The sequence below is a fragment of the Bacillus sp. SB49 genome (assembly GCF_000469135.2).
Classification (GTDB): Bacteria; Bacillota; Bacilli; order Bacillales; family Halobacillaceae; genus Halobacillus.
The window spans coordinates 828,699-941,685 of the sequence record NZ_CP048117.1; the positions used below are offsets into that span (position 1 = coordinate 828,699).

At 46.5% G+C, this 112,987-nt stretch carries 127 protein-coding genes, 1 tRNA gene, 1 riboswitch and 1 other annotated feature (2 of these 130 only partly in view); of the genes, 76 read left to right on the forward strand and 52 right to left on the reverse strand.

Features of this window, described 5'->3' with window-relative positions:
- The 6 genes from M662_RS04135 to M662_RS04160 form a co-directional block, all read left to right on the forward strand.
- Nucleotides 1-1,045, forward strand: partial view of a phosphotransferase family protein gene (locus tag M662_RS04135; RefSeq protein WP_026578638.1) — the 3' portion only. Its footprint begins 11 nt before the window's first position; 1,045 of the gene's 1,056 nt are visible here — the last part of the coding sequence; the start codon falls outside the window, past its left edge; the stop codon is at nt 1,043-1,045.
- A 1-nt stretch (nt 1,046) separates the two neighbouring features.
- Complete coding sequence (locus M662_RS04140) at nt 1,047-1,793, forward strand: 2-phosphosulfolactate phosphatase (protein WP_008632872.1); 747 nt, start codon at nt 1,047-1,049, stop codon at nt 1,791-1,793.
- On the forward strand, nt 1,774-3,546 hold the full coding sequence (locus M662_RS04145; protein WP_026578637.1) for an acyl-CoA dehydrogenase family protein: 1,773 nt from the start codon (nt 1,774-1,776) through the stop codon (nt 3,544-3,546). The genes M662_RS04140 and M662_RS04145 overlap by 20 nt, the downstream gene beginning before the upstream one ends.
- 17 nt (nt 3,547-3,563) lie before the next feature.
- Nucleotides 3,564-4,346 carry an enoyl-CoA hydratase/isomerase family protein gene (locus M662_RS04150; RefSeq protein WP_008632870.1) on the forward strand — a complete coding sequence of 261 codons (783 nt, stop codon included), beginning with the start codon at nt 3,564-3,566 and terminating at the stop codon, nt 4,344-4,346.
- A gap of 5 nt (nt 4,347-4,351) precedes the next feature.
- Nucleotides 4,352-5,326 (forward strand): quinone oxidoreductase family protein, encoded by a 975-nt coding sequence (locus M662_RS04155; protein ID WP_026578636.1) that lies wholly within the window; start codon nt 4,352-4,354, stop codon nt 5,324-5,326.
- Nucleotides 5,327-5,463: 137 nt separating this feature from the next.
- Nucleotides 5,464-6,003 carry a GNAT family N-acetyltransferase gene (locus M662_RS04160; RefSeq protein ID WP_008632867.1) on the forward strand — a complete coding sequence of 180 codons (540 nt, stop codon included), beginning with the start codon at nt 5,464-5,466 and terminating at the stop codon, nt 6,001-6,003.
- Between the two features lie 44 nt (nt 6,004-6,047).
- Here the strand turns inward: M662_RS04160 and M662_RS04165 are convergent, their stop codons facing one another.
- From M662_RS04165 to pxpB, 5 genes are read right to left on the reverse strand one after another with little or no spacing between them, the layout of a single operon-like run.
- Entirely contained in the window at nt 6,048-6,836 is a 789-nt protein-coding gene (locus M662_RS04165; protein WP_008632865.1) for a putative hydro-lyase, read from the reverse strand.
- Between the two features lie 11 nt (nt 6,837-6,847).
- On the reverse strand, nt 6,848-8,041 hold the full coding sequence (locus tag M662_RS04170) for an NRAMP family divalent metal transporter (protein ID WP_026578634.1): 1,194 nt from the start codon (nt 8,039-8,041) through the stop codon (nt 6,848-6,850).
- Nucleotides 8,042-8,062: 21 nt separating this feature from the next.
- Nucleotides 8,063-8,836: a LamB/YcsF family protein gene (locus tag M662_RS04175; RefSeq protein ID WP_026578633.1), complete on the reverse strand. Its 774-nt coding sequence runs from the start codon at nt 8,834-8,836 to the stop codon at nt 8,063-8,065.
- Nucleotides 8,837-8,852: 16 nt separating this feature from the next.
- Nucleotides 8,853-9,854 carry a 5-oxoprolinase subunit C family protein gene (locus tag M662_RS04180; protein WP_026578632.1) on the reverse strand — a complete coding sequence of 334 codons (1,002 nt, stop codon included), beginning with the start codon at nt 9,852-9,854 and terminating at the stop codon, nt 8,853-8,855.
- Nucleotides 9,851-10,564, reverse strand: a complete 714-nt coding sequence (gene pxpB, locus M662_RS04185; protein ID WP_026578631.1) for a 5-oxoprolinase subunit PxpB — start codon at nt 10,562-10,564, stop codon at nt 9,851-9,853. The genes M662_RS04180 and pxpB overlap by 4 nt, the downstream gene beginning before the upstream one ends.
- A 209-nt stretch (nt 10,565-10,773) precedes the next feature.
- Here pxpB and M662_RS04190 point away from each other — a divergent pair, with 209 nt between their 5' ends.
- The 3 genes from M662_RS04190 (at nt 10,774) to M662_RS04200 (ending at nt 11,820) form a co-directional block, all read left to right on the forward strand.
- Entirely contained in the window at nt 10,774-11,238 is a 465-nt protein-coding gene (locus M662_RS04190) for a DUF2188 domain-containing protein (RefSeq protein ID WP_026578630.1), read from the forward strand.
- 68 nt (nt 11,239-11,306) lie between these two features.
- A complete protein-coding gene (locus M662_RS04195) occupies nt 11,307-11,519 on the forward strand; it encodes a DUF2188 domain-containing protein (protein WP_008632849.1) in 213 nt (70 codons plus the stop codon).
- 103 nt (nt 11,520-11,622) lie between these two features.
- Complete coding sequence (locus M662_RS04200; RefSeq protein WP_008632847.1) at nt 11,623-11,820, forward strand: YwbE family protein; 198 nt, start codon at nt 11,623-11,625, stop codon at nt 11,818-11,820.
- Nucleotides 11,821-12,250: 430 nt separating this feature from the next.
- On the opposite strand, the gene M662_RS04205 is transcribed toward M662_RS04200, so the two are convergent.
- The 4 genes from M662_RS04205 to M662_RS04220 form a co-directional block, all read right to left on the reverse strand.
- Entirely contained in the window at nt 12,251-13,246 is a 996-nt protein-coding gene (locus tag M662_RS04205) for an acrylyl-CoA reductase family protein (RefSeq protein ID WP_026578629.1), read from the reverse strand.
- A 17-nt stretch (nt 13,247-13,263) separates the two neighbouring features.
- Nucleotides 13,264-13,455 carry a hypothetical protein gene (locus M662_RS04210; RefSeq protein ID WP_008632838.1) on the reverse strand — a complete coding sequence of 64 codons (192 nt, stop codon included), beginning with the start codon at nt 13,453-13,455 and terminating at the stop codon, nt 13,264-13,266.
- Nucleotides 13,456-13,547: 92 nt separating this feature from the next.
- On the reverse strand, nt 13,548-14,183 hold the full coding sequence (locus M662_RS04215) for a hypothetical protein (protein ID WP_008632836.1): 636 nt from the start codon (nt 14,181-14,183) through the stop codon (nt 13,548-13,550).
- A 38-nt stretch (nt 14,184-14,221) separates the two neighbouring features.
- Complete coding sequence (locus tag M662_RS04220) at nt 14,222-16,246, reverse strand: sigma-54 interaction domain-containing protein (protein WP_008632833.1); 2,025 nt, start codon at nt 16,244-16,246, stop codon at nt 14,222-14,224.
- Nucleotides 16,247-16,397: 151 nt separating this feature from the next.
- Here M662_RS04220 and yfcC point away from each other — a divergent pair, with 151 nt between their 5' ends.
- The 3 genes from yfcC (at nt 16,398) to M662_RS04235 (ending at nt 19,741) form a co-directional block, all read left to right on the forward strand.
- A complete protein-coding gene (gene yfcC / locus M662_RS04225; RefSeq protein ID WP_035388601.1) occupies nt 16,398-17,891 on the forward strand; it encodes a putative basic amino acid antiporter YfcC in 1,494 nt (497 codons plus the stop codon).
- A gap of 21 nt (nt 17,892-17,912) precedes the next feature.
- Entirely contained in the window at nt 17,913-19,079 is a 1,167-nt protein-coding gene (gene iadA / locus M662_RS04230; protein ID WP_026578627.1) for a beta-aspartyl-peptidase, read from the forward strand.
- A gap of 83 nt (nt 19,080-19,162) precedes the next feature.
- A complete protein-coding gene (locus tag M662_RS04235; protein ID WP_008632824.1) occupies nt 19,163-19,741 on the forward strand; it encodes a M15 family metallopeptidase in 579 nt (192 codons plus the stop codon).
- Nucleotides 19,742-19,839: 98 nt separating this feature from the next.
- Here M662_RS04235 and M662_RS04240 read toward each other — a convergent pair whose 3' ends face one another.
- The 4 genes from M662_RS04240 to mreBH form a co-directional block, all read right to left on the reverse strand.
- A complete protein-coding gene (locus M662_RS04240; RefSeq protein WP_008632823.1) occupies nt 19,840-20,760 on the reverse strand; it encodes a ketopantoate reductase family protein in 921 nt (306 codons plus the stop codon).
- A 20-nt stretch (nt 20,761-20,780) separates the two neighbouring features.
- Nucleotides 20,781-21,149 carry a DUF1428 family protein gene (locus tag M662_RS04245; RefSeq protein WP_008632822.1) on the reverse strand — a complete coding sequence of 123 codons (369 nt, stop codon included), beginning with the start codon at nt 21,147-21,149 and terminating at the stop codon, nt 20,781-20,783.
- Between the two features lie 34 nt (nt 21,150-21,183).
- Complete coding sequence (locus M662_RS04250; RefSeq protein ID WP_008632820.1) at nt 21,184-21,495, reverse strand: hypothetical protein; 312 nt, start codon at nt 21,493-21,495, stop codon at nt 21,184-21,186.
- 177 nt (nt 21,496-21,672) lie between these two features.
- On the reverse strand, nt 21,673-22,680 hold the full coding sequence (gene mreBH / locus M662_RS04255) for a rod-share determining protein MreBH (protein WP_008632819.1): 1,008 nt from the start codon (nt 22,678-22,680) through the stop codon (nt 21,673-21,675).
- Nucleotides 22,681-22,847: 167 nt separating this feature from the next.
- Between mreBH and M662_RS04260 the strand changes: the two genes are divergently transcribed.
- The 4 genes from M662_RS04260 to M662_RS04275 all read left to right on the forward strand — a co-directional run bounded on the left by M662_RS04260 (nt 22,848) and on the right by M662_RS04275 (nt 25,381).
- Nucleotides 22,848-23,591, forward strand: coding sequence for a YkgJ family cysteine cluster protein (locus M662_RS04260; protein ID WP_008632810.1), 744 nt, complete (start codon nt 22,848-22,850; stop codon nt 23,589-23,591).
- Nucleotides 23,581-24,219: an MOSC domain-containing protein gene (locus M662_RS04265; protein ID WP_162129277.1), complete on the forward strand. Its 639-nt coding sequence runs from the start codon at nt 23,581-23,583 to the stop codon at nt 24,217-24,219. The genes M662_RS04260 and M662_RS04265 overlap by 11 nt, the downstream gene beginning before the upstream one ends.
- A gap of 39 nt (nt 24,220-24,258) precedes the next feature.
- Nucleotides 24,259-24,630, forward strand: coding sequence for a DnaJ family domain-containing protein (locus M662_RS04270; protein WP_008632808.1), 372 nt, complete (start codon nt 24,259-24,261; stop codon nt 24,628-24,630).
- Between the two features lie 85 nt (nt 24,631-24,715).
- Nucleotides 24,716-25,381, forward strand: a complete 666-nt coding sequence (locus M662_RS04275; RefSeq protein WP_008632807.1) for an SOS response-associated peptidase — start codon at nt 24,716-24,718, stop codon at nt 25,379-25,381.
- Between the two features lie 33 nt (nt 25,382-25,414).
- Here the strand turns inward: M662_RS04275 and M662_RS04280 are convergent, their stop codons facing one another.
- Nucleotides 25,415-26,797: an alanine/glycine:cation symporter family protein gene (locus M662_RS04280; RefSeq protein ID WP_035388653.1), complete on the reverse strand. Its 1,383-nt coding sequence runs from the start codon at nt 26,795-26,797 to the stop codon at nt 25,415-25,417.
- A 214-nt stretch (nt 26,798-27,011) separates the two neighbouring features.
- Here M662_RS04280 and M662_RS04285 point away from each other — a divergent pair, with 214 nt between their 5' ends.
- Genes M662_RS04285 through M662_RS04295 form a run of 3 tightly spaced genes read left to right on the forward strand, consistent with a single transcriptional unit; the run spans nt 27,012 to nt 28,671 of the window.
- Nucleotides 27,012-27,479, forward strand: coding sequence for a low molecular weight protein-tyrosine-phosphatase (locus M662_RS04285; protein ID WP_008632805.1), 468 nt, complete (start codon nt 27,012-27,014; stop codon nt 27,477-27,479).
- Between the two features lie 12 nt (nt 27,480-27,491).
- A complete protein-coding gene (locus M662_RS04290; RefSeq protein WP_008632804.1) occupies nt 27,492-27,821 on the forward strand; it encodes a YtxH domain-containing protein in 330 nt (109 codons plus the stop codon).
- A gap of 19 nt (nt 27,822-27,840) precedes the next feature.
- Nucleotides 27,841-28,671 carry a YihY/virulence factor BrkB family protein gene (locus M662_RS04295; protein ID WP_008632803.1) on the forward strand — a complete coding sequence of 277 codons (831 nt, stop codon included), beginning with the start codon at nt 27,841-27,843 and terminating at the stop codon, nt 28,669-28,671.
- 66 nt (nt 28,672-28,737) lie between these two features.
- On the opposite strand, the gene M662_RS04300 is transcribed toward M662_RS04295, so the two are convergent.
- A complete protein-coding gene (locus M662_RS04300; RefSeq protein WP_008632802.1) occupies nt 28,738-30,648 on the reverse strand; it encodes a heavy metal translocating P-type ATPase in 1,911 nt (636 codons plus the stop codon).
- A 197-nt stretch (nt 30,649-30,845) separates the two neighbouring features.
- On the opposite strand from M662_RS04300, the gene M662_RS04305 reads away from it, so the two are divergent.
- The 6 genes from M662_RS04305 (at nt 30,846) to M662_RS04330 (ending at nt 35,742) form a co-directional block, all read left to right on the forward strand.
- Nucleotides 30,846-31,688 carry a transporter substrate-binding domain-containing protein gene (locus tag M662_RS04305; RefSeq protein WP_008632801.1) on the forward strand — a complete coding sequence of 281 codons (843 nt, stop codon included), beginning with the start codon at nt 30,846-30,848 and terminating at the stop codon, nt 31,686-31,688.
- 6 nt (nt 31,689-31,694) lie between these two features.
- Nucleotides 31,695-32,387 carry an amino acid ABC transporter permease gene (locus tag M662_RS04310; protein WP_008632800.1) on the forward strand — a complete coding sequence of 231 codons (693 nt, stop codon included), beginning with the start codon at nt 31,695-31,697 and terminating at the stop codon, nt 32,385-32,387.
- 184 nt (nt 32,388-32,571) lie between these two features.
- Complete coding sequence (locus tag M662_RS04315) at nt 32,572-33,354, forward strand: metal ABC transporter ATP-binding protein (protein ID WP_008632798.1); 783 nt, start codon at nt 32,572-32,574, stop codon at nt 33,352-33,354.
- Complete coding sequence (locus M662_RS04320) at nt 33,347-34,204, forward strand: metal ABC transporter permease (RefSeq protein ID WP_008632796.1); 858 nt, start codon at nt 33,347-33,349, stop codon at nt 34,202-34,204. Before M662_RS04315 ends, M662_RS04320 begins: the two co-directional genes overlap by 8 nt.
- Nucleotides 34,201-34,611 carry a Fur family transcriptional regulator gene (locus M662_RS04325; protein WP_008632794.1) on the forward strand — a complete coding sequence of 137 codons (411 nt, stop codon included), beginning with the start codon at nt 34,201-34,203 and terminating at the stop codon, nt 34,609-34,611. Before M662_RS04320 ends, M662_RS04325 begins: the two co-directional genes overlap by 4 nt.
- A 132-nt stretch (nt 34,612-34,743) precedes the next feature.
- Nucleotides 34,744-35,742: a metal ABC transporter solute-binding protein, Zn/Mn family gene (locus M662_RS04330; protein ID WP_008632792.1), complete on the forward strand. Its 999-nt coding sequence runs from the start codon at nt 34,744-34,746 to the stop codon at nt 35,740-35,742.
- A 23-nt stretch (nt 35,743-35,765) separates the two neighbouring features.
- Here M662_RS04330 and M662_RS04335 read toward each other — a convergent pair whose 3' ends face one another.
- A complete protein-coding gene (locus tag M662_RS04335) occupies nt 35,766-36,938 on the reverse strand; it encodes an MFS transporter (protein WP_008632791.1) in 1,173 nt (390 codons plus the stop codon).
- 147 nt (nt 36,939-37,085) lie between these two features.
- Between M662_RS04335 and M662_RS04340 the strand changes: the two genes are divergently transcribed.
- The 3 genes from M662_RS04340 (at nt 37,086) to M662_RS04350 (ending at nt 39,061) form a co-directional block, all read left to right on the forward strand.
- Nucleotides 37,086-37,478: an OsmC family protein gene (locus tag M662_RS04340; protein ID WP_008632790.1), complete on the forward strand. Its 393-nt coding sequence runs from the start codon at nt 37,086-37,088 to the stop codon at nt 37,476-37,478.
- A 106-nt stretch (nt 37,479-37,584) separates the two neighbouring features.
- Nucleotides 37,585-38,205: a YczE/YyaS/YitT family protein gene (locus tag M662_RS04345; RefSeq protein WP_235601516.1), complete on the forward strand. Its 621-nt coding sequence runs from the start codon at nt 37,585-37,587 to the stop codon at nt 38,203-38,205.
- 58 nt (nt 38,206-38,263) lie between these two features.
- Nucleotides 38,264-39,061 (forward strand): YfkD famly protein, encoded by a 798-nt coding sequence (locus M662_RS04350; RefSeq protein WP_026578625.1) that lies wholly within the window; start codon nt 38,264-38,266, stop codon nt 39,059-39,061.
- On the opposite strand, the gene M662_RS04355 is transcribed toward M662_RS04350, so the two are convergent.
- The gene (locus M662_RS04355; protein WP_008632786.1) at nt 39,031-39,909 is read right to left on the reverse strand and encodes a mechanosensitive ion channel family protein; all 879 of its coding nucleotides are present in this window, start codon (nt 39,907-39,909) and stop codon (nt 39,031-39,033) included. The two genes, M662_RS04350 and M662_RS04355, sit on opposite strands and share 31 nt — an antisense overlap.
- A 106-nt stretch (nt 39,910-40,015) precedes the next feature.
- On the opposite strand from M662_RS04355, the gene M662_RS19440 reads away from it, so the two are divergent.
- From M662_RS19440 to M662_RS04405, 11 genes are all read left to right on the forward strand, one after another.
- Nucleotides 40,016-40,165 (forward strand): SE1561 family protein, encoded by a 150-nt coding sequence (locus M662_RS19440; protein ID WP_008632783.1) that lies wholly within the window; start codon nt 40,016-40,018, stop codon nt 40,163-40,165.
- A 20-nt stretch (nt 40,166-40,185) separates the two neighbouring features.
- Nucleotides 40,186-40,362, forward strand: a complete 177-nt coding sequence (locus tag M662_RS04360; protein ID WP_161484931.1) for a hypothetical protein — start codon at nt 40,186-40,188, stop codon at nt 40,360-40,362.
- 91 nt (nt 40,363-40,453) lie between these two features.
- The gene (locus M662_RS04365; RefSeq protein WP_008632781.1) at nt 40,454-41,758 is read left to right on the forward strand and encodes a Na+/H+ antiporter family protein; all 1,305 of its coding nucleotides are present in this window, start codon (nt 40,454-40,456) and stop codon (nt 41,756-41,758) included.
- Nucleotides 41,759-41,843: 85 nt separating this feature from the next.
- On the forward strand, nt 41,844-42,623 hold the full coding sequence (gene pdaA / locus M662_RS04370) for a delta-lactam-biosynthetic de-N-acetylase (protein WP_008632779.1): 780 nt from the start codon (nt 41,844-41,846) through the stop codon (nt 42,621-42,623).
- A gap of 240 nt (nt 42,624-42,863) precedes the next feature.
- On the forward strand, nt 42,864-43,733 hold the full coding sequence (locus M662_RS04375; protein ID WP_008632777.1) for a DNA-3-methyladenine glycosylase family protein: 870 nt from the start codon (nt 42,864-42,866) through the stop codon (nt 43,731-43,733).
- A 227-nt stretch (nt 43,734-43,960) separates the two neighbouring features.
- The gene (locus M662_RS04380) at nt 43,961-45,757 is read left to right on the forward strand and encodes a PAS domain-containing sensor histidine kinase (RefSeq protein WP_081694943.1); all 1,797 of its coding nucleotides are present in this window, start codon (nt 43,961-43,963) and stop codon (nt 45,755-45,757) included.
- 327 nt (nt 45,758-46,084) lie between these two features.
- Nucleotides 46,085-46,933, forward strand: coding sequence for a YitT family protein (locus tag M662_RS04385; RefSeq protein WP_008632763.1), 849 nt, complete (start codon nt 46,085-46,087; stop codon nt 46,931-46,933).
- Nucleotides 46,934-46,999: 66 nt separating this feature from the next.
- Nucleotides 47,000-47,623, forward strand: coding sequence for a GntR family transcriptional regulator (locus M662_RS04390; RefSeq protein WP_008632760.1), 624 nt, complete (start codon nt 47,000-47,002; stop codon nt 47,621-47,623).
- Nucleotides 47,624-48,022: 399 nt separating this feature from the next.
- Nucleotides 48,023-49,597, forward strand: coding sequence for an acyl-CoA synthetase MbcS (gene mbcS, locus M662_RS04395; RefSeq protein WP_008632756.1), 1,575 nt, complete (start codon nt 48,023-48,025; stop codon nt 49,595-49,597).
- A 65-nt stretch (nt 49,598-49,662) separates the two neighbouring features.
- Nucleotides 49,663-50,088 (forward strand): GNAT family N-acetyltransferase, encoded by a 426-nt coding sequence (locus tag M662_RS04400; protein WP_026578623.1) that lies wholly within the window; start codon nt 49,663-49,665, stop codon nt 50,086-50,088.
- Nucleotides 50,089-50,133: 45 nt separating this feature from the next.
- Entirely contained in the window at nt 50,134-50,790 is a 657-nt protein-coding gene (locus tag M662_RS04405) for a reverse transcriptase-like protein (protein WP_008632749.1), read from the forward strand.
- On the opposite strand, the gene M662_RS04410 is transcribed toward M662_RS04405, so the two are convergent.
- Both M662_RS04410 and purU read right to left on the reverse strand, forming a co-directional pair.
- Complete coding sequence (locus M662_RS04410) at nt 50,791-51,285, reverse strand: L,D-transpeptidase family protein (RefSeq protein WP_008632747.1); 495 nt, start codon at nt 51,283-51,285, stop codon at nt 50,791-50,793. It lies immediately after the preceding gene.
- A gap of 114 nt (nt 51,286-51,399) precedes the next feature.
- Entirely contained in the window at nt 51,400-52,296 is an 897-nt protein-coding gene (gene purU / locus M662_RS04415) for a formyltetrahydrofolate deformylase (protein WP_008632738.1), read from the reverse strand.
- Between the two features lie 160 nt (nt 52,297-52,456).
- Between purU and M662_RS04420 the strand changes: the two genes are divergently transcribed.
- The 3 genes from M662_RS04420 to M662_RS04430 all read left to right on the forward strand — a co-directional run bounded on the left by M662_RS04420 (nt 52,457) and on the right by M662_RS04430 (nt 54,895).
- Nucleotides 52,457-53,887, forward strand: a complete 1,431-nt coding sequence (locus tag M662_RS04420) for an aldehyde dehydrogenase family protein (RefSeq protein WP_026578622.1) — start codon at nt 52,457-52,459, stop codon at nt 53,885-53,887.
- A 168-nt stretch (nt 53,888-54,055) separates the two neighbouring features.
- Nucleotides 54,056-54,481: a hypothetical protein gene (locus M662_RS04425; RefSeq protein ID WP_008632730.1), complete on the forward strand. Its 426-nt coding sequence runs from the start codon at nt 54,056-54,058 to the stop codon at nt 54,479-54,481.
- A gap of 159 nt (nt 54,482-54,640) precedes the next feature.
- Nucleotides 54,641-54,895, forward strand: a complete 255-nt coding sequence (locus M662_RS04430) for a hypothetical protein (RefSeq protein ID WP_008632728.1) — start codon at nt 54,641-54,643, stop codon at nt 54,893-54,895.
- 2 nt (nt 54,896-54,897) lie between these two features.
- Here the strand turns inward: M662_RS04430 and M662_RS04435 are convergent, their stop codons facing one another.
- From M662_RS04435 to M662_RS04450, 4 genes are all read right to left on the reverse strand, one after another.
- On the reverse strand, nt 54,898-55,164 hold the full coding sequence (locus tag M662_RS04435) for a hypothetical protein (RefSeq protein ID WP_008632726.1): 267 nt from the start codon (nt 55,162-55,164) through the stop codon (nt 54,898-54,900).
- A gap of 40 nt (nt 55,165-55,204) precedes the next feature.
- Nucleotides 55,205-55,924, reverse strand: coding sequence for a DUF5694 domain-containing protein (locus tag M662_RS04440; RefSeq protein ID WP_008632724.1), 720 nt, complete (start codon nt 55,922-55,924; stop codon nt 55,205-55,207).
- A gap of 25 nt (nt 55,925-55,949) precedes the next feature.
- Nucleotides 55,950-56,891 carry a TIGR03571 family LLM class oxidoreductase gene (locus M662_RS04445; RefSeq protein ID WP_008632719.1) on the reverse strand — a complete coding sequence of 314 codons (942 nt, stop codon included), beginning with the start codon at nt 56,889-56,891 and terminating at the stop codon, nt 55,950-55,952.
- A gap of 346 nt (nt 56,892-57,237) precedes the next feature.
- A complete protein-coding gene (locus tag M662_RS04450; protein WP_008632718.1) occupies nt 57,238-57,597 on the reverse strand; it encodes a PilZ domain-containing protein in 360 nt (119 codons plus the stop codon).
- 150 nt (nt 57,598-57,747) lie between these two features.
- Between M662_RS04450 and M662_RS04455 the strand changes: the two genes are divergently transcribed.
- Nucleotides 57,748-59,523, forward strand: coding sequence for a M3 family oligoendopeptidase (locus M662_RS04455; protein ID WP_026578621.1), 1,776 nt, complete (start codon nt 57,748-57,750; stop codon nt 59,521-59,523).
- A gap of 76 nt (nt 59,524-59,599) precedes the next feature.
- Nucleotides 59,600-59,905, forward strand: coding sequence for a 4a-hydroxytetrahydrobiopterin dehydratase (locus tag M662_RS04460; RefSeq protein WP_008632716.1), 306 nt, complete (start codon nt 59,600-59,602; stop codon nt 59,903-59,905).
- Nucleotides 59,906-60,083: 178 nt separating this feature from the next.
- Here the strand turns inward: M662_RS04460 and M662_RS04465 are convergent, their stop codons facing one another.
- The gene (locus M662_RS04465; protein WP_008632714.1) at nt 60,084-61,013 is read right to left on the reverse strand and encodes an RluA family pseudouridine synthase; all 930 of its coding nucleotides are present in this window, start codon (nt 61,011-61,013) and stop codon (nt 60,084-60,086) included.
- A gap of 257 nt (nt 61,014-61,270) precedes the next feature.
- Here M662_RS04465 and typA point away from each other — a divergent pair, with 257 nt between their 5' ends.
- Nucleotides 61,271-63,112 (forward strand): translational GTPase TypA, encoded by a 1,842-nt coding sequence (typA, locus tag M662_RS04470; protein WP_008632713.1) that lies wholly within the window; start codon nt 61,271-61,273, stop codon nt 63,110-63,112.
- 40 nt (nt 63,113-63,152) lie between these two features.
- On the opposite strand, the gene M662_RS04475 is transcribed toward typA, so the two are convergent.
- Both M662_RS04475 and bshB2 read right to left on the reverse strand, forming a co-directional pair.
- Complete coding sequence (locus tag M662_RS04475) at nt 63,153-63,899, reverse strand: FixH family protein (protein WP_008632711.1); 747 nt, start codon at nt 63,897-63,899, stop codon at nt 63,153-63,155.
- 137 nt (nt 63,900-64,036) lie between these two features.
- On the reverse strand, nt 64,037-64,723 hold the full coding sequence (bshB2, locus tag M662_RS04480; RefSeq protein WP_008632710.1) for a bacillithiol biosynthesis deacetylase BshB2: 687 nt from the start codon (nt 64,721-64,723) through the stop codon (nt 64,037-64,039).
- A 153-nt stretch (nt 64,724-64,876) separates the two neighbouring features.
- On the opposite strand from bshB2, the gene nadE reads away from it, so the two are divergent.
- The 3 genes from nadE (at nt 64,877) to msrA (ending at nt 66,952) form a co-directional block, all read left to right on the forward strand.
- A complete protein-coding gene (gene nadE, locus M662_RS04485; RefSeq protein ID WP_008632709.1) occupies nt 64,877-65,617 on the forward strand; it encodes an NAD(+) synthase in 741 nt (246 codons plus the stop codon).
- Between the two features lie 12 nt (nt 65,618-65,629).
- Nucleotides 65,630-66,193 (forward strand): cysteine hydrolase family protein, encoded by a 564-nt coding sequence (locus M662_RS04490; protein ID WP_008632707.1) that lies wholly within the window; start codon nt 65,630-65,632, stop codon nt 66,191-66,193.
- A 63-nt stretch (nt 66,194-66,256) separates the two neighbouring features.
- Nucleotides 66,257-66,952, forward strand: a complete 696-nt coding sequence (gene msrA / locus M662_RS04495; RefSeq protein WP_026578620.1) for a peptide-methionine (S)-S-oxide reductase MsrA — start codon at nt 66,257-66,259, stop codon at nt 66,950-66,952.
- A gap of 36 nt (nt 66,953-66,988) precedes the next feature.
- On the opposite strand, the gene M662_RS04500 is transcribed toward msrA, so the two are convergent.
- The 4 genes from M662_RS04500 to M662_RS04515 are packed head-to-tail and all read right to left on the reverse strand — an operon-like array spanning nt 66,989 to nt 68,472.
- A complete protein-coding gene (locus tag M662_RS04500) occupies nt 66,989-67,150 on the reverse strand; it encodes a hypothetical protein (protein WP_161484930.1) in 162 nt (53 codons plus the stop codon).
- Nucleotides 67,151-67,208: 58 nt separating this feature from the next.
- On the reverse strand, nt 67,209-67,523 hold the full coding sequence (locus M662_RS04505; protein ID WP_008632704.1) for a DMT family transporter: 315 nt from the start codon (nt 67,521-67,523) through the stop codon (nt 67,209-67,211).
- A gap of 2 nt (nt 67,524-67,525) precedes the next feature.
- Complete coding sequence (locus tag M662_RS04510) at nt 67,526-67,882, reverse strand: DMT family transporter (protein WP_442858824.1); 357 nt, start codon at nt 67,880-67,882, stop codon at nt 67,526-67,528.
- Entirely contained in the window at nt 67,882-68,472 is a 591-nt protein-coding gene (locus M662_RS04515; RefSeq protein ID WP_008632702.1) for a TetR/AcrR family transcriptional regulator, read from the reverse strand. Before M662_RS04515 ends, M662_RS04510 begins: the two co-directional genes overlap by 1 nt.
- A gap of 185 nt (nt 68,473-68,657) precedes the next feature.
- Here M662_RS04515 and M662_RS04520 point away from each other — a divergent pair, with 185 nt between their 5' ends.
- Together M662_RS04520 and M662_RS04525 are read left to right on the forward strand one after the other, a co-directional pair.
- Nucleotides 68,658-68,864 (forward strand): DUF3006 family protein, encoded by a 207-nt coding sequence (locus M662_RS04520; RefSeq protein WP_026578618.1) that lies wholly within the window; start codon nt 68,658-68,660, stop codon nt 68,862-68,864.
- A 165-nt stretch (nt 68,865-69,029) separates the two neighbouring features.
- Complete coding sequence (locus M662_RS04525) at nt 69,030-69,743, forward strand: PAS domain-containing protein (protein ID WP_026578617.1); 714 nt, start codon at nt 69,030-69,032, stop codon at nt 69,741-69,743.
- Between the two features lie 47 nt (nt 69,744-69,790).
- Here M662_RS04525 and M662_RS04530 read toward each other — a convergent pair whose 3' ends face one another.
- Entirely contained in the window at nt 69,791-70,891 is a 1,101-nt protein-coding gene (locus tag M662_RS04530) for an oxidoreductase (RefSeq protein WP_026578616.1), read from the reverse strand.
- Between the two features lie 123 nt (nt 70,892-71,014).
- Here M662_RS04530 and M662_RS04535 point away from each other — a divergent pair, with 123 nt between their 5' ends.
- On the forward strand, nt 71,015-73,165 hold the full coding sequence (locus M662_RS04535) for an ATP-dependent helicase (RefSeq protein WP_026578615.1): 2,151 nt from the start codon (nt 71,015-71,017) through the stop codon (nt 73,163-73,165).
- Between the two features lie 25 nt (nt 73,166-73,190).
- Here the strand turns inward: M662_RS04535 and M662_RS04540 are convergent, their stop codons facing one another.
- Nucleotides 73,191-73,658 carry a hypothetical protein gene (locus M662_RS04540; RefSeq protein ID WP_026578614.1) on the reverse strand — a complete coding sequence of 156 codons (468 nt, stop codon included), beginning with the start codon at nt 73,656-73,658 and terminating at the stop codon, nt 73,191-73,193.
- Nucleotides 73,659-73,841: 183 nt separating this feature from the next.
- Between M662_RS04540 and M662_RS04545 the strand changes: the two genes are divergently transcribed.
- Nucleotides 73,842-74,240, forward strand: coding sequence for a GNAT family N-acetyltransferase (locus M662_RS04545; protein ID WP_008632687.1), 399 nt, complete (start codon nt 73,842-73,844; stop codon nt 74,238-74,240).
- Between the two features lie 63 nt (nt 74,241-74,303).
- On the opposite strand, the gene M662_RS04550 is transcribed toward M662_RS04545, so the two are convergent.
- The 7 genes from M662_RS04550 to M662_RS04580 all read right to left on the reverse strand — a co-directional run bounded on the left by M662_RS04550 (nt 74,304) and on the right by M662_RS04580 (nt 77,342).
- Nucleotides 74,304-74,819, reverse strand: coding sequence for a DUF6241 domain-containing protein (locus M662_RS04550; protein ID WP_051348979.1), 516 nt, complete (start codon nt 74,817-74,819; stop codon nt 74,304-74,306).
- A 108-nt stretch (nt 74,820-74,927) separates the two neighbouring features.
- The gene (locus M662_RS04555; RefSeq protein ID WP_008632681.1) at nt 74,928-75,698 is read right to left on the reverse strand and encodes an SDR family NAD(P)-dependent oxidoreductase; all 771 of its coding nucleotides are present in this window, start codon (nt 75,696-75,698) and stop codon (nt 74,928-74,930) included.
- Nucleotides 75,699-75,833: 135 nt separating this feature from the next.
- Nucleotides 75,834-76,157 carry a YbjQ family protein gene (locus M662_RS04560; protein ID WP_008632680.1) on the reverse strand — a complete coding sequence of 108 codons (324 nt, stop codon included), beginning with the start codon at nt 76,155-76,157 and terminating at the stop codon, nt 75,834-75,836.
- The gene (locus tag M662_RS04565; RefSeq protein ID WP_008632679.1) at nt 76,138-76,323 is read right to left on the reverse strand and encodes a hypothetical protein; all 186 of its coding nucleotides are present in this window, start codon (nt 76,321-76,323) and stop codon (nt 76,138-76,140) included. Before M662_RS04565 ends, M662_RS04560 begins: the two co-directional genes overlap by 20 nt.
- A complete protein-coding gene (locus tag M662_RS04570) occupies nt 76,320-76,529 on the reverse strand; it encodes a hypothetical protein (RefSeq protein WP_026578613.1) in 210 nt (69 codons plus the stop codon). Before M662_RS04570 ends, M662_RS04565 begins: the two co-directional genes overlap by 4 nt.
- On the reverse strand, nt 76,526-76,843 hold the full coding sequence (locus tag M662_RS04575; RefSeq protein WP_026578612.1) for a YxlC family protein: 318 nt from the start codon (nt 76,841-76,843) through the stop codon (nt 76,526-76,528). The genes M662_RS04570 and M662_RS04575 overlap by 4 nt, the downstream gene beginning before the upstream one ends.
- A complete protein-coding gene (locus M662_RS04580; protein ID WP_026578611.1) occupies nt 76,836-77,342 on the reverse strand; it encodes a sigma-70 family RNA polymerase sigma factor in 507 nt (168 codons plus the stop codon). Before M662_RS04580 ends, M662_RS04575 begins: the two co-directional genes overlap by 8 nt.
- 384 nt (nt 77,343-77,726) lie before the next feature.
- Here M662_RS04580 and trpE point away from each other — a divergent pair, with 384 nt between their 5' ends.
- The 7 genes from trpE to M662_RS04615 are packed head-to-tail and all read left to right on the forward strand — an operon-like array spanning nt 77,727 to nt 84,265.
- Nucleotides 77,727-79,241 carry an anthranilate synthase component I gene (trpE, locus tag M662_RS04585; protein ID WP_026578610.1) on the forward strand — a complete coding sequence of 505 codons (1,515 nt, stop codon included), beginning with the start codon at nt 77,727-77,729 and terminating at the stop codon, nt 79,239-79,241.
- A complete protein-coding gene (gene trpD / locus M662_RS04590; RefSeq protein ID WP_008632674.1) occupies nt 79,238-80,260 on the forward strand; it encodes an anthranilate phosphoribosyltransferase in 1,023 nt (340 codons plus the stop codon). The genes trpE and trpD overlap by 4 nt, the downstream gene beginning before the upstream one ends.
- Complete coding sequence (trpC, locus tag M662_RS04595) at nt 80,253-81,017, forward strand: indole-3-glycerol phosphate synthase TrpC (protein ID WP_008632673.1); 765 nt, start codon at nt 80,253-80,255, stop codon at nt 81,015-81,017. Before trpD ends, trpC begins: the two co-directional genes overlap by 8 nt.
- Entirely contained in the window at nt 81,014-81,670 is a 657-nt protein-coding gene (locus M662_RS04600) for a phosphoribosylanthranilate isomerase (protein WP_026578609.1), read from the forward strand. The genes trpC and M662_RS04600 overlap by 4 nt, the downstream gene beginning before the upstream one ends.
- A complete protein-coding gene (gene trpB / locus M662_RS04605) occupies nt 81,651-82,844 on the forward strand; it encodes a tryptophan synthase subunit beta (protein WP_008632670.1) in 1,194 nt (397 codons plus the stop codon). Before M662_RS04600 ends, trpB begins: the two co-directional genes overlap by 20 nt.
- 1 nt (nt 82,845) lies before the next feature.
- Nucleotides 82,846-83,646: a tryptophan synthase subunit alpha gene (trpA, locus tag M662_RS04610; protein ID WP_008632664.1), complete on the forward strand. Its 801-nt coding sequence runs from the start codon at nt 82,846-82,848 to the stop codon at nt 83,644-83,646.
- 34 nt (nt 83,647-83,680) lie between these two features.
- Nucleotides 83,681-84,265, forward strand: a complete 585-nt coding sequence (locus M662_RS04615) for an anthranilate synthase component II (protein ID WP_026578607.1) — start codon at nt 83,681-83,683, stop codon at nt 84,263-84,265.
- 41 nt (nt 84,266-84,306) lie between these two features.
- Here the strand turns inward: M662_RS04615 and M662_RS19530 are convergent, their stop codons facing one another.
- Nucleotides 84,307-86,334, reverse strand: a complete 2,028-nt coding sequence (locus tag M662_RS19530) for a methyl-accepting chemotaxis protein (RefSeq protein ID WP_081694941.1) — start codon at nt 86,332-86,334, stop codon at nt 84,307-84,309.
- Nucleotides 86,335-86,518: 184 nt separating this feature from the next.
- Here M662_RS19530 and M662_RS04625 point away from each other — a divergent pair.
- The 5 genes from M662_RS04625 (at nt 86,519) to M662_RS04645 (ending at nt 89,783) form a co-directional block, all read left to right on the forward strand.
- A tRNA-Ala gene (locus M662_RS04625) sits at nt 86,519-86,591 on the forward strand.
- A 204-nt stretch (nt 86,592-86,795) separates the two neighbouring features.
- On the forward strand, nt 86,796-87,695 hold the full coding sequence (locus tag M662_RS04630; protein WP_051348978.1) for a CsxC family protein: 900 nt from the start codon (nt 86,796-86,798) through the stop codon (nt 87,693-87,695).
- A gap of 143 nt (nt 87,696-87,838) precedes the next feature.
- Nucleotides 87,839-88,813 (forward strand): bile acid:sodium symporter family protein, encoded by a 975-nt coding sequence (locus tag M662_RS04635; RefSeq protein WP_026578605.1) that lies wholly within the window; start codon nt 87,839-87,841, stop codon nt 88,811-88,813.
- A gap of 64 nt (nt 88,814-88,877) precedes the next feature.
- A complete protein-coding gene (locus M662_RS04640) occupies nt 88,878-89,609 on the forward strand; it encodes a phosphatase PAP2 family protein (protein WP_026578604.1) in 732 nt (243 codons plus the stop codon).
- A gap of 6 nt (nt 89,610-89,615) precedes the next feature.
- Complete coding sequence (locus M662_RS04645) at nt 89,616-89,783, forward strand: YqaE/Pmp3 family membrane protein (RefSeq protein WP_008632649.1); 168 nt, start codon at nt 89,616-89,618, stop codon at nt 89,781-89,783.
- A gap of 42 nt (nt 89,784-89,825) precedes the next feature.
- Here M662_RS04645 and queE read toward each other — a convergent pair whose 3' ends face one another.
- The 3 genes from queE to queC are packed head-to-tail and all read right to left on the reverse strand — an operon-like array spanning nt 89,826 to nt 91,679.
- Nucleotides 89,826-90,554 carry a 7-carboxy-7-deazaguanine synthase QueE gene (gene queE / locus M662_RS04650; RefSeq protein WP_026578603.1) on the reverse strand — a complete coding sequence of 243 codons (729 nt, stop codon included), beginning with the start codon at nt 90,552-90,554 and terminating at the stop codon, nt 89,826-89,828.
- Nucleotides 90,547-91,014: a 6-carboxytetrahydropterin synthase QueD gene (queD, locus tag M662_RS04655; protein ID WP_008632644.1), complete on the reverse strand. Its 468-nt coding sequence runs from the start codon at nt 91,012-91,014 to the stop codon at nt 90,547-90,549. Before queD ends, queE begins: the two co-directional genes overlap by 8 nt.
- On the reverse strand, nt 91,014-91,679 hold the full coding sequence (gene queC, locus M662_RS04660) for a 7-cyano-7-deazaguanine synthase QueC (protein WP_008632642.1): 666 nt from the start codon (nt 91,677-91,679) through the stop codon (nt 91,014-91,016). Before queC ends, queD begins: the two co-directional genes overlap by 1 nt.
- A gap of 85 nt (nt 91,680-91,764) precedes the next feature.
- Nucleotides 91,765-91,809: riboswitch (PreQ1 riboswitch) on the reverse strand.
- A 175-nt stretch (nt 91,810-91,984) separates the two neighbouring features.
- Nucleotides 91,985-92,200: a binding site (T-box leader), on the forward strand.
- A 54-nt stretch (nt 92,201-92,254) separates the two neighbouring features.
- Between queC and M662_RS04665 the strand changes: the two genes are divergently transcribed.
- The 3 genes from M662_RS04665 to M662_RS04675 all read left to right on the forward strand — a co-directional run bounded on the left by M662_RS04665 (nt 92,255) and on the right by M662_RS04675 (nt 95,309).
- On the forward strand, nt 92,255-93,490 hold the full coding sequence (locus tag M662_RS04665; RefSeq protein ID WP_008632637.1) for an argininosuccinate synthase: 1,236 nt from the start codon (nt 92,255-92,257) through the stop codon (nt 93,488-93,490).
- Nucleotides 93,483-94,856: an argininosuccinate lyase gene (gene argH / locus M662_RS04670; RefSeq protein WP_026578602.1), complete on the forward strand. Its 1,374-nt coding sequence runs from the start codon at nt 93,483-93,485 to the stop codon at nt 94,854-94,856. Before M662_RS04665 ends, argH begins: the two co-directional genes overlap by 8 nt.
- A gap of 111 nt (nt 94,857-94,967) precedes the next feature.
- Nucleotides 94,968-95,309 carry a hypothetical protein gene (locus M662_RS04675; protein ID WP_236096538.1) on the forward strand — a complete coding sequence of 114 codons (342 nt, stop codon included), beginning with the start codon at nt 94,968-94,970 and terminating at the stop codon, nt 95,307-95,309.
- Nucleotides 95,310-95,350: 41 nt separating this feature from the next.
- Here M662_RS04675 and M662_RS04680 read toward each other — a convergent pair whose 3' ends face one another.
- Entirely contained in the window at nt 95,351-96,538 is a 1,188-nt protein-coding gene (locus M662_RS04680) for a M14 family metallopeptidase (protein WP_008632630.1), read from the reverse strand.
- Nucleotides 96,539-96,698: 160 nt separating this feature from the next.
- Between M662_RS04680 and M662_RS04685 the strand changes: the two genes are divergently transcribed.
- From M662_RS04685 to M662_RS04710, 6 genes are all read left to right on the forward strand, one after another.
- Nucleotides 96,699-97,880: a DEAD/DEAH box helicase gene (locus M662_RS04685; RefSeq protein WP_035388591.1), complete on the forward strand. Its 1,182-nt coding sequence runs from the start codon at nt 96,699-96,701 to the stop codon at nt 97,878-97,880.
- A gap of 128 nt (nt 97,881-98,008) precedes the next feature.
- On the forward strand, nt 98,009-98,668 hold the full coding sequence (locus M662_RS04690; RefSeq protein WP_008632627.1) for a class I SAM-dependent DNA methyltransferase: 660 nt from the start codon (nt 98,009-98,011) through the stop codon (nt 98,666-98,668).
- Between the two features lie 4 nt (nt 98,669-98,672).
- On the forward strand, nt 98,673-99,131 hold the full coding sequence (locus M662_RS04695) for an S-ribosylhomocysteine lyase (protein WP_008632626.1): 459 nt from the start codon (nt 98,673-98,675) through the stop codon (nt 99,129-99,131).
- A gap of 21 nt (nt 99,132-99,152) precedes the next feature.
- On the forward strand, nt 99,153-100,070 hold the full coding sequence (locus M662_RS04700; protein ID WP_008632625.1) for a PLP-dependent cysteine synthase family protein: 918 nt from the start codon (nt 99,153-99,155) through the stop codon (nt 100,068-100,070).
- A 4-nt stretch (nt 100,071-100,074) separates the two neighbouring features.
- Nucleotides 100,075-101,211 (forward strand): bifunctional cystathionine gamma-lyase/homocysteine desulfhydrase, encoded by a 1,137-nt coding sequence (locus M662_RS04705; protein WP_026578599.1) that lies wholly within the window; start codon nt 100,075-100,077, stop codon nt 101,209-101,211.
- Nucleotides 101,212-101,313: 102 nt separating this feature from the next.
- Nucleotides 101,314-101,982 carry a TraR/DksA C4-type zinc finger protein gene (locus M662_RS04710; RefSeq protein WP_026578598.1) on the forward strand — a complete coding sequence of 223 codons (669 nt, stop codon included), beginning with the start codon at nt 101,314-101,316 and terminating at the stop codon, nt 101,980-101,982.
- Between the two features lie 32 nt (nt 101,983-102,014).
- On the opposite strand, the gene M662_RS04715 is transcribed toward M662_RS04710, so the two are convergent.
- A complete protein-coding gene (locus tag M662_RS04715; RefSeq protein ID WP_026578597.1) occupies nt 102,015-102,374 on the reverse strand; it encodes a Lin0512 family protein in 360 nt (119 codons plus the stop codon).
- Between the two features lie 63 nt (nt 102,375-102,437).
- The gene (locus tag M662_RS04720; RefSeq protein WP_026578596.1) at nt 102,438-104,687 is read right to left on the reverse strand and encodes a sensor domain-containing phosphodiesterase; all 2,250 of its coding nucleotides are present in this window, start codon (nt 104,685-104,687) and stop codon (nt 102,438-102,440) included.
- 133 nt (nt 104,688-104,820) lie between these two features.
- Here M662_RS04720 and M662_RS04725 point away from each other — a divergent pair, with 133 nt between their 5' ends.
- Nucleotides 104,821-105,507 (forward strand): DUF3298 and DUF4163 domain-containing protein, encoded by a 687-nt coding sequence (locus tag M662_RS04725; protein ID WP_026578595.1) that lies wholly within the window; start codon nt 104,821-104,823, stop codon nt 105,505-105,507.
- Nucleotides 105,508-105,525: 18 nt separating this feature from the next.
- On the opposite strand, the gene M662_RS04730 is transcribed toward M662_RS04725, so the two are convergent.
- The 5 genes from M662_RS04730 to M662_RS04750 form a co-directional block, all read right to left on the reverse strand.
- Nucleotides 105,526-106,077, reverse strand: a complete 552-nt coding sequence (locus tag M662_RS04730) for a GNAT family N-acetyltransferase (protein WP_008632611.1) — start codon at nt 106,075-106,077, stop codon at nt 105,526-105,528.
- 245 nt (nt 106,078-106,322) lie between these two features.
- Nucleotides 106,323-107,030, reverse strand: a complete 708-nt coding sequence (locus M662_RS04735) for a class F sortase (RefSeq protein WP_026578594.1) — start codon at nt 107,028-107,030, stop codon at nt 106,323-106,325.
- On the reverse strand, nt 107,031-107,831 hold the full coding sequence (locus M662_RS04740) for a DUF4397 domain-containing protein (protein ID WP_026578593.1): 801 nt from the start codon (nt 107,829-107,831) through the stop codon (nt 107,031-107,033).
- A 206-nt stretch (nt 107,832-108,037) separates the two neighbouring features.
- Nucleotides 108,038-109,159 (reverse strand): amidohydrolase, encoded by a 1,122-nt coding sequence (locus tag M662_RS04745; protein WP_026578592.1) that lies wholly within the window; start codon nt 109,157-109,159, stop codon nt 108,038-108,040.
- A gap of 251 nt (nt 109,160-109,410) precedes the next feature.
- Nucleotides 109,411-110,319 carry a TIGR01777 family oxidoreductase gene (locus tag M662_RS04750; RefSeq protein WP_026578591.1) on the reverse strand — a complete coding sequence of 303 codons (909 nt, stop codon included), beginning with the start codon at nt 110,317-110,319 and terminating at the stop codon, nt 109,411-109,413.
- A gap of 111 nt (nt 110,320-110,430) precedes the next feature.
- Between M662_RS04750 and recX the strand changes: the two genes are divergently transcribed.
- Nucleotides 110,431-111,240, forward strand: coding sequence for a recombination regulator RecX (recX, locus tag M662_RS04755; protein ID WP_008632606.1), 810 nt, complete (start codon nt 110,431-110,433; stop codon nt 111,238-111,240).
- Nucleotides 111,241-111,258: 18 nt separating this feature from the next.
- Here recX and M662_RS04760 read toward each other — a convergent pair whose 3' ends face one another.
- On the reverse strand, nt 111,259-112,077 hold the full coding sequence (locus M662_RS04760) for a Cof-type HAD-IIB family hydrolase (RefSeq protein WP_026578590.1): 819 nt from the start codon (nt 112,075-112,077) through the stop codon (nt 111,259-111,261).
- A 188-nt stretch (nt 112,078-112,265) separates the two neighbouring features.
- Here M662_RS04760 and glcT point away from each other — a divergent pair, with 188 nt between their 5' ends.
- Nucleotides 112,266-112,987 carry the 5' portion of a glucose PTS transporter transcription antiterminator GlcT gene (glcT, locus tag M662_RS04765; RefSeq protein WP_008632602.1) on the forward strand. It continues 121 nt past the right edge of the window, so the window shows 722 of its 843 coding nt (coding positions 1-722); the start codon lies at nt 112,266-112,268; the stop codon falls past the right edge of the window.

Consider the following 112,987-nt stretch of genomic DNA (forward strand, 5'->3'; position numbering starts at 1 on the left):
CACACTTCCTGTCCGTTCGGGAGAGGAACTGGAAATCGAGCGGATCGAGCAGTGGCTTAGAGACCGCATGGAACTGCCTTCAGGAGAACTGGCCGTCCGCCAATTTGGAACCGGCCATTCGAATCTGACTTACGAGCTTTCCATTCGTGACGAGTGGAAAGCCGTGCTGCGTCGTCCTCCGCTTGGTCCAGTGGCTCCGAAAGCCCATGATATGGAAAGAGAGTTTGCCGTGCTTCAGGCTCTCCATCCCTTTTTTCCTTTGGCACCTGAACCGTATATGTATGATTCCGGAGAAGTCATCGGGAGTCCCTTCTTCTTGATGGAAAGAAGGGAAGGAGTTGTTTTTGATTCCAGTTTTCCTGAAGGGATAAAACCGTCCCGGGAGTTAGGTCGTGCTCTGTCGGAAACGATGGTGGACCGGCTCGTAGAACTGCATGCTATTCCTTACAAAGAAACGGCTTTGAAGGACATGGTAAAGCCGGAGGGTTTTATGGAAAGACAGGTACACGGCTGGATCAAACGCTATGAGAAAGCACGCACGGATGATGTTGTATCCGGGGAAAGATTAATGAAGTGGCTGATTAGTCATATCCCAGATTCTGATAAAGCTGCCATTATCCATTATGATTACAAGCTGAATAATGCCATGTTCCAGAAGGATGATCCATCCAGAATGGTCGGTCTATTTGACTGGGAAATGACAACGGTCGGTGATCCTCTCGCTGATCTTGGAGCGGCGATGGGGTACTGGATTCAATCGGATGATCCGGAATCGTTGAAAACCGGACTTGGTAAACCTTCTGTTACGATTCAGGACGGTTTCTATACAAGGGAACAGTTCATATCCAGGTATGCGGAGAAAAGCGGCCGGGATGTGTCCAACGTCCATGTGTACGTAACCTTTGCTTATTTCAAACTGGCAGGAATCATTCAGCAGATTTATTACCGTTATAAGCGGGGCCAGACGGACGACCCCCGATTTGAGGGAATGAACGTGTTCGTCAATCATTTGATCGAACATGCAGAAGAAACGGCGGGATTATAATATGGGAAAAATCCAAGTAATTTTTAAGAAAGAGGATATCCGCCCGGATGATCTGGAAGGGAAAGTGGCCGTTGTTTTCGATGTCTTGTTTGCGACCTCTACCATAACGGCGGCTCTGGCTGACGGGGCTGCTGCTGTCATCCCGGTATTTGATGCAGAACAGGCGAGAAAGAAGGCGGCTGTTATGAAAGAGCCGTTTTTGCTTGCCGGAGAAGATCAAGGAAAAGGAATAGAGGGCTTCCATCCACCGCTTCGGACTCATTTAAAGCCACATATCAAGAATCATCATCTCATTTTGTCCACAACCAACGGTACCGTCGCCCTGCACCGAGCCCGGAGAGCAAAGCGTCTCTATGCTGCTTCCCTATTAAATAATCCAGCTATGGCTGAGCATCTTGTCAGGTTACATGGAGGGGATACAATCGTTATCATCTGCTCCGGGTCAAGCGGTCACTTTACGCTTGAAGATTTCTACGGTGCCGGGAGTCTTATAACCTATATGGAGCAGGAAGGAGTATGGACGCTTTCCGACGCTGCCATCGCTGCCCGCGATTTTTACAACAGTAAGGGAACTGCGAGAGCAGAGGTGCTTTTGGAGTGTCGTATCGGACAAATGCTGTTATCGGAAGGGTTAAATCCGGAAGAAGTGGAGTTTGTGGCTGAAGAAGGTCATTTTGATACGATTCCTACTTATGATGCGGAAGAAGCTGTGTTGAAGGAGGGAAGACATGCCGCCAGTAAAATATAAAGTAGCCGGCGGGGAATTTCTTGTACGTGACCTGCCGCTGGATGTTGTTTTCACACCGGAAGAACGAACAGAAGAACACAAAATGATTGGTGACACCGCTCGACAATATATTACCCGGGAAATACACCCAAATAGAAAGAGAATAGAAAGTGGAGATTATGCTTTTGTCACCTCCAAAATGAAAGAAGCCGGAGAGTTAGGGCTGCTTGCCCATAGTATTCCCGAACGGTTTGGCGGTCTGGGTCTGGATAAAATGAGTAAAGGTATCGTCGGGGAAGCGCTGGGCAGCGGTGGTGGATACAGTGTCGCTCATTCGAACCATACGTGCATCGCAACCTTGCCGATCACTTATTTCGGGTCGGATGAGCAGAAAAGGAACTATCTTCCGAAACTTGCCAGTGGAGAGTATATTGGAGCATACTGCCTGACAGAACCGGAGGCGGGATCTGATGCGCTGGCGGCTAAAACGACAGCGGTCATGAATGAAGAGAAGTCCCACTACTTATTGAACGGTACAAAAATATATATCACCAACGCTTCCTTTTCCGATACGTTCATTGTGTACGCAAAAGTGGATGGGAAGGACTTCACTGCTTTCATCGTAGAGAAGGATTTCCCTGGATTATCCATTGGTCCTGAGGAAGAGAAGATGGGAATTAAAGGGTCTTCCACCTGCTCGGTCGTGATGGAGGATTGTGAGGTTCCGGTCGAGAATGTACTTGGAGAAATCGGCAAAGGACATCTGATTGCATTAAACGTATTGAATTTAGGGAGGTTCAATTTAGGTTTCGCTGCTCTCGGTGCAGCGAAGCAGGCCCTGCAGCTGGCTGTTCAGCATACTTCGGAGCGGAAGCAGTTTGGAAGAGCGATTTCGGCATTCCCTGCTACTAAAGAAAAATTGGCCAGGATGGCCGGCGATATCTTTGCTTCTGAATCGCTTTTGTATCGGACAGCTGGTCATATAGAATCTGCTCTTGGGTATTTGGATGAAGCAGCGGAGCCTTCCGAGACAGCTAGAGCGATGAACGAGCATAAGATGGAAGCGGCGATTTGTAAAGTTGCGGGATCCGAGACCTTGGATGCCGTTGTGGATGAAGCGCTCCAGCTTCATGGGGGTGCCGGTTTTATTAAAGAATATCCGATTGAACAAATGTACAGGGATGCGCGCATCAATCGAATTTTCGAAGGAACGAACGAGATTAACCGTCTTCTGATCGCCGGATCTTTCTTGAAATCAGCAGAAAAGGAGAGGACAAGCTTCCAATCTATTCTGGAACAAGCAGAATACTCTTTAAAGAATAGAGGTTATATGAGGTCTACGGGAGAGCTTGGTGATGCAGAAGAAGCGGTAGCCTTATACAGGGATTTATTTCTTGTGACGGTTGGTTCGGCTGTCCGTAAATATGGAAAGTCCCTCTCTGAAAATCAGGAAATAATGATGGCTCTTGCTGATCTTGCAATGGAATTATATCGAACGCAATCGGTTGTCTGGCGTGTCAAGAAGTCCTTACAAAGACAACATAAGGACGCTTCTTGGCAGAAGAAGCTTGTCTATTTGATAGTGGAGGACGCCAACCTGCGCATTCAGTCTTCCGTAATATTCCTTTTGTCGGACCTGCTGGAGGGAGAAGAAAGAGTTCATACACTCAGGAATGTCAGCGGGCTGTTAAGTGTGTATCACTGGCCGGATTCTATCCAAAGGAACAGGGAAATTGCAGAAGCGTTGCTTGAGTTCAGACAGTATCCAAACTAATGAAGGAGTTGGAGAAAATGAGAGGTAATGAACATTTGACTGTACAGGTGAACGGACCGATTATGCATTGTGTGCTAAACCGACCGGAAGCGCTTAATGCCTTTTCCGACCAAATGATTTCCGGTTTAATGAAGGCTTTGAAGGAAGCGGAAGAATCAGAAGATGTGAAGGCAGTCGTCCTATCAGGTGCCGGTAGATCTTTCTCCGCCGGAGGTGATGTGAAGGGTATGGGGCAGGCGAGTGCTGCTAAGCTGTATGATCATGTGGGGAAATTGAATCAATTGATATTGGCTATCAAAGCACTTCCGAAGCCGGTTATAGCTGTCGTTCACGGATATGCAGCCGGTGCCGGTTTCAACCTTGCTCTCGCTTGCGATCAAATTCTTGCAGCAGAAAAGAGCAAGTTCGTCATGAGCTTCGCTCAAGTCGGCCTTATCTCTGATGGTGGCGGTCATTATTTCTTAACGAAAGTACTTGGTCCATATCGTGCCAAAGAGTTACTGTTCCGCGCAGAACCGATCAACGTGGAGCAGGCATATGACTGGGGTATGGTAAACCGGATTCTTCCAGTCGATGATCTTGAGGGCGCGGCCATGGAATACGCGCTTGAAATAGCCAACGGGCCTGCACGGGCAATCGGCATGATTAAAAGGGTGGTCGACCAGGCGGATCAATCCGATCTTGCGGCCATTCTCGAGCAGGAAAGAATCTCACAAACGATGATGATCGCAACCGAAGATCATAAAGAAGGCGTCGAAGCGTTCAAGAATAAACGCAAGCCGGAATTTGCAGGGAGGTGAACGAAATGAAAGCCATACAATTCAAAGCATACGGAGGTCCGTCTGTCCTTGAGGAGGTAACCATTGACGTACCAACATTGGAGAAGGACGAGGTGCTGCTGAAAGTGGAGGCTGTCGGTGTGAATTACGCCGATACTGCGAGACGGGAAGGAGCCTATGTCGTACCTACCCCGCTCCCTTTCATACCTGGAGCTGAGGTAGCCGGTGTTGTTGCAGGCACGGGTTCAGATGCCTCTCGTTTTAAAGAAGGGGACAGGGTGGTTACTTTAATTGGATCAGGTGGATATGCAGAGTTTGTGAAAACGAAGGAGAGCACCTTAATTCCAATCCCGGACGGAGTCGACTACGAAACAGCTGTCGCTTTACCACTTCAGGGACTGACTGCTTACCATATTCTAACGACGATGGGACGGATGGAAAAAGGAGAAACCGTCCTTATTCATGCCGCGGCCGGCGGTGTTGGTTCTCTTGCGGTTCAGCTCGCCAAGCATTTTGGAGCGGGAAACGTTATTGCTACGGCAAGTACAGAAGAGAAACTGCTTCTTGCCAGGGACCTTGGTGCCGATCATGTCATTAACTATACACATGAGCATTGGCGGGAAGACGTTATGGATGTTACGGGAGGTAAAGGAGTTGACGTTGCACTGGAGATGGCAGGTGGAGAAGTTTTTCTTGAGACGGTGAAGTGTATGAGATCTTTCGGCCGCGTCGTCGTTTATGGAGTGGCAAGCGGTAATCCTGCGACGATGTATCCATCTGGACTCATGAACCGTAACCTCTCTGTCATCGGATTCTTTCTTCCTCAAATCATGAAGAAGCCGGTCTTGTTTGAGAAGAGTCTTGACCATCTTCTACAGTTAGTGAATACCGGAGATTTAAAGCTGACTATCGGCGGAGTATTCAAGCTTGAGGAAGCAGCGCGTGTCCACGAGATGATGCAGGGGAGACAAACGACAGGTAAAATTGTATTAAAACCTTGAAGAGAGAAGCAGGGGAACCTGCTTCTTTTTTTGTTTTCTTCACTTGGAGCTGTGAAAGTAGGGATATCTGTCGAAAGCAGGAGATTTGGAAATGAATCCAGAATAAGTAAGGTTACTGATAGAAGAGGAGGATGGCTGTGTTTATACATAAAGTAGACGAGCAATTATCTTTAAAACTGATTGGTTTCGAGGATGCAGAAGAACTTTACGAATTGTCGGACCGTTCTCGTGAGCATATAAGGACATGGCTTCCTTGGGTCGACTACACCAAGTCACCGGAGGATACGAGAAAATATATCCAAGGGTGTTTGGAGAGCTATGCGGATAACAATGGTTTGACCGTCTGTTTGCTGGAAAGTGGGAAGATTGCTGGTATTCTCGGGTTCCATGAATATGATTGGGGGAATAAGAAGGCGAGTGTCGGCTACTGGATGGGGACAGATTTCAAGGGCCGTGGTTTATTGACAAGGGCATGCCGTGCCTTGTTCGATTATGCGTTCAAAGAATTAGGGTTAAACAGAATTGAAATCCGGGCGGCGGAGGGGAATATCAAAAGCAGAGCGGTACCGGAACGCCTGGGCTTTGTACAGGAGGGGATCATCCGCGACGCGGCATTACTGTATGGGAATTACACCAACCACGTGGTGTATGGGATGCTTTCAAAAGATTGGGAGTAGAACACAGCAAAAAAACCGCCTGGGGACCAACCCAGGCGGTTTTTTTATAGAATGGCAGTTGATTCGTTTTTAATATCTGTAATGAACATGTGGCCGGGAGCGTGTGTAATCATGATATCGGGTTTTTGCTGCATGGCCACCGCTTGCGGGGTAACACCGCAGGCCCAAAAAACCGGTACTTCATCACGGTGTATGGTAACAGACTCTCCAAAGTCGGGAGAATTTAAGTCTTTAATTCCGATTTTGCCAGGATCACCTATGTGTACAGGAGCGCCGTGAACGTTTGGAAATCGGCTTGTTACTTGAACGGCCCGGATTGCGTCCGCCTGTTTCATCGGCCGCATGCTGACAACCATTGGACCATGAAAGTTACCAGCCGGAACGCACTCGATGGAGGTTCGGTACATTGGTACATTACGATTTTCCTCGATATGACGGACGGGGATGTTGTTTTCAAGCAGTGCCTGTTCAAATGTGAAACTGCATCCAAGCAGAAACCCGACCATGTCCTGTGTCCAGGCATTTGTAATGTCCGTGGTTACCTCGGACAACACGCCGTCCTTATATATATGATACTTAGGAAGGTCTTTCCTAAGATCGGCTCCCGGAGCGGTTAACAACGGGGCGAAGCTGCCCGGGTCTGTAACATCAAGAACCGGGCACGGTTTAGGGTTTCTTTGGCAAAATACAAGAAAATCAAAGGCCAGTTCCCGGGGGACAACGGCAAGGTTTCCCTGTACAAAACCGTTGGCCATTCCGGCGGTAGGGCCTTTCCAACTACCTTCCCGGATCATTTCTCGCGCCTCTGAAGGGGACAGTATAGATGGTTCCAATGACAACACTCCTACTGGAATAATTTAGGTATACCTTGGAACAGGGACAAGCCTCCCATGTAAGCCATGGCTATAACGATAATGACGCCAAACACGGTAAGCCATATTGGGTGTTTGTAGTCCTTACCGACAATTTTTCGGTTGTTTGCTGCAACCAGCATGACGCCTAAAGCGATCGGCAGAATCAAACCATTTAAAGATCCGACAAGTATTAAGATTTTTACCGGTTGTCCGATAGAAACGAATACGCTTGTAGAAATGATGATAAAGGCAACGATAAACCACTTATGATATTTTTCGATGGTTTTACTGAATGTCCGTATAAAGGAAACGGAGGTATACGCAGCGCCTACGACAGAAGTTACCGCGGCTGCCCACATGATAACACCGAATATTTTGTAACCTACGTTTCCAGCTGCCGCCTGAAATACGGAAGCAGGAGGGTTGTCCGGGTTTAAAGTGAAACCTGATGCGATAACGCCGAGAGATGCGAGGAAGAGAAAGATCCTCATGACGGATGCGATACCGATTGCTGAAACGGAGCTTTTCGTAACTTCACCGAGAGATTCTTTCCCTTTGACGCCCGCATCAAGGAGACGGTGGCCGCCGGCAAACGTGATATAGCCGCCGACCGTACCTCCGACGAGGGTTGTAATAGCCAGGAAATCAATCGTATCCGGTACAAATGTCTTCGTGATCGCTTCTCCTACCGGTGGTTCTGCTGAGAACATGACAAAGATCGTCAAGGCAATCATGACGAACCCGGCAATCTGCGCGAATCGGTCCATGACTTTTCCAGCTTCCCGGACGAGAAAGACACCGACGGCAACGATTCCACTAAAGAGCGCCCCGAGTTCAGGAGATATCCCGAAGAGTACGTTGGTTCCAAGTCCTGCACCGGCGATATTTCCGATGTTGAAGGCTAGACCACCGGCGACGATCAGTACGGATAAGAAAACACCGAGACCTGGAACCAGACTGTTCGCTATGTCCTGTGCTGGTTTCTCGGCAATTGCAATAATGCGCCAAATATTGAGCTGGGCACCGATATCGATAATGATGGAAATAAGGATGACAAATCCGAAACTTGCTGCTAATTGTTGAGTGAAATGCGTAGTCTGGGTAAGGAAACCGGGTCCGATAGCTGAGGTGGCCATCAAAAACGCGGCGCCTAATAGGAGACTTCTGTTTGATTGTTGTTTCATGGAGCTGCTCCTTTCTGCTGCTTAAATAGTAATGAATTTTCCACTTGCCTGCAGTTTTATATCTGATTCTTTCAATGCACCGGTAATGTACTTAGCAAATTCGACAGCATGGGCGCCATCTCCGTGAATGCAGATGGTTTGAGCTTGGATGTCAATATCCACATTCTGCATTGTGTGCACTTTGTTTTCTTTAATCATGCGGATGACTTGATCCACCGCAAGTTTACGATCAGTGATCAAGGCATCCGGCAGCCTTCTTGAGGTAAGGCTGCCATCCTCTTGATACGTGCGGTCGGAGAATACTTCGCTCGCTGTTGGGAGGTTATATGTACGGCCTGCTGCAATCAGTTCGCTGCCAGCAAGGCCGTATAACAACAGCCCGGTATCTACATCCCTGACCGCTTTCGCAATTGCTTCTGCCAGTGTCTTATCTTTGGCTGCCATATTATACAGCGCCCCGTGCGGCTTCACGTGCTGCAATTTCTCACCTTCCGCATGAACAAAACCTTGAAGGGCACCGATTTGATAGACGACTAAATCATAAGCTTCTGCAGGAGAAAGGTCCATCGGTCGTCTTCCGAAGCCTTGAAGATCCGGCAGCCCTGGATGCGCCCCGATACCGACCCCGTTTGCTGCGGCTTTTTTAACTGTTTCTCTCATAGTCGAAGGGTCGCCTGCATGATAACCGCAGGCGATATTCGCTGATGTGACATAGGTTAGGATTTCTTCATCCTGCCCCATTTTATACGCTCCAAAGCTTTCTCCCATATCACAATTTAAGTCTACGATATGCATATTGGATCACCCTTTCCTAATTAAATTTCCTTTGAATACTCTGTTGTAACAGCTTCAGCTGCTTTTCACGATCTATATAGAGATGTTCTGCTTCCTCATGGGAAACGAGAGTGAAGGAGATCGTTTCTCCTGGTCGTTTCTGGGCGAGCTTTGGAAGATCCGTTGTAATGACTTGAGCAATTTTGGGGTAACCGCCTGTCGTTTGTCTGTCTGCCAATAATACAATCGGATTTCCTTCTGGAGGTACTTGGATCGTTCCGAACATGACTGCTTCTGACAACATATCTCTTTTATGCGATTGTTGAAGCTTCTCTCCCTTCAATCGATACCCCATCCGATCGGACTTGGAGTCAATTTTAAAGGTGTGTTCTAAGATAGCTTCCCGGCTCTCTGCATCAAACCAATCGTACTCTCTTCCTTTTATTATGCGGATGGGTTCATCGGGAGAAGGAGAGAGTCGGAACTCCGCAGAAGTTGACCAATTCGCTTCTGAAAAGGATGCGGAATGCTTTCTTTCTTTCAAGTGTTGAAGCATGTGAACCGATTTTTGGGAAAGCTCACCAATAGGAAGCTCATCCCCTTTTTCCAATGAACGTCCTTGAAATCCACCGATTCCTGCTCTTAAGTATGTCGAACGACTGTTAAGAACTTCAGGAACATCAAAGCCTCCTGCTACAGCTAAATAGGAACGAAAACCTTGTTTCGGTTTCCCGAATCTCAATTCACTTCCTTTTTTTATAAAAGCAGGCTTCCATGTATGGAGAGGTTCACCGTCAACCATCGGTGATAGATCCCCTCCACATACAGCGATTAATGCATCTGTCTGAAACTCAAGTACCGGTCCGAGGAGCGTAATTTCCATTGTTGCCTCTCCGGAGTCGTTGCCGACAAGAAAATTGGCGATTCTATGAGCTTCCTTATCCATCACCCCGCTTGCAATCACACCATGTTTTTGGAACCCATAGCGGCCGAGGTCCTGAATTGTCGTCAATAGACCGGATTTTGTCACTTGTATCATTGGGAACCCCTCTTTCTTTCCTGGTATTCTTCTTCTGTAATTGGAACGAACTGGATTCGATCTCCCGCTTGAAGGAGGGAGGGGATATCTTGATCCGGTTGGAAGAGAGAAAGAGGGGTTCGGCCGATCAACTGCCAACCTCCAGGCGTTTCTATCGGGTATACACCAGTCTGACCTCCGGCTATACCGACAGAACCTTCAGGGATCGCAAGGCGTGGATCGTCTCTTCTTGGAGTAGCGATTTCAGGATCCATCCCCCCGATATAAGGGAATCCGGGAGCGAAACCGATCATATAGACGAGGTAGTCTCCCGCCATGTGCTTTTGTATCACTTCTTCCTCTGATAGACGGTTGTGCTCTGCTACGGCAGCTAAATCAGGACCGAATTCCCCTCCATAACAGACCGGAATTTCAATGGTGCGTGAATGTTCTGCTTTGTATTCCGTCCTTTCCTTGAGGATAAGTTGAAGCTGCTCACATATCCAATGGTAAGGTCGCACACCGGCGGCATGACGCTTGCGTATATAGAATGGATCATATGTAATGGTGATGGTTGTAAACGCGGGGATGTATTCTATCATCCAATCCGGTTTGTGTTTGTCGAAATGTGCGGAGATTTTTCTTACATGTTGATTGACTTGTTCATCGATGGTATCACCAAGCTGAAGTAGTACGGCCTGGTCACCTACTGGATGGAATGTGATGTCCAATAGTTAAACCTCCTTGTAAAGTACGATAATCAGTGATGGAAAGTAACAAGTGGATAATTGGCGAAATTGTTTGAAATGGGAGACTTTTTTATAGTATCTTATTTCAGCCGTGCTTTCAAATTAGTTTAGCAATCGTAACGTTTGTTTATAAATTCAAAGTGGTGGTAATTATATCTATAAAATACAAAATACATGAGAGGGGTTTATCCATGCCTTGGGATACCAATGACTATCCAAGTTCCTTAAAGAACTTGGATACACCTGTCCACAAGAAAGCCATCGACATTGCTAATGCAATGATAGAGGAAGGGTATAAAGAAAATCAGGCCATTCCAATTGCTACGGAACAGGCGAAAGAATGGTATGAAAACGCGGAGGAGAAAGAAATCAATCGTGTCACACAAATGAGTGACGAAAATTTGAAAAACAGAGACGATGATGTGAAGAATAGTACGAAGAGCCGCCCGGAGCTTCTCGATAAGGGAGAGCATGTCATGGTGCATGAAGACGGCTGGGCTGTAAAAGCGGAAGGCGCGAAGCAGGTATCTAATGTGTTTGATACGAAGGAAAAAGCGATTAAAAGAGCGGAAGAAATCGCTGAGAATAAACAGACCAGTGTGATTATTCATAAGAAGGACGGAAGTATTCAGGATCGAAAGGAATTTAATGGATAAAAAGGGGTTTACAGGGATGCTGGAGTGGTAATAAACCATATATAAGACGAAGCGAAGGAGGGTTCGGAATGGCGGATACTAGAAACCAAGCGGAACATGTCCTTACACATGAAGATGGCTGGGCCGTTAAAGCAGAAGGTGCTGAGCAGCCAACGCAGGTATTTGACACGAAAGAAGAAGCGATTCAAAGGGCGAAGGAAATTGCTCAAAACAAAGGCACCAGAGCAGTCATCCATATGAAGGACGGTACAATCCAGACCCAGCACGACTACTCCTCATAAGAATTCCAGAAAAACACTCATGCGAGTGTTTTTCTTTTTTTGCAGGGGAAGAACCCTTCCTGTATGATGAGAAGGGCAGATGATGACGATGGAGGTACTTTACATGAATGGACAAAAACGAAGCGATATTAAGATCGGTGCAGATGTAGAAATTGTTCTGAAGAAAGATCAACGAACGGGAGCATTAACCTCCGGCAAAGTAAAAGACATTCTGACCAAGTCTCCCAATCACCCTCACGGTATTAAGGTGCGGTTGGAGGATGGACAGGTAGGCCGTGTGAAGAAGGTCCACAGCGAATGAAAAACAGCCCGAAATCACTGGAATGATTTCGGGCTGTTTCTTTTCTAATATAGGAAAAGCGAATCAGACAATCGTCCAACCCGCTTTATTATAGAGTCCTCTGCATAGATGGAGGACTACTTAAGTTTGTTTCGGAAAATATCAAGTTACACATATTTGTGGAAATTACATCCATGTTGTTGCCGCGGTTCAAAATTCTACATGGTAGTTTGTTTCAACTTAAACGACGCAATCCCTACCTCTATTGCATCCTTACAGCTCCGAAGCTGATCCAGTGTGATTAAGTTGTATCAAAACGTAGCAGAATGCCAGTCTCATACAAATCACTCTTTTCTTTTCCGAGTTGCCTTTCTTATGAAGGCACCATCTTCAAATTATATGGGATGTTAAGTCTTTTGTCAACACCCTGCGTTTTGAATAGGAACTACCATCAATCATTGATTTTAATGACGGTACGACCTTGTATTTGCCCTTTAAGGATTTGGTCCAGCGTTTCGGGGACCTTTTGTAACGGCTGCACCGTCTTGATAGCATCAAACGCTTCTTTGACTTTCATGTCGTTCGCTAACCGGTGCCACACTTTTTCTCTCATTTCCATCGGGCAATTTACAGAATCAATACCTAGAAGGCTGATACCCCTTAGAATGAAGGGATAAACTTGCGTAGGTATTTTCGTCCCTCCGGTGAGACCACTAACAGCTGCTGCGCCACTGTATTTCAATTTGCTTAGTACAGAAGCGAGCTGTTCACCGCCGACCGGATCAACGGCAGCAGCCCAGCGTCCGCTGGCGAGTGCTTTCTGTTTGCCGTCATAGACATCTTCTCTGGAAAGGATGGTTTCTGCGCCTAAATTCTTTAAGAAATCTGCATTTTCCTTACTCCCGGTACTTGCGTGCACTTCATACCCTCGCTTAGCCAGCATAGCGACCGCCATACTGCCGACGCCTCCCGATGCTCCGGTGACGAGTACGGGCCCGGCTTCCCGGGTCAGGCCGTTGTGCTCCAACCTGTGAATGGACAACGCAGCCGTAAAACCGGCGGTTCCATAAATCATTGCCTCTTCCGTCGTCATCCCATCGGGAAGAGGGACAATCCAGTCGGCGGGGATACTTGCATATTCGCTGTAGCCGCCGGGATGATTAACGCCGATCTCATAGCTGGTGGCAATAACCTTATCCCCTTGGTGGAAGCGAGTGTCATCAGAGTGGACGACTTCTCCCGCCAGGTCTATACCAGGGATAATCGGGTATGCTTTTACAAGAGCATTGTCCTCCTGTGTAACCATTCCGTCCTTGTAGTTGACGCTTGAATAATGAACTTTAATGGTTACGTCACTGGAAGGAAGATCGCTCATCTGAAGTGTTTTTATAGCTCCGGTTATGCCTTCATCATCTTGAGATAACTGATAGGCCTGAAATTCTTTCATGTCTTTCACCTCATAAATCATGGTCTTAAGTCTTCGTTATGTCTTTCTTCTGTGGAAGAGTCATTTTTGGATGTTTTTCCCTTTTGTTCTTCTAGCTGTTCCTTCTTCAGATCATCGACGGGAATTTCATCCATCAGCTCTTCTTTTCGTTTCTTCTCTTCGAAACTTTGATCTTCTTCACTCAGCTTATGGCTGTTTTTTTTGGACATCCCCTCACCTCCGATGGTGGATTCTCTTCTCTCATTCCTTTTTTGTGGTTAAATAAAACGTAATTATTGGAAGAAAAAGTAATAAGGGTCCCTTATTTATTGCTGGAGAACTTAGACTTCAGCAATTGGACAATGGGGGAGTGAATAATATAGTCCGCCAACGTGCTGATGATAAGCCCGTGCAGGATGACGCCGAATATGGTCAGGGTCACGATGATGACTTGACCGGCTGCCGTCTCCGGTTCAAATCCTGATCGTCCGAAGAATGTAAGGGACAAAATGGCACTTACCCAGGCATCGGAGTAGGAATCCAACTCATTTTCAATCAGCGTCAGAGGGATGATCAGAAGGAAGATTAAGAGAAACGTAATACTGGTGACCGTCCACAGGTGCTGTCTTTTTAAAAAGCGGATGAAAGGCATCGTGTAGTATTTGGTGATTGATTTCAAACGCAGCAGGTGGAGGATGCGGGCGAACCGGGCAAATTGAAAGATCGCATCCAGCGGAATGGCGGCGATAACGATGAAGGGATTCTTTTTAATGAATTCCCACTTGCTGTCGCTCCGGTGCAGACGGTATAAGAAATCGACAAAGAAGATCGTCCAAGTCGTCCAGATAATGATGCTGTTATATCCGGTTTTCTGCCAAATGGTCGAAACAGATAAGGCGGCGAGAGCAATCATAATAAGTTCATAGAATGTTTTTCCTGGTTTTCGTTTTAAGCGCATGTCTGCTCCTCCGCACCTCCTTATCCCGGTTTTCTTAATTATAACATTTGTCCTATATGTTGTAGGTAATCAGCCCCTGAAGGAGTGATTTGTGTGCCTCCCCGTCCTTGTTTGGAAACAATCCATCCTTCTGCTTTCATGTGTTCCAAAAAACGACGGATCTGCTGGTCTGATAAAGGGACGCCCCGTTTGTCCATATGTTCTCGGACCTTTTTTCTGCTCGCACGCTCATAGTTTTCTTTGCAAAGGAAAAGGTACGTGAGTATTTCCTTCGTAACTTCTTTGTCTGCAAGGCTTTGCTCAGCCTTCTCGTTCTGAGCAGGTTTCTGAAAAAAGTCCGAAGCCGGTAAGTCTTTCCTTGTAATCATTTCTCCGTCTGACACAGTAGTGAGGTAATCGATTGTGTTTTTTAATTCACGCACATTCCCGAACCATTGGTGCCTTGCGAGTTCTTCTGAGGTTTCCTTGCTTAATGTCATGCTCTTATTGCTGCTTTCGGTAAGGAATCGGTCTGCTAGTATTGGAATATCTGCTTTTCTTTCCCTTAAGGGAGGAATAGGCAGAAATAAGACTTTTAATCTGTGATACAGGTCTTCTCTAAATTCTCCCTTTTCCATTAATAGCGATAGATTTTTATTTGTTGCCGCTATGATGCGTACATCGACAGGAATGTTCTTGGTCCCGCCGATCTTCCTGATTTCTTTTTCCTGGATGACCCGGAGTAAGCGGGCTTGCAGCTTCGGACTGATATCCCCGACTTCATCAAGGAATAAGGTTCCTCCATCCGCTTGTTCGAACAGCCCTTTCTTTCCTCCTTTTTTTGCCCCGGTAAAAGCACCGTCTTCATAGCCGAATAATTCACTTTCCAATAAATCTTCAGGGAGGGCACTGAAGTTGACAGCGAGGAATGGGGACGACGCGCGGTCGGATTCTTGGTGAATCGCATGGGCGAACAATTCCTTCCCTGTTCCGCTTTCCCCTTGTATAAGTACAGGGAAGGATGCCTTGGCCAGCTTCCTGGCTATATGTTTCACTTCCCGGATTGCTTCGCTCGTACCCAGGATATCGTCAAAACTGTATTTGGCAATATACCCTGTCTTTAATAACTCTTTTCTTGCGGCCTTTTCCATCAATATCGTTTCATCCGCATTCTTGAAGATGAAGAGTGTGTTATCGTGCTGATCCCATTCTATTCGATAGACCATTAAATTAAAGCCGTTCCATGTAAGGTAAACACTCTCTTCTTTCGATGCGGTCATAAATGGAATGATAGACGAGTTCTTCCATATTTTGTTGATATGTTTTCCTTTCGCGAAAGTGGAGGAAATTCCGCTGTATTTTTCCATCAGAGGATTGAAAATAGTAATTATGTTCTGTGCATCCACGGCCATGACCCCGTCATTTACACCATCCACCACTTGTTGGAGGTGTTGGTTTAAGCGGGCAGCTTGTTTGTTGATACTCGTCAACTTCCTGCTGAGGTCAATAATCTTTCCTGTGTACCGTTTGGATATGGTCCCGCCTAGTGGTTGTTTCAGGTGGAAGTGATCCAGGATATCGATGAGAGTGGTAATATCAATAAGTCTTACACCTATGTCAATCACCTGCTCCAGGCTGGCAGGAGCAAAGGCTCTCTCTCCCGGCGTAATTCCGATCCGGATGTCTTCGGGAGCGTTATTCCCTGTCGTGTGAGGTGTGTAATGGAGATGGTTGATCCCTGATTCCATGAGTGTATCAATCGTTTCCTGAGCCATTTCTTCTGTGTCATTAATACAAAGTACCTTTGTACCTGCCTCAAGGTCCAACAGTTTCTCAATATATTGATAGTTAATGGTTCTTAAAGCTGTCATGGTTTTGCAGCCATCAAAGGTATGAATAGTAGCTTCCTGCTCGACAAGACGGGAGGAAAAGATGATTAAAGGGTCCGTAGTGGAGGCGGGAACATAGTCATCAATGGCGAAGCAGGTAATATCAATATATTTGCCAATAAGGTCTTGTAGTTGAGTTTGAAGTGCCTCGCAAGTTTGTATCGTTCCGGTAATAAGGGTTAATCGATTGATCATTGGCAGCTCCTTATGTCTTTTTAGTTTTAATTATATCACCCAATTAGACCCTATAAAGTCTGTTAACGGTATAAAAACAGTGAATATTCCGAAAAAGATAATGGCACATTTCTTGCATGATGGAAAGTAAGTAGAAAAGGAGGAGTTTTATATGGGTTTGAAAAGAAAAAGAAAGTTGGAAATGCCGCATACTTATGTCATTATCTTCTTCGTCGTATTGGTTGCAGCAATTCTGACCCATCTTATTCCGTCAGGAGTATTTGATACCAAAGAGGTATCCTATGATAACTCGGGAACAGAGGAAACAAGGACGGTCCTTGTACCGGAGAGTTTTTCTGTTTCCGAGGGCGACGGGGGAGGCACGGGACTGTTTGAAGCAGGTGGTGGAGCTGGTTTTCTCAATTATATGTTCGAGGGGCTGACGTCCGGGGATAAATGGGGATCGGCTGTCGGGGTTGTAGCTTTTATTCTAATCATTGGTGGGGCTTTTGGAATCATTCTGAAAACCCGTGCTGTTGAGGAGGGTATTCTTTCTGTCATTGATAAGACAAAAGGCAGGGAAGTTTTGATCATCCCGGTCATGTTCTTTCTATTTTCTTTAGGGGGAGCGGTATTTGGGATGGGAGAAGAAGCCATAGCATTCGCAATGATTCTTGTACCGCTTGTCATTGCGCTTGGGTATGATGCGATAACAGGGATCATGATTACTTATGTCGCTACTCAAATCGGCTTCGGAACATCCTGGATGAATCCATTCGGGGTAGCGATCGCGCAAGGGGTTTCGGATGTCCCGGTTCTTTCCGGCACACCTTTCCGGTTTGTCATGTGGTTTGTGTTTACGTCTGTCGGGACTTATTATACTTGGAAATACGCCAGCCGAATTAAAAAGAACCCGCGTTTATCTTTTTCTTACCAATCGGATCAATATTTCCGTGATGATTTTAATCCGGAAGATTGGAAGGCGCGCTTTCAGTTAGGACACCTGTTGGTTATTGGGACAGTCATCCTCGGAGTTGTATGGATTGTCTGGGGAGTTATTGAACATGCGTACTATATTCCTGAAATCGCAAGCCAATTTTTCACAATCGGACTGATTGCCGGAATCATCGGAGTGCTTTTTCGATTAAATGATATGCGGGTTAACGATATTGCGGAAGGATTTGCCCAAGGGGCGAAAGACCTGCTGCCTGCAGCTCTGGTAGTGGGAATGGCGAAGGGAATTATCATTATACTCGGGGGAGATGATCCGGGTAGTCCATCTGTGTTGAATACCATATTACATCAAACAGGACAGCTTTTCGAGGGAACGCCGGAAGCATTGTCCGCCTGGCTCATGTTCCTTTTTCAGTCTGTTTTTAACTTCTTTGTCGTTTCAGGTTCAGGGCAGGCCGCTTTGACGATGCCGTTGATGGCGCCTTTGGCGGATGTTGCCGGTGTGACCCGACAAGTAGCTGTACTGGCGTTTCAATTAGGGGATGGTTTGACAAACATCATTGTCCCGACGTCTGCTGCGTTGATGGGTACCCTTGGAGCAGCGCGTCTCGATTGGGCCAAGTGGTTTCGATTTATCATTAAATTCCAGCTGGTTTTGTTTGGGCTGGCATCTGCCTTTGTGGTTATCGCAGTATTGATCAATTTCAACTAAAAGCGCCGGGGAGGAACGTATATGATTACACTTATTAAGAACGCGGAGATTTATACGCCTGATTATGCAGGGAAGAAGGACGTGCTGATTGCAGGAAGTAAAATAGCGGATATTCGGGATGAGATTATGATAAGCGGACAAGATGTCCAGGTGATAAACGCGGAAGGAATGGTTATGACACCGGGATTTGTAGATGGGCATGTCCATATAACAGGTGGTGGAGGAGAAGGAAGCTTCCGATCGCGGACGCCGGAGCTGACATTGACTCAGGCGACAATGAGCGGCGTCACTACTGTTGTCGGTGTGATCGGGACGGATGGTACGACGAGAACGATGACAAATTTGCTGGCTAAAGCGATGTCGCTTCGTGAGGAAGGGCTGACTTGCTATTGTCATACAGGTTCTTATCAGGTTCCAGTAAGAACGCTTACTGGAAAAATGGAAGACGATATCATGCTGATAGACTTAATTATCGGAGCAGGTGAAATTGCAATATCCGATCATAGATCTTCCCAACCCACGGTAAAGGAATTGACAAGAATTGCCTCGCAGGCCAGGATCGGCGGCATGCTTTCGGGTAAAAAAGGCGTGGTCAATATTCATGTGGGTGATGGGGTAAGAGGATTATCTTTAATTGAACAAGTCGTTGAAACGTCGGATATCCCGATCACTCAATTTTATCCAACGCATATAAACAGAAATCAGGCCTTGTTCGAGGCGGGGATTCTCTATGCGAAGAAGGGGGGATATGTTGACTTCACTACCAGTACAATCCCTGAATTTCTTGAAGAAGGTGAGGTGAAAAGCAGCGAAGCGCTGGCCAGAATGTTGGATTGTGGTGTTCCAGTGGAGCAGATAACATTTACTTCCGATGCGCAGGGGAGTCTTCCGGATTTTGATAAGCAGGGAAATTTGACCGGATTAAAAGTAGGCGAAATTCGTTCTTTACTAGAAGCCTTCCATGAGGCAGTCTTTGTACACGGTGTTTCTATGGAAGATGAACTTAAAGTGGTGACGTCGAACCCAAGTGACATTCTGGGATTATCGAATAAGGGAAGGTTGGTTCCCGGTAAAGATGCAGACCTTATACTTATGGAAAAGGAGACACTGAACATCTCCCGGGTCATCGCTCTTGGCAGGGAAATGGTGCACGAAGGCAATGCGTTGGTAAAAGGAACGTTTGAGTAAGATTTCCTGCGAGGGTTTTAAGTGTCTCTATCAGGCTGTCTGTGGTATTCTCATAGTAATTACTAGGAGAAAGGGTTGTCTTTGTGAGGATCCTGTCAAGATTAATCGGCTACCTGTTTTGGATAGGAATCCTGGCTGCATTATTGTTCTACTTAGTACCGCAGGTCCAGAGGGATATGCCGCCGGGAGTTTTTTATAAAGAAGAAGATACCGTACCGACGGATCTTCATCCTGTAGTGGAGCAGAAGAAAGAAGAATTGATGGACGCCGTTCGTGCCAAGGGTATTGATGTCGTCATTACGGAAGGTCATCGTACCATGGAACGACAAGACGCGCTCTATGCCCAGGGGCGTTCCGAAGGTGGGAGCATCGTCACATCCGCCAAAGGTGGGGAGTCTTATCATAATTATGGCCTTGCCATTGATTTCGCCCTTCGAACAGCGGAAGGGGACGTCGTGTGGGACAGGGTCAGAGACGATAATGGGAACGGTGAACCTGACTGGATGGAAGTGGTCGAAGAAGCGAAGTCCCTCGGTTTTGAATGGGGAGGGGATTGGTCAAACTTTAAAGATTACCCTCATCTGCAGATGGATTTCGGATTAACGATACGGGATTTGAAGAACGGCAAGCGCCCGGTCGTCGATGATTTTGCGGATGATTAACTGGGAATAAGGAGGCTTCCTCCGCCTCATACAAAAGAAAATCCGAACGTCCCTGCTTATTTGTTAACAGGGGAGCGTTCGGATTTCTTTTGTATGATCTATGCTTGATAAGCTTCATACGGCTTAATGACAGCACGGATTGTCTCGATATACGGCATGGAAAGGCCGGCTTCTTTCCCTAGCCTCAAGGCTCCGCCGTGGAGGTGCTCTACTTCCAGAGGGAGTCCTTTACGACGATCCTGGTGCATGGAAGAGGTCATCTCACCATCCAGCTTACGAAGGCGTTGAAAGGCGTCTTCCACTTGATCATCTGTCAAATCAGCGTGATGTGCGTTAGCGAGTTCCTTCATCTCCTCAAGCATATGCTTCGCTGTCTGGAGCGTTTGTGGAAAGCTTCTCACTACCCCGATCGGCTGATTGACTGCCGTCGTAATACCGGAGAAGGCTGTGATGAACATATATTTCTTCCACATATCTTTAAGAATGTGCGGACTCAATGTGCCGTTCAGGTTGGCCTGATTGCAGGCGATAGCAAGCTCTTCGCATATACTTTGTTGAGAAGGATGGAGAGGACCGAAATAAAGGTCGTGGAATTTACTGGTATGTACAACATGACCCATTTCATCCAATGTTGCAATAATATAGGCGTGACCGCCGATGACGGCCTCTTCTCCAAGCTCTTTTTGCAGAATGTGAATGTGCTCCATGCCGTTCAGGACCGGGTAAACTTTCGCTCCTTTTTCTACCAGCAGTTTCAGCCATTCCAGTGTGCCGCTTAAATGGTATCCTTTCACGGCTAGAAAAACGACATCAGGGTGTTCGATTTCTTCAGGGTGACGCGCGATTTGTGGGTTCGTTACTTCGTAATCTCCCATCGTGCTGTGCAGCTTCAAGCCGTTCTTCTCTATTTGATCCGCGCGTCCATCTCTGACTAAATTTACGACTTCGTGGCCGGCCTCTTCCCACCTTGCTCCGAAGTAAGCGCCAAGCGCTCCTGCTCCAAGTACAACGATTTTCATGTTTCTTCCCCCGATCGAATTTATTTCATCTGTGTTGTCGGTTCTGTGGTGAAGCTGGAAGTGACGACCCTGTTCATTTCAACAATGTCTTTAATGTGACCGTTCAAGTAATGAATGATGTCATTAAAACCGATAGACTTCATGACTTCATGGTAGCTTTCTTCACTCTCAAATATGCTCTGGCCGAGGAGAAGCTCTTCATCCTCTTCCAGTTCAATCAAATTGAGGATGCCCATGGAACCCTGCCGCCCTGTCAGTTCTTTTGAAAAATAGATCGTATGCTCAAGCGAACCGTGGGATTGCAGCATTTCTCCGGATTTCTTGGCCGTCTTCAGGAAATCATCCAGTTTCTCTTTCTTCACACGGAAAATGCATAACACCGTGTACATAAAAACGTCCCCCTTGAAAATAGGAATGGGCTTTTTATTCTGCTGCTTTTTTATCCAATGCTGTAGATCGGCCTGCGTCAATGAGAAGGATGACGGCAGTGATAGTGTGCAGGATCCATCCAATTACCGGAATCCATCCAAGCACGTTCGTTACGAGACCAAATACGCTTCCTACATAAGCACGGTTATCTTTAACGGCAATTACTAGTGTGATTAAATGCAGAATAAACATGGTCATAAGCGGAGCCCAGCCGCTGCTGACAATGAATAGACCACCGGCGATGGGAATAGCTAAAAGTGCTTCACATACTCCGGTCACCCATTTCAATATAGTGGATAGTTTCATTTCCGAGTCTCCTTGTTTAGGTAGTGTACATGGCAAGTTTTCACCCGATAACGGAGTTTTAAACATCTTAAGTGTTGGAGAATCGACCCTATTCTTATCCTATTCGACATAGATGGACGAAATCCTTTCTTCGTTAAAGAACAAACCCCGCCTTATAAGGGCGGGGTATTCATTGTTTTATTTAGATGCTTTTTGCAGTTTTTGTATCATTTTGATAGATCGTCCGGTACCAATCGCAACGGATTCCAGCGGACTTGGTGCCATATGCACAGGAACAGAAATTTCATTGGAAAGCCATTCCTGCATGCCGTTAAGCAAAGAGCCGCCGCCGGTAAGAATTACGCCATGGTCGACGATATCCCCACTCAATTCAGGCGGGCATTCTTCAAGCGTCGCCCGAATGGTTTCAAGCAGCTGTTCCAGGGACTCTTTCAATGCTCCTTGAATTTCCGTGGATTTAAGTTCGATTGTTTTAGGGAGGCCTGTGACCATATCTCGGCCGCGCACTTCCATCACTTCTTCTTCATGATCAATCAGTGCATAGCCGATCTCCATCTTCACCTGTTCAGCTGTGCGTTCACCGATTAAGACGTTATAAGCTTTGCGTACATACTGGATGATCTCCTCATCCATTACGTCTCCACCGGTACGGATGGACTTGCAGGAAACGACACCACCGAATGATATGATGGCTACTTCACTGGTTCCACCCCCGACATCGACGACAACGTTGGCGATCGGTTCATCTACAGGAAGGTCGGCTCCGATTGCAGCAGCAATCGGTTCTTCGATTAAATGGACGTGTTTAGCTCCATAACTTTTTACTGCGTTATGTATAGCACGTCTTTCTACAGATGTAGAGCCGGAAGGTGTACAAATCACGACCGTTGGTTTTCTCATGGAAATACCGGATTTCTTGGAAACTTTTTTCAATAGTTCTTTCAACATTTGGGCTGTCATATCGTAGTCGGCGATCACTCCGTCGCGTAATGGACGGACAGGGATGATATTTCTTGGGGTCTTTCCTACCATTTCTTTGGCTTCTTTCCCCACAGCTACCACATTCTTTGTTTCTGTATTGTAAGCTACGACGGAAGGTTCATTCAGCAGGATTCCTTTTGACTTAGAGTAGATCAGTATATTCGCAGTACCGAGGTCGATACCGATTTCAGCATTTGATAACATTTAGGCGTACCTCCAAAGATGACATATTTCTTAATTATATACTTTCTTTCATCATAGTTTTTTTATGGGGGTGGAACAAGAGGAAATTCGTGGTTAGGTCTATGGTGGTAGCGATGCTTGCAAGAGATGTATAATAGAGACAACGATAGATGGAGGAGTTTTTCCTTATGAGTTTTCTAAAACATGAAGAAATTATCAAAAAATGTGAGAAGATCAACCAGTCCTATGAAGTGGACCCGGCATTTTTCGATGACATTATAGATCATCTGCTGGATAGTGAGCAGGATACGGAAACAGTCATATTGGACGGTTTCCAGCGTTTATTGAAAGAAGTGGATGCAGAAATAGAACGTATGGAGGAATTCGCAGGTATGAAGCCGAATTGTTTCATGGGATGTGCATTCTGCTGTTATTTTCCAATAGTCGTTTCGAAGATGGAAGCGAGGATGATGTTCCGTTCTATTGAGCAATTCTCTGAGGACAGGAAGCAGGCTATCTTCCAACATTGGGATCGGTACTATGTCCGGCAGGAAGAGAAGTTGAACAAAGCTATGAAGATGGATCATGAAGCGCCGGAAACGAAGTTAGCCTACAAACAACTGGATCTTCCTTGTCCCATGCTGGATCCGGAAACGAAGTTATGTATGGCATACGAAGTCCGACCGATTCCCTGCCGTACCTACTTAAACTACAGTGATCCGCAAGTCTGTGCGAAGAACGATATGCCGAAGGAACCTTTCAGCTATGAGTTTCTTTACACGTATTACTTCGGGGCAGTGAATGAATTGATTCAGGCGTTGTATGAGAACGGGGAGGATGTCTTCGTAGATTATCCGATGGATGCCTGGCAGTACGATTATCTCCCTGCCTGGGTCCAACAATACAGAGAGGGGACATGGAGTGAATTATAAACTGTTATCCTTGAATGTCGGCCGTCCGGAAGTATATGCCACAGATAAGGGCGACCTTGAGAGTGCCTATCGGAAGAAACCTGTGAGTGACCGGGTTCCTTTGTCCTTCACCAACCTGGCAGGAGACGAACAGGCGGATAAAAAGAACCACGGCGGCCGTGATAAGGCGCTCTGCTTATACCCTGCCCAGCACTACAGGCATTGGGAAAGTCACTACGGGCATACGTTTTCCTTTCCTTCTTTCGGAAAAAACCTGACCGTGGAGGGAATTCAGGAAGCCGAGGCTCGAATCGGCGATATATACCAATTGGGTAGTGCGGTGGTTCAAGTGTCTGAACCAAGAAAACCCTGCTATATCATCGCACGTACCCATGGTATCGATGATTTTCCTGCGCGCGTCATCGACAGCGGGTTTACCGGATTCTATCTTCGTGTCCTGAAAGAGGGGGAGATTGCTGCGGGGGATATGTTGGCATTGATCGAAGCTCATCCGGAAGGTGTAACGGTTTCGGACGTCAATGACGTCAGGTACGGGCATAACGAAAGCCCTGCCTTGCTTGAACGTATAATTCGTTTAGAACCGTTAGCGGAAGGATTAAAACAAAACCTCCGGAAGAAGCTTTTATAGGGAACTGCTGTCCGTATTTCGCTGAGAGGGTGGGGAAAGATGGATTATTATCACATCGTCGAAGAGAAGATTAAGCAGGCTTTAAAAAACGGGGAGTTCGACGATTTGCCCGGAAAAGGTAAACCTCTCCCGAAAGACGAGTTTGCCCACCTTCCGGAAGAATTGCGTAACGGGTATCGTATTTTAAAGAATGCCCATATGCTTCCTGAAGAAATGATGCTGAAAAAAGAGATGGTCGACCTTGAGGAATTACTGTCGGCAATCAACGATCCATCCCTTATTTCCCACTACACAAAGGAATGGAAAGAGAAGAAGCTGCGCTTCGATATGATGATGGAGAAGAGAGACACCGGGAATACCGGAGTTTTCCGAAGGTATCAAAACAAAATACACCGCAAGTTCGGTTTTTAGCAAGGAGACGCAGGTATCTGTGTCTCCTCTTTGTATAAAGGGAAGGGTGCTACATATATAATAGAAGAAAAAGGGGGCTTTTCCTATGTGTGGAAGATACACGCTGCTGGCTGACGAGTCGGAGATCCGGAAAGAATTCGGAATTACTCGTCCGATTCCCGACTATCAGATAAGGTATAATATAGCACCCGGCCAGAAGGTGCTTGCGGTTATTCATGACGGTTCTGAAAAGCGGGCCGGATATATGAAATGGGGGCTCGTGCCTTCTTGGGCGAAGGATGAGAGAATCGGCTACAAGATGATCAATGCAAGGAGCGAAACAGCTCATGAGAAACCGAGTTTCCAGAAGCTGATCCAAGAGCGAAGGTGTCTCCTCCTTGCAGACAGCTTCTATGAGTGGAAACAGACGGAAGATGGGAAGCAGCCTATGCGCATTTCGAGGAAAGATGGACGCGTGTTTGCTTTTGCCGGTCTTTGGGATAAATGGGGAAAGGGGGATGGCGATCTTTTCACCTGTTCCATTTTGACGAAAGAAGCGGACGCTTTCATGAATCCAATTCATCATCGTATGCCTGTCATTCTTTCCAGAGAGACCAGCCAGAACTGGTTAGACCCTCATCGCTGGACGAAGGAACAGGCTCAGGCATTCATACAAAAGGTGGAAAGTGCAGATATGGAAGCCTACCCCGTCAGTGATTATGTGAATAAGGCAGGGAATGAAGGAGAAGCATGCATACAGCCGCTGGCATAAGCAAACCCTCCCGCATTTGCGGGAGGGTTCTAATTATCCTGCCTGTTTCGCTTCTTTTTCCTGCTGTCGTTCTTTCTTAGCAACTTTCAGGAATTTGTTCGTTTCTGAGACGACGACCCCGGAAAGAAGGAGAAGGCCGATTAAGTTAGGGAAAGCCATTAGACCGTTCATAATATCTGCAAAAATCCACACCGTGTCGAGCTGGGAGACTGCACCGACTAAAACAAACAGGACGAAGACGGATTTGTAGATACCTATTCCCCGCTGCCCTGTAATGTAGCCGAAGCACTTCTCCCCGTAGTAGGACCAACCGACGATGGTGGAGAAAGCGAAGAATACAAGGCCGATAGCGACAATGTAGGAGCCGACATCACCAAGGAAGATAGCGAAGGATGCAGAGGTCAGGTCTGCTCCATCTAATCCTCCTGTGTACTGATCAGCCATGACGATCGTCAAACCCGTCATGGTACATACAATGATGGTATCGATGAAAACTTGAGTCATAGAGACCAATGCCTGCCGTCCGGCATAATCGGTTCTGGCTGCAGCGGCAGCGATTGGTGCAGATCCAAGTCCTGCTTCGTTCGAGAACACACCACGCGCTACACCATAGCGGATGACGGTTCCCAGAATTCCTCCGCCGACGGCGCTGGCAGTGAAAGCGTCTGTCAGGATCGTTTCGAAAGCCGGGATGATCAAATTGTAATTGAGTACGAGTATGATCAATGCACCAATAACATAAAACAAAGCCATTACTGGAACGAAAAATGCGGTGACCTTACCGATGCTCTTAATTCCACCTAGAAGCACTAGTCCTGCCAAAAGAGTTAATATGATTCCCGTTACCCATGTCGGTACATTAAAGGTTCCCTGCATAACGTCTGATACGGAGTTGGACTGTACCATGTTTCCGATACCGAAAGCTGCAATCGCACCGAATACAGCAAAGAGCATGCCCAGTGGTTGTCCAAGCCACTTCATTTTCAGACCGCGGGAGAGATAATACATCGGTCCTCCTGACATTTCTCCGTTCTTTCCTTCAACGCGGTACTTAACGGCAAGGACAGCTTCGGCGTATTTCGTAGCCATTCCGAACACGGCTGTGATCCACATCCAGAATACGGCTCCGGGTCCTCCGAGTACGACAGCTGTCGCCACTCCTGCGATGTTACCTGTTCCGATCGTAGCAGCCAGAGCTGTAGTCAATGCCTGGTAATGAGAAATGTCCCCTTTCTCATTCTTCCTCTTCTTCTGTCCCGGTTTGAAGGCTAGCTTCAATGCATAAGGCAGGGACTTAAATTGCAGGAAACCGAGACGCAGGGTCAAATAAATGCCTGTACCTACCAACAGAATCAACAGGACAGGTCCCCATACGACTCCGCTGATATTGCTCAGAAAATCGTTCAAAATGGTCATCCCCCTTTTATATTTGTCTAAATGGACCATATTAAAATATTCCGAAAATTTAAACAGAATGTCAAGGACAATTCCGCGCGTTCCTGCAAAAATGTGGTTCGTTTCGACAGGATATGGGAAGATATTGAGAGGGGAATCCATGGTTTAGCAGGATTTCCGTCACCTTTCATAGAATGAAAAGAATGGGAAATACTACTATACGGAGGAACGGAAAATGATACATGTATTATTCGTTTGTTTAGGGAACATCTGTCGTTCACCGATGGCTGAAGCCGTCTTCAGGGATTTGGTCAAGAGAGAAAAACTGGAGGGGAAGATCACAGTCGATTCTGCCGGAATTGGTCATTGGCATGTCGGCTCGTCCCCTCATGAGGGAACAAGACAAATTTTGAGCAGTAAAAATATTTCTTATGACGGCATACAGGCGCGTCAAGTGAAAGAAGCGGACTGGGACGATTTCGATTATATAATCGCAATGGACGATAAGAATATGAAAGATTTAAACGCGATTCGAGTGAAAAACGACGTGACAATCAGGAAGTTGATGGATTATGTACCGGATGCAAAGGAAGAAGAGGTGCCGGATCCATACTTCACAGGTAATTTTGAATACGTTTATGAACTCGTGTACGATGGGTGCCTGCGTCTCCTGCAAGACATTAAGCAGAAAAATAACCTGTAAGGAGGAAATAGGATGAGTCGAAGTAATTTGTGGAAAGGCCTGGTGTACGGGGCTGTGGCTGGAGGGGTCATTGCTCTTCTGGATAAAGATACGAGGAGTTATACGATGGAGCAGACGCGTGATGCCGGAAGGAAATGTCGTTCTTATGTGAAGCACCCGTCGGAAGCCATCCACAATCTACGTATGTGTTATGAGGGGTTCTCTGCGCAAGTGAACAAAGGGGTGGAAGATCTCCTTGAATTAATTCAGAAAGCGGAGAGTATGCTTAATAAAGTAGGTGAACTCAACCGGGAAGTGAAGGAACAGCTGGAAGCTGTCGATAAACCGGAAGAGGCTTCTTAACTTCAAGAGGTGAGGGATTGTGAAAAGCATCATGAGTTTCATCAAAGAATTGTTTGTCCGTTTCGGCGAGGATGATGTAGGAGGGATGTCGGCACAGCTGGCCTATTTCTTTTTATTATCCTTGTTTCCGTTTATGATTTTCCTGGTGACTTTATTAGGGTATCTTCATATTGATGAAGAGAGGGTTCTTGCGTTTGTCAGCACGTATGCGCCTCCGGACACCTTTCAAATGATCACCGAGAATGTTTCCTCCTTGCTCCGTACCGAAAATGGAAGCCTTTTGTCCATTGGTTTGATCGGTACGCTGTGGGCGGCTTCCAACGGTGTGAATGCTATCATGAGAGCGTTCAACAGGGCTTACGGGGTCGAAGAGAACAGGACGTTCTTCATTTCGAGGGTCCTTGCTATTGTATTGACGATCGCTATGGTATTCGTCATAGCTATTGCGTTCCTGCTTCCGGTGCTTGGGCATATGATCGGAGCTCAGCTGTTCTCTTTCTTTGGATTGTCGGAAGGTTTTCTGACAGTTTGGAATGGTCTTCGATGGGTGATTTCCTCCATCATTTTTTTCCTGGTGCTTTCTTTCCTGTATCTTACAGCGCCCAGTAAGCGGTTGAAGTATAAAGATACAATCGGTGGGACGCTGTTTGCTACATTCGGATGGCAGCTTGTATCGCTATTATTTTCCTTTTATGTAAGTAATTTAGGTAATTTTTCGGCAACATATGGAAGTCTCGGTGGGGTCATCGTACTAATGATATGGTTTTATTTATCCGGTCTTGTGATTATTCTCGGCGGAGAAATTAATGCGATGACTCACAAGCGGAGACACAGCCGCACGGCTGAATAAGCTTGAACGTCAGGAGCAAGAAAACCGCTTTCCTCATGAAAGCGGTTTTCTTATGGTCATTTATCATTAGTTTCTTAAAAGTCTGAGGCCGTTCAAGATGACGAGAATGGTGCTTCCCTCGTGACCGATCACTCCAAGTGGAAGGTCAAGAAACTGCAGGAAATTGCTGATAATGAGCAGTGTGATGACCAGAATGGAGAAGATGACATTTTGTTTGATGATCCGATTCATACGTTTAGACAAATGGATGGATTGCGTAATCTTTCTCAAGTCATTTTTCATCAGGACGACGTCTGAGGTTTCCAATGCTACATCCGTTCCTTCTCCCATGGCGATACCTACATCAGCGGCCGCCAGAGCAGGAGCGTCATTAATTCCATCACCGACCATGGCCACATGCGGGAAACGTTTTTTGAGCTCATTGATTTCTTTGAGCTTCTGATCCGGCAGGCACTCCGCAATGTATTGATCTATTCCTGCTTCCTCTGCGATTGCTTTCGCTGTTTTTGAATTGTCCCCAGTGAGCATCAGGGTATATATGCCCTGATCTTTCAGCATTCGTACGGCTTTCTTGGATATTTCGCGTACCGTATCCTTCGCGGCGAAAAGGGCGACGATCTTCTGATTTTTTTTGAGGAAAATGACGGTCTTCCCGTCGGACTCGAAATCTACTTCATGTTGCGATTTGAAGGCTGCTGCTTCCTCTCTTCCTACAAATTCCGCTTTTCCTAATAACCAAGTGTCTCCATCATACGTACCTTCAAGTCCGTATCCACTGTGATTCTGCACGCTTTCAATGGGAACAGTGTTCACCTTGTGCTGTTCTGCATAATTCATGATTGACTCGGCAAGTGGATGATTGGAATGCTCCTCGAGAGAAGCAGCGACAGCTAAGCAGGTTTGTTTATCCTTTTCATTTTCCACAATGAATTCCGTAACGGATGGCTTTCCTTTTGTCAGTGTCCCCGTTTTGTCGAACGCTACTGCCCGAATATGTGCCAGGTGTTCAAGGTGGACACCTCCTTTATAAAGGATGCCGTTCCGTGCACCATGAGTGATGGCGGATAGAGTGGCGGGCATGATGGATGCCACTAAAGCACAAGGGGATGCAACGACAAGAAGAATCATCGCCCGGTAGATTGTCTCCATCCAGGTCCACCCAAAAAGAAAGTGGGGGAGGAAGAGCATCACGCTGACAGCAGCCAGGACGCCTTTGACATAGAGGCTTTCGAAACGTTCGATAAACAGTTGGGATGGTGGCCTTTCGCTCTGAGCATGCTGAACCATATGAAAGATCTTCTGAAAGAGAGTATCGTTCGCTTTTTTCGTTACATGGACGACGATGCTTGCCTCCATGTTCATGGTTCCTGCATATACTTCTCCATCCGTTTGTTTATAAATGGGAGCGGCCTCTCCTGTTATGGCACTTTCGTCAATCGAGGATGCTCCTCGGGTAATGACTCCATCTGCAGGAACACGTTCTCCTGGTTTTACAAGAATACGGTCACCGATGTGCAGTGTGGATACATCGGTCCATTCATAGCCTGTATTAGTGACCAGCAGTGCCTGTGTGGGCTGGAGGCTCATCAAGGAAGACAGCTCTTTCTGGCTTTTGTTCATCGTATAAGTCTCCAGGGCCCCGCTTAAAGAGAAAATAAAGATCAATATGGCTCCTTCCATCCAATAACCGATGGACGCGGAGCCGACGGCTGCCAGAATCATGAGGAGCTCGACATTTAATTCACGTTCTTTCAGCGTTTCTGTTATTCCTTCTTTCGCTTTTGCGTATCCTCCGATTAGAAAAGCCGCCAGATAGATTCCTATGTAAATAGGAGGATCCCAGTGCGACTCCCCGTACCAGGCGAATAGAACAAGCAGACCGCTGAGTATTGCTGCCGCCAGTTCGGAATGGTCTTTCCAATGTTTCCCCCGGTTAGAAGATAGCAGGGAATGCTTTAATGTTCCGGATAGATTCAATGCTTTCACACACCTTTCTTATATCGTTTGTTAGATTATAATTATTATAATTTAGTATATGTTATAATCATAGCATGGTGCTCAAAAAAGTCAATTCCAACATGGAAAGAAAAAATTCCGCCTGGTCAGTTGAAAATACAGGTGTCAAGTTGCTATATTATACAAGTGTGAAAAAAATCAGAAAGGTGGCACAGTCCATGCGTAAACGTGTCTTATTTATACTTATGCTTGTCATGTCATTCCTCCTTGCTGCTTGTGGATCAGAGGAAGAATCCGCAGATAAATGGAGCGAAATCACAGATAAAGGGGAAATTGTTGTAGGAACATCAGGAACGCTTTATCCTGCTTCTTATTATCCGGAAGGTTCTGATGAGCTGACAGGGTATGACGTGGAGGTAATGAAGGAAGTAGCAGACCGCCTCGGTCTGGAAGTGAAGTTCGAGGAATTCGGAGTAGACGGGCTTACGGCAGCCATTGAGAGCGGTCGTGTAGATGCTGTCATTAATGATATGGAAGTGACAAAGGAACGTCAGAAGAAATTTGACTTCAGTGAGCCGTATAAATATTCTTATTCCACTATGATTGTCCGTGAGTCGGATATGTCAGGCATTGAGACGCTTGATGATCTGGAAGGAAAAGTACATGGTGGTGGAGCCACGACAGTATTTGCTCAAATTGCAGAACACTTCGGCGCGGAAACGAAGACATATGGAAATGTTGCAAACGATGTATATCTTCGTGATGTGGAGAACGGTAACACAGACTTCATTATCAATGACTACTATCTGCAGTCTCTTGCACTTGAAGCGCTGCCGGACATCAAAGTCCAGCTGCATCCTGATTTGAAATTCTATCCCACCAATTCTGCCATCGTCCTTCCGAAAGATGCAGGAGATATGAAGGAAGAAGTAGATGCGGTTCTTCAGGAAATGCGGGAAGACGGCACTCTGACGGAGATTTCAGAGGAATTCTTCGGCGGGCAGGATGCTTCCAAGAAACCGGATGAAGATATTCAGGAAATCGAAGGATTGGATATTTAAGCTCTTATGTTCGGAATAGAAATCAATAACATCCAAACAGACAAGTTGTTCGATGTCGATCGTGCACTGGAAAACCTGCCTTTTCTTTTGGAAGGTGTGCCGTATACGCTTCTTCTTGCTGTTGCTGGTATGCTGATCGGACTCGTGTTGGGCTTTTTTCTAGCTCTTGCGAGAGGATCAGAGCGCAGGTGGTTACGCTGGCCGGCCCGGTTCTACATTTCGTTTATGCGCGGGACGCCGATTCTTGTTTATTTGTTCGTGCTTTATTTCGGTCTGCCTATTGCTGGAATCAAGCTTACTGCAACGGCTGCTGCCGTTATTGGTTTCGGTACCAACAGCGCCGCATATATTGCCGAGATTAACCGCGCTTCTTTGAATAGTGTCTCGTCCGGGCAATGGGAGTCGGCGCGTGCCCTCGGTTTTACGTACTGGCAGACCATACGGAGGATCATTACGCCGCAGGCAACGAGGATTGCGATCCCGCCCCTCGGTAATGTGTTTCTTGATTTGTTGAAAGCAACGTCGCTTGCGGCCATGATTTCTGTACCGGAAATATTAAACAAAGCTCAAATAGCTGCCGGCCGTACAGTAGACTCAATGACGATGTATATTACTGCTGCCCTTATTTACTGGCCGCTTACGATGTTGTTTTCGGCTTTGCAGGACTATTTAGAGAAACGTTACAATCGATATTTATAATGATGGGAACCGGAGCAGATCTGCTGCTCCGGTTTTCTTTTGTCCGAGAGGAAGAATGTAAGGTGAGCTGCTTGATTCATAAGCTATCCTCCTTTATGATAGGTATTGGGTTTAAATCGTAATGATTATGAATTGTTGGCGGATACGCCCGCCTGACATAAATCTTTTGAAAGAGTGAAAAAGGATGGAAACTAAACAAAGCATTTTAGAAATGAAGAATGTCTCTTTTAAATATGAAAGGGAATTGGTTGTGAAAGATGTAGATCTTTCCATCGAGCAGGGACAGTTTTTGGGCCTTGTAGGTCCCAATGGTTCAGGCAAGTCGACTCTAATTAAGCTTATGCTCGGTCTCATCAGGCCGGATCGTGGGAAAATTAACTTGTTCGGCCAGCCGATTAAGGACTATAAAGACTGGCAGGAAATTGGTTTTGTCTCCCAGAAAGCGAACAGCTTTAATTCCGGCTTTCCAGCTACAGTATTGGAGGTAGTGAAGACAGGGCTTGTTTCCAGGATAGGTGCCTTTAAGTTCTTCAATAAAAAACATAAAGATAAAGCCATGGAAGCTCTCCGAACGGTAGAGATGGAAGAATTTTCTGACCATAACATCGGTGAGCTGTCGGGAGGCCAGCAGCAGCGGGTGTTCATAGCGAGGGCTTTAGTAAGTGATCCTGCTCTGCTGATATTGGATGAGCCGACCGTCGGTGTGGATGCAAAGCATGTAACGGAGTTTTACAACCTTCTTGGCCGTTTGAATAAAGAGCAGGGGATTACCTTGTTGATGGTTACCCATGATATCGGTACCATTACGGACCATGCAACACACGTCATCTGCATGAACAAGACGGTTCACTTCCACGGGGCTTCCAAAGATTACAAAGAGTTCAGTGAAGAAGATCTCAACCAACTATACGGCCATGCTGTTCAACAATTGAGCCATAACCACGCAGAGGTGAACCATCATGATTGAAAGTTTTTTTCAGTATGAATTTTTACAGAACGCCGCCATTACAGGGCTGCTTATCGGAATCGTCGCACCTTTACTCGGGGTGTTCATTGTCGTTCGTAGACTGTCACTGATTGCTGACGCTCTCTCCCACATTACGTTGACGGGAATCGCCGCCAGCTTGTTGCTGGAGAAAAAGGTGACAGGAATCAACGACTGGAATCCGATTTATATGGGGATGGTCTTCTCCGTTGGGGGGGCCGTGCTGATTGAGCGGCTGCGCAAGGTATATAAGCACTATGAAGAGCTTGCTATACCAATCATCCTGTCCGGGGGAATCGGTCTTGGTGTCATTCTCATTTCCCTCGCAGACGGCTTTAACACGGATCTGTTCAGTTATTTGTTCGGGAGCGTGACAGCGGTAAGCAGAGACAGTATGTGGACCGTACTGGTAATAACGATGATCGTCGTCATGATCGTCATTCTCTTCTACAAAGAGCTGTTCGTCCTGTCCTTCGACGAAGAGCATGCTTCTGTTTCAGGAGTTAATGGAAGGTGGATCCATTTATTATTTATCGTCATGGTCGCGCTCGTCATTGCGTCTTCCATGCAGGTGGTCGGAATTTTACTTGTTTCCGCCTTGATGACGCTCCCGGTAGCGTCAGCGCTTCGGATAGCCAGAAGCTTTAAACAGACGATCGGGTTGTCCATTGCATTCGGGGAAATCTCTGTTATGCTTGGTCTGTTCTCTTCCTATCATCTCAGCGTTCCACCAGGAGGGACGATTGTTGTAATCGCTATTTTAATACTAATTTTATCTATCTTGTATAAGAAAGTCAGGACGCAATTATGGATAAAGGGTGAAGTCGGATGAATATCGAGACAGCACTGCAGAAACTGAAGGAAAAAGGATATAAACGTACGAAACAGCGGGAACGCATCCTCGACATTTTCATCAATCAGGATCAATACATCGCTGCTAAGGATATTTTGAAGGAAATCCAGGAAGATTTCCCTGGGGTAAGCTATGATACGATCTATCGGAACCTGTATATGTTGACGGAAGTGGATATTCTGGAAGCGACCGAGCTGGGCGGAGAGAAGCACTTCCGCCTCGGATGTGACACGCATGGGCATCACCATCATTTCATATGTACCCTCTGCGGTAAGACGAAGTCCATTGAATTCTGTCCGATGGAAAGTATTAATGAAAATCTAAGCGGGTATGACGTAGAGAATCATAAATTTGAGATTTATGGAAAATGTCCGCAGTGCCAATAAGGGATAACAGTCTGTACCACGCTGTACAGGCTGTTGTTTTTTATTCTGAATCAAAAAGTAACGATTACCATTTACAAAAAGTAATCGTTACGATATAATCCCAAAAGGATAAGGACGGCAAGGAGGCCTGAGATGAGAAAAATATGGATAACAGCAATCATTCTATTGAGTGTTTTTATACTGACAGCTTGTGGAGACAAGGAAACATCCGGTCAAGGAGAAGGACAGGAAGGAAAATTAAAAGTCTATACGACGGTGTATCCATTACAGTTCTTCGCTGAGCAGATCGGGGGAGAAACAGTAGATGTCTCGTCTATACTCCCGCCTGGTTCAGATGCGCACACGTATGAGCCTACAACGAAGGAAATGGTCGAAATGGCGGAATCTGATTTGTTCATTTACAATGGTGCGGGTCTTGAAGGATATGCAGAAAAAATATCCCAAGCGATTGAGCCGGAAGGAGTATCCATTCTTGCCGCAGCGAATGGGATGGACTTAGAGGAGAGTGCCCATACTCATGAAGGGGACACGCACGATGGGGCATCTGAGGAAGCGGATGATCATGCACATGAAGCGGAGTCCGGCCATGAAGGTCATAATCACGGCGAACAGGACCCGCATGTCTGGCTGGACCCTGTTCGCTCTATAGAGATGGCTGAGAATATTAAAGACCAACTGGTAGATCTCAATCCGGAAGAGAAGGATCGGTATGAGGAAAACTTCAAAGAGCTGGAAGGGAAGTTGACAGACCTTGATCAATCCTTCCATGATACGATTTCCAGTAAGGACAAAAAAGAAATCATTGTATCTCATGCCGCTTACGGTTATTGGGAAGAGGCATATGGCATCAGGCAGATTTCCGTTTCCGGTTTAAGCCCGACCAATGAACCCTCCCAAAAAGATTTGGAGAAAATCGTAAAGGAAGCCAAAGATCATGACTTGCGCTACGTAATTTTTGAACAGAACATTACGCCGAAAGTTTCAGAGATCATTCAAAAGGAAATCGGAGCTGAAACGCTTCGATTCCATAACCTTGCTGTGCTGACAGAAGAGGATATAGAACAAGATGAAGACTACTTCTCTCTTATGAACCGCAATCTAGATGTGCTTGAGAAAGCACTGACCGAATGAAAGAAAAGAAAGAGCTGACGGAATCATTCCGCGGCTCTTTCTTGTGTTTGTGGACTCTTTTTAATGAATGTCGCTGCAAGGACGATAAGCAACAAGGCGACGATAACGTAGAAGAAGGACATACCCGGCAAGAGGTCGAGGAATGACCCGGATAAGAAAGGGCCGAGAATGCTGCCTATACTGAAAGCCATTCCGCATAATATGTTACCGGCAGGCAGCAGGTCTCTAGGGAGCAAATCGGTCATATAGGATATCCCCAGTGAGAAGAGGGAACCGACACATAGTCCTGCCATAGCAAAAGTAGTAAAAAGGCCGAGGACGGATTCTTCCCAGACAGCGGCACCAAGAAATGCAAAAATTCCTAACGTGACAACTGTTAATAGGACGTTTCTCCTTCCGTACTTGTCGCTCATCGTACCAAGTGGAATCTGTGAAAGTAAGCTTGCTGCAGCGAAACTTGGAATGATGAACGAGAGTGTATGGACATCGTGGCCGATTCTCAGTCCGTAAATAGGGAAGATCCCGTGCAGGGTTCCTTCCAGGAATCCATAGGCAAGCGGGGGAAGAAAAGCCACCCACCCAAGTTGCAGTGCCTGTCGGAAGCGTTGCAGCGAACTGGTTTCCCTTGCCGTCGCCGTGTGTGCTTCGGGCATTTCATTTCTGATCCGGAGCATAAGTAACCAGACGGAAAGACTCAGCAAAGAAGATAGTAAGAATGGAGCGAATGTTCCGAAAGTCAATAGGTTTGTCATCAGTGGACCTATCGTGAATCCTGCACTGAAGAAAAGTCCATAGTAAGCTATGCTTTTTCCCAATGACTTTTTATCTGCGGTCGCTGTGATCCAAGTTTGGGTTCCGAAGTGAAGGATTTGATCCCCGATCCCAATGGCGACTCTCAGGATAAACCAAAACCACAGTGCCTGCCATAATGGGAAAAGAGCCAGCGAAACCACAACGAGTGCTCCTCCAATCATGATCATCGGTTTGAACCCGATCCTCCGTAACGGCTTTTCCATAAATGGCGAAGCGAGGAGTATTCCTATGTATAATCCGGTGGCATGGAGCCCGTTAACGGAAGAGGAAATTCCGTTTTGTTCCAGAATGATAGCCAGGAGCGGCAGTAACATCCCTTGGGAAAATCCTGAAATCGTTACAAGGCTGATTAATGTCCAAAATCGTCTTCGCATATAATTCATAGCGTCTGACACCTCTTTCTGCATGTTCCATCCTATAGAAAAGCAGGTGCAGGAACAAGCTTTTATTCATCTGAGCTGGTTATTTTCACTCGGAAAACGGTTATTATATAATTAAGTATCAGTTGAGAGAAAGGAAGTGGGACAGTGATGGATTTTTACTTGAAAGAGAACGGAGTGCGTACTTCCGTGGAATTTGGACAGCTGAACATATCCGGAGATGAAGCATTCGGATTCCGCCCTTATCAGTTGATGGTTGCTTCCATAGCCGGGTGCAGTGTGAGTGTTTTTAGGAAGATTCTTGATAAACAGCGTGTGGAGTATGAAGATATTAAAGTTACAGCAGAAGTAACGAGAAATCCGGATGAAGCCAACCGGATAGAGAAGGTGCATCTCCATTTTGTGATCAAAGGGTATCACCTGAATCAGGACAAGCTGCTGAAGAATTTGAACGTTTCTAAGAAGAATTGTTCTATGGTACAATCGGTCAAGGACAGTATTGTAGTAGAAGAATCTCTTGAGACAATTCAGTTAAGCAAGTAGAATAAAGGGAGCTTTATCCAAAAACATCGTTTTTTGGATAACTGCTCTTTTTTTTGTTCGAAGGTTTTCTGACATCTTTGAGCAGACAACATAGGGAGAAGAGGGATTGGAATTGAGAAACTTTGTCATTAAAGCATTTTTTTATCTGCTTGGTCTGACTATCATGTCACTGGGGATAGCCATGACGATTGAAGCGGATCTTGGGGCTGGCGCGTGGGATGCTATTAACGTCGGTCTTGTTGAGATCATTGGACTGACTGTCGGGACATGGGTCATTATCATAGGAGCGATTTTGATTGTAGTCAATGCGCTGATAGCTAAAGAAAAACCCGATATCCTGGCGGTTATAACCATTCTTGTGTTGGGGAGGTTTATTGATTTTTGGCTTCTCCATGCCTTTGAAGGTTTAGACTTGACTACTTTGTGGAGCCGAATCGGATTGTCTCTCGGCGGCATTGTTATCTTAGGTATAGGGGTTTCCCTCTATCTGCAGCCGCAGTTCTCATTAAATCCCATCGACAACTTGATGATTTCATTGAGAAAGCGTTTTGGTTTCAGTATTACCATATCAAAGACCATGACAGAAGGATTTGCCTTAGTCGTAGCACTTCTGGTCGGTGGGCCGGTTGGAATCGGTACCATACTGATTCTCGTCTTTATCGGTCCGATGATCCAGTTCTTCGAAGGTAAGGCGAACCAATTGATGAACAAGTTGTTGTCAGAGTAATCATGTATAGTCTCGGCCACCTTTCACAAAATATAAAAAAAGAAAGGTGGCCAGAATTTTGAATAAACGATGGTTGGTACTGATAATACTCATCGGCCTCTTTACCCTTGCAGCTGCAGGGACCATATCTGCGGAAAAGAAGCAGTCCAAAGATGATAAAGGGGATATCCCGAGCCATGTATTGAATATATCAAAGGACAATACGTATCCGAACTCAACGGATGATCAGCAGCTGCTGGAAGCAGAGGACATCACCAAACAATTGATGAAGGACACGAACATCCGAATTACAAACCCACAGCTCATCGAAATGCTCAATGAAACATCATTGAAGCCGTCCCCATTAGCAATCGGCTACCGGGGAGAAATCTTCCTTGGAAGATGGCCGCTCGCTTATGAATCAAAAGAGACGAACATCAACTGGGAATACCAAAAAATTAATGAGAATGAGAAAAACAATCACGGTGGCGAAAGTGTTGAGAAACTAAGCTATCTTCAACAAGAAGAAAAACAGGTGAAGGGTGGCTTGACTTCACGAATCAGCCAGAGTGATCAAATGATGAAATTGATTTTACTGGAAGCTCAAAACAATACGAAACTGCCTTTATCGTTCAACACAGTTATTGGAAAAGGTACAAAACAGAACAACAGTTATGCAGTACCCACGAATAAAGTCGGGATACTACACGCCTATGCCCCTGCTGTAAACGAAAAAGGTGATGTGACCTTTGGAGATGTCTATATTCAACTCAAGGGTTCAAAGAAGACGCTGAGCATTAAGAATGTGACTCGTCAAGGCATCGGTGCCTGGATCCCGATTCAGGATCATGTCAGCTTTTCGTTTGAGTTGAAATAATCACTGTCATCAACGGTTGACCTTACTTCTACACGCTGTTCTGCCAAACGGATCTGATGATCATACAACGTTTCGGCTAGAATGAAGCGTGTTTTTTTTGCAGCTGTCCAGTAAACGAGATCGATGACAAGACCAGTTACGGTGTATTGATACCCACGGTATTGATCGTTGAGGGATGTCATGCCGTACACTTGGAACGGTTCCAACGGCTTTCCTGTCAGGTCTTTCTTTAAGTATTCCTGCAGTTCTTCATTCAATCGTTCACATGCCTTCTCAAGAATGAGCATCACTTTGCGTGGGTCTTCATGAAAATTAGTGGTTACTTTCTCTATGACACGCATGTATTCGAAATTAAAATTCTCTATGGTGTTAATTTGTCCATTACTGATTGTAAGAAGCTTTCCAGACCATTCGCGGAGCTTTAAGAAGCGCAGGCCGATGTCTTCTACAGTACCGTGAAAGGTATCATTTATGGTGACGTAATCTCCCTTGTGAAGCTGTTTTTCGTATAAGAGAAAAAGTCCGGCAAAGAAATCCTTGATCAAGTTTTGGGCACCAAATCCGACAATGATCCCGATCACTCCAGCTCCTGCAAGGAGATTGCCTATGGAAGTGAATTCATTAAGCACTATAAGCAGAAATCCGATGACGGAGGCATAACTGATAACGGAGTTCATCATGGATTCCAGCGTTTTCTCCTTACGCTCTTCCATGAAATCTGTCTTCTTGAAGAAGGAGTGAATGACTTTTCGTAACACGAGTGCAGAGAGAAAGATGATAACAGCTACAATCAGCAGTTTTATTGCTGTGTTTTCATCTAAATAGGTGATAAATTCTTTTAATGTCATGTTTCCATCTCCTTTAAGTAGTGGTTTAACCCTAAGCCATGGACACATCGGAATACTTGTACTATGATAAATGCAGACAAAAAAGAACGTAAGGGGTGTAACGATCATGACACAGCAAAAGAGAATTCAGGACCTGAAGGCAAAGCTTGCGGATTTCATGGGCCGCCTGGATCAGCTTGATCCTGAAGAGACATCTGTAGAAGATATTGACCGCTTAATTTCCATGCTGGAAGATTTAGAGCGCCAGATGGACTGAAGCTGTAAAGGAGGAAGTTCATGGAGTCGTTGATCTTTTATTTATCTCCGGTTGCAGGATTTGTTTTTATGTTGACCATGATTATGTTTCTCACCCGTCTGGCCGCCGGACGCAAATCCGACCGTAAAATAACGATGATCCTGGTTTCCTCCTTTACCGTGATGCTCGCGATGATCGTATACGTCATGGGAAAGTGACAAACCCTCATCCGCAGGGTTGATTTTTTTAAAATAATGCTTTATCATAGTAAATCGCTAATGCATTGAATTATTGAGAGGAGAATGTCTTATGGCTTGGGCAGTCGTCGTATCTGTCCTCGTAATGACTGTGCTCAGTCTATTGCGTGTGAACGTCATTGTTGCTATCCTTGCTGCTGGCCTGACTGCCGGCTTGATGAACGGTGAAACGTTAACCAGCTCACTGGAAATCCTTGTTAACGGCATGGGAGAACAGGCAAGTGTAGCTTTAAGTTATATATTATTAGGAGCTTTTGCAATTGCGATCAGTTACTCGGGTATCACCACCATCCTTGTCAGTTATCTGCTTCGCGTGTTGAAGAATAAAAGGACGATGATCGTTTTTGTCATTGCCTTTGTAGCAAGTTTATCTCAGAATGTCATACCTGTGCACATTGCATTTATTCCTATATTGATACCACCTTTACTGAAACTGTTTGATGAAATGAAATTGGATCGTCGTGCTGTTGCAGCCGCGCTTACGTTCGGATTGAAGGCTCCTTACGTTATGATTCCTGTCGGCTTCGGTTATATATTCCACCAAACGATTCAAAAGTCCATGGAATCGAATGGAATTGAATTGAGCATCGGAACGATCGCACAATCCTTGATTATCCCAGGTTCCGGTATGATTGTCGGATTGCTGATTGCTGTTCTCATCACTTATAGAAAGCCGACAGTGGTGAATGAACAGCAGGCGAACGAAGAAGATGTACTTGTACAGACGCAAGATCAGAAATTCAACAAAAAGCACGTTCTGACTATCGTAGCAATCATCGTCACATTGGTTATCCAGGCTGTCTGGGCTAACCTCGTCCTTGCTGCGCTTGCGGGAATTGTACTGATGTTCGCTTTCCGCGTCGTACCTTATTCTAAAGGGGATAAAGTAATAAATGATGGAATCGCTATGATGGGGTTCATTGCTTTTGTTATGCTGGTTGCCTCCGGCTATGCAAATGTACTGACGACGACAGAATCGGTATCTGCGCTTGTGGAGGTCAGCTCTGATTACCTTGGTAATAATCAAGCCTTCATAGCATTCATTCTGCTCCTTGTAGGTCTTGTTGTGACAATGGGAATAGGATCATCCTTCGCGACTATTCCTATCCTGGCTGCTTTGTTTGTACCGATTTGTGTGGCTGCAGGATTTTCTCCATTGGCCACGGCGGCATTGATCGGAACAGCTGGAGCACTCGGCGATGCTGGATCCCCTGCATCGGATAGTACCCTGGGACCGACCTCGGGACTAAACGCAGATGGCAGACACAACCATATTTGGGATACGTGTGTGCCGACATTTCTTCACTACAACATTCCGTTGTTCATTTTCGGATGGGCGGCTTCCTTATTCTTGTAAAAAGGCGTGTGGGTATTTTTCCCACATGTCTTTTTTTATATTCTCCCATCCATCACACATAATAAGAAAAAAGTGAGTGATATGTATGTGGAAAGTGATCTCTCTCCTGGTACTTTTAAGTGCGGTTCTGGTTTATCCAACCGCTGCTTTCGCAGAAGGCTGGGGATACAGTAAGAGCAAAGATGGAAATGTCCCTGAAGTCGGTCGTTATAAACCGATGATAGATAAATACGATGGTTTTTATTATGACGAGACAGAACAACCCGTTGTTTACCTGACCTTCGATAATGGGTATGAACAAGGATACACAGGTAAAGTATTGGACATCCTCAAAGAAAAGCAGGTTCCGGCAGCATTTTTCGTAACGGGTCATTACATTGAGAGTGCACCTGATTTATTGAAGAGGATGGCTTCAGAAGGCCATTTGATCGGCAACCATTCCTGGAGCCATCCGGACTTCACAAAGATATCAAAAGAGACAATGAAAGAAGAACTGGATAAAGTGGATGAAGCGGTCCGGAAATTGACGGACCAGGACGTCATGACGTTTGTTCGTCCCCCGAGAGGGACGTTTAACGATCAAACACTGCAATGGTCGCGGGAGCTTGGTTATACGCATGCATTCTGGTCCATTGCCTTTAAAGATTGGGAAACGGACAAACAAAAGGGATGGGAGTATGCCTACAACAGCGTCATTGATCAAATACATCCCGGAGCGGTCATTTTGCTGCATACCGTATCTCAGGATAACGCAGAAGCGCTGTCCCAATTAATTGATGAGCTCAGGAAACGCGGCTATCGTTTTGGGAATTTAAATGATTTGATGATCAAACAGATAGTGCCTGCTCCTCTCTGGCAGTTATAACTTCGGCGGTATTCCAACCAAAAAGCTGTACTGCTACGGTACAGCTTTTTAATTTTATTCATGAAATGTTCGAGGAAAGAAGGAAAAGGAAGAGGCAAGGAAGAAGTGTACATAGGGAAATAAGAGGATTCGTGTCGAATAATGGGGAAGTTATTACATATTTGCTTATAATTTTCCGATAAACCTAATACATTTTAACTATTATGGAATTTTTTATAAAAAGAGGGGAGGATTTTTGAATTGTGGAAAGAAAGATTTAAAGCAACTGGTTTTTATGATTTTGATTACACGTTACTTCGATGGCAATTCGATCCTTTGACGCGTTTGGACAGAGCTGAGCGCTGGGTTGATGTCCCGGTGAAGTTAGGGGAAGAACGACATATTGTCCGTGTCCAAGGCCTCGGGACGACTGCTGAACCGGTGTTTGAAGTTTCCGGTGAGAGCGTGAAAGACAAAGATGCTTTAGTCACGCATGTACAAGAGCTTTTTCAGTGGGGGGTAAATTTAGAGAATATTCATCAGCACTTCATGGACACGAATGTAAAGCAGCTGTTTCAGGACCATCCCGGAACACCGATCGTTAAAGATTTTCATTTGTATGACTGCTTAATGAAAGTGATCATTCATCAGCAGTTGAATATGAAATTTGCCTACACGCTAAGTACAAGATTTGTCCATACGTTCGGATCAACGAAAGACGGGGTATGGTTTTACCCCGACCCAGAGGAGACAGCCGCACTGAAGTATGAGGATCTCAGGGCACTGCAATTCAGCCAAAGGAAAGCAGAATACGTCATAGACACTTCCAGAATGATCGCAGAGGGCAGGTTGGACTTGGCCGCTCTCTCCGGACAGAGTGACGAAGAAGTCAAGAAACAATTAGTGAAAATAAGAGGCATCGGGCCCTGGACTGCTGAGAACTGGCTGTTGTTCGGATTAGGAAGACAGGATCTGTTCCCAAAGGCAGACATTGGAATTCAGAACGCGTGGAAGGTATATTTCGATATGGACAAAAAACCGTCCTATGAACAGATGGAAACGCACAGTGCAGGCTGGCATCCATACAGGAGCTATGCTTCTTTGACTTTATGGCGCAGCATTGAAGGGTGAAAACAGAAGAATAAAGTCATACTTTCTGTAATCTTCACGTATGGTGTAGAGAATAGAAAATAAGTGATAAATTATTTGAATATATACAAAATTTTTCTGGATTGCGTTATAATAGTACACATATTGGAAAATATGGAACGGATAAAAGGAAAGAGGTCTTAATATTGGTGATAAGAGAGAGGTATTCTGACCAAGTTCATAGTGGCGAAATATTGGATGTTCTAAGTTTGAATGGTACACCGGCATGTCTACTCGATCTGCGTTTACAAACGGTTACGCTGAATCAGGAAATGCAAGGAACTCTTCATTTAGAAGATACAGATATGTCATTCTCTCAATGGATCCGCAGTTTTCGGCATACGGCCCAACACCGCCTGCAGCAGGTGCTTCATCAGCTGCTGACAGAAGGCTTGAGGGAAATGTCCGTCCATTTGACAGATAAGAATAACCTTCGCAAGTATCACTGCAAAATGGTTCATCTGACTAACGGTCAAATTGCTTTTTCCTTAAACGATCTTACTATGAAAGCAAATCGTCCTGAAGCGGAGCCGCGCTCTGAAAAATTAGAGGGACCTGTGAGTTTGGCTTCCAGCCTCAGCCAACAGATGGTTCACGTTACGGATCCAAAAGAAGCCCAATTGAAGCATCGTATGTCCCACTTAGTGGACAAATTCCCGCATGGATTAGCAATCATTAACCCTAATTGGGAAGTGATCTATGCCAATCCTAAAATGGAAGAAATGACAGCGGTACCTTTTTACAGTAACTATTGTAAAAAACTTTGGAACATCTTCCCGATTGATCAATATTATCATTTCTTCCAGCACTATTTGAGGGCGATGGAGACACAGGAAACGGTCGAATTTGAGGGCTATTTGATTGAGCAGGGCGTCGATGTTCAGGTCACGGTTCACCCTACAGAACTTGGAATAACAGTGTTTGTACAGGATATAACGCAATATAAGAAGCATTTGCAGGCTTTGAAAGCATCAGAAGAGCGTTTTGCTCTGCTGGCGAATAACATTAAAGATGTTTTTTGGATCAGCGAACCGGACTATGAAGAGCTCCACTATATCAGTCCTGCGTTTCAATCCCTGTTTGGGATAACGCGAAGAGATGCATTTTTAAATCCAGGTCTTGTTTTTGAGAAAGTGTATGGGGCGGATAAGAAGAAAGTGCAGGACGCGTTTCAAGTAATGAGGAAGCAGATGCATGAAGTGGAATACAGATTGAACCAGGGGGAAGAGGGGGCATACAAATGGATTCGCTCCAAAGGTTTCCCTGTGGACTACAATGGTAAGTCGTATGTGCTTGGACTGCACGAAGATGTGACGGAATATAAGGAAATGCTGGAGTTTAAAGAAAAGACACAACAGCTATCCACGATTACGCAGATGTCTGCTGGAATCGCACATGAGATTAAGAACCCGTTAACCGCAATCAAAGGTTTTCTGCAAATCGGCGCAGCAAACCCCGAGCTGAGAGATAATTATCAGGAGATTATCCTGGATGAAGTAAACAGGATAGAGGCGATTGTCCAAGATTTCATGATGCTGTCTAAGCCGAAATCGACGATTCAGATGGAGGAGATCGATCCGGAACAGCTTGTGTCCTATGTTCTCCGCCTTTTAGAGCCGGAGGCTAATGACAAACAGATTCTGCTTTTATTTGACTGTGCTTGTTCGCAAGACCAGGAAGCGTTCAGAACAGAACCGAAGCGGATGAACCAAATATTGATTAACCTTGTTAAGAATGCCATTGATGCTGTGGATCATGGTGGGGAAGTTCGCGTGGGAGTTGAAGTAACGAGCGAAGAGCTAACGCTTTCCGTTAGAGATAATGGACCGGGTCTAACATCCCGGGAGCTTGCTAAGATTGGAGAGCCGTTCTTTACTACGAAAGAGAAAGGGACGGGGCTCGGAGTCATGGTGACAAAAAAAATCGTCGCCGATCTAAATGGAACCATCACCTACCAGAGTGAAAAAGGTGTAGGGACAGCAGTAACTGTACGATTACCGCGATAAAAGACGAATGAAACCGCCACTACTTATGTAGTGGTGGTTTTTTTTATGGGGAGAAAGGCCGGGAAACTGGTGCAGTATAAGAAAGGGAAACTAACGATATCCTTATCTGCAAAATATTACAACTTATCATATGTATCGTCACATTTTTATTAGTGTTAACGTGTTTTTATTAATTATTGAATTTTTTAACGTCAATCGCTTACATAAAAGAATTGATATTTTTACAGGCACAGCTGTTTACAAACGCAGTTATGGGCTCTATAATCCCGATTGTACTACAATTTGAATTCGACATTATTCTATATTTTTTATAAAGGAGGCTTTCTGATGCTTAAAAAGATAAGGTCTTTTCTACTGATGAACCTGGGGGCGCTGGGAGTTGCCGTCAACGTGCACTTCTTCCTGTCTCCCAACGATCTAGCTACCGGTGGAGTAAGTGGTCTATCCATCGTCATGAATAAAGTATTTCCCGATCTTTCTCTCGGATTGATCATGTTGGTGTTAAATATTCTGCTGTTCATTGTTGGAATTATCTTCTTAGGTTTCCAATTCGGTTTAAAAACCATTTATGCAAGTATGGCATTATCAGTCATGGTTTGGGGGTTGGAAACGTTCTTTCCTATGCAGCAAGCTTTAAGTGATGATTTATTAATTCAGCTTATTATTGGTCAAATCATTGCTGCGTCGGGTATGGCCTTAGTCTTCCATCAGGGAGCCTCAACGGGCGGTACAGACATTCTTGCCATGATTCTTAATAAATTCTTCTCGATTGAAGTCGGGAAGGGCGTGTTGTTTTCAGATATAGCCATTGCAACATCTTCCATCTTCCTATTTGGACCAACCGTGGGAATGTACGCTTTCTTCGGAGTGATTTTAAACGGTCTTGTCATTGACTATATGCTCAAGCAGTTTGAAGATAATAAAGAGATCGTAATCATCAGCCGTGAGAGCGAACTCGTCCGTCATTTTATCGTAGATCGTCTTGGACGGGGAGCGACTATCCATCAAGCGAAGGGCGCGTTCATGCAGGAAGATAAAGAAGTAATAACCACCATCCTCAGCCGGAAAGATTATACACGATTAAAGAAATATATGACCGATATCGATGAGCAGGCGTTTATCACTGTCCACTCTATGAACGAAATTCTCGGTCAGAACTTCAAGCGGCTGGCCTAAAGGCGGGATACTATCTCTCAAGACTATTCCAAAGCAAAGCAGGAGCGTTCTTCCAGATCGGAGGAGGTGTACCGGCACTTACGGGAGCAGATCGTTACCAAAGAGATCTCTCCTGGTTCACAGCTTGTCGAGAAATCGATAGAAGCCGAATTATCTGTATCCCGTACACCGATCCGCCAGGCAATCCGGCGTCTGTGTGACGAGGGGTTTGCCAAGCTGTATGCCCATCGAGGAGCCTTTGTCATGAATCCTTCCGAGACAGAAGTGCTGCAGGCGTTTGAGATGTGGAAGTACTTGGAAATAAAAGTGGCTGAACTTGTTTATAATCAAGTGACATACAGCGATTTACAACAATTAAACAAATGGATTTCGGAAGGTGAGCAGGCGTGGGAAGCTGGAGATGTGGAGAGGTATTTGGAAGCTGATAAAGAGTTTCACTTGTTACTTGCCTGGAAAACCGGCAATGAGCTTCTCCATGAGTTTCTGGAACGGATCATTAATCAAGTCCATGTGTATGTACGAATGTTGGAACGTCATTCAAAAACGATTCCTGTTATAGGCAGGGTAAAAGATCATTACAGCGTGGTTGATGCACTGGAAGAACAAGACCTTTCCCTGTTGCAAACAACTTTAGATGAACACACAAGGTACCATGCAACCGCCTGGTCCTGGGAAAGAAGCCGGCAGTAAGAAAGAGGGCGTGAAATCACTCGTGATTTCACGCCCTTTTTTTTCTTTTCATTGTCTGAAATAATAAGGACCCGTTAATCAGCAATACAGTCAGGACGGAAGCGTAAGCATAGTTGGCGTTTTTTGTTAGGACGGAAAATAAGACAAATACAGACAACACCACGATAGAAATCAAGAGACAGGTTTTGCTGTCCGGTACGATTCTGCTTGCCTGAACGTTCACTAAACGACACTCCTTATCCATACTTTGTCACTTATTATAAGATACGAAATAATTATCTGTCAATTTATCGGGAGCAATAATGTTTCCTTTGCGCAAATAACATTATTGGAAATATTCCAAAAACTTGGTATAATGAATGCGATTAAAGACGCGATTGATCATAAAGGAGGGTTTCTGTGAAGAGAGAAAGTTTGATAGCACCAGATCGATATAACATCGTATCCGAGATGGAGAAGTATGCAGACGGTACAGGGCGCGAAGCGTTGCAGTGGATCAATGAAGCAGGGGAGCGAAGAGGAGTTACATATGATCAGCTGATTGAAAATGCAAACAAAATTGGAAACGCTTTCTTAAGTGCAGGCTTAAAAGCCGGGGATAAGGTGCTTGTCATGATTCCGCGTCTTCTGGAGGCGTATCATGTATATGTTGCAGCTTTGAAAGCGGGACTTGTGGTCATTCCAAGTTCGGAAATGCTGAGGACGAAAGATTTGCAGTACAGGATATCCCACGGGGAAGTCCGCGGGGTGATAAGCTATCATCCATACACGGAACAGTTCCAAGGAGTCAAAGAGTTCGACCGTCTGTTGAAGTTCCGTGTAGGCGGACCGGAAGAAGGATGGTTCGATCTGGATGCGCTGATGGAGGATTATCCCTCGACAATGGAAACTGCTGATACAGACAGAGACGATATGGCGTTCTTATCTTACACATCCGGTACGACAGGAAATCCGAAAGGGGTTGTTCATACGCATGGATGGGGGTATGCGCACCTGAAGACGGCAGCTGACAATTGGCTTGCCATTGAAGAGGGCGATACGGTCTGGGCTACTGCGGGTCCGGGATGGCAGAAGTGGATTTGGAGTCCATTCTTATCCGTGCTCGGCAAGGGGGCGAAGGGCCTCGTTTATCATGGCAGATTCGAACCGAACAAATATTTGAGGCTGATGGATGAGGAGAAGGTAAACGTACTCTGCTGTACACCGACAGAGTACCGTCTGATGGCGAAAGCCGACAACCTTGCTGATTATACTCTTTCAGCTCTTCACAGTGCTGTTTCAGCGGGAGAACCGTTAAATAGAGAAGTGATTGATACATTCCGCCGTCATTTCCATGTAACTGTGCGGGATGGCTACGGGCAGACGGAAAACACGCTGCTCGTCGGTATTATGAAAGACATGGAAGTGAAACCGGGTTCCATGGGCCGTCCCACCCCGGGTAACCATGTAGAAATTATAGATGAGGAAGGAATGCCTTTGGATTCAGGGAAAGTCGGTGATATCGCCGTACACTTGGATACGCCGGCACTTTTTCGGGAGTATTACAAAGATCCAGAACGGACGAAAATGACAAGAAGAGGTGACTATTATGTAACAGGGGATCAGGCAAGGAAAGATGAAGATGGATATTTCTGGTTCGAAGGGCGTAGCGATGATATTATTATCAGCTCAGGCTACACAATCGGTCCGTTTGAAGTAGAGGACGCCCTTATTAAGCATCCATCCGTGCAGGAGTGTGCCGTTATTGCGAGCCCCGATGATGTTCGAGGGAGTGTTGTCAAGGCTTATATCGTTTTAAAGCAAGGGTACGAAGCGACGGATTCTCTTACTGTTGAACTTCAGCAGCATGTAAAAGAGCTAACCGCCCCTTATAAGTATCCGCGTCGGATTAAATATATTAAAGAACTGCCGAAGACTACCTCAGGGAAAATCAGACGGGTAGAGCTGAGGCAGTTGGAGCAGACGAACAATTAAAAGAGATAAGCCCTTGTGTTATGGATCAGGGGCTTTTTTTCTATGGATTGGAAGGGGAGAATTGTATGATTAGAGATATGCAGCTGGGAGATGCGGCTGAATTGACTGGATTGATGGGGGAACTGGGGTATGCGACCAACGTTGATCAAATGACAGACCGTATGAAGAAGATTCAATTAAGGGAAGAATACAAAACGTTTGTTTGGGAAGAAGATGACCGGATTCATGGGATGATAGGTATGACGCATTCGCTTGCTTATCATGATGACCGCTCCCATATCCGAGTCATTGCGTTCATCGTGAGAGCAGGAGAGCGGGGAAGAGGTATCGGGAAACAGCTTATGCAAACAGCAGAGAATTGGGGAGCCGAGCAGGGGGCAGGAACGATCCAGTTAAACAGCGGGAACCGCGAGGAAAGGAAGCGCGCTCATGAAATATACAGATATTACGGATTCCAAGGAACGGCGACCGGTTTTTATAAAAAGCTCTAAAAAAGCTGACTTCGGGTAAGATAGAAGAATAAGGAGGGTTGTCCATTGAAAATAAGGTTGGAATGTACATATCAGACACCTGGAAAAGCGGAGATCCACTTCCGTTCTGAAGAAAAAAGCATCGGAGAAGTACTGCTTATTGCGGATGATTTAGAGAAGACGAAAAGGGCGAAAAAGATCGAGTTTCTGGACCAACATGATTCTATGTGGAAACGGAAGGACTTGGAGAAGTATAGGAAGCAGCTCGAAACAGAGCCCCATGATGTTTCTGTTTATTTCGACGGAGGTTTTGACTTAAATGATCGACTCTCGGGGCTTGGGTGTGTTATTTATTACAAACAGAACGGAAAAGCGATGCGGAGAAGGAGAAGTGCGAGGATAGAGCAGCTCGGTTCAAATAATGAAGCGGAATACGCTGCTCTTCACTTGGCGGTCCAAGAACTGGCGAATCTCGGTGCTCAACATCTACCAGTCACGTTTTACGGTGATTCCCGTGTCGTCATTCATCAGATGGAAGGCGATTGGGCTTGTGTGGAAGAAGAACTGAATCGTTGGGCGGACCGGATCGATGCTGATCTTGAAACCGCGGGTATTACACCAAGTTATCAACTGCTCTCCCGGAAAGACAACAAAGAGGCGGATCGTCTTGCTTCTGAAGCACTTTCTGGAAAAGAGATTTCCAGTACTTCAGAAATCCGTTAACTACAAATGGATATCTACACGAGTACCGACGGGCACAATGTCAGCTAATTCCTCGACATCTTCATTGTGCATCCGGATACACCCCTTGGAAACGGCTTTACCGATGGAGGAGGGATTGTTTGTTCCATGGATGCCGTAATGTTCTTTAGATAAACTCATCCACATGGTGCCGAACGGACCTCCCGGATCAGGTGCTTTGTTAATAATGATGAAAGTACCGATCGGCGTCGTAGTCAGCATTTTTCCAACAGCAATCGGATATTCTTTGACAAGTTTATTACGATTGTAAAGTCTCAACTTTCGATTGTTTACTGAGACATCAATTCGATAAGGAATGGTGGAAGGATCAGGTATTCCTGGTATTTGAAGCTGTTGGCCGGGATAGATTATGTCAGGGTTTGATAGATTGTTTGCCCGCAGGATATCTGTGAGGGGAACCCGGTAATCCCTGGATATTTGTGTGAGTGTTTCACCTGGTCTTACGCTGTGGATCATACGATCGACTCCTTTTTGGAGGATGTTATTACCTATCCTATGAAGTGAAACATGGAAAAAGCACTCGACGAATAGTCGGGTGCTTTTTCGTGACTTTTAATAGTGTTGGAAGGATTAAAAGACGATGGTTTTATTGCCGTTCACGATGACTCGGTCTTCCAGATGCCATTTGACTCCTCTGGCCAGCACGCTTCGTTCGATGAGACGTCCTTTTTTCTTCAAGTCATCGATATCATTCTGGTGATCGACCCGGATAACATCCTGCTCGATAATCGGACCTTCATCCAGGTCGTCTGTCACGTAATGAGAAGTGGCGCCGATTAATTTCACGCCCCGATTATAAGCACGTTTGTGCGGGTTGGCACCTATGAAAGCTGGTAAGAACGAATGATGGATGTTGATGATGCTGGAAGGGTGTTGGGCTACAAATACAGGAGTCAGTATTTGCATGTACCTTGCCAGTACGATCAAATCAATATCGTATTTCTCAAGAAGCTCCAGCTGTTCTGCCTCTACTTCTTTCCGAATATGCTTGTTGGCAGGAATGTAGTGGAACGGTATGCCGAAGGACTCGACCAACTCTCTTCCTGTTTCGTGATTGCTGATTACGAGGGCGATATCCGTCAGCAAATCCCCGCTTTCCCATTCATATAATAGTTCCCGCAGACAATGCAGTTCTTTGGATGCGAAAACAGCTGTCTTTTTCAGTTCATGGAGAAATGTCATTTTCCACTCCAAGCGGAATTGTTCTGCGATCGCATGGAAATGTTTTTTTAAATCGGCTGCTTTTTCTTTCAGTCCTTCTGTCTCGAAAACAATCCTCAGGAAAAATGTGCCGTCTACGTGATCCGTCGTATATTGGCTCGACTCTACAATGTTTGCTCCATTTTCATAAAGGAAATTCGAGATGGTCGCGACGATACCCGGTTTATCCGGGCAGCTGACGAGCAGTCTCCCTTTATCTTCATTATCATTCAAGTATTTTTGTATGTGCTGATGTGTTGAAGTCATACCAATGATCATCCCTTCTGCCTATTGCTCCAATTATAGAGGAATCCCGATAGTTTGAGAAGGGGGCGGCCATTTGTATGTTTCATCTGCTGTTTTTACGGTTATAGTCTCATATATCTTGATATTGTAAATTTATTACATCAGAGGAGTGTATCTATTTATGCGTAACTATCTTCAACACTATATAAATGGAGAATGGATCGATTCTACAGGAAATGAAACAGAAGAGGTAATTAATCCTGCTACAGAAGAAGTTATAGGGAAAATAAGTCTGGGAACGAAAGAAGATCTTGATAAAGCGGTTCAGGCCGCAAGGGAGGCTTTCCCTTCCTTTTCCCAGACGTCCAAAGAAGAGCGTGTAGAGATGCTGGAGAAGATTGCTGCCGAATACGAGAATCGCAAGCAGGAGATCATTGATACGATCACGGATGAACTTGGTTCACCGGTTTCCGTTTCGGAGAACGTGCACTACAGCATGGGATATAACCACTTCTCCCAGGCAGCTGAATCTCTAAAGAACTTCTCTTTCTTCGAGGACCGAGGCGGTCATTTCGTCCAGAAAGATTCGGTCGGGGTAAGTGGATTGATCACCCCCTGGAACTTCCCTACAAATCAGACATCTACAAAGATTGCCAGCGCGTTTGCAGCAGGAAGTCCTGTCATCTTGAAACCGGCAGAGCTGACGCCGTTTGCTGCGATTATCCTTACAGAAATCTTTGACAAAGTAGGAGTGCCTAAAGGGGTCTTCAACCTGGTAAATGGTTCCGGTTCGGTCATAGGAGACGGCATCAGCTCTCATCCGGACATCGACTTCGTATCCTTCACCGGTTCCGGCGCTGTCGGACAGAAGATCATGGAAAATGCCTCTCATACCATTAAGAAGGTCGCTCTGGAACTGGGTGGTAAATCACCACTTGTCATTCTTGATGATGCAGATGTCGAAGATGCAGCGAGGTCCGCCGTGAATCATATTGCAAATAACAGCGGTCAAGTATGTTCTGCTGCTACAAGAGTACTTGTGCCGTCCTCCATGAAAGAGGCATTCGAGGATGCGGTGAAGAAGGTTCTTCCTGAATATCCTGTTGGTGACCCAAGAGGAGATAATCGCATAGGGCCCCTCGTGTCGAAAAAACAATGGGATACGGTTCAATCCTACATTGAGAAAGGACAGGAAGAAGGTGCACGTTTACTTGTAGGTGGTACTGGTAAGCCGGAAGGTCTGGAAACCGGCTACTATGCGAAGCCTACGGTGTTTACAGACGTAGACAATTCTATGGTCATTGCTCAGGAAGAGATTTTTGGTCCCGTAACGACAATCATTACGTATGACTCTATTGATGAAGCTATTGAAATCGCTAATGATACCGTTTATGGGCTCGCCGGTTATGTATTCGGGAAAGATCCGAAGAACTTGAGGAAGGTCGCTGGAAGCATCCGTGCAGGTAGAGTGAAGGTCAACGATGCCGAAGCGGATTTCGCCGGCCCGTTCGGAGGCTATAAGCAGTCCGGTATCGGTCGCGAATGGGGAGATTATGGTATAGAGGAATATCTGGAAGTGAAAACACTACTGGGTTTCCCTTCAGAAGATTAAAAGAGAGCAGGAGTCGTACTCCTGCTCTTTCTATATAAATGGAATTTCTTTAGCCATTTTGAAACTATTGCAGTCTTTTTTTCGTATTACTTAATAGAGAACTTACTTTGTATAGAATATATGCCATTCATTTTATCGATGTAAAAGAGGAGGCGGGAAGGGACGAAGATGTGGAAGAAAATATGGATAGCAATAGCGACGGTGATGATCCTGGCAACCATTGTCAGCTACATAAACCACAGGTACTTCTTCAATCCTGTTGCATTCAGTAAGGATGATATCACTCCGCACGAATGGCAGGATTATAAGCGTCCATTAACGCTGACCTATTATAATCTCAAAGGAGAAAGAACATCGCGGATTATCGATCAGGAAGATGAAATCCGGCAATTGCTCGAAGCGATGAAAGCATCCCCTCCAGTTGAAGAGTCGATCGAGGCAGATACCAATGTCAGTGGCGCCTTGAAGCTGTCCGGAAAACAAGGGACCTTGTTGGAGGTTTACTTGTACAAGGACTCCTGGCGCGTTCTCAATAAAGATTACTCGTTCTTCGAAGTTACAGGACCACTTCGAAACCTACTTGATAATTTATAATTGCACAAAAAAAAGCACCCGGATATGGGTGCTTTTTTGGTAACTGCTGCCCCCTTGTCTTCTTACACGTTATGCTTCGATCCTCGGTTCTTCCTAATCAAAAGAGGATGTACTATACTTGGAGAGTGTAAAAGCTAATTTTATTTAGGAGGATGCTTTGTGAGTAAGCGGTTTACGCATCTGTTCAATATTATTGTCGGTCTTCTGCTCCTGACAGAAGGATCGGTCTATATATTTATGAATAATAAAGACGGAGATATTCATGTGCGGAGCATCATCGTGACTCTGATATTACTCGCCGCCTGGGGCGTGTCTTACAGGAATCAGACGAAAAAAGAAGATCCAAGCTCCTGGTTGATCTTTACCATGATCATTATGATCCCGATGATTCTGCCTTGGCTCTTCTTCATTTGATTCTAATTCAGCCAGCGGTACAGACCGGCACCGGCCAAGAATAGTCCGGATACCATATACAAATAGCCAAAAATTCGGTGCTTCCGTTCGTCGCTGCTGGTTTCTACGCTGCCAGAGAAGAATAAAAATAATGTCGTAATGATATATAAACTGATTTCCACCCCTTGAAAGGGGCCATCTTTTCCTGTCAGCCATACCCCGACAGGAATGGCCGTGAATAGTGGGAAATAAAGAGGATCGAAGCGGTCCGTCCACGATTTCTCTGCCATAGGATCAGTCCTCCTTATTTTAATAGACAATAGGAACCGGTTACTCAGCAAGCTTGTTGGAACCATCAAGGAATAAGGAGGGATGAATGATTTTTACTTGGTTACTGTCTTCCAGCATTTGTCTGATAAGGTGCAGATGATCCGCTCCGATCCATATAAGTACCCTGTCCCCCGGTTCCGTCAGTTTCAGTAGGTTGGCTGTAATGGTTAAATCCCGAAGATACCATTGGTTGAGCCATTCCACTCCCAAAGGATGGGAGCGATCGCCGATTTGGGACAGCTTCCAGTACAACCTTTGTAATCGTCTTCCATATTCCAGTCTGTTTACCTCTTTTAACTTCTCCATTATATCTGTTTTCTGCCGGCTTTGATTCAACTCGTGCTGCATCTCTACGATTTCTTTCAATAAATCAGGCTGGTACTCCTTCGCCCAGGCAAACACCTGACTCAGGGGTGGACGGTCCATATCAACTTGTGCGTCGACAGCGTGGAGACGAGGAAGACTCAAGGCCTTGCCAATCCGGAAGGCGAATTGCTCTACCTCATCATATGCCGGTTGAAAGGCTCCGGCTTGAAACAGTTCGTAACGCTTGTTAATCTCTTCTTCAAGAAGAAAAGATTTCTCTACTGCAATCTTCGTCGGCTCATACTCCTTCAAACAATCAACCACTTCTAATATCTTCTTCTGCTGGTTATTGACCGTATCGGGTTCAACGGAAAAGTGTACGCTGCCCATTACGAGAATTTGTGCATCTTCCATACCGTGCTCCTTTCCATTATTTCATTTATAGGCGGAAAAGGGGTAGTACTTCACTGCCCAGCTCTGCAAGGACTGCTTCGACAGAACGTTCGCTTCTCGCCAAATTGAACATCAAGTGATTGACTCCGATCGATCGGTACTCTTCGATTAAACCAACCAACCCTTTTCGGCCCGTTCTATATCCGGCAGGGATCTTTTCGACAGGGTGATCCGGATCCTTCTCAAGTATGAGTGGAAGCGGCATGAAGAATGGACGGAAGACGTCGCCGTGATAGAGCCTCACTTTTTCCCGATACTGATGGATCGTTTCCCTCTGTTTATCCGGGCGTTGAGGATAGAACATCCAACCATCGCTGTGTTCGGCAATCCAATCCAGTGACTGCTGGCAGTATCCCGTCATATAAAAAGGGATGTTCTCCTTTGGTTTGGGAACAAGGTTCGACTTGTCCATTCGACCGAATCGGGACTTGGAATCGGGAAATTCCTTACCCAGTGCCTCCTGTATAACCTGATGGGCATCGCGAAACCACTCTCCGCGCTCCATAATGGGAACATTCAATCCTTCGAAATCTTTCCTTCGATCTCCGGAAGAAACGCCGAGAAGCAATCGACCGGGAAAAAGGTTGCTGATGCTTGCGATCTCCTTCGCCGTCCGTAACGGGTGCCTTAATGGCAGTACAAGGGCGGCTGTCCCTAAATGAATCGTCTTCGTTTGGCTGGCCAGGTAAGTAAGATAGATTAAGCTATCGTATATTTGTCCTGTTGCGGGGTCTTCAAAAGTCGGATCCTCCAACAGGACATCCTGGAGCCATAAACTGTGGAAACCAAGTTTCTCTGCGAGGCGAGCCCGCTCCAACTGCTTTGTCATGTCAGGCTTCCGACCGTGATAGTTATCTATTGGGAGCGTCAGACCGAACGTAATTCGATCTTCCTTTAATATGTCAGGGTATTCCAGGTAATGATCCAAAAAATTCCCTCCTGTTTGTAATGGGATTACTTCTATTATAAAGAGAGGATTCCTCCTATTCTAATCAAAAAGACTGCCGCCTGCATACGAAAAAGCCTCTCCTTCCAAGGAGAGGCTTGAAATATTATTTACTGGACGTAAATGATGAAGTATAAGAACAGGGTCAGGAAGGCGGCCCCTCCTGCAACACTAGCGATTTCTGCAAAATCATATTCTATACGTTTCTTCATAATGAACGCCCCTTTCCGACATGTTTGTTTTCGTACTACTATATAGACGAATCAGAAAGTGGAAAGGTTTCAATTTTATTACATAAATATTTCTTTTATGTTACAGAAAATGAAAATCAGCCGTTGGCAGGAATCGCTTTCCATTTCTTTAAAGCCTGGACAATTTCGGATTTCTGGTCTCCTTTGAAATCCAAACCATAAAGGTATTCCTTCATATATGGCTTCATCCAAACGACATCGGCAGTAAAGGAAAGGGAGGTTCCTTCAAATTCCAGTTGAAGGAAGACGTCAATCTCTTTGTGGAGGGGAATCTTGATGTCTGTTGCCATTTTCAATCCTCCGGTACTCAAGTCATGAATGACCGCCTTGCCGAACGATGAATCCACCGGACGGTCGCCGACCTGGATGATTTTAAAACGGGCTCCTATAGGATTTGGAAATATATAACGAAGGGGGTCTTGTCGTCGGTATCTCACAAGTCTTCATCCTTTCCAAACTCTTTTTTTTTCATTATATAGACAAACAGAGGCTTTGACTATATAGAAATAGGGGAGAAAGGAAATTTTTGATATAATGTAAGCGTTCAAATGAAAAATGATGGTACATATTAAGGAAGGGGAGTATCCATGTCCACTTATCCGGTTACTTGGAATTTAAATAGTATATTTGCTGGTGGAAGCAGCTCATCAGAATTGAAGTCGTATGTCCAAGGCATCGAACAACATGCCGATACGTTGGAGCAGCTGGTGCAGGATTTCCATGCTCCAAAGAATACGGATCAAATGGAAGACTTAGATGCCGTACTGATACAGCTGCAGTTGGTTTTAAAGGAACTGGCTGAATTCGGAGCTTTCGTCGGTTGCTTGAATGCTCAAAACGTGGAGGACGAGGGAGTCTCCGCCTGGCTATCAAAGCGTGGTGATCTTGGGGCCAAAGTGGATAACAGCTTAACCGTCTTCGATCAGAAGCTTGTCCAGACGGATGATGACGTATGGAAGTCTTTGTTGAATCAGCCACCTTTCCGTGATGTGGCTTTCGTTCTTAATGAGCGAAGAGAACATGCGAAAGATAAGCTTGAGGTAAATTCAGAGGCATTGATTAATGATCTCAGCGTTGACGGGTACGATGCCTGGGAACAAATGTATGATCAGCTTGTAGGTAAACTGAAAATCGAATTGGATGGAGAAACGCTTTCCATCGGGCAGGCGGCGAATAAGCTCGATTCCTCCGACCGCGCTGTACGGAAGGAAGCCTTTGATAAACTTCAGCAGGTATGGGGAAAGCAATCGGATCTTTTCAGCAGCACGTTAAACCACCTTTCAGGCTTCCGCCTGCAGGTGTATAAACACAGAGGCTGGACGAACGTGTTGAAGGAGCCGCTCGAATATAACAGGATGAGCAGAAAAACGCTGGATGCGATGTGGAATGCCATTACAAAATATAAGGACCAGTACATACCTTATATGAAAAAGAAAGCCGAACTCTTGGGAATCGATCAACTAAGCTTCTATGATGTAGAAGCACCAATCGGTCATTCAGGAACAGGCTGGAGCTTCCAGGAAGGAGCAGACTTCATTCTAAAGCATTTCCGGCAGTTCAGTCCGAAAATGGCTGATTTCGCTGAGATGGCATTTGAGAAAGGGTGGATCGAATCAGAAGACCGTCCCGGTAAACAGCCAGGGGGATTTTGCACGAGCTTTCCTGACAGTGAAGAAACCCGGATATTTATGACGTATTCAGGGACACCGTCGAGTGTAGCGACACTGGCGCATGAGCTTGGGCACGCCTATCATCAGCATGTTATGAATGAGCTTCCGATATTAAATCAGGGCTATGCGATGAATGTAGCGGAAACGGCGTCCACGTTTGCGGAGATGATTGTAGCAGATGCTGCGGTCAAACAGGCGGAAGGACAAGAAGAGAAACGAGTACTCTTGGAGGATAAAGTTCAGCGCAGTATCGCATTCTTCATGAACATCCACGCCCGCTTCTTGTTTGAAACCCGTTTCTATGAAGAAAGACAGCACGGAGCTGTTTCAAAACAGCGCTTGAACGATTTAATGGAGGAGGCACAAAGGGAAGCATATGTCGGTACATTGAAGGAATACGATCCTACGTTCTGGGCGTCCAAACTCCACTTCCATATTACCGATGTTCCTTTCTATAACTTCCCTTATACGTTCGGCTATTTGTTCAGCATGGGAATTTATGCGAAAGCTCTCGAGGAGGGGCAGGGCTTTGAGGATAAGTATGTGGCCCTGCTGCAAGATACAGGCAGGATGTCCGTGGAAGATCTTGCCATGAAACACTTAGGTGTAAACCTGGAGGAAGCAGACTTTTGGGAACACGCACTTGATTTATGCCTTCATGATCTCCGGACGTTCATGTCTATGGACAACTGATCCGACAGTGTTTCCATTTTCGGGAAAAGGGTATTTATAAGTAGAAGCAGCTATACAAAAAGGAGTCGTGAAAGAGATGGAGGAGCAAAGGATTCCAGATGAAGAGAAGCAGGCGAGAATGGAAGAATTAGACGGCTGGAAGCTCAGTGAGGATAAATTCATCGTCAAACGCTATCGGTTCTCTGAATTTCTTACAGGGGTTCAGTTCGTCAATCATGTCGCGGAATATTCGGAGGACATTCAACATCATCCTTTCATCAGCATTGATTATAAGATGGTGACTATGAAGCTTACATCATGGAATGCCAAGGGTCTTACTGAACTCGATCTGAAGTGCGCAGAGAAGTATGATGATTTGTATGCGTCTATCACAGGGAAGTAAATGTCTTTTATGATGGCTAAATTATATTGAAGCTTCACAAGTGCATTAAAAGATCCGCCTTTGTGGGCGGATCTTTTTTCAGTCTGCCAAAGAGGCAATAGTTAAAGGGAAAAGCAATCAGAGAGCTGCCCCCTATTCCTCCGCCCTTTGATAAGACCACTTTCATAAGAATAAGTGCTCAATCAGAGAGCTTAAGGACCTGCGCTTCTGTAAACAATGGGGAAGCTTTCATCGGCATGGCAAGGCAATGAACTTCTTGTTGTGTAAAGGGATGATAGAGTGTCAACTTGGCCGCATGCAGGGCTTGTTTATAATTAAGACTCCCGGCACCGCCGTACAATTCATCTCCAAGAAGCGGATGGCCGGCATGGCTGAGGTGTACCCTGATTTGATGGGTTCTCCCCGTTTGTAAACGCAATTTGACTAAGGAAGCGTCTTGCTTCCTGTCATATTCGACAACTTCATAATGGGTCAGTGCGCGCTGTCCGTCTTCCGCTACACATCTGCGGACCGGATGGCTGTCATCTTTCCCAATCGGTGCTTCTATCCGGCCTTTCGCTGGAGAGAGATTTCCGTGGGCCCATGCCAAATAAGTTCGTTTAATTCTTCGCTCCTGTAACTCTTTTCCGAGCATGGCGATGGCTAGTTCATGTTTCGCAAACAGAATGGCTCCTGATGTATCCCGATCGAGTCGATGTACATACTTTGGAGTGGAAAAAATGCCTTTCTGCTTGAAATAAGCGGCTACGCCGTTCACTAATGTATCATGCTCATCCGGTCTATTTGGATGGGTGAACACACCGGCAGGTTTATTCACGACAAGAAGGTGGTCATCCTCATAGATCACATCCACGTGCATAGGTGTCGGGACGACCTCTAGGGGCCGCGGGCGGAACAAGCGGATGCGTAATATATCCCCCGCCTCCGCTTTAGCGGTTTTCCAGTGGGGGATTTCCTGATTCAGAGTAACTTCCTTCTTTGACCGGAAGCTGTGGATTAATTTTCGTGGGACATGCCACTTTTTTTTCATGATCCGTTCAATCGTATAGCCGTTCCATTCTTCCGGCACTTCTACTTCAAGCCATTCTCCGATACGTCTCGTGTTCATTGCTTCACCTAATTTCCGAGTGTTTTCTGTATATAGACAACCAACAAAGGCCATATTGTTAGCAGATAAGGGCTGTTGTATATTGTACCCGTTATGGTGGTGGCTCTGCAATGGAAAGGAAAGATTCGGACTTCCGAAACACTTGTGAGTCAATGAAACGCTTCCATTATTATCAGGCATGTAAACTTGTATCTGCGCCCTTGAAACTGTGTTATAATAGAACGGTTGAATAATGATACGAAAGAGGTGTGTGCTTCATGCAACACAGAGATGATATACGTAATATCGCGATCATCGCACACGTTGACCACGGAAAAACGACGTTGGTTGACCAAATGCTTCACTACTCCGGAACCTTCCGTGATAACGAGCACGTCGATGAGCGCGCCATGGACTCTAATGATTTGGAAAAAGAACGCGGAATTACAATTCTAGCGAAAAATACCGCGATCAATTATAACGATGCACGCATCAACATCCTTGATACACCTGGTCACGCAGACTTTGGTGGGGAAGTTGAGCGTATTCTTAAAATGGTAGACGGCGTACTGCTTGTCGTAGATGCATATGAAGGCTGTATGCCACAAACACGGTTCGTTCTGAAGAAAGCACTGGAGCAGAAATTGACTCCTGTTGTCGTCTTGAACAAGATTGACCGTCCGAACGCCCGCCCTGATGAAGTTGTTGATGAAGTTCTGGACTTGTTCATAGAACTGGGTGCAGATGACGAACAGCTGGAATTCCCTGTTGTCTATGCTTCTGCATTGAACGGTACTTCCGGTGATGAGCCTGAGGATCAGCAGGAGACGATGGACCCGATCTTTAAACTGATCATGAACAACATCCCTGCACCAGTGGATACGAAGGATGAGCCGCTTCAGTACCAGGTAACATTGCTTGATTACAATGATTATCTTGGACGTATCGGTATCGGCCGTGTATTCAACGGTACGATCAAAGTTGGACAGCAGGTATCTCTAATGAAGAAAGACGGTTCCGTTAAAAACTTCCGCGTTTCCAAGCTGTTCGGATTCATCGGTCTGAAACGTGTCGAAATCGAAGAAGCGAAAGCTGGAGACATCATCGCTCTTGCGGGTATGGAAGATATCAACGTCGGAGAAACGGTTTGCAGCCCTGAACATCAGGAAGCAATGGAAATCCCACGTATTGATGAACCAACCCTTCAAATGACATTCCTTGTCAACAACAGTCCTTTCGCTGGACGTGAAGGTAAGTTCGTAACGTCCCGTCAAATTGAAGAGCGTCTGATGACACAGCTCGAGACTGACGTAAGTCTTCGTGTTGATCCTACGGAATCTCCTGATGCTTTCACAGTTTCCGGACGTGGAGAACTGCACTTGTCTATTCTCGTTGAGAATATGAGACGGGAAGGCTATGAGCTGCAGCTTTCCAAGCCGAAAGTAATCTTGAAAGAGATCGACGGCGTTCTATGTGAGCCTGTGGAACGTGTGCAAATCGATACACCGGAAGAGTACCAGGGTGCTGTAATGGAGTCCATTGGTTACCGTAAAGGTGAAATGCAGGATATGGTCAACGATGGAAACGGCCAAGTCCGTCTTGAATTCCTTGTACCTTCCCGTGGTTTGATCGGATATTCCACAGAATTCATGACCCAGACACGTGGCTACGGTATTCTAAACCATACGTTCGACGGATACGCACCTATGGCCAAAGGTCAGGTCGGCGGCCGTCGGGAAGGTGTCCTTGTATCTCTTGATAAAGGAAAAGCTTCCACATACGGAATCATGAACTTGGAAGACCGCGGTACGATCTTTGTAGAACCGGGTACAGAAGTTTATGAAGGAATGATTGTCGGTGAGCATAACCGTGAGAACGATCTTACCGTTAACATTACGAAAGAGAAGCACTTGACCAACATCCGTTCTGCTAACAAGGATTCAACCTCTACGATCAAGAAAACACGCCAGATGACTCTGGAGCAGGCAATTGAGTACTTGGATGATGATGAGTATTGCGAAGTTACACCGGAGAGTGTGCGTCTTCGTAAGAAATATCTCAACAAGAACGAACGTGAAAAAATGGCGAAGAAGAAAAAGCTCCAAAATACAGAAATTTAATGACAAAGGCCGCCCTTTCTATGGGGCGGCCTTTTTTTCTTTATTCTTCGATATCCAATGTTTCTTCTTTGTGTCCGTGTATGTCTTCATCCACCTTCTCAAAGTGAACGTTCAACTTGTAGGAACCGGTTTGGGGAAACGTAAACTGTCCTCGGTATTCGCCTGATTCTACAGGATCTGTATCCACATAGGCAGGCTCTTTCATAAATGGTGCAGTAATTTCCAGTCTCACTTCAGCGTCGGAAAAAGGCTCTTCCATATGGTTGATATGAACCGTAAGTAAAGACGGCTCTCCTTGCTTTACGTCTTCTTCGGTTACCAGTTGAACCATGAACATGCTCTCCGCCATTTGTGCGGATCTATCGGAATCATGAGCGTCTTTTGGAAGTTCGTCTCCTGCAGCGATGATCCGCTTCGGCATCGTATGGATATCATCAACTTGTGTATGGGCGATCACTTCATAGGCTCCGTTTTCTTTAAATGTAAAGGATGCTTCATATCTCCCATTACCGACATGTTTTGCTTCCAAAATTTCAGATGTGTCCTGTCCCTTTTCAGAAAACCAGACTTCAAATTTGACGGAGGCGGCATTCTTTACCGGCTGTCCTTCTCTCATTACTTCTGCTTGAAGGACACTTTGTTCGCCGACAGGGAGAGGCTCGTGATCCACTTGGATGACCACCTCGGGGCGGAGAGGGCCTTCCTGTTCTTCATTTGTGGAGCAGGCTGTAACAGCGGTTAATAGTAAGAAAATGATGACAGCGCTCGACCACGATTGTCTTTCCATCCAATCCAGCTCCTTCTTTTCTATGATCTATGATAAGGGTATCATTTTCAGGATGGACATTTCATGGCCTCTTTAGTCGCCTGTTCAAGTAGGATTTATGGAGATGTAAAAAAGAAAGACTCCGTAGAGTCTTTCTTTTAGGTGACCTGATCATTGTTCCAGTTGTAGGTGTAGAAGCGCTCATCTTTTACCCATTTCATCGCTTCCGGATCGTTTACTTTGATGCCTTCTTCCAGCATCTGGAGTGTGCGGGACGTCTGAGAGATGTGTGCCCGCATGGCGTTCAATTTCTCTTCTTGGACGGATTCGATATTATGAACGATATCCGGTCTGCCCAATTTTTCTTCCGTGTCGTTCGCAAAGGCGACCGTATGGAGCTTCGGCCTGTCCTGTGGATCGATCTCTCTGACGGCACGGACGACGGCACGGGCTGTTGCTTCATGATCGGGGTGAACGGCAAACCCGGGATAGAAGGTGATGATAAGAGATGGATCCAGTTCGTCAATCAGCTGACGAACCATATTCTTCATCTCTCCATCATCTTCGAATTCCAAGGTCTTGTCACGAAGGCCCATCATGCGCAGGTCTTCAATTCCCATGGCTTCTGCGGCTTTAATTAATTCCTGCTTCCGGATTTGTGGAAGGGATTCTCTCGTAGCGAATGTAGGGTTTCCAAGGTTTCTTCCCATTTCACCTAACGTCAGGCAGGCGTAAGTGAGAGGGGTTCCTTGTTTTATATAGGATGTAATCGTTCCGGATACTCCGAATGCTTCATCATCAGGGTGTGGGAAAATAACGAGTACATGGCGTTCTTGTTCTATCATACTTTTCACTCCTTGAAAGGATTGCTATCCCTCATTATTGCGTAAATGCATAGAAATGAAAAGTTTTTTGTTTACCCTTCTATATGTTTATCTATTTGAAAAATAAGGAAAGTCACTTAGTAACATTCGTTATAGAAAGGTGTGGTGGAGTCTATGGAGGATCGAATTAATTATTTATGTGAATGGCTGCAGGGAAAAGTAGAGGAAGCGTCCATGGAGGGCGTATTAGTAGGGATAAGCGGAGGGATTGATTCCGCCGTCGTTGCTTTTCTAATTAAAAGAGCCTTTCCGGAACAATCATTAGGCGTTTTGCTGCCGATCCATAAGAAGATGGAAGAACAGAAGGAAGCCTTAGAGGTGGTGGAAGCGGCTGACCTCGACTATATAGGGATCGAGTTGACGGAGCCGTATTCGGTTACATACGATACGATCAAACAGCAGCTGCATTCCCGTGGGGATTGGAACCGGGATACCGAACGGCTTCGCGGGGCCAACCTACAGGCAAGGCTTCGAATGAGCACCCTCTACGCAGTGGCTGGTAATTACAATTATCTTGTTGTCGGAACTGACAATGCTGCAGAAGACTATACCGGTTATTTCACAAAATACGGGGATGGCGGAGTAGATTTGAATCCACTGCTCCATTTAAGGAAAGAGGAAGTGAGAGAAATGGCGGTAGCACTCGGAGTCCCCGAATCCATTGTGAAGAAAAAACCGAGCGCGGATTTGTGGGAAGGACAAACAGATGAAGAGGAACTCGGAGTCTCTTACGATGCCATCGATTCATTCTTGAAAGGGAAAGACATTGAGGAAGAGGCAGAACAGCAGTTGAAAGAGCGGCATCGAAAGACGCAGCATAAGCGGGAAGTTCCAGCCGCTCCGGAACCATTTTAAGGAGGGTGGATGATGAAAGAGGATAAGAAGACGGCCTTACTGATCATAGACATGATCAACAAAATGGATTTTGATGGTGGTAATGATTTGTTGGAACAGACACTTCCGATTACGGATACCATCCTTTCTTTAAAGGAAGAAGGAAGGTCAAAAGGAGTGCCGGTCATCTACGTGAATGACAACTTCGGGCTGTGGCAGGACAACGTGCCCGATTTGATTGAAGAATGTAAGCAGGGGATCGGTAGACCGGTCATTGAGCGGATGCTTCCGGAAGAGGACGATTATTTCATTATTAAACCGAAGCATTCCGGATTTTTCGGTACACAACTCCATATTCTGCTGCAACAGTTGGGGGTGGAGAGATTAATATTGACCGGGGTCGCCGGTAATATTTGTGTTCTTTTTACAGCTAACGATGCTTATATGAGAGGGTACGATTTGTGGGTGCCGAGAGATGGAGTGGCTTCCGAATGTGCCGAGGATAATGAGAACGCGTTCCGAATCATAGAACGTTCACTGTCGGCAAACACAGGGAAGACGACTGAAACCGGTTGGGATCATGCTTTTTATTCCTGAGCGCACTGTCTATCCCCCAATTTCTCTCTCCCATGTTATATTGTAAGGGAGAGGAGAGGTCGAATGAGGAAATATAGGAAGCGTTGGGTTGCAGTCATTGTGCTTCTTTTGCTTGCTGTCTTCCTGGTTCCAGAAGGATATGCTTATTTGACCCAGAGAAGCGGCGGAAGTGAGGCTGTAACGGAAGAGGATATCCCTGAAGGATACGAAACCGCTGTTTTCGCCGGCGGCTGCTTTTGGTGTATGGAGCCGCCTTTCGAGAAATTGAAAGGGGTGAAGGAAGCAGTCTCCGGTTATACAGGAGGGCATACAGAAACGCCTAGTTACAAAGAGGTATCTGCCGGGGATACCGGTCACGTCGAAGCTGTGCAAGTCTATTATGATCCGGATGTCCTCTCTTATTCTGATCTTTTGGAAGTATTCATACGACAAGTAGATCCTACTGATACCGGAGGTCAGTTCGTCGATCGAGGCTCTTCTTATAAAACAGGGATTTTCTATAAGAGCGAAGACCAACGGAAGAAGGCAGAAGCTTTCCTTGCTTCTCAGCAGGACTCCGGTCGATTCACCGAGGAGATCGTGACCCCGATTCAAGAAGCGGGGGCATTTTACCGTGCGGAAGAGTATCACCAGGATTACTATAAAAAGAACAAGCTCCGCTACGAGTATTACCGCGGAAATTCCGGACGGGATGACTATCTTGAGAAAACATGGGGAGAGGATCGGGACGTGGACCTTCCCTATAAAGCAGAGCCATAAAAAAAGGAAAGCCGGAATCCCGGCTTTCCTTTTATTTTAGTAGTTTTTCACTTCTTGAGGTGCAGAAGGTCTGGCATCAGGATGATCCAAACTCGTGTACCCTATATAGCTGAAACCAACGACAATCAACATAAGAATACCGACTAATACTTTTCGCAATTTCCGTTCCCCCATCGATGCTGTAACAATAGGCTGCACTGCAGCTTCTTCTTATTTTACGTGCTTAATAGCGATCATTCAAGCACTATTGTCACATTTATGAGACTAATTTCAATCCGATGACGCCTGCTATGATACAACCCACAAAGGCTATTCTTTTTGGATTGATTTGTTCCCGGAAGAATAGTATTCCCAACAACACTGTTCCAGCAGATCCGATTCCTGTCCAGATGGCATAAGCCGTTCCGATCGGAAGCTCTCTTAGAGACAATGATAAGAAATAGAAGCTCGTCGCCCCGGCCAGAACTGCAAAGACCGCCGGCCGTTTTTTCTTGAAACCTTCCGACAGCTTAAGAAAGAACATCGCTACCATTTCTCCCATACCAGCCAAAATTAAAAATACCCATGCCATCCTTATCCCTCCTGGTGTTGGACTTCCTCGGTGGTTGGCGAGGAGTCACTCATTTTCAATCCGATAATACCGACAATTAAAAGAACAATAAAAAAGACCTTTCCCGGGCCGCCGCCATCGCCGAGAAGTGTCATTCCGAGAATCGCTGTTCCCGCTGCACCAATACCTGTAAAAATCGCATATCCCGTACCAATATCAAACATGGTCAACGCCTTCGTAAAGAAAGAAAAGCTGATCAAAATCCCGATCACTGTTAACGTAGAGAACAATGGATCCGTAAAGCCTTCTGATAATTTCAATCCAATCGCCCAACCTATTTCAAATATAGCTCCTACGAGCAGATAGAACCATGCCATCATTACTCCTCCTTCTCCGGGCATTGGACGCCCAGCCAGAAAACTTCCCAGCTCGCCTCCTGCCGCTTATGAAATACTTCCTTGTCATAAAAGTTCTCTTCCAGGAATAGACCGTTAGTAAGGGTGTAAAAGGCAGAAGTCAGCTGTTCCGTCGGAAGTGGACGGATGACTTTTTCTTTAATTCCCTGTTCTAAAATCGGTACGAGAATGTCTGTCAGTGTTTTCTCGATCATCAGAAACACTTCCTGGATGTCATCAGAGAAGTCCTCCGGCGGAAAGAAAGTGACCCGCTTGAAGAACATTCCCTCCGTCGAATTCGACATATGATCCAAATACGTACAATACAGGTGCTTAAGCCGTTCGGCTATCGTATGATCCTTAGAAAGCGAGGTTTCTGAAATCAAATAATCGGATTCCCGCTCGGCCACGTGATATAAAACGCTCAAAAAAATGGCTTCTTTATTGTCAAAGTGATTATAAATGGAAGGTTTCTTAATTCCTACCGCATCCGCTATGTTTGCCAAGGTCGTATTCTCATATCCCTGGTTGGCAAAGAGCGTCAGACTCTCTTCCATAATGTTTTCTTTCGTCATGTGATCACTTCCTTATCATTCAACTAACTAACGTTTGTTAGTCTATCTTATCACGGTCATAGAACGATGTCCAGAGCAGGGGTTTATTCGACATGTTTAGCTATAAGTAGACAGGGGTAAGGGTAGGTAAGAGCCGCCTGGCGCAGGAAAGAAGGGTGGACCAACTACAGAAGGGGATTGGACCGGTGAACCAATACAGACTGGATCGATACGAAGGTAACTATGCTGTCTTAGTTGAAGATTCTGAACGGAGAAATGAACTTTCTGTCTTGAAGGAACGATTAATTGGATTTGTAAAGCCCGGCGATTGTCTTGAAATCGAGTTCGACTCGATCGGGAACCTAAAACATGTAGCTATCATATCCAGATTGGAACAAATGGAAAAGGCGTAAAAGCATCCTTCTTGCGGGTGCTTTTTTTATTTGCACAGAAAGCCGACCTTTAGAATAAGAATGCATCTTTAATTATACTAATTTTTCAGAAAATTATGTCGAATTATCTTGATTTTCCAAGTGTACCCCCATCATAATGAAAGTATGAAGACAGGGGGGTTCCGGATGCTTATGCAGAATGCGATGGATCTTTTGGACGAAGGGGTCTTGATTTCGGATAAGCAATATAGAATAGCCTACGCCAACCCAGCTTATGGACGGATATTTGAACTGGAGATGGAGGAGATCATCGGCAGGAAGTTTTCTGAGCTGTACCCGGACAGCGACATGCTGGAACTTGCAGTCGGAAATGATGCGAGGGAAGAAGTAGCAGAGAAGCAGCATCGGATCCGAGGGAAAGAGGTCGTACTGGAGTGGTTCACCAAGTCATTTCGTGAGGACGGGGAAGTGTACATCCTTGCAAGGGTGAGGGATAAAACCGCAGAAAAGGAAAAGGAAGATCGACTGACCTATATTATAGAAGAAATGACGGTCAATATTGTAACGATCGCCAAAGGGTTCGGGCTGCTCCCGCTGCAGCCTATTTTACGGGAAGCCCAAAAAGAAACCCTGTTGACGCGTGTGCCTGCCGCCTGTCAAAAAAAACAAATAGACAGACTCGCCATCCAATTCGCCAGTATTACTTCTATTGACGAAGCCTGGGGCGACCTGCTAAGGCGTCTGATCCAGAACCTTCAGCTTCTTGGAGTAGAGGTGGCGCTTGCAGGTCTAAGGCCGGAAGTGGCGATGCAGTTTACAAATTATAGAATAAGACTGGACGGTGTTCGTACGTTCCGAAACCTTCAACAGGCAACCCGCTATTATTATGGACAATCCTGACTGACAACAAGAGCCGAACTCCCTGTATGGGGGCTCGGCTCTTGTTGTTATCTCCATTCCTGTTCTTTAATATCAGCCTGGGGAAGCATAATGCTTTGGAAATCAAAGGCTTCCAGCGATTCTCCGCGTCTGATCTTGTCAGGGGCATCAGGGTTTTGCAAAGCGCTTGTGCCGAGACTGATAAAATCAGCCTCTTCTCCATTAATCAGTCTTGCTGCTTTTTCCGGGTCCTGAAGCTGGCCGTTTGCGATGACCGGTAGCCCGCTGAACGTTTTGGCGGCAGCCGCCATGGACATAGATCCTTCACCAAAGCCGGGCTGGGTGCCGTCTTTATCTGTAACATGAATAAAGTTCAGAGAGCTGTCTCCCAAGTCTCCGAAAATTGTGCGCGCATCCGTTTCTCCTAACGCCCAGCGGTGTTCGCCATCCGAAGCTTTTCCTTGAGAAATTCTTATCCCGACGAGATAGTCACTGCCGACAGCCTGTCTGACTTCCTCTATGACTTCCAGTGCAAAACGAAGCCGGTTCTTCGTTACTCCTCCGTACTCGTCCTCTCTTTGGTTAAAATAATCAGTAAGGAATTGATCGATTAGATAACCATTCGCACCATGGATCTCCACACCATCGAATCCGGCTTCCTTCGCCAGGCGTGCAGAAGTCGCGAAAGCCTTTTTGACGGATGCGATGTCTGCTTTGTTCATTGCCCTCGGTGTTGAGAACGCACCATTTCCACCATAGAAAGAAAGCTGGTCCCCTTTTGGTGCCACTTCGGAAGGAGCGATGGTTTGATCCTTATAGGCGTTACCTTGGGACTGAGCCCCGGCATGCATAATTTGGGCGATGATCCGGGTTCCGTGCTTTTGAACCCCTTGGATAATCGGCTTCCAAGCATCCCTGTGATTCTCATCGGCAAGGCCTGGTTGATTGGCATACCCTTGCGAATAGGACTTATCGGGGTAAATTCCTTCCGTGATGACAGCGCCGAACCCACCGGCTGCAAATCGTTCGTAATAGTGCTTCATTCGGTCTGTCGCTATTCCGTTATCAGCTGCGCTGATTCTCGTCATTGGTGCGACGACGTACCTGTTCGGGAAGTGTGTATGATGCACTTTCTTTTCTGTGAATAGAGGTTGTACCTTGTCCTTCATTGTCTCTCATCTCCTTCTTCCTTCCTCGTTTCCTCTTTTGGTCATTCTCAAACAGTCGGATCATGGGAATAGTCCCCGAATGTGCTATAATACAAACAAATGTTCTTGAAAAGGAGAAGCACGATGGAGAAGTTATTGAACGGATTGAACCCTTCCCAGCAGGAGGCGGTCGCATCCACGGAGGGATATGTGCGTGTTATCGCGGGGGCAGGGTCAGGAAAGACGCGCGCTTTGACAAATCGATACGCTTTTCTTGTCGAAGAGCTCGGAATCGACCCCGGTAATATATTGTCGGTGACGTTTACGAATAAGGCAGCCAATGAGATGAAAAAACGAGTCAAAAAATTAATCGGCGGGGAGCAGGATACGGGCTTCATCACCACCTATCATGGATTCTGTGTCCGTATTTTAAGGGAGGATATCCACCGCTTATTCTATCCGAAGAATTTCGCCATTCTGGATGTAGAGGATCAGAAAGTGCTGCTTCGGGAAGTATTCGAAGAGCTTGAACTGAAGATGAACGAGAAGACATTCAAGCGGATATTGGACAAAATCGGTATCCTGAAGGGGAATACACATTACGTCCAACAGATGATACTCCGGGGTAAGATGCCCGATTCGGAAGCATCCGGCGATTTGGACGGTCAGATTATCCAACGTTACTTGAAAAAGCAGAAACGGGTATATGGACTTGACTTTGATGACTTGTTAAATTTCGTCTTCGTCCTGTTTGATCAATATAAAGAAGTGTTGGAGAAATGGCAGGAGCGCCTTTACTATCTCCAGGTGGATGAATTTCAGGACAGCAGTCTGAAACAGTTCGAACTTGTGCGTATGCTTTCCGATAAACATCGGAACCTGTTTGTCGTAGGCGACCCGGATCAAACCATCTATGAATGGCGGGGAGCAGACCCGAAATATATGGTCGACTTTGAAAACTATTTCCCTGAAGCTCAGACCATTTTTCTAAACGAAAATTATCGCTCGACTCCGGAAATTCTGTCCTTGGGGAATGCGCTGATCCAGAATAATTATTTTCGCGTCGATAAGCAGATGACCCCTGTCCATCCATCCGGGGTCAAGGTTCTCCACTATCATGCCAAAGACGAAGTCAAGGAAGCGAAATGGGTGAAAGATAGAATTCAATCCATTCTTCAAAAGGAGGGCGGGCGACGTTCGGATATCGCCATCCTGTATCGGGCGAATTACTTATCCCGTTCCGTCGAGCAGGAATTGATTGCTGCCAATATTGATTACACGATCTATGGCGGCTTCAAATTCTTCGAACGTATGGAAATTAAAGATGCGCTTGCACACTTGCGAATGATCGCCTGGGGAGATGATCTTTCCTTTGCGCGGATTATCAATGTTCCGAGAAGGCAGATTGGGAAGAAGCGGATGACCTTTCTTCGTCAAAGGGCGGAAAAGGACGGGACGACTCTTTATGAAACATTGAAAAAATATCAGGAGGATCCTTTGTTCCTGAGAACAGGAGCAGCTTCCTTTATTGAATCAATGGAGCATCTTCGATCCATTCAGAAAGAGAGAAAAGTTTCGGAGCTTTTGCAGGAGTCCATGCAGTCTACCGGTTATGAAGCATACAGGCGTGAAGACGGGGACCAGGAACGGCTTGATAATCTGGCGGAACTCCTTCATTCCGTCGTGCAGTATGAACAGATGGCGGGGGAAGCTATACACCTCGATGAGTATCTTCAAATGCTGGCGTTATATACCGAAAACGACCGGGAGGAGCAAAAGGATTCCGTCAAACTGATGACGATTCATACAGCGAAAGGACTTGAATTCCCTTACGTATTTCTGATCGGGTTGTCAGAGAATATTCTTCCTAATGTCCGGGCGCTCAGGGAACGGAAAGAACGGGCCCTTGAAGAAGAGCGTCGCCTTGCTTACGTAGCCGTCACCCGGGCGGAGAAGGAACTGTATCTGACGGAATCGGAAGGCTTTCAGAACGGAGGGCAGAAGAAATACCCTTCCCGTTTTCTGTTCGAAGTGGAAGAAGGTCTTTATGAGAGTATTGGAGAAATGGATCCTTCCTTACGGGAGGAGGCAGAAGAATATATCCGTGCTGCCTACCGCGCTCCGGAACCGACCGATAGCGGCTTTAAGAAGGGCGAGCGGGTGAAACACCCGGTCTTCGGTGAAGGCGTTATTGAGGAAATCGATGGGAAGAGGAACAATTATATGATTTTCTTTGACCGTCTGAAGGCTCCGCGGCCGATCAGTCGAAACTTTAAAAAACTTGAAAAAATATAAAACAGCCGCTCAGCGGCTGTTTTTTTTAAATCGAATTTGCGATATTCATTGCTTGTTCTGTCCGGTCCTCTCCTGTTCCGTTATATTCCACTTGATAAATGACATCAGAGTCGGACTCATACCACTCGACGAATACGGTATCGTTTCTTTCTTGAACACCGGCTACTGCTCCATTGTTAAGAGGTATCTGCAGCTCGGATTCCTGAAGGATGTTACCTGGCTCATAGATCGTATGCACGGCTGCTCCCGTTTCTTTCTTTGATCCGTATACGATTGTAACGGTGTCTGAATCTATACTTGCCTGGACATCAGAGACGTCAAAGGGCAGCTTATCCGGAAGTCCCAGTCGCTCCTTCTGACTGTCTGATAAAGCCTGGATAGGTTCCGCGAATGTGTCCGGGTGTGCTTCCTCCAAATCCTGCAAACCTAAGTCTTGGGAAGAACAGGCGGCAAGCAGAAGCAGAGAAATAATCAGGATGGAACGCTTAAACATGTCTTATCCCCCTTGAATAATTCGAAAAAGTCCGATAATATTTTAACATAACCCTTATGATAATGCGCATGTAAAGGGCTGGTAAAATTAAAAAAGAGATAAAGTAGGAGAGAAATAGAATCTACAATGACTGGGTGACGGCAGAAGGGAATCAACATCCTATAAGAAGAAAGGTTGGATTTTATGAATTCCATTCAAGTCCGCTCATTTCTAGAACACGACATCGATGCCGTTCAACAGTTGAACGAAAAGGAAAACTGGAAAGTCCTTGTGGATCGGGCCGAGGAGACTCTGTGTTCCTGGCTGAATTCAGAGCCCGCGCTTGTTGCCGTTTCCGATGGGGAAGTCATCGGTTACCTGCGCGGCCTTACCGATGGCACGATGACCCTTTATATCTGTGAGCTGCTCGTTAAGGAAGAGTATCGGAATAACGGCGTGGCGCAGCAGTTGTTGCGCACAGCACATGAGTGTTATCCCGAAACGAGGATGGAGATGCTGGCAACAGAAAGCTCTGCCTCTTATTACACAGGACAGGGTTTTCGTAATTTCGCCGGCTTCCGGAAGACTGCAGAAGAATTGTAGAACCAAAGAAACGCCCGGACACACGGTCCGGGCGTTTTTTTGTCTTGGTGCAGGTACAATCTATTACTGGTGCTTTTCTATATATTGGACTTCTTCTTGTTCGGTCAGCAGGCCAGTCGCTTTTCCTACATTACCATTTTGAAGGTTCCAAATGGTGTTGTGATCGGAGACGGCATGGGAGTAATCATCGTTCTTCCAGCGCGTCAAAATCTCTGTATACGTGTCCCCATGCTGTAATTCAGAAGAGGCGGTGTGTTGAAGCAGCCAGTCGATCCGCTCGGGATGGATGACGTAGTTCGTCCACTTCTTATCTGCTTTGACCTTCTGGTGAGACATGGCGTGGATGTACTGCTGGTAATCGGAATCCGTCAAATCACCACCGGCCTTTTCGTCTCCGAAAGGATTCTTCTTTTCTTTCTCGAATTGTTCGACTTCCTCGGTTACGGTCTGTTCGGCAGACTGTCTGGTCGTCTCCATTTCTTCTGCCGTCATCGTTTCTTCCTGGCTTGCGAAGTAGTAGGCAGCCGCTCCGACAATGAGGACGACCCCTGACAATATCCCGATGATCCACTTCTTCATAAGATCCCCCTTTAATCCCTTTCATTTCCATAATATCTCTATTATAGAGAAAAAAGATTCAGGGCGAAAGGTTTATCGGGGGAATCTCTCTATTTGTGATGCATACTCTTAACGGTCGACATAGTGTGCCAGTTTGGCGGCAAGAGAGCGGGGGAGTAGTTTTGAAGCGTAGGCCATCCCTTGATTTGCCATTCCGGGAATGACGACGCGCTTCCCTTTTACGAAGCCTAGAAACCCGGATTTAGCAACGGTCTCCGGCTTCATAGTGCTGTAGACGAGCTTCGTATGCTCTGCTTTCGCTCTTTTGAAGAATTCTGTCTCCGTTGCACCTGGACAGAGAGTTGTGATTGTCACACTTGTATCTCTGCACTCTTCGACAAGAGCTTCGGAAAAGGATAGTACGTAAGCTTTGGACGCATAGTAAACGGCCATTCTAGGGCCTGGCTGGAATGCAGCTGTGCTCGCTACATTGAGGATCCCCTTCGGTATCGAACGGAACCGCGCCGCTTTGATTTCAGGCAGGAACAAGTGAGTCAGTTCTGTTAAAGCATTCACATTGACCTGCAGCATCTGCTGCTGATCGGCAAGGGGGAGTTCATCAAATATTCCGTTTAAACCGAACCCGGCATTGTTGACCAACACGGTAATCGTCAGTCCGAGTTCTTTTACCCGGTCATAAATCTGTTGGGCAGCACCTGGCTCGGAAAGATCCTGGACAATTATGGTGACGGGATGTCCGTCCAATTCCTGTTTTAACGCTTCCAGCCTGGCCTCTGATCTTGCTACGACAATCAGGTTGTACCCGGACTTTGCAAAGAGGCGGGCGAGTTCGTACCCGATTCCTCCGGAAGCACCGGTAATGAGTGCAGTTGGTTTCATACGTCTCTCTCCTTTATAACTTCTCTTGGATTGCTAATAGTCTATACCCAAATACTGAATTCTACAAATCAAGCCCCTGTACTCCACTCAATGGGAGTTGACAGGGGCTAATGTTGTTTCTTGTATTCCTTGAGCTTATTCTTTGGGTTTAAGAGTCACAGCGGTCCCATATGCCATTATTTCTGAAGCAGAGTTTGTAACCGTAGAAGTTTCCAGGCGGACGGCGATTACCGCATCCGCACCTTTTTCTTCTGCGTGTTTGATCATGCGCCCGATAGCCTGCTGACGGGCTTCGTCCATCATTGCTGTATAGTCTTTAATTTCTCCTCCGACGACGTTCTTTAACCCGGCAAGGATGTCGCGTCCGATATGCTTCGACTGAACGGTGCTTCCCCGGACGAATCCTTTCATAGCTGTAAGATCATACCCATGTACAAAATCAGTAGTCACGATAATCATTAAATGGTTCCTCCTTTTTACGCTCCTGCGCAAGTAAAAATAATATAGTGAACAACCCTGCATACGAGCATGCGATAAGAATCAGCCCCGTCCATAGATGGAAGAACAAGGAGACGTATCCTGCGATCTGCAGTAAAAGACAAGCGAATACAAGATTGATTTTCAACGCGTCTCCCTCCAGACCGTGCGCCGCAGGATGAAAAACAGAATGCTCGGTACCGGAAATTGAATGATGCCGATCAGCCCCCAGAACCACGGAGCTTTATCGATTCGCCTTGCTTTTATAAAAAGAATCGAGCTTTGGGTAAGCAAGACCGTTCCAAGAAGCAGAAATCCCCATAAAGGGATATCTTCAGGCCCGTATTGTTTCATGATGTCACCACCGTTCGCCGCTTTTCACGAAGGGCATACACACACATGCTCCCGACAGCAATAATCTGGATGATAAGGAACAAGGATGGGAACATGATAAACGTGAACGATAAGGCGGAAAGACCGATGGCTGCCACCAGCCACAGACATACAAGTTCTATCCATAACCGCTGGTACCAACGCCTGGAATGTTCTTCTATCCAAGCTTCAAATTGATGAAAGGAAGGTTCATCCACTTCCAAATAGTCATCGATTTTTTTGCTCGTTTCGTGAAGATGCTGTTCAATCAGACGTTTCTTATTATTATCATTCATCGATATTAAGCTCCTTCCGTAAACGGTCCAGGCCATAGTGAACACGTGATTTGACCGTGCCGGTTTTCAGTTTTAACAGGTTAGCGATTTCTTCATATTCGTAACCGTAATAATGCTTCAGAAGGATGGGGATACGATGCTTCTCTTCCAGCTTCCATATGGCCGTTTGGGTTTCGAACCATTCTTCGGGTACTTTGGCAGCTTCGATATGATTGATTTCATGCTCATGAAGGAACCGGGTATTCTTGTGCTTCTTTTTCATATCAAGGAAGGTATGCGTTGCAATCTGCAGCAGCCATGTGGAGAAGCTGGCATTCCCTTTATACTGATGGATCTTTCGGATCGCTTTCATGATTGTTTCCTGGGTAATGTCATAAGCCAGTTGTTCCTCCCCGCACATCTTCCAGGCGTATTTGAACAAGAAGCTGTAGTGATCTTTCAGCAGCCCTGCTAAAGCTTTGTTGTCCCCTTGGGCAGCTCTTATTCTCTCAAGGTCCATGGGCATCCCTCATTTCCTATCTGCCTATACGACGAATGAACCCTGTCATCCGTTCAATTTTTTTCTTTCTTTTCTATTTATGCAGACCTATCCGTGAAAAGCGGCGGTTCCTGCTTCTTCTTATTGTTTACTACAAATCATGGAAACATCGCTGTTGACTTTGAAGTCTGAATTTTATAGACTGTGAGAAAGCTTAATAAGCAAGTTGAGATGAGAATGAGTTGAGTTGAGGTTAGAGTGAGCTGAGCCGAGAGAGCGAGGAATCGTCGGACGAAGGAGCTGACCGATTGCCTGGCCGTAAGTAAGTATTCAATGACAACCCCCCACTCGTTTTATCACCCTCAACGTCTCATTCTCCATACTACTATGGAGAGGTGAGCCTTTTTGACTACTTTTGAAGCATTTCAAAGCGATGCATCCCTGTATCGCACCATCCCAATTACTAAATCCTTTTACACGGATACGTTAACACCTATCCACATGTTTCACGCTTTAAATAACGAAGCGGTATATATGCTCGAGAGCCAGGATCCGGAATCACCCTGGTCGAACTATTCTTTTATTGGCTTAGATCCAATGATTGAATTAAAAGAAATGGACGGCACGTTCTATATTACAGATTTCCAGACGAAGCAGGAAGAAGAAGCGCCTTCTTTCAAAGCAGCTTACGAAAAGGTGTTGGAGGATCTGCAGGTGAAACCGGCTGAAGATAGCGATCTCCCTTTTAAAGGAGGAGGTGTCGGCTATATCAGCTATGACGCAATATCCGATTATGAACCGGTTCCAAGAGCCGAGGAAGCTGGAAGTCTTGCGAATTATCATCTGCTGTTCTGCCAGACTTTAATCGCTTATCATCACAAAACGAAGCAGACGACGATCTTGTCCTTTGCAAGGCTCGGAAGCGGCGGTGAAGAGAACCTGACAAGTGCCTATGAAGATACACTGGGAAGGATCGAGAAAGTCCAATCCCGCTTGGCGAAGGCTCCTGGTCTGCCGGACTTGATGATGCAGGAAGAGGCGGAGTCTGAAGAAGAGATGGAATGGGACAGCAATTATGAACCGGACAAATTCAAAGCGGACGTGGAACGTATTAAAGAATACATTCTGGCGGGTGATGTCTTCCAGACTGTACTTTCCCAGCGCTTCCACACGGTAACGGACAGGAGCGGATTTGAACTGTACCGCGTTCTTCGGAATGTGAATCCATCCCCGTACATGTTCTATTTGAAGATGGGCGGCGTGGAAGTCATCGGAAGCTCTCCGGAGCGCCTTCTTGAAGTAAGAGACAGGAAGCTTGAAATCCATCCCATAGCAGGAACAAGGAAGAGGGGCCGGACCAAGGAGGAAGATGACCGCCTTGCAGAAGAGCTGATGAAGGATGAAAAGGAACTGGCTGAGCACCGGATGCTTGTGGATCTGGCCAGAAACGATATTGGTCGAGTAGCCGAATACGGATCGGTTCAGGTCAGTGAATATATGACGATTGGTCGTTTCTCCAAAGTGATGCACATCATAAGTAAAGTGATTGGTGAACTGAAAGAGGATGTATCACCGATTGATGCCCTTATTTCTTCCTTTCCGGCAGGAACGTTATCCGGAGCTCCGAAAGTCCGCGCTATGCAGATATTGCGGGAGCTCGAACCGACTCCGAGAAATCTATACGGCGGCGGCATCTTATACCTCGGGTTCGACGGTAACATCGATTCATGTATAACGATCCGGACGATGACGCTTATGGGACGGGATCTATACGTCCAGGCAGGGGCAGGAGTGGTGGCTGACTCCGATCCCGAAGCAGAGTATCAGGAGACGCTGAACAAAGCGAGTGCTTTGAAGCGGACGATTCAATTAGCAGAGAAGGTTTTTGAGAAGAGCGGAGAAGGAGTGGAGATGAGATGAAAGAGCTATTAAATAGAGTTGTATCAGGGGAAGTAATGGATGAGCAGCAGGCGTTCGAAACGATGAACGGTATCATGCAGGGCGAGGTTACGACAGCCCAGTTGACGAGTCTTTTAAGCATCATGCGTTTCCGCGGGGAGACAGTGGAAGAAATGACAGGATTCGTCCGGGCGATGCGTGCCAACATGACGAAGCTGGATGTCCATGATTCCACCATCATCGACACATGCGGTACCGGAGGGGACGGTGCATCTACGTTCAATATCTCCACGGCCGTATCGATCGTGCTTGCAAGTATGGGTGTCAAAGTTGCCAAACACGGAAACCGAAAAGTTTCTTCCAAGAGCGGGAGCGCAGATGTACTGGAGATGCTTGGTATTCCAATCGATACAACACCGGCAGAAGGAGCGAAGGCTCTGCAGGATAAAGGAATGACTTTCCTTTTCGCACCATTGTATCATCAGGCAATGAAACATGCAGGCCCGGCGAGGCAGGAACTTGGATTCCGGACGATATTCAACCTCCTCGGACCTATGTCAAATCCAGCCAATGCCAAACGGCAGCTGATTGGCATTTACTCCACGGATTATGCAGAGAAGATGGCCGAAACGCTGAAAGAGCTCGGATCCGAACGAGTGCTGCTTGCTACGGGCAGAGACGGTCTGGATGAAATAACGATAACAGGCGTGACGGATATAGTTGAACTGAACGAAGGGTCTATCACCCGATATACGATCACTCCGGAAGACTTCGGGTTATCAAGGGGATCCCTTGACGATATTAAAGCATCCGAACCCTCGGAAAGCGCAGCAATCATCAAAGAGATTTTCTACGGAGAATCAAACCAAAGCGCCGTCGATATAGTCAAAATGAACGCGGCTGCCGGCCTGTACGTGGCAGGAAAAGCTGATGACCTTCACGAAGGAGTAAAGCAGGTCGAAGAAGCTCTTCGAACAGGAGTGACCAAAGATTACTTTGAATCCATTGTAACGGAAAGGGAGAATCGTCAATATGCTTGAAACCATCTTGGCAGTCAAACAGCAGGAAATTGAAAAAATGTATTTACCGGAAGAACAAACATACAGGAAATATTCTCTGCATGAATCCTTGAAAACTTCCCCCTATAGAGCGGGACTGATCGCAGAAGTGAAAAAGGCTTCTCCGTCGAAAGGGATTATTCGTGAAGACTTTAATCCTGTGAAGATCGCGCATGATTACAATCAAGCGGGAGTCCAGGCGATTTCTGTTTTGACGGATCAGCATTTCTTCCAGGGGCACCGGGATTACTTATCTTCCATAAAACAGGTGGTCGATGTACCCGTACTTAGGAAAGACTTCCTCATCGATCCCATACAAATCGTAGAAAGTGCTTCTATTGGAGCGGATGCGGTCCTTCTGATTGGAGAAGCGATGGAAGCACGGGCCCTGCACGAACTTTATCTGCAGGCATATGAACTTGGAATGGAAGTGCTAGTGGAAGTGCATGGGGAAGAAACGCTGGAGGGATTGTTGAAGCAGTTCACCCCTGAAATACTCGGCATCAACAACAGGAATCTGCATACGTTTGAAACGAAGCTTTCTCAGACAGAGCGGATGGCGAAGCTTGCTCCGGCAGAAGCTCTTCTTGTTTCGGAAAGCGGCATTTTCACGCATGACGACTTACTTGCCGTATCCAGCTTCGGAGCAGAAGGAATCCTCGTCGGTGAATCGTTGATGAGACAGCAGGACATAGGCAAGGCTGTTCAAGTGCTGATGGAAGGGGAAGATGTCCGATGAAGGAGCCGATTGTCAAACTGTGTGGAAACCGGTCGCTCTCGGATGTCGCCAAGACTACTTCCTCGGAAGCGACGCATTTAGGTTTCATTTTCGTCAGAAGAACGAAAAGGTATGTTCGTCCGGAAGCCGTCGCCCGCTGGATCAGGAAGATCCGGCCAAAGCAGAAGCTTGTCGGGGTTTTCATTGAACCGACACTTGAGGAACTGGAACAGATTCTTCATTTTGTTCCACTTGACGTTATACAGCTCCATGGAAACGAAACCGTATCCCAGCTCCTGCGCATTAAAGAAGCATTCGGCCTTCCGGTTTGGAAGGTCATTCATCATCAAGAGAACGGGATGAACCAAATGGAGATTTTTCAAGGAGTTGCCGACGGGTATGTGATCGATTCTAAAGTGGATGGTCAAGCGGGCGGAACCGGCGTTCGATTCGATTGGGAAGCTGTTCCTTCCTATCAGAGCGCTGCTTATGAGCAGGGCGTTCCCTGTCTTATTGCAGGTGGAATAAGGCCGGAAAACGTGGCAGAGCTTCTTACTTACGACCCGGATGGGATCGATCTGTCCAGTGGTATCGAATCCAATGAAACAAAAGATATCGGCAAGATTCAAGCAGTCATGAAAGAGGTGGAGCGTAATGTTGCAAGTATTACCTGATATAAAAGGCCGTTTTGGTGATTTCGGAGGGAAATATGTTCCGGAAACACTGATGGGTCCCCTTCAAGAGTTGGAAGATGCATTAGATGAAGCATTGAACGATTCATCCTTCATGGAGGAGTATCACCATATATTAAAAGAATACGCCGGCAGACCTACTTCCCTTACCTTTGCAGATAAGATAACGGAACATCTCGGCGGGGCGAAAGTGTATCTGAAGCGGGAGGACCTGAATCATACCGGCGCCCACAAGTTGAACAATGCCGTCGGACAGGCCCTGTTGGCGAAGCGTATGGGCAAGAAGAAAATCATCGCCGAAACGGGTGCTGGCCAGCATGGCGTCGCCTCTGCAACGGTGGCGGCAAAGTTCGGTCTGGAGTGTAAAGTGTTCATGGGCGAAGAGGATATCCGCCGGCAGGAGCTTAACGTATTTAGAATGAAGCTGCTCGGCGCAGAAGTCATTTCCGTGTCAAGCGGAAACGGCACGCTTAAAGATGCGACGAACGAAGCTATACGATACTGGGTAGCCAACTGTGAGGACCATTTTTATTTGATCGGTTCTGTCGTGGGACCTCATCCGTATCCGAAGATGGTCCGTGATTTTCAGCGTATTATTGGGGATGAATCGAAGCGGCAATTCCTTGAGGCGGAGCCGGAGCTGCCCGACCGTATTTACGCCTGCGTAGGCGGAGGAAGCAATGCTATGGGTATGTTTTATCCTTTCTTGGAAGATGAATCGGAGTTGATCGGCGTGGAAGCGGCAGGCAAAGGGGTGGAGACACCAGAGCATGCGGCGACATTGACGAAAGGGACGCCCGGCGTCATCCATGGTTCTCTTACTTATTTGATGCAGGATGAGAATGGCCAGATTACAGAGCCGTATTCGATTTCCGCAGGACTTGATTATCCCGGAATCGGACCGGAACACGCACATCTTTTCCAAACGAAGCGTGTGCGTTACGAATCGATTACGGATCAGGAAGCATTGGATGCCTTGAAATTGTTGACGCAAACGGAAGGAATCATACCGGCTATTGAAAGTGCTCATGCACTTGCCCAGGCGTTCAAGGAAGCCGGGTCGATGAAACCGGAAGAAACGATTCTCATTAATTTGTCCGGTCGGGGCGACAAAGATATGGCGACATTGATGGAACACTTCCAGGAGGAGGTATGACATGCTTACGAAAACAGCGTTCCAAGGTAAATTGACGAAAACAGAAGACTTATTTATTCCTTTCATCGTTGCAGGTGATCCGGCCCCCCAATACACTATAGACTTTGCTCTTAGACTCCAAGCGGAAGGAGCGGACATCCTTGAACTTGGCGTCCCTTATTCGGACCCGCTTGCAGATGGTCCGACTATCCAGCGCGCCGCCAAGCGCGCTTTGAAGAGCGGTATGTCTTTGAGAAAAGCGATAGAACTGGTCCCGGCATTGCGGGACAACGGGGTGGAAATACCGGTTGTCATTTTCACCTACTACAATCCTGTTCTGCAGATTGGACATAAAGACTTCTTCGATAAGCTGGAAGCAAACGGAGTAGAAGGGGTGCTCATTCCTGACCTTCCATTTGAGGAGAGTGCAGAGGTACGGAGCATGGCTGAAGAGAGAGGCATTGAATTCATTTCCCTTGTCGCTCCGAACTCCGATCAACGGATCAAGCAGATTGCAGAGAATGCAAAAGGCTTTTTGTACTGCGTTTCTTCACTTGGAGTCACAGGAGAACGGAATGACATGTCCGGAGAAGCGCTCTCCTTCATTGAAAAAGTGAGAGAACACAGCAAGGTCCCGGTTGCGGTCGGTTTCGGCATCTCCACTAACGAGCACGTGAAACTTGTGCGTCATCATGCGGATGGAGTCATTATCGGAAGTAAAATCATCCGTTTGATCGAAGAAGAGTTGCAGCACGTAGAAGCCGGCCGTAGAGATGAAGCTCTTGATAACTTTACTAAAGGCATCCGTGACCTGGTCGAATAGTCGCTGCCGGCACAGCTGAGAGGAGTGGAGCAGAGTGATATACATGATTGACCATTATGATTCTTTCACTTATAACCTTGTGCAGTATTTAGGGGATTTGGGAGAGGAGATCATCGTCAGAAGAAACGATGAAGTATGCTTGAGTGAAATTAAAGAATGTAACCCTGATCTGATTTTCCTTTCGCCGGGACCTTGTTCTCCGGATGAAACAGGGATGACGCTGGACGTCATCGCTGCATTCAAGGACAGCATTCCTATATTCGGTGTCTGTCTCGGCCACCAGTCAATTGCTCAGGTGTTCGGGGGGAAGGTGGTTCGTGCAGACCGCTTAATGCACGGGAAATCATCCCTCATCCACCATGACGGCCGTGGTATTTATGATGGATTGAATAATCCGATGGAAGTGATGCGCTATCATTCGCTGATAGTGAAGCAGGACGGAGTGCCGGAGGATTTTGAAGTCACATCGAAGACTGCGGAAGGAGAAATCATGGGAATCCGTCATAAGGCTCTTCCTATAGAGGGCGTCCAGTTCCATCCGGAATCGATCGGCACGGCAGACGGCAGGAAGCTGCTGGAGAATCTTATTAAGCAGCGTGCGAAAGCATTATTATCATAAGAAAAGCCTCCCATTGACCGGGAGGCTTTTTCTTATGAGGTTCAATCGACTTTGAATCGTTTTATTTGATCGTTCAGTACATTCGATAGCTCTGCTAAGTCTTCGGCGCTGTTCGATACTTCTTCCACAGAACTGTTGGACTGCTGGGCCGCTGCGGTGACCTGTTCGACACCGGCGGCGGATTCTTCCGAAACAGAAGCCACTTCTTCAATCGATGTATTCATTTCATAACTGTCTTCCGAGATCTTTTGGAGCTTTGCAGAAATTTCCCGTGTGCGCGCCACCATATCTGTGACAGAATGCTGAATTTTATCAAAGGTTTCCCCGGTTTGTTTCATCAGGGTGGTACCTTGATCGACCTCTTTGTATCCATTCTGAAGAGTAGCGGCCACCTCCCCGGATTCCGTTTGGATCGTATCGACAATTGATGTGATATCTTCGACAGAATGAGAGACCTGCTCGGCGAGCTTGCGGACTTCATCAGCAACGACGGCGAATCCTTTCCCATGCTCCCCTGCTCTTGCTGCTTCAATAGCTGCATTCAGAGAAAGGAGGTTCGTCTGGTTGGCGATATCCTGAATGACTTGGACAAGTTTTGAAATCTGCTGGGATTGACTGTCTAAGCCCCGAACCTTATCAACAGATTCTTTGACGATGCGGTCTATTGTCTGCATTTGATCGACAGAATGACGCATCATGTCACTGCCTTCGTTCGTCATGCGAAGAACTGATCCAGAGGACTCCGAGATTCCCTTGCCATTCTCATAAGCCTCCCGTATTTCCGTGGTGAAAGCTTCCATCATTTCTGATAGTTTGGAAGAACTGTGGGCCTGTGATTCCGCGCCTGCTGACAGCTGTTCCATCGTAGATGCAATCTGCTCACTACCTTCCTGTACTTCGTTTGCAGAAAGCCTCAAACCGGAACTTTGTGTGCGGACAGATTCTACCGCACCTTGAAGTTGGAGGATGATTTGTCTGATTCCTTCTTTCATTTCATGAGTGGATCCCGCCAATTGACCGATCTCATCCTCTCGATTCTGTCGAAGATCAATGGTGAGGTTGCCCTCTTCTACTTCCTTCATTTGTGACTGCAGTCGGACAATCGGCTTGCGGATTCTTCTTGTAATCAATGTAGCGGCTATGATCGACAACAATAAAATGATCAGGACTGTAATGGCAATCGGAATAATGATGGCGGCACTTTGCTGTTCGAGATCCGCTTTATCGACCGTTCCGATTATGATCCATCCGGTTATATCATTCTTTGAGTAGCCGAGTGTCTTATCTTTTCCTTCATATTCATAAGAAATAACGCCTGACTGTTTGTTTTGATTCATAATAGAAGTATAAAAGCTGTTTTCTGTAATATCCGTTCCGACAAGGTCTTCCTGCGGGTGGGAGATGAATATGCCGTTTTCTGCAAAAATAGCAGCATAGCCGGAATCTGCGATTTTCACGCCATCGATCAGACGGAGGAGGGAGCTCATATTGATATCGATAGAAAAGACGCCGACGAGCTCGTCACCGTTTTGCACCGCTTTAGCTACACTCATAATGGTCTCTTCCGTATTTACATCCAAGTACGGTTCCGTCCAGACGAGAGAACCGGCATTGTCCACGGCATCCTGATACCACGGGCGTGTGCGCGCATCGAAGTCATCGGGGAGCTTCAGTTCATCGTCGGACACAGTCGTTCCTTCCGATTCCATACCTACATACGCATTTTGGACAATATCATTGGAGGCGCGTATGTCATTGAGCTCTTCTATGACCGCATCAGGATCTGATTCTATATTTAAGAATTCCTCCTGGCCGGAATAGTAATTGATCGTATCTTCCTGTGCTTCGAGGAAAATATCGAAGGACTGACTCAACGTCTTCATTTGTTCTTCCACATTGTCTGTGAGCTCTGCCGTCGTGTTATCCACGCTGAAGGAATAGCTGGCAATGCCGACGACAATGCCGGCGATGACAATTAACGTAAGAAAAGGAATCAAAATCTGCCGCTGAATCGTCTTTGTGAAAATGGATGGACGCTGTTTCTTCTTGCTCTTCTCTTTCTTCTTCATTGGTACCCTCCCGTATTACTTTCTTTGTGTTCTCCCAGTGCTTTCTTCTCTCTTGTATCGGCATCGGATTAAGAGTTGTAAAGAGGATGTTTCTATGAGAGCGTTATCTAATTAAAATAAATGAAAAGATTAGTATTGAAAGTGGGGAAGGAAGGTGCTATTATATTAATTGTCTTCAAAATACGGGGCATTAGCTCAGCTGGGAGAGCGCTACACTGGCAGTGTAGAGGTCAGCGGTTCGAGCCCGCTATGCTCCACTTCGAAATAAAAAAGCACTTGCAGATGCAAGTGCTTTTTTATTTCTTCTATGATTCTCTTTTAACGATTACCTGCCTATTTCTCTATATTTCCCATGTAAATTACTATATGTCCATCATTTGACTATACCAACACTGCCTCTCTGACATACATAATAATAAGTCAATAAATTTGGCTTTATATTATTTCAAGGAGAGAAAGCGATGTATATTTACGATCCAAACAGTCAGTCTTTCAGATCTAACCGCCTGTCCGGGCTTGGTGGCTGCAGCCGTACAAACGGAACAAATGCCGCAGGTCAACCATACGGCGGATATGGCCTGCGTCAACCAGGAAACTTGGCTGGCGGTACGACTGGAACAGGGAAATTCTACCCCGAAAGGAAAAACAGCTGTTCAAAGCAATATCCAGAGTGTGATATTGCGGAAACAGTAAGCGTCAACTGTAATTCGGAAGGCTTTGGAGGTGGATTCTTCCTGCCGGTCGTTCTTCGTGATGTGGAATTGCAGGCACTTGTTGAGTCTGAAATTACCCTTCCTACGGCTGCACGTGAAATCAAAAACGTACGCCGAAACGTGTACTTGACTCAGTGTAAAGCGATCCCGTCTATCGCTACGGAAGCTTCCGTCAACGTATTCGTGTCTGGTTATATCCACAAGAATATTCAGTATGTAGAAGAGTGCAGCGGGTACCTGCAGGATTACTCTGTAGAAGTTCCATTCAGCTGCAACCAAACAGTGGAGATTGAGAACTTCCCGACACAATTCTTCAGTGAAAAGTCTACAAGCACAGGAGAGAGAATCTTCGTTGACAAGAAGGGCATGGGAGGCGACCATTGTGTATCCGGCGGACTTACGTTCGAATACTACAACGAGCCGATCGAATGCCGTCTTTTGTTCAGTGCGGTAAACGACATTGACTTGTATAAGCATGTCGACAAGTGGGGCCGTTTCTGTAAGATTGTAGAAAAAGCAGAAGTATTGCTTATCTTCCGTCTGATTCAGTCTCAGCAGTTCGATGAGCTTCCTGATGGAGAAGAGCCTGGTGCGCAGAATCAAGCGACACAAGGACGCATCCAGAATAAAATGAACAGAGGCAGATAATTATCTGCAAGGGTCTGATCCTTTACGGGTCGGGCCTTTTTGTTATTTTATGTAGGAAGCGGGCGTTTGGTGTCACTGGGATTCCGTGTTTTTGTGTGGTTTGAAAAGGTATAATAGAAGGAAAAAAAGGGAGAGTCTTTGCTATGATCGTGTCTTTCAACCGTGTTTTACAGCGTCTGATGCCCTATATTACGCCGAGCGCGGTGGTGATCGGTGTCCTGCTTGCGAAATGGTTCGATAACTTCGTCTTCCTCGTGCCGTGGATCTTTGCGGTCATGACGTTTGCCGGCAGCCTTGGATCGAACTTTACCGATTTGAAAAAAGTACTCAGACATCCGGTCGCACTGGTTGCATGTATCGTCTTATTACATATCATCATGCCTTTAATTGCTCTTGGAGTCGGAAGCTTATTGTTCGGGAAGGAGGATTATACGACAATCGGGCTGGTGCTGTCCTTTGTCATTCCTACGGGGATTACGTCTTTGATCTGGGTTTCCATCTATAAAGGAAACGTCGTGCTGACGCTCTCCATCATACTGATTGATACGCTTCTTGCTCCGTTTACAGTACCCTTGGTTATGCAGCTGTTGGTCGGGGGCTCTGTCCAGATGGACATAGGGGACATCATGGTCGGTCTTCTGTTCATGATCGTTATTCCTTCTCTGGCCGGGATGGCTGTCAATCAGTGGGGGAGGGCTTCTTTCACGTCCAAAATGGAAACCAACCTAGCGCCATTGACGAAAATCGGGATCGGTCTCGTTGTGACGATCAACAGCTCCGCCATCGCTCCTTATTTAAGAGTGATCGACCAAACGCTGGTTTGGACCGGAGTGACGGTCCTGTGTCTGGCTGCGTTGTCCTATGTGCTCGGGTTTTGGACCGGTCGGCTGCTGCGGGTGGAGCGTGGCAGTGTCCTGTCGCTCACGTTCAACAGTGGAATGCGTAATATCAGCGGCGGTGCCGTGATCGCCATCACCTATTTTCCACCACCGGTCGCCGTTCCGGTCATCGTCGGAATGTTGTTCCAGCAGGTCCTTGCCTCCTTCGCCGGCAAGAGGCTGGACAACTTTGGGAAAGGCGATAAAGGTGTGGCCGCACTGACGCACAAACAGATATAAAGGTGTTTTATAGTTAAAGAAACAGGGGAATCTGATGGAATAGAAGGAAGGACGGGAGGCGCGTATGTTATTTTCAGGAATTAAATTATCCGATCTCTCCAAAGTATCGATCCTGCTCATCGCAGCTGGATTCGTCCTAGTGGGAGGGGCGTTGTTTTTCTTTGCAGAACTTGCCGAGGATGTATTGGAGCAGGACCAGTTCTTCATGGATCAGGCGGCTCAGGATTTCTTTGGGGCCATTCGGTCTCCGTGGCTCGATACAGCCTGGGGCGGATGGACCGAACTAGGGTCCGTCTGGTTCTTGACGACAGCCACCGTCCTCGTACTGGGTTACTTTTTATTCTTCTCCAAGTTCAGCCGATGGGTGGCCGTCTTCTTCCTTGTCAACATGGCGGGTATCAGCCTGTTGACAAAGGCTCTCAAGCTCACGTTCGAACGGGAGCGGCCCGAGGTGCTGGCACAATATGACGGGACAGGATTCAGTTTTCCAAGCGGTCACTCGACAGGGTCGATGGTTTTCTATGGATTCATGATCTATGTTGTCGTCATCAGCCGTCTTCAGCGGAAGTGGAAAGTCACGCTCGGTCTTCTGCTGGGACTGGTAATCCTGCTCGTGGGGTTTTCCCGCGTTTATGTGGGGGTCCACTACCTGACGGACATCACTGCCGGCTTCTTATTCGGACTTGCCTGGCTGCTTGTTTGTATCGCTGCTCTCGAAGTAACACTTTGGAATCAGCGGCGCCGACAACAAGGTTATAAAATGAGCTCCGGGGGGAATAAGAAGATGGAGGAGTGATACATCATGTTATACATCTTAGTTATATTTCTGCCGCCGCTAGCGGTCTTGTTTACGGGTCAGCCGTTGAAAGCGCTGCTGAACTTAATTTTGACCATGCTCTTTTACGTGCCGGGAGCGGTTCATGCAGCCGTAGTTGTTAAAGGTCATTACGATAGAAAGAAGCATAGATGAGAAGAAGCGTCTGAAGGGATCCCTTCAGACGCTTCTTTTTGATTAAACTCCTCGTTTGTTTCCCCAGACGAGGGCATGTACCTGCGGCAGCACACGGACGTGATTAAGCTTTTCCGAGGCGACTACCTGATCGATCAGCCATTCATATTGTTCAAGCAGATGACCGGCCAGGTTCGCCGGTTCGCCTTCCTTGAGGTCATCGTTTCCGACCTGCAGGAAGAAAGGAATGGCTGGATATCGTTCATGGACCTGCGCTGCATAATCCAAATCTTCTTCGTTGAAAATGACGACCTTCAAACTTGTAGAATCACTCTGGCCCTTCCTTTCCAAGCGATGAAGGATGTCATCGAGGATGTTCCAATCCGTCTTCATCAATGAGCTTGGCGGCTTCGGAGAGATGGTAAGGTCATCGATGTCCGGGAACCAGTCCTGATAACGGCTTCCTTGTGTTTCCAATGCGACCTCGATACCGAGGTCGTGAAGTCCGTCAATCAATTCGTTTAAATGTTTCAGCAAAGCAGGGTTGCCGCCTGAGATGGTGACGTGATCGAAGCGTTCCCCACCGGTTTCTTTCAAGCGGGTGATAATTTCCTCGGCAGTCAGGCGTTCGATATCCTCTTTTGCGCTGCCGTCCCAAGTAAAAGCAGAATCGCACCAGGCGCAGCTGTAATCACAGCCGGCCGTCCGGACGAACATCGTTTTTCTACCGACGACCATGCCTTCTCCCTGTATCGTAGGTCCGAAGATTTCCAAGACGGGAAACTTATTCATCGCGCATCCACTCCCGTCTTGCTTCTGCATAGCTTGTCGGCGTCTCATAAAGCTTCACGAACTCCACGCGGGAGCCGTCACCGCGGTTTAACAGTGCTTCTTCCATCTGATTATAAATCCAGACAACCATGTTTTCAGCCGTCGTATTCATGTTAGGGAGCGTGTCATTTAAATAGCGGTGATCGAGATGGACCTCAATGCTTTCTTTCCATATCTGTTTGATATCACCGAAGTCGATGACAAGTCCGATATCATCAACGAATCCGCTTATACCGAAGATGACTTTGTACGTATGGCCGTGCAGATTTTTGCACTTTCCTTCATAACAGTGCAGGTGATGGGCCGCGTCGAAGGTGAATTCTTTGCTTACCATGACCCGCTTGGAATGATACTTTAAATCCTGGCGCTTAATGTCTTCATCTATTTTCTGTAAGTTTTCTACAATGGTGAAGCCGAACATCAGCGGCTCACCTCTTTTTGAGCAAGATACATATCCAGACCATTCTGACGGAGGCGGCACGCCGGGCAGTCGCCGCAGCCTTCTCCGCGTATGCCGTTATAACACGTAAGCGTCTTTTCGCGCACATATTCGAATCCACCGAGTGTATCAGCAAGCTCCCATGTCTCGGCTTTATCGAGCCACATAAGCGGTGTGTGAAGGACGAATTCGTCATCCATGGACAAGTTGAGGGTGACGTTCAGTGATTTCACAAAGACGTCACGGCAGTCCGGATAGCCGCTGAAATCTGTTTCACATACGCCGGTGATCACGTGCTTGGCACCGATCTGTCTGGCAAGAATGGAAGCGAAGGATAAGAACAACAAGTTCCTGCCCGGAACGAAGGTGGATGGGAGCTCCCCGTTTTCGCCGTCTTTCACTTCCATATCATTACGCGTCAAAGCGTTCGGTGCGAGCTGGTTCAAGAGAGCCATATCCAGGATATGATGGCGGACGCCTTTATCGGCGGCGATTTCTTTGGCAACTTCAATTTCTTCTTTATGCCGCTGGTCGTAATCAAAGGTTACGGCTTCGACGTGATCGAACTTCTCTAAAGCCCAGTAAAGACACGTTGTACTGTCCTGACCGCCGCTGAATACAACCACGGCTTTGCTGTTTTTTTCCATAAAAAAATTCCCCTTCCTTATAGGAAAGAGAGTATTCTATACACCCAAAACACTAAAAAAACCGTACCTAAGGTAAGGTACAGTTCCATCCTTAGTTTTTTATAGAGGGTGTCGCTAGAACCTCTCCTGCATCTGTCTGCAGATTTTATTCCATTGCTTCCCTTATTCTAACATGGAGCAGGTGAAAAAGGGAAGGAAAGACTTGGAGAGGTGGAATAGGCTCATTAGTTAAAAAATTGCGATTTACCTGTTGACTTCTTACATAGGTTTTGTATAATTATAAACATCAAGTAATAAATATGCAGGATTATTCATTGAGGAAGAGAGTACGTAGGCATCGGATCTGCAGCGAGCCGGGGTTGGTGGAAGCCTGGTGATCGATTCATACGGAAACGCACTTCTGAGAAGTTCGGTGAACGATAGTAGCCGTAACCGGGAGCTCCCGTTATCAGCATTGAGTTGGTCTATTTAATTAGACAATGAGAGTGGCACCGCGGATGATAATAACGTCCGTCTCTTACCTTTAGTAGGAGACGGTTTTTTTATGGATATAAATAACTAGGAGGAATTTAATTATGACAAAACCAAAAGTAGTACTCGCATATTCCGGTGGATTGGATACTTCGATTTCAGTGAAATGGATTCAGGAAAAGTACGGATATGATGTCATCGCCTTAGGGTTGGACGTTGGTGAAGGGAAAGACTTGGAGAAGATCCGTCAGAAAGCGCTGGACGTCGGTGCGATTAAGGCTATTATGGTGGACGCTAAGGAACTGCTTGCGGAGGAATACCTGATTCCCGCTTTGAAAGCAAACGCACTGTATGAAGGGAAATACCCGCTGTCTTCTGCACTATCCCGTCCATTAATCTCCAAGCTGTTGGTGGAGGTAGCGGAACAGGAAGGCGCAGTAGCTGTCGCACACGGTTGTACAGGAAAAGGAAATGACCAGGTTCGTTTCGAAGTGTCCATCCAGGCCTTGAATCCAAACCTAGAAGTGATCGCTCCAGTCCGGGAGTGGGGAATGACTCGTGATGAACAGATCGTATATGCAGAAGAAAATGGCATTCCAATTCCTGTGAATTTAGAAAATCCGTTTTCCATCGATGCGAATATCTGGGGACGTGCCTGCGAGGCCGGCGTTCTGGAGGATCCTTGGAAAGAGGCTCCGGAAGCGGCATACGCCTGGACGAATCCTATCGAGAAAACTCCGGATACGCCGGAAACGATCGATATCGATTTTGTGGAAGGGAAGCCGGTAGCTATTAACGGTAAGGAAATGGGTATTGTAGAATTGATCGAATACTTGAATGAACTGGGTGGAGAGCACGGAGTCGGACGTATCGATCATACAGAAAACCGCCTTGTCGGAATCAAATCAAGAGAAGTGTATGAAAACCCTGCAGCCATGATCCTGATCAATGCTCATAAAGAGCTTGAGTTCCTGACATTGACAAGAGAAGTATCCCAGTACAAAGCGAATGTCGATCAGCAGCTTTCCAAGATCATTTACGATGGTCTATGGTATTCTCCGCTGCAGCCGGCGCTTGCTGCTTTCGTAGAGACAACACAGAACGTAGTGACTGGTACAGTGAAAGTGAAGCTGTTTAAAGGTCATCACACAGTGATTGGTAAGAAATCGCCGGTCAGTCTTTACAACGAGGAACTGTCCACTTATTCCAAAGAAGATGCGTTCGATCACAATGCAGCTGTCGGTTTCATTAAACTGTGGGGGCTTCCGACGAAAGTATATGCTGATGTTCATAAAGGCGATAAGCTGTTAAACAAAGCCAAGGTGAGCGCGCATGACTAAGCTGTGGGGCGGCCGCTTTACCAAACCAACGAATAAACTGGTGGAAGAGTACACCTCTTCCATCGGCTTTGATCAAAAACTGGCCCTTCAGGATATTAAGGGAAGCATGGCACACGTTACGATGCTCGGCGCGTGCGGCATCATTTCCGAAGAGGAAGCTGCTCAAATCAAAGATGGTTTGTTAACTATTGAGCAAAAGGTGAAGAACGGGGACGTCACGTTCGCTGTAGAGCATGAAGATATTCATATGAATATTGAGAAGCTGTTGATTGATGAAATTGGTCCCGTTGGTGGCAAACTGCATACAGGGAGAAGCAGGAATGACCAGGTAGCGACAGATATGCATCTGTATTTGAGAGAGAAGACGAAGGATCTCATTCAATTGCTGGAAGCAGTCCAAGCGGCTCTTGTTGATCAGGCGGAATCCCATGTAGAAACCATTGTCCCTGGTTATACACATTTGCAGCGCGCCCAGCCGATTTCTTTCGGACATCATCTCCTTGCTTATTTCTGGATGTTTGAAAGAGATAAAGAAAGATTGCAGGACAGCTTGAAGCGTGTCAACTGGTCACCACTTGGGGCGGCTGCCTTGGCAGGTACACCATATCCAATCGATCGTCAGATGACAGCGGAAGCGCTGGGGTTCGACCAACCTTATCCTAACTCTTTGGATGCCGTGAGCGATCGGGATTTCATTCTTGAGTTTCTATCGATTTCTTCGATTTTGATCATGCATATCTCCCGTCTGTCGGAAGAACTTGTGATGTGGGGAAGTCAGGAATTCCAATTTGTGGAGCTCGATGACGCATTCTGTACAGGATCAAGTATCATGCCGCAGAAGAAGAACCCGGATGTTCCTGAACTGTTGAGAGGGAAAACCGGTCGCATATACGGAAACCTTATAGGACTGCTTACTTTGCTTAAAGGTCTCCCGCTTGCCTACAATAAAGACATGCAGGAAGACAAGGAAGGTATGTTCGATACCGTTGAAACGCTGGAAGGAGCACTGCAGCTGCTTGCGCCGATGCTTGCATCCATGAAAGTCAATGATAAAGAGATGAAGAAGGCAGTCACAGAAGATTATTCCAATGCGACGGATATCGCTGATTACCTGGCAGTAAAAGGCATGCCTTTCCGTCAAGCGCACGAAGTCATCGGAAAAATCGTTCTGTATGCGATAGAAAACAAAAAGTATCTGCTCGATTTGAAAATGGAGGAGTATAAGGAATTTTCCGAGCTGTTTGAAGCGGATATATATGAGAAACTAGCACCGGATCATGTAGTAGCGGCACGAAACAGTGAAGGTGGAACAGGATTTGAGCAAGTGAATAAGCAATTGCAATTGGCAAAAGGACATCTGGGTTGAGCAGGTGTCCTTTTTCTTTTCTAATGGAAGAGAATAGTAATGAAAACGTTTGAAAAATGTCTGGAAGGCTATTATAACCATACGACCTTAATCTCGAGAGGAGTATGTGACATGTCTAAGTATGTACAAGCCTATTTTCAAACAGAGAACGATGCCGAGGGGGCGAAGTCGTCCCTGCAGAAGCTAGCGGTGGAAGGAGAAATGGTGGAAGCTGTTCCAGAGGAAGCGGACTTGACACCGATCGTTCCGTTGGCAGGATCGACATCAACAGGGGGAGGTACGTTTACCTTCACAGAAGTGATTTCACCAAAACATGATCATGAAGAAGCGTTGACAGATAAAAAGCACTTGACTCATGTGCTGCACTTTTCCGTAGAGGAAGAGTCCTTGGAAGAAGCCCTCAAGATTATGAAGGACCACGGCGGCCATGTGGATAAAAAAATATTGAAATGATAATCACCTCCGTCTCCTCAGAAAGACGGAGGTGATTTCTTTTACATGTATAGGCTGGCAAGGAAGATCCCCATTGTTTCTTGATAGATCTCATCAAACTGGTCAAGTGGAAGCGGGTTTACTCCTTCTCCCAGCTCAAGGGTGAATCCGGGACGGCGGAATTCCTGAATGAACCAATCTTTATAGCCGGAAAAGCTGTCTACATAGCGGATGGGCTCGTAGCCGCTGACTCTCCCGAATTCTTCTGCAATGGCAATGGATTCCGCAGGCTCTAATCCCTCGTATCCCCAGAAGATGACCTCACCCTGCGTATGGAGGGCAAGCATCTTTTCGAAGTTCCGATCCTTTGCCAACTCGGCCATGGCGATCGTTTCCGGCTCTGTCAGTGGTTCATATCCGGGAAAATCACGCGGAGCTGGTGCCGTCGGTTTTCTCGCGGCGTCCACTTCCCACTTAGCAGGAAATTGATTGTTAAGGTCCACCCCGCGGATGTTCGCCTTCCAGTCGGTGAAATCATTACTTCCTTGATTAATGCGCAATGCTTCTCTGCCGAATTCTCCTTCGGGCGCGCCGTTTAAGACGAGATCGACACCATCAGGATCGACCATCGGGACGATCGATATGGTGATTTGATCATAGTAGGGGAGCATATCAAGCCCTCGTATCGTTTCTTTATTTGTTAAAGCGAGGACATAATCGTTGAGAAACTGCATGATGACAGCAGTTGTGATCCACTCATTCGCATGGAAGGAGCCGTTCCAGTGAACCACTTTCGGACCGCGTCCGATTTGAAGCTCCACCAGGTCTTTGCCCATGACGCTTTGACCGATGACATTCTTCCGGATATATGGATACAAAGCGAGGAGCTTATCGATATCCTTGCGAAGAATAGTCGAGTCATACGGTTGGTTCCCGTCGAGGATCCGGTAAGTCACAAGGACAGGAATAGTTAGTTTTTGGCCGATGACGAGACGTGAGGGGTCTATCCCCGGATTTAATAGAGCAAGCGCGTCCAGGGAGATTCTCCGCTCGCTAGCCAACTTCCATAATGTATCTCCTTTTTGGATGGTATAGGTGCTTGTTTCGTAACCCGGAATAAAGATGGTTTGACCTATGGAGAGTTCACCCGGTTCGATCCCGGGATTGGAGTCTATTAGTAAAGTCAGCGGGATATTGAACAAATTGGCATAATACCATAACGTATCTCCACTTCTCACTTTTACGTCCACGATAAAGCCCCCTCTCCTTATATGTATATGGAAAGAGGAAAAGGAGCATGAAGTCATTTTCTCTACAGTTTTTTAAAAAACGATACATAGCAGCTGGATTTCAGGTACAATAAGGCGTAATGGCCATCCAAGGCCTCAGTTGAAGAAAGTAGTGATATACATGCAAACATTCGAACAATTAGGAGTGCCTTCCCATTTAGTCGGAAAGCTGAAGCAGCAAGGCGTCACTTCTCCTACGGATATACAGGTGGAAGCCATCCCCGCTTTAATGGATGGCCGGGATATCATCGCAGAAGCACAGACCGGAACAGGCAAGACGTTCGCCTTCCTGCTGCCTATCCTGCACAATATTGACCCGGATCTGGCAGAGGTACAGTCTGTCGTCATTACCCCGACGAGGGAACTTGCGCTGCAGATCACGGAGGAAGTGACGAAAGTGAAGGATGCGGCTACTCATGTCCTCGCAGTGTACGGTGGACAGGATGTTGCGAAGCAGGCGAATAAGTTGAACGGACGAGCCCATATCGTTATCGCGACGCCGGGCAGGCTCCTCGATCATATGCGGAGAGGGACGATCAGCCTCCAGTCCGTCCGTCACCTTGTCCTGGATGAAGCGGATCAGATGCTTGAAGCAGGATTTCTTCCTGATGTGGAAGCGATTCTCTCTGAAATGAATGCCGAGAGACAGTCGATGCTTTTCTCAGCGACGATTACGAAGCAGGTCCAGAAGCTTGGTAGAAAGATGCTGAAGGACCCGGCGCGTATTTCAGTAAAAGGGGAGCAGGTCACGGTTTCGAATATTAAGCAGCTTCTCTATGAGACGACGGACAGGCAGAAGCAGGCCGCGCTCCTGACAATCATGAGGGAGCACCGTCCCTTCCTTGCGGTGATTTTCTGCCGGACGAAAAGGCGGGCGAAGAAGTTGAACGATGCCTTGACCGCAGAAGGATTTGCATCGGATGAGCTGCACGGAGATCTTTCCCAGGCAAAAAGGGAAAAAGTGATGAAGCGGTTCCGTGAAGCGAAGCTGCAGTATCTGGTAGCAACAGACGTTGCTGCTCGGGGATTGGATGTGGAAGGTGTCACTCACGTTTTCAATTATGACATCCCGCAGGACCCGGAAAGCTATGTGCACCGGATCGGACGGACGGGGAGAGCAGGCGGCAAGGGACTTGCGATCACGTTTGCTGCACCGAAGGACAAACCAGCGCTTAGAGATATTGAGAGGTTCATCAGTGAAAAACTGGAACGCCGGACGATCGAAGGTCTTTCACCAGGAAAGCGGAAGGAACAGGAAGATACGGAAAGAAAACCACGTCATAATAGGCGTAGAAGAAAATAAAAGACGAGGCCCGGGAGGCCTTCGTCTTTTTTTTATGGAATAGTGACAAAAGTTTAACATTGAGCGGCGTCTGGAAATATGATATAGTAACAATGTAATTCCGAGTTTACTTATAGGAATTATAAATTATGGGGAGAGATGACGAAATGGGAATGGAATTCGTCGACTTATTCGACCAATGGGCGAGTTCGTATGATGACACAGTAGCCGGGAAAGATCCCGAATATAGGGAAGTGTTCGACGGGTACGATGAAATGCTTGCCCGCCTCGCCGCTTTGTCCGTATCGCCTGTCATGGAATTCGGTGTCGGCACAGCCAATTTAACCCGCCGGATGGTGGATCAAGGAAAATTGGTAATCGGAGTCGAACCCTCTTCGGAAATGCGCAAAATTGCTAAGATGAAATGTCCGGAAGCAGCAATATATGATGGGAACTTTCTGGATTACCCGCAGTTTGGGACTCCGATTCGTTCCATTGTCAGCTCATTCGCCTTCCACCACCTGACCAAAGAGGAAAAGGAAACAGCGATCAAAAGCTTCCACGACCAGCTGGATACAGACGGTCAAGTCATCTTTATTGATACCATCTTCCAGGATGAAGCACATAAACAGAGGCTGATCCGTAAAGCGGAAGAAGCGGGATTTTTAAATTTAGCACAGGATTTGCAGGAAGAATACTATGCCTATCTAGAAGAATTAAGGGAGGCGTTTATTGCTCAAGGGTTTAAAGTGTCCTTCGAGCAGCTGAATAAATACGCTTGGCTCATACAAGCGAACAAAGGGGAATGATCTTATGCCAAAAATGAACGTAGAAAGCTTCAACTTAGACCACACGAAAGTGAAAGCACCTTATGTGCGTCTTGTAGGAGTGACAGAAGGAGAACACGGCGACAAAATATATAAATACGATTTGCGTATCAAGCAGCCGAACCAGGAATATATGGATATGCCTGCGCTGCACTCCCTGGAGCATTTGATGGCGGAGAACAGCCGTAACCACCACGATCGAATCATTGATATCGGTCCGATGGGCTGTCAGACCGGCTTCTATATAGCCGTATTGAATGATGACAGCTACGACAATGTCCTTGAGGTCATCGAGAAAACATTGAACGACGTTCTGGAAGCCGATGAAGTGCCGGCCTGCAATGAAGTACAGTGTGGGTTCGCAGCCAGTCACAGCCTCGAAGGCGCGAAGGAACTTGCGAAGGAGCTGCTGGAGAAACGCAGCGAATGGACGGAAGTCTTTTAATATACGGGAGATGAGAATGCGATGGGTTACGTCAAGAATATACAGTCACTGATCGGTCAGACACCTATGATTGAACTCACTCATTCAGACATCCCGAATCAAGTTAGGATATTTGCCAAACTTGAATTCATGAACCCAGGCGGTAGTGTCAAAGACCGCCTGGGTTTAAAACTGATTGAGGATGCACTGGAGAAAGGCCTGATTCGGGAGGGTGGCACCATTGTCGAGCCTACAGCGGGGAACACCGGTATAGGATTGGCACTGGCCGCAATCGGCAGGGGCTTCCGGGTTCTTTTTGTTACACCGGAGAAGTTCAGTAAAGAAAAGCAGACGTTGATGCGGGCGCTCGGTGCTGAAGTCATCCACACGCCTACAGAAGAAGGCATGCGGGGAGCCATTGAGAAGGCAGAGCAGCTGTGCCTGACCATTCCCGGTGCGTACAGCCCTAAGCAGTTCAGCAACGAAGCGAACCCTCAAGCGTACACGGATTCCTTAGGACCTGAAATTTATCAGGATTTAAACGGTGATATAGATATTTTTGTTGCCGGCGCCGGTACCGGGGGGACGTTTATGGGAACGGCCCGGTATTTAAAAGGGAAAAAAGAAGAAATTAAAACCGTCATCGTGGAACCGGAAGGGTCGATTCTGAATGGTGGTAAGCCGGGATCTCACCGTACGGAAGGCATCGGAATGGAGTTTCTGCCTTCCTATATGGATACAGCTTACTTCGATGCGATTCATACGATTTCCGATGATGTCGCCTTTCAAAGGGTGAGGGAGCTGGCAAGGAAGGAAGGGCTGCTGGTAGCCAGTTCTTCCGGTGCGGCGTTCGAAGCAGCGCTTAGAGAAGCGGATTCCGCCAAACCGGGCTCGAAGATCGTGACCATTTTTCCGGATAGTAGTGAAAGATATCTAAGCCAAGGCATATATGAGGAGTGATGAAATGAGAAAGAAAACGCAGCTGATCCATGGAGGAATTACTGGAGATGAGAAGACAGGCGCGGTCAGTGTGCCGATTTATCAAGTCAGCACTTATGAACAGGATGGTGTTGGAAAGCATCGCGGGTATGAATATTCCCGGACTGGAAACCCGACCCGTTTCGCCTTGGAAGAGTTGATTAAGGAATTGGAAGGCGGTTACCGAGGCTTTGCGTTCGGTTCAGGAATGGCGGCGATCACGGCTGTATTGATGACCTTTGATAAAGGCGATCACGTAATTTTCACCGATGACGTCTATGGCGGTACGTACCGGATGGTATCCAAAGTAATCAACCGCTTCGGTTTGGAAGCAAGTTTTGTGGATACGAGCGACGTAGACACGGTGGAAGCGGCTGTCCAAGCGAATACGAAAGCCATTTACGTAGAGACTCCAACAAACCCTCTATTGAAAATCACCGACTTGAAACAGGTCTCGGAACTTGCCCGTGCCAAGGGACTGACGCTGATTGTCGATAATACGTTCAGTACACCATATTGGCAGAATCCGATCGACCTCGGAGCAGATATCGTACTTCACAGTGCAACGAAATATTTAGGCGGTCACAGTGACGTCGTGGCAGGCCTTGTCGTTGTGAACTCGGAGGAACTTGCAGAAGCTGTCCACTTCGTATTGAATTCCACCGGAGGAATCCTCGGTCCACAGGACTCCTGGCTGCTCATGCGGGGGATCAAAACGCTTGGAATCCGCATGGAGGAGATCGAAGCAAATACGAAGGAATTCGTAAGCTTTCTTGAAGGCCTTCCTGAAGTGACGAAGATTTATTATCCGGGCTTGTCCTCGCATAAGGGAAGTGACATTCACCACGCTCAGGCGAGAGGGAACGGCGGAATGATCAGCTTTGACGTCGGCAGTGGGGAGAAAGCAGACAAAGTTCTGCGAAACGTCCGCTATTTCACACTGGCGGAAAGCCTTGGAGCAGTAGAAAGCTTAATTTCTGTTCCTGCTATGATGACGCATGCTTCCATTCCCGAAGATCGCAGAGCTGAGCTTGGCATTACAGACGGCTTGATCCGCGTATCCATCGGTTTGGAAGATATAGAGGACTTAAAAGAAGACTTTCTGGCCGCTTTACGCGCGTAAAAAATGGAGCATTCCGATGATGGGATGCTCTTTTTTGTTTGTCTGTATAGGTGTCTTTTGATCGTGCCAAACTAAGGGGGCAAGTCAAGGAGTGGAGATAAAATGGATGACACTATATACAAAGAACGATTACAGCAACGTAAGCGTGAAATAGAACGACGAATGGAAGAAGAAGCGAATTTCGGCTTGGAACGTGGTTTCGCGAGTGATATGGCTTCCGGAGAGTTGTCGCAGTATGACAACCATCCTGCTGACTCCGGGACGGAGCTTTATGAGCGTGAGAAAGATCTCGCGTTGTCCGGGCATTTGCGTGAAGAGCTCTCTGATATTCATTATTCGCTTACTCAAATAGCGAAGGGTACGTACGGTGTTTGTGAGAAGACCGGGCGGCAGATACCAAAAGAAAGGCTCGATGCTCTTCCCACCGCCAGAACGATTGCGGAAGAATCTCCGAACGACAGGCTTTATTCAGGCCGTCCGCCGGAGGAAGAGGTGCTTTCTGAAATGGAAGAAGCCTATGGAGAGATCCGCATGACGCCGGAATACAATGAGCAGAATGCCTATGAACAAGTAGCGTCTTTCAATCAAAGCGCTATGACCTATGATGACTCTTCTTTAATGGACAATCAGGACGGGGTCGGATATGTGGAAGAATACGAACCGTTTGTATCAACCGATATTCATGGCTACACAGGTGCGGATCACGTCCGATTTGAACGTAACGTGCACTACGATAAGTATATGGATGATTTGGAAGAAATCGAAGAATAGAGGAAAGCCTGAGCGGATTGCTCAGGCTCTTTTTAATATCCCACTTCGACAGCGGCGTTCACAATGTACATTAAATCGTTCTTGTCCTCTTTGTCTTTGAGCAGGATTCCACTCGATGTGAGCATGCCGCCTTCCATCACTTCAATGGTGACGTCCCCGTATGGAATGGCTTGTTTCACGGCATCATGATCCAGCTTATCATGATCGCATGGGACCGCCAGCTTCACTTTGATTTTCATGTTATCAAGGGATTGCTCCGGCAGCACGGTACGGATGCCCGGCATCGAATTAGTATGGATGGCATTTTTAATGGCACGAACAGAAGCTTTCGTCACATCCTGACCATGAACATCCGTACCCATCCCGGTTTGTATAAACATTAATTGTTCCATGTATTGAACCACCTTTCTTACTGTTTATCGTATCACAGGAAAGACCAGGGAATGAAACGGAAATCATTCCTGATCTCTCATCCACTCATGGAGCAGGGCGGAAGGAAGTGGCTTTTCAATATAAAAGCCCTGCAACATGTCCGCATGGATGCCTTGAAGGTAATCAGCCGTTTCGGCAGTTTCCACGCCTTCCACGACGACTTCACATCCAAGGCTCTGTCCAAGTTCAATCATCGTCTTAACAATAATGCGGCTTTTATCTTTGAGCAGCAGATCTTTCGTAAAGCTGCGGTCGACTTTCAGCGTATGAATTGGATAAAGGCTTAAGTATTTCATCGACGAATACCCAGTACCAAAATCATCGATGGCGATTTGGACGCCCATACGTTCAATTTCCCTTAAGGTTTCCACCGTCCTGCTCTCCTGTCGGAAGGCAATCTGTTCGGTCACCTCCAGTAATAATTGAGAAGGGTTCACCCTTGACTGGGCGAGCGCTGCTTCGAGCGTCTTCAAAAAGGACGGATGCTCGAAGTGCTGCGGCGAAATGTTGATACTCATGACTAATCCAGTGTAGCCGGCGTTTTCTAATTCATTCAGCTTAGCAAGACCGGTTTGAAGCACCCACTCGCCGATTTCTACAATCATGCCCGTCATCTCTGCAAGCGGTAAAAATAATGCCGGGGGGAGCAGACCTTTTTTCGGGTGCTCCCAGCGTATCAAAGCTTCCATGCCTCTCACTTTTCCAGTAGATGCTTGCACCTGAGGCTGATAAAACAATTCAAACTGGTCCTTATCAAGCGCCTCTCTTAAATTCAGTTGGAACCGTTCGTAAGCGAGGTGATCCTGATCCATCTCCGGGTCAAAGAACCGAAATTGGCTGCGTCCGTTTTGTTTAGCCGCGGTCTTCGCACGGTGTGCATGACGGATAATGGTCGCCGGTGAATCTCCATGGTCAGGAAAAACAGCCCCTCCAGTACTTACCGTTACGTAAATATCCTGACTGCCGATAGAATAAGGAGCATGGAACTGCTGTAAATAATGGCTGATCCTCTGATGAAGCTGAATGCCTTCTCCCGGATCATGCAGCAGGACAACAAAACCGTCATGGAACCATCCAAGTTTGTCCCTCCCATGAAGAGCGGATTTAAGGCGTCTCGTTATACCCATAATCAGTTGATCTCCCACCCGGTACCCCAGTTCTTCATTAAAAGCAGAAAAACGGTCAATGTCCATATAGAGGACTGCAAAGGGCTGATCTTTCTGGATCTCGTCATCCAGGTAATGTTCGATCCAATGTCGGTTCGGAAGGTTCGTCAACGAATCATAGAAAGCGATTCGTTCAAGCTCCATTTCCGCTTCTTTCCGCTTCACATGCTCGGTGATGAAGGCTGCCATATCCGCAATGGAAGTACCAAAAGCTTTTTCATCGAAATCCCATGGACGCGAGCGGTCGAACTGTTCACAGCAGAGGACACCAACCATTTCGCCACCGCAGATAATCGGAATATCCAGCATAGCCAGGACGTTATTCGGTTGGTTAAAAGCTTCGCTCAGCTCAAAGACCCGGTCGTCCTGTGTTGTATTACTGACAGCCAGTGTGCGCTCGTTCTCCAATGCGGAGAAATAGGCTGGGAAAGCATTCCTGGGAAGGTTTTTCATTGGAGGATCAACGGTCCTATCCCCTCTTTCCTTCATCGCTTCCACTTGAAGGTTTTCACGAGCCTCATCAAACATCCAGACGCTGACTCTGTCCGTATCGAGGGTTTCAATCGTTGTGTTACAAATCATTTCAAAAGCAGGCAGCAGATCGATCCTTGTAAGTCGGGCATCTTTCATGATTTTCATCAGCTCCGACTGCTGACGGCGAATGCGCTCTTCTCGATTTGCGCGGGAAGAATACGATTTCGGACCCTGACGTAATGGAAGGGTGCAGGCTTCTAATATGGGTAACAGTCCAGTTATTTCTGATGCCTCGATGTCACAATTATGACCGGCGAGAATAATTATTTCTTTTTCCGAGGGCAGCATAACCGCTGCTGCCTTTTCTTCGCCTGGAAAGAGGGAAGAAACGTTATGGATCTCCCCGGGCTTTCCGTACCACTGGATTCCAGGAAGTGGGTAGAAACGTGAATCGTTCACGTGCTCGAACGATGAATGAAACATACCCTCCTCCTTCTCTTGACGGTAAAGGAATGCTCCATCCGCTTTGAAATAAAGACAGCATTGTTCCAATATGTAGGAGACGGCATTCAAAGGGTCTTTCGTAAGAAGACTCGACATGAATGATGTAGTGACCAGAGGGGATTGATCCATGCTTGCACTTCCTTTATTTGTGTTGGATTGTCTATAGTGTACTACGTTTATCCGACATGATTCGAATTATTTCTACTGGATGCTTTACTTTTAGCGCTTTGGGATAAGCTAAGAAGTACAGGAGGGATGTGCTTTGAAGCGCTTAAATGTAGCCCTGTTGGCTATTGTATTCGTTCTATTGTACAGCACTGGTGTCGCTGCTGAAAGTCAGTACAAAATCGTTCACAAAGATCAAGTGACAGAAGGCTGGGAAATCCATGTCGACTATCCGCTGTTTGAGCAACTGGAGAATAAGGCGATACAGGAGCGGGTGAACAATGACATCATCGATAAGTTGGAAGAGAAATTCCGTATGGTCAAGAGGGGCGCAGGTGAGTCGATAGGCATCCCTTATTTGTATTATGAAGAAACGATTGTCTACGAAGAGAAGGAGTTCTTCTCGGTTGTCATGACATCTCATATCTCACGGGGGGACCGCTATAATTCGACTGTCTCATCTGTGAACTTTGTGGATGGAGCAGCAGGGGAGATCAGACCTTTAAAAGAGGTTGTTCACATGGATCGGTTAAACAAAGCTGTGGAAAAAATTATCCAATCCGATCCTGATACGTACTTTCAGAAAACGTTCCGCGGTGTAAGGGACAATACCGCCTACTATCTTCAAAAAGACAAAATCGTACTGGTATTCAATAAGTATGAAGTCGCTCCTGGCGTGTTTGGTACACCTGAGATGTCGATTCCTTTAAAGGGGATGAAGAAAGAGCATCCGAAAGAAAAACGGGCTCCTGTTCCGTCCTATACTTCCGCCTATATAAAATAAAGAAGCATAAGCCTTGGCTTATGCTTCTAACATTTCTTCTTCCTGATTCTGGTCTCCGTAATAATGGAACATATATTGTTCTTTCGTAATGACATACAAGTCATAAACATCTTCTACTCCATTGATCTGCTGGAGAACTTCCGGATACGTTTCGTTCGCCAAGGATACATAAGGGATTTTCAAGGCCGCTTTCATGGATCGGATGTTGGTTCTCCTGATCTTCATGAAGATCGCTTCGATGCCGAGTTGGAAGAACAATTCTTCAAAGAAGGCCTCTTTCGCAGGTTGGTTGTAACCTTTACCGAAATAGGGTTTGCCGATCCATGTTGCCAGAAAACCCTTACCTTCTGTCACGTCGAAAAGGTTGATCGTGCCGATCGGCTGTGCCCACTCATCAAGGATGGTACGTGAAATCAATTCCCCCCGATCTTCTGCTTCTATCGTCTGCTTCGTCAAGAAATAAAACTCATCACTTGATGCAGCTTTGTGGCGGACGTACGGAAAGACTTCGGGATGACTCATCAATTCAAAAAGTACCGGGGCGTCATGTAGGTCACGTTTTTTCAGCATAAAAAATCCCTCCTTGTAATGAGGAGGGTGGACCGGATGCATAGGGAAAAAAGCATGCACCTAGCCGGATTCGGCCCACCCTCGAATTTTTATCAACAGCTCACAAAAATTCGGGGTGGGAATCGAACCCACTAGAACCAGCATCATGCTGGTGGCGCACCATTTGCCTTCCCTACACCAAAAACGTATAAATGAACATCTAACTTTATAATAATCGAGAACTTAAAAAAAGTGAATGGATTTTTTCAAGTTGGACGATTATTTTTTTGTTGTCCATGATCGCTGGTAGAGGAGGTTTTTTCTGCCACAGAATAGATGACCAACCTTTTGGAATAAGTAGAGGCATCTGCATCATAAGGACCGGTACACGTAATTAAATTCAGAGAGGCTTGGTTCGACGGTCCGAACAAGTCACGGATGGGGGCATCCTCATACGGATAAGCCGCCACTTGGGAAACGATGAACGTCTTTTTTTGACCCGTACGATCGTAAACCTCTATCACCTCACCTGAAGACAGGTCTTTAAGGTCATAGAACACACCTGGACCACTTTTGCCGTCGACATGTCCTGCAATTACTGCATTACCCTGGTTTCCCGGTTTCGTTCCCGGCTCGAACCAGCCGACATCCGTAATATTGTCGGGCACAGCCATGCCGCCTTCTTCCGTATAACCAAGAGCACGGACAGGCGCATCAACTCCGAGAGAAGGAATGACCAATCTGGAAGGAACGATCCCTTCCTGAACACGGTTGTGGACGGTTACAGCCTGATCGTAGTTTTTCTTTATCGGCGCTTCTCTTTCCTTGGCGCTTTCTATATCTTCAGAGGTGCTGGAATCTTCAGATACAGAAAGGACCTGGACGCCTTCTTCTTCTTCTTGTGTATTCAGTAAAAGGAGACTGATAAAGAAGACAAGGGAGCCCAGGGCCAGAGAATATACTATATGGCGCAATTACGTGTTGAAACGTTTACGTGTGAACAGCAGGCCAGCACCCATGGCCAGTACCCCTAAAATTGCTGCATACCAGATAGTGGAGGAAGAGGATGCTGCCGTTCCGCCCAAGCCGGTCGCAGGCATCTCGGAAGGCATGGCATTCGAATCCTGAAGCAGAAGAACTTCCGGATTATCCGCTGTACCTACAGCGAAAGCGCTATAGACTTTCCCCGATTCCAAGGTAGTTCCGGACAAGTCGATCAGCTGTGTACCGTCTGTCGTCCGTACTTCCAAGTCGTACGTTCCAGGCTCCAATTCCTTGTAATCTGTTACCATAGGGAATTCAGCACCTGCAAACAGGGCATCTCCGTCAATTGGTCCGACATCTACTGCTGGTGCTCCCGGGATGAAGTGGCCGACACGGATCTTGGCCATTCCTTCACTTGCATCCATGGAATCTTGGAGAGCTTTTAATTCGAGGCTGTCCAAATTATTAATGGCAGCCGCTGTGTAAGCCATTCCGGATTCAACCGTTACGGTAGTAGAAATGACCGGATCCTGTTCTCCCTTTGTTCCTGCTGCATAAATCTCTACTTTGTGTTCCCCGGCAGGAACTTCCATGTAATCTGTAGCCGCTTTGAACTCGGCTCCTTCCACAACTGCCTCATCATTCACATAAACGTCTACGGCTGGTGCATCAGGGGAGGCATGCAGAATCCGGACCATGGCATTACTTTCATGACCGTCTGCAAAAACCGATGGGGCAAACAGACTGAGAACAAGAGCGACAGCAGTAAATAAGGTAATAAACTTCTTCATTTCTCCACTCCTACCAAAGTTTTTTTATCTCCACTGCTGTCGTTATTGTTCAGCAGTTTCAACCGTGTTCAAAAACGAAAAAAGGAGGTGCACACCTATAACATTCTCCTTATTCACACATTTCAATCCTGTGTATAGGTTCTGATAGGTTATATAGAAACCCAAAACAAAAAACCAGGAAACAGTTCCTGGTTTTACTTTCTGTATTATTCCTGGAAATATACCATTTTCCCATCAATCATCGTCCATATCGGCTTGGAAAGATACTCGAAGGGGTGCCCGCTCCATAAAACGAGGTCAGCATCTTTTCCTTTTTCAATGGACCCCACGCGGTCGTCTACACCAAGGTTTCTGGCCGGAACGATGGTAATGCCCCGAAGCGCGTCTTCTATTTCCATTCCTTCTCTTGCGGCGAGGGCTGCACATATGTTCAAGTATTGGATCGGTGTGTAGGGGTGATCAGTAGTTATCGATACCCGAATGCCGTAATCATGCAGGATCTTATACGTCTGCCATGTCTTGTTACGCAGCTCAATCTTGGACGCGCGTGTGAATGTCGGGCCTACAGACACCTGTAAATCCCTTCCTGCCAGTTCGTCAGCGATTAAGTGGCCTTCCGTACAATGCTCAATCCGGAGATCCAGATCAAATTCATCGGCAAAACGAAGGGCTGTGATGATGTCGTCCGCGCGGTGAGCATGAATGCGGACGGGTATTTCTTTGTTTAATGCTTTGATGATCGGTTGTACTCTCAAGCCGGGATCCGGATCCTTCATCGCCGCATAGAACGTTTCACGAAGCGTCCCCATAATCCCCAGTCTTGTGATCGATGCATTCTTTGATTGGGAGTGAATACGTTTCGGATTTTCCCCAAGTGCCAGTTTCAGACCGGCGGTGTGACGGAGGATCATATGGTTGATCGTATGACCGACCGTTTTGATAACAGACGTCATCCCGCCGATCATGTTCGCACTTCCAGGCATAATATGCGCTGTTGTGACTCCGGCTTTTCTCGCGTTGAAGAATGCAGGGTCCAATGGATGGGCTCCGTCAATGGCTCGCAAATGAGGGGTGACCGCTTCTATCGTTTCGTTGGCATCACTGCCGGCCCAGCCCGTTCCTTCATCATATAAACCAAGGTGGGTGTGGACGTCGACAAACCCCGGATATAGATCCATCCCTTTGCCGTCAATGTATTCCGCCTGTTCCGGCAGGGCGATAGAGACCCCGTAGTCATGAATTTTTCCATCCACGATGTAAATGGTGCCGTTCGGGATGGAAGGGGAGGTGATCGGGTGAATATGGACATTCTTAATTACAGTGTTCATATACATACAGCCCTTCAAATGTTATTACTTTTATTATACTTGATTTCAGCTGGTTGGCTCACGGAAAAGAACGAAACTGTTTGTTTCGTTCTTTTCCGGCTTGTTAAGAAGTGATTTCCGTCTGGAAGTTGGGCCGCTTACCACGGGGGGCAGGAGCCCGCACGGTTCTTTAAGCCCGCTGCCTAGAATTACCCTTCCGTAGTCCCTGCTATATATGTGTAGGGTCTTATCTCTTTATCCGATTCTTCATCTTATCTTTCTTTCAGGATAGACGTAAGGGCAGCTTTTAATTCAGGGTATTCGAATTCATATCCTGCAGATAGTGCTTTTTTCGGCAGCACCGACTGTCCGTCGAGCAGCAGGGTGCTCATATCTCCGAGCGCGGCCTTCAAAGCAAAAGACGGGGCAGGGAGCCAGTGGGGACGGTTCATTACTTCTGCAAGTGTCCTGCCGAAATCCTTGTTTCTTTTCGGATTGGGTGCCGTGGCATTCAGTGGTCCCTGTATGTCCTTATGATGAAGGGCGAATGTAAGCAGTCCGACGACATCGCGGATGTGGATCCATGACATCCATTGCTCTCCGGAACCGAGGTTTCCACCGATCATGCACTTATAGGGGAGGATCATTTTCGGAAGAGCTCCCTGTTCACCAAGGATGATTCCGAACCGGACATACACCGTACGTACTCCTTTATCGGCCGCTTGGGAAGCGAGGTTTTCCCACCTCACCGTTACGTCCGCCAGGAAGTCGTTCCCTGGTTCCGTCGTCTCTTCGGTGAATGTTTTCGTATGAGAACTTCCGTAAAAGCCCACGGCGGAAGCATTGACAAGGACTTCGGGTGGTTGGGGAAGGCGGTCGATCAGGGTGAGCACACCCTCGGTTGCTTTTATTCTGCTTTCAAGGATCGACTGTTTCCTTTCCTCGGTCCAGCGTCCGCTGTTCAATGACTGGCCGGCAAGGTTAACAATAGCGTCAAGGGCAGGTAAGTGATTTTCCGGTTGGTACTCATCCTTCAGCCACCCTACATAAGTGACCCGTTCTTGATTCTCATGTTTTTCGGGGCTCCGGGTCAATATGTAAATATCATGCCCTGCTTTAACCAGTTGGTCTGTCAGCTGCGATCCAACAAAACCGGTACCCCCGGTAACAGCAATTTTCATTGATTTTCCTCCTTGCGATAGTAAGACTTGATTAGTTTACGCTTCTGATGCGGTTCAAATCCATGTTCCCATACCAGGTAACATGCTAAACTGAAAAAAGAGGTGATGGATATGGCTAAGCTCACTAGAATCACGACGCAAAAGAAACATAAACATAGATATAATATTTTCATGGATAAGGGAAATGGGGAAGAGTACGGGTTCAGTGTCGATGAAGACGTTCTCGTCCAATATCGTCTCCAGAAGAACATGGAGATGGACGATGCTCTGATCAACGCTTTGATTCAGACCGATACGCTTCACAAATCTTATACCCTTGCTATTCATTATTTAAGCTACCGTATGCGGTCGGAAAAGGAAATTCGTGACTATTTGACAGGGAAAGAAGCGGATCCGGAACACATAGATGAAATCGTCAAACGATTGAAGAAGGAGCGTCTGCTGGACGACCAGGAGTTTGCCGCTTCGCTGGTGCGGACAAGGATCATGACCTCAAGCAAAGGTCCTCATATTCTCAAGAAAGAATTGATGGAAAAAGGCGTGGCTGCCAGTGCGGCGGAAGCGGCTCTTGAATACTATACGTTTGACAAGCAGTACGAGAAAGCCATGAAATTTGCCGAGAAGAAACAAAACCATGATGGTCGGAAATCGCACCGTCAACAAATCCAAAATATTCAGCAGACATTGATGCAGAAGGGGTTTACCGGGGATGTCATCCAGGAGGTACTTGCCAATCTGCCCGATGAAAAGCAGGAGGATTCGGAATGGGAAGCGGTCGTCTATCAGGGGGAGAAGCTGAAGCGTAAGTTCGCATCCAAAGAAGGATACGAGCGTAAGCAGAAGATCAAAGCGGGTTTATACAGGAAAGGTTTTCCTTTCGATTTGATCGATCGCTTTTTAGACGAGCATTTGGAAGATTAAAAAAGAACAAGCGCTGGCTCAGACGTCAGCCGCTTGTTCTTTTTTGTTCAATAGTCCTTTTTTCTCCAAGTCTTCGATTGCTTCGTGAACGTGGTCGACGACCTGAGAGGCTTTTGCTTTTACGTCATCATGGGCGGTCGCCATGACATAACTGTGTGGTGTCATTTCGAACATGCTGATGTCATTAAACGAATCTCCGACACAAGCAACTTCTTCCGGTTTTAATCCGAGTTTATCAATCAGTTTACGAATTCCGTTCCGTTTGTTGATCTCTTTAGGCATCATGTCCACGCAGGTTTCGTGGGAAATGAAGCTGTCAATCTCTTCACCGAACGTCTCCTTGATGTTTTTGGCGGCATGCACTACGTCTGCTTCCTGTCCATTCAAGGTGATCTTGGATGGGAAAATCGTTTGGCCGATTTCCTGCTTCAAGTCCGGCTGGATGATAATGTCATGGAAAAGCTGCTCGGAAATAATATCCACCCATTCGTGGTGCTTGTCCGTAAAGGTCTGATCGGCTGTGGAGACGGTTTTGACCATCGGCTCTTTCTCGATGGCAGTCAGTATTCTTTCCGCCATATTGCCTTCAAACGTTTCTGCGTAGATTTCCTGTCCTTGGTTATCATAAACGAAAGCACCGTTCTGACTGACACGGTGACCGTTGACGCCCACACGTTTCAATACTTCTGCGATTTCGTGATCCATACGTCCGGAAGCCACCGTAAGCGGAGTGCCGTGGTCAATCATCCATTTCAATGCATCAATATCTTCGTTTTTTATATAGTGATCCATGCCGAGAAGGGTCCCGTCGAGATCTGTGACGAATAGTTTGATCATAAATATATCTCCTCCAAGTTTCTTCATTGATGTACATACCTTACTGATTGTACACGACGCAACCGCTTTCAGACAAAGGAGAAGCCTCTCTGTTATGTTAACCTCTTGTAAAATTCCGCTGTGGAATATACGATAGAAGTTATGAGAACGCTGAAAACGCTTTTAATAGTGTTGAGTGGGGGTCCATGATGGAACAGCAGTTAAGGATAGAAAAAGTATTGAATAATAACGTTGTCATTGCTGCCCACCCGGTTTATGAGGAAGTGGTATTGATAGGAAAGGGGATCGGCTTTAACCGGAAATCCGGAGAGGATGTTTCCTTTGACAAAGCCGATAAGACCTTCTTATTAAGTAACGAGAGAGAGAAAGAACAGTATGTTAACCTTCTGCCTCATATCGATGAGCAGCTGATCGATTTCATGAATGATATTCTCATCCACATTGAAGAGAGGATGGGGCAGGAACTGCACCAGCATATCCACGTCGGATTGACCGACCACCTCGCCTTTGCCATCAATCGCGCGAAAAAGAACATGCAGTTTACCAATCCTTTCTTATCTGAAATCGAATCGATTTATCCAAAAGAATACCAGGTGGCCATGGAAGTCGTCACGATGATTTACGATCGGATGGGTACGCAGTTTCCTGAAGGGGAAATCGGGTTTATTGCTCTGCATATCCATAGTGCAGTCACGGACAAAACCTTGAGAGAAATCAACAGGCACAACCAGCTGATCGCTCGACTTGTATCCATCGTCGAAGATACGATGAAGCTGACGATTGATCGGAACAGCATTGATTATCACAGACTTGTCCAGCATCTTCACCGAGCAATTGATCGTGTGTATCAGGAGGAGAACGTAGGGGATGAAATTCGTTTAGCAGACATGTTGAAACAGGAGTACCCGGT

Excerpts from the sequence above, each read along its gene's own strand:
- M662_RS04140 (WP_008632872.1), top strand. The coding sequence starts at position 1,047 with ATGGGAAAAATCCAAGTAATTTTTAAGAAAGAGGATATCCGCCCGGAT.
- M662_RS04145 (WP_026578637.1), top strand. The coding sequence starts at position 1,774 with ATGCCGCCAGTAAAATATAAAGTAGCCGGCGGGGAATTTCTTGTACGT.
- M662_RS04150 (WP_008632870.1), top strand. The coding sequence starts at position 3,564 with ATGAGAGGTAATGAACATTTGACTGTACAGGTGAACGGACCGATTATG.
- M662_RS04155 (WP_026578636.1), top strand. The coding sequence starts at position 4,352 with ATGAAAGCCATACAATTCAAAGCATACGGAGGTCCGTCTGTCCTTGAG.
- M662_RS04170 (WP_026578634.1), bottom strand. The coding sequence starts at position 8,041 with ATGAAACAACAATCAAACAGAAGTCTCCTATTAGGCGCCGCGTTTTTG.
- M662_RS04175 (WP_026578633.1), bottom strand. The coding sequence starts at position 8,836 with ATGCATATCGTAGACTTAAATTGTGATATGGGAGAAAGCTTTGGAGCG.
- M662_RS04180 (WP_026578632.1), bottom strand. The coding sequence starts at position 9,854 with ATGATACAAGTGACAAAATCCGGTCTATTGACGACAATTCAGGACCTC.
- M662_RS04190 (WP_026578630.1), top strand. The coding sequence starts at position 10,774 with ATGCCTTGGGATACCAATGACTATCCAAGTTCCTTAAAGAACTTGGAT.
- M662_RS04195 (WP_008632849.1), top strand. The coding sequence starts at position 11,307 with ATGGCGGATACTAGAAACCAAGCGGAACATGTCCTTACACATGAAGAT.
- M662_RS04200 (WP_008632847.1), top strand. The coding sequence starts at position 11,623 with ATGAATGGACAAAAACGAAGCGATATTAAGATCGGTGCAGATGTAGAA.
- M662_RS04205 (WP_026578629.1), bottom strand. The coding sequence starts at position 13,246 with ATGAAAGAATTTCAGGCCTATCAGTTATCTCAAGATGATGAAGGCATA.
- M662_RS04210 (WP_008632838.1), bottom strand. The coding sequence starts at position 13,455 with ATGTCCAAAAAAAACAGCCATAAGCTGAGTGAAGAAGATCAAAGTTTC.
- M662_RS04215 (WP_008632836.1), bottom strand. The coding sequence starts at position 14,183 with ATGCGCTTAAAACGAAAACCAGGAAAAACATTCTATGAACTTATTATG.
- M662_RS04220 (WP_008632833.1), bottom strand. The coding sequence starts at position 16,246 with ATGATCAATCGATTAACCCTTATTACCGGAACGATACAAACTTGCGAG.
- yfcC (WP_035388601.1), top strand. The coding sequence starts at position 16,398 with ATGGGTTTGAAAAGAAAAAGAAAGTTGGAAATGCCGCATACTTATGTC.
- iadA (WP_026578627.1), top strand. The coding sequence starts at position 17,913 with ATGATTACACTTATTAAGAACGCGGAGATTTATACGCCTGATTATGCA.
- M662_RS04240 (WP_008632823.1), bottom strand. The coding sequence starts at position 20,760 with ATGAAAATCGTTGTACTTGGAGCAGGAGCGCTTGGCGCTTACTTCGGA.
- M662_RS04245 (WP_008632822.1), bottom strand. The coding sequence starts at position 21,149 with ATGTACACGGTGTTATGCATTTTCCGTGTGAAGAAAGAGAAACTGGAT.
- M662_RS04250 (WP_008632820.1), bottom strand. The coding sequence starts at position 21,495 with ATGAAACTATCCACTATATTGAAATGGGTGACCGGAGTATGTGAAGCA.
- mreBH (WP_008632819.1), bottom strand. The coding sequence starts at position 22,680 with ATGTTATCAAATGCTGAAATCGGTATCGACCTCGGTACTGCGAATATA.
- M662_RS04260 (WP_008632810.1), top strand. The coding sequence starts at position 22,848 with ATGAGTTTTCTAAAACATGAAGAAATTATCAAAAAATGTGAGAAGATC.
- M662_RS04270 (WP_008632808.1), top strand. The coding sequence starts at position 24,259 with ATGGATTATTATCACATCGTCGAAGAGAAGATTAAGCAGGCTTTAAAA.
- M662_RS04275 (WP_008632807.1), top strand. The coding sequence starts at position 24,716 with ATGTGTGGAAGATACACGCTGCTGGCTGACGAGTCGGAGATCCGGAAA.
- M662_RS04280 (WP_035388653.1), bottom strand. The coding sequence starts at position 26,797 with ATGACCATTTTGAACGATTTTCTGAGCAATATCAGCGGAGTCGTATGG.
- M662_RS04285 (WP_008632805.1), top strand. The coding sequence starts at position 27,012 with ATGATACATGTATTATTCGTTTGTTTAGGGAACATCTGTCGTTCACCG.
- M662_RS04290 (WP_008632804.1), top strand. The coding sequence starts at position 27,492 with ATGAGTCGAAGTAATTTGTGGAAAGGCCTGGTGTACGGGGCTGTGGCT.
- M662_RS04305 (WP_008632801.1), top strand. The coding sequence starts at position 30,846 with ATGCGTAAACGTGTCTTATTTATACTTATGCTTGTCATGTCATTCCTC.
- M662_RS04310 (WP_008632800.1), top strand. The coding sequence starts at position 31,695 with ATGTTCGGAATAGAAATCAATAACATCCAAACAGACAAGTTGTTCGAT.
- M662_RS04315 (WP_008632798.1), top strand. The coding sequence starts at position 32,572 with ATGGAAACTAAACAAAGCATTTTAGAAATGAAGAATGTCTCTTTTAAA.
- M662_RS04320 (WP_008632796.1), top strand. The coding sequence starts at position 33,347 with ATGATTGAAAGTTTTTTTCAGTATGAATTTTTACAGAACGCCGCCATT.
- M662_RS04325 (WP_008632794.1), top strand. The coding sequence starts at position 34,201 with ATGAATATCGAGACAGCACTGCAGAAACTGAAGGAAAAAGGATATAAA.
- M662_RS04330 (WP_008632792.1), top strand. The coding sequence starts at position 34,744 with ATGAGAAAAATATGGATAACAGCAATCATTCTATTGAGTGTTTTTATA.
- M662_RS04335 (WP_008632791.1), bottom strand. The coding sequence starts at position 36,938 with ATGAATTATATGCGAAGACGATTTTGGACATTAATCAGCCTTGTAACG.
- M662_RS04340 (WP_008632790.1), top strand. The coding sequence starts at position 37,086 with ATGGATTTTTACTTGAAAGAGAACGGAGTGCGTACTTCCGTGGAATTT.
- M662_RS04355 (WP_008632786.1), bottom strand. The coding sequence starts at position 39,909 with ATGACATTAAAAGAATTTATCACCTATTTAGATGAAAACACAGCAATA.
- M662_RS19440 (WP_008632783.1), top strand. The coding sequence starts at position 40,016 with ATGACACAGCAAAAGAGAATTCAGGACCTGAAGGCAAAGCTTGCGGAT.
- M662_RS04360 (WP_161484931.1), top strand. The coding sequence starts at position 40,186 with ATGGAGTCGTTGATCTTTTATTTATCTCCGGTTGCAGGATTTGTTTTT.
- M662_RS04365 (WP_008632781.1), top strand. The coding sequence starts at position 40,454 with ATGGCTTGGGCAGTCGTCGTATCTGTCCTCGTAATGACTGTGCTCAGT.
- pdaA (WP_008632779.1), top strand. The coding sequence starts at position 41,844 with ATGTGGAAAGTGATCTCTCTCCTGGTACTTTTAAGTGCGGTTCTGGTT.
- M662_RS04385 (WP_008632763.1), top strand. The coding sequence starts at position 46,085 with ATGCTTAAAAAGATAAGGTCTTTTCTACTGATGAACCTGGGGGCGCTG.
- M662_RS04400 (WP_026578623.1), top strand. The coding sequence starts at position 49,663 with ATGATTAGAGATATGCAGCTGGGAGATGCGGCTGAATTGACTGGATTG.
- M662_RS04410 (WP_008632747.1), bottom strand. The coding sequence starts at position 51,285 with ATGATCCACAGCGTAAGACCAGGTGAAACACTCACACAAATATCCAGG.
- purU (WP_008632738.1), bottom strand. The coding sequence starts at position 52,296 with ATGACTTCAACACATCAGCACATACAAAAATACTTGAATGATAATGAA.
- M662_RS04420 (WP_026578622.1), top strand. The coding sequence starts at position 52,457 with ATGCGTAACTATCTTCAACACTATATAAATGGAGAATGGATCGATTCT.
- M662_RS04425 (WP_008632730.1), top strand. The coding sequence starts at position 54,056 with ATGTGGAAGAAAATATGGATAGCAATAGCGACGGTGATGATCCTGGCA.
- M662_RS04435 (WP_008632726.1), bottom strand. The coding sequence starts at position 55,164 with ATGGCAGAGAAATCGTGGACGGACCGCTTCGATCCTCTTTATTTCCCA.
- M662_RS04440 (WP_008632724.1), bottom strand. The coding sequence starts at position 55,924 with ATGGAAGATGCACAAATTCTCGTAATGGGCAGCGTACACTTTTCCGTT.
- M662_RS04455 (WP_026578621.1), top strand. The coding sequence starts at position 57,748 with ATGTCCACTTATCCGGTTACTTGGAATTTAAATAGTATATTTGCTGGT.
- M662_RS04460 (WP_008632716.1), top strand. The coding sequence starts at position 59,600 with ATGGAGGAGCAAAGGATTCCAGATGAAGAGAAGCAGGCGAGAATGGAA.
- M662_RS04465 (WP_008632714.1), bottom strand. The coding sequence starts at position 61,013 with ATGAACACGAGACGTATCGGAGAATGGCTTGAAGTAGAAGTGCCGGAA.
- typA (WP_008632713.1), top strand. The coding sequence starts at position 61,271 with ATGCAACACAGAGATGATATACGTAATATCGCGATCATCGCACACGTT.
- M662_RS04475 (WP_008632711.1), bottom strand. The coding sequence starts at position 63,899 with ATGGAAAGACAATCGTGGTCGAGCGCTGTCATCATTTTCTTACTATTA.
- bshB2 (WP_008632710.1), bottom strand. The coding sequence starts at position 64,723 with ATGATAGAACAAGAACGCCATGTACTCGTTATTTTCCCACACCCTGAT.
- nadE (WP_008632709.1), top strand. The coding sequence starts at position 64,877 with ATGGAGGATCGAATTAATTATTTATGTGAATGGCTGCAGGGAAAAGTA.
- M662_RS04490 (WP_008632707.1), top strand. The coding sequence starts at position 65,630 with ATGAAAGAGGATAAGAAGACGGCCTTACTGATCATAGACATGATCAAC.
- msrA (WP_026578620.1), top strand. The coding sequence starts at position 66,257 with ATGAGGAAATATAGGAAGCGTTGGGTTGCAGTCATTGTGCTTCTTTTG.
- M662_RS04505 (WP_008632704.1), bottom strand. The coding sequence starts at position 67,523 with ATGGCATGGGTATTTTTAATTTTGGCTGGTATGGGAGAAATGGTAGCG.
- M662_RS04510 (WP_442858824.1), bottom strand. The coding sequence starts at position 67,882 with ATGATGGCATGGTTCTATCTGCTCGTAGGAGCTATATTTGAAATAGGT.
- M662_RS04515 (WP_008632702.1), bottom strand. The coding sequence starts at position 68,472 with ATGACGAAAGAAAACATTATGGAAGAGAGTCTGACGCTCTTTGCCAAC.
- M662_RS04525 (WP_026578617.1), top strand. The coding sequence starts at position 69,030 with ATGCTTATGCAGAATGCGATGGATCTTTTGGACGAAGGGGTCTTGATT.
- M662_RS04530 (WP_026578616.1), bottom strand. The coding sequence starts at position 70,891 with ATGAAGGACAAGGTACAACCTCTATTCACAGAAAAGAAAGTGCATCAT.
- M662_RS04535 (WP_026578615.1), top strand. The coding sequence starts at position 71,015 with ATGGAGAAGTTATTGAACGGATTGAACCCTTCCCAGCAGGAGGCGGTC.
- M662_RS04540 (WP_026578614.1), bottom strand. The coding sequence starts at position 73,658 with ATGTTTAAGCGTTCCATCCTGATTATTTCTCTGCTTCTGCTTGCCGCC.
- M662_RS04545 (WP_008632687.1), top strand. The coding sequence starts at position 73,842 with ATGAATTCCATTCAAGTCCGCTCATTTCTAGAACACGACATCGATGCC.
- M662_RS04550 (WP_051348979.1), bottom strand. The coding sequence starts at position 74,819 with ATGAAGAAGTGGATCATCGGGATATTGTCAGGGGTCGTCCTCATTGTC.
- M662_RS04555 (WP_008632681.1), bottom strand. The coding sequence starts at position 75,698 with ATGAAACCAACTGCACTCATTACCGGTGCTTCCGGAGGAATCGGGTAC.
- M662_RS04560 (WP_008632680.1), bottom strand. The coding sequence starts at position 76,157 with ATGATTATCGTGACTACTGATTTTGTACATGGGTATGATCTTACAGCT.
- M662_RS04570 (WP_026578613.1), bottom strand. The coding sequence starts at position 76,529 with ATGAAACAATACGGGCCTGAAGATATCCCTTTATGGGGATTTCTGCTT.
- M662_RS04575 (WP_026578612.1), bottom strand. The coding sequence starts at position 76,843 with ATGAATGATAATAATAAGAAACGTCTGATTGAACAGCATCTTCACGAA.
- M662_RS04580 (WP_026578611.1), bottom strand. The coding sequence starts at position 77,342 with ATGGACCTTGAGAGAATAAGAGCTGCCCAAGGGGACAACAAAGCTTTA.
- trpD (WP_008632674.1), top strand. The coding sequence starts at position 79,238 with ATGAAAGAGCTATTAAATAGAGTTGTATCAGGGGAAGTAATGGATGAG.
- trpC (WP_008632673.1), top strand. The coding sequence starts at position 80,253 with ATGCTTGAAACCATCTTGGCAGTCAAACAGCAGGAAATTGAAAAAATG.
- M662_RS04600 (WP_026578609.1), top strand. The coding sequence starts at position 81,014 with ATGAAGGAGCCGATTGTCAAACTGTGTGGAAACCGGTCGCTCTCGGAT.
- trpB (WP_008632670.1), top strand. The coding sequence starts at position 81,651 with ATGTTGCAAGTATTACCTGATATAAAAGGCCGTTTTGGTGATTTCGGA.
- trpA (WP_008632664.1), top strand. The coding sequence starts at position 82,846 with ATGCTTACGAAAACAGCGTTCCAAGGTAAATTGACGAAAACAGAAGAC.
- M662_RS19530 (WP_081694941.1), bottom strand. The coding sequence starts at position 86,334 with ATGAAGAAGAAAGAGAAGAGCAAGAAGAAACAGCGTCCATCCATTTTC.
- M662_RS04630 (WP_051348978.1), top strand. The coding sequence starts at position 86,796 with ATGTATATTTACGATCCAAACAGTCAGTCTTTCAGATCTAACCGCCTG.
- M662_RS04635 (WP_026578605.1), top strand. The coding sequence starts at position 87,839 with ATGATCGTGTCTTTCAACCGTGTTTTACAGCGTCTGATGCCCTATATT.
- M662_RS04640 (WP_026578604.1), top strand. The coding sequence starts at position 88,878 with ATGTTATTTTCAGGAATTAAATTATCCGATCTCTCCAAAGTATCGATC.
- M662_RS04645 (WP_008632649.1), top strand. The coding sequence starts at position 89,616 with ATGTTATACATCTTAGTTATATTTCTGCCGCCGCTAGCGGTCTTGTTT.
- queE (WP_026578603.1), bottom strand. The coding sequence starts at position 90,554 with ATGAATAAGTTTCCCGTCTTGGAAATCTTCGGACCTACGATACAGGGA.
- queD (WP_008632644.1), bottom strand. The coding sequence starts at position 91,014 with ATGTTCGGCTTCACCATTGTAGAAAACTTACAGAAAATAGATGAAGAC.
- queC (WP_008632642.1), bottom strand. The coding sequence starts at position 91,679 with ATGGAAAAAAACAGCAAAGCCGTGGTTGTATTCAGCGGCGGTCAGGAC.
- M662_RS04665 (WP_008632637.1), top strand. The coding sequence starts at position 92,255 with ATGACAAAACCAAAAGTAGTACTCGCATATTCCGGTGGATTGGATACT.
- argH (WP_026578602.1), top strand. The coding sequence starts at position 93,483 with ATGACTAAGCTGTGGGGCGGCCGCTTTACCAAACCAACGAATAAACTG.
- M662_RS04675 (WP_236096538.1), top strand. The coding sequence starts at position 94,968 with ATGTCTAAGTATGTACAAGCCTATTTTCAAACAGAGAACGATGCCGAG.
- M662_RS04685 (WP_035388591.1), top strand. The coding sequence starts at position 96,699 with ATGCAAACATTCGAACAATTAGGAGTGCCTTCCCATTTAGTCGGAAAG.
- M662_RS04690 (WP_008632627.1), top strand. The coding sequence starts at position 98,009 with ATGGGGAGAGATGACGAAATGGGAATGGAATTCGTCGACTTATTCGAC.
- M662_RS04695 (WP_008632626.1), top strand. The coding sequence starts at position 98,673 with ATGCCAAAAATGAACGTAGAAAGCTTCAACTTAGACCACACGAAAGTG.
- M662_RS04700 (WP_008632625.1), top strand. The coding sequence starts at position 99,153 with ATGGGTTACGTCAAGAATATACAGTCACTGATCGGTCAGACACCTATG.
- M662_RS04705 (WP_026578599.1), top strand. The coding sequence starts at position 100,075 with ATGAGAAAGAAAACGCAGCTGATCCATGGAGGAATTACTGGAGATGAG.
- M662_RS04710 (WP_026578598.1), top strand. The coding sequence starts at position 101,314 with ATGGATGACACTATATACAAAGAACGATTACAGCAACGTAAGCGTGAA.
- M662_RS04715 (WP_026578597.1), bottom strand. The coding sequence starts at position 102,374 with ATGGAACAATTAATGTTTATACAAACCGGGATGGGTACGGATGTTCAT.
- M662_RS04720 (WP_026578596.1), bottom strand. The coding sequence starts at position 104,687 with ATGGATCAATCCCCTCTGGTCACTACATCATTCATGTCGAGTCTTCTT.
- M662_RS04730 (WP_008632611.1), bottom strand. The coding sequence starts at position 106,077 with ATGCTGAAAAAACGTGACCTACATGACGCCCCGGTACTTTTTGAATTG.
- M662_RS04740 (WP_026578593.1), bottom strand. The coding sequence starts at position 107,831 with ATGAAGAAGTTTATTACCTTATTTACTGCTGTCGCTCTTGTTCTCAGT.
- M662_RS04745 (WP_026578592.1), bottom strand. The coding sequence starts at position 109,159 with ATGAACACTGTAATTAAGAATGTCCATATTCACCCGATCACCTCCCCT.
- M662_RS04750 (WP_026578591.1), bottom strand. The coding sequence starts at position 110,319 with ATGAAAATTGCTGTTACCGGGGGTACCGGTTTTGTTGGATCGCAGCTG.
- recX (WP_008632606.1), top strand. The coding sequence starts at position 110,431 with ATGGCTAAGCTCACTAGAATCACGACGCAAAAGAAACATAAACATAGA.
- M662_RS04760 (WP_026578590.1), bottom strand. The coding sequence starts at position 112,077 with ATGATCAAACTATTCGTCACAGATCTCGACGGGACCCTTCTCGGCATG.